Origin of the sequence: Corynebacterium sp. CCM 9203 (assembly GCF_041357675.1) — a bacterium.
GTDB lineage: Bacteria > Actinomycetota > Actinomycetes > Mycobacteriales > Mycobacteriaceae > Corynebacterium.
Window position 1 is genome coordinate 115,343 of the sequence record NZ_JAUERY010000004.1, and the last position, 115,343, is coordinate 230,685.

Annotated in this window: 91 protein-coding genes, 2 pseudogenes and 1 riboswitch (2 of these 94 running past the window's edge); of the genes and pseudogenes, 55 read left to right on the plus strand and 38 right to left on the minus strand. The window is 63.2% G+C overall.

Annotated features, from left to right (window positions below):
- The 4 genes from QWU44_RS09580 to QWU44_RS09595 all read right to left on the minus strand — a co-directional run.
- Positions 1-1,144 carry the 5' portion of a pyridoxal phosphate-dependent aminotransferase gene (locus tag QWU44_RS09580; RefSeq protein WP_370915464.1) on the minus strand. 122 nt of this gene lie to the left of the window's left edge, so 1,144 of the gene's 1,266 nt are visible here — the first part of the coding sequence; it begins with the start codon at positions 1,142-1,144; its stop codon lies off the left edge, out of view.
- 138 nt (positions 1,145-1,282) lie between these two features.
- Positions 1,283-2,314, minus strand: coding sequence for an ABC transporter substrate-binding protein (locus QWU44_RS09585; protein ID WP_370915465.1), 1,032 nt, complete (start codon positions 2,312-2,314; stop codon positions 1,283-1,285).
- Between the two features lie 164 nt (positions 2,315-2,478).
- Complete coding sequence (locus QWU44_RS09590; RefSeq protein ID WP_370915466.1) at positions 2,479-5,472, minus strand: heterodisulfide reductase-related iron-sulfur binding cluster; 2,994 nt, start codon at positions 5,470-5,472, stop codon at positions 2,479-2,481.
- A 284-nt stretch (positions 5,473-5,756) separates the two neighbouring features.
- Positions 5,757-6,176, minus strand: coding sequence for a hypothetical protein (locus tag QWU44_RS09595; RefSeq protein WP_370915467.1), 420 nt, complete (start codon positions 6,174-6,176; stop codon positions 5,757-5,759).
- Between the two features lie 394 nt (positions 6,177-6,570).
- Between QWU44_RS09595 and QWU44_RS09600 the strand changes: the two genes are divergently transcribed.
- From QWU44_RS09600 to QWU44_RS09630, 7 genes are read left to right on the plus strand one after another with little or no spacing between them, the layout of a single operon-like run.
- Entirely contained in the window at positions 6,571-8,247 is a 1,677-nt protein-coding gene (locus tag QWU44_RS09600; protein WP_370915468.1) for a nitrite/sulfite reductase, read from the plus strand.
- On the plus strand, positions 8,244-8,501 hold the full coding sequence (locus QWU44_RS09605) for a hypothetical protein (protein WP_248140933.1): 258 nt from the start codon (positions 8,244-8,246) through the stop codon (positions 8,499-8,501). Before QWU44_RS09600 ends, QWU44_RS09605 begins: the two co-directional genes overlap by 4 nt.
- Entirely contained in the window at positions 8,498-9,277 is a 780-nt protein-coding gene (locus QWU44_RS09610; RefSeq protein ID WP_248140934.1) for a phosphoadenylyl-sulfate reductase, read from the plus strand. Before QWU44_RS09605 ends, QWU44_RS09610 begins: the two co-directional genes overlap by 4 nt.
- Positions 9,274-10,227, plus strand: coding sequence for a sulfate adenylyltransferase subunit CysD (gene cysD, locus QWU44_RS09615; protein ID WP_370915469.1), 954 nt, complete (start codon positions 9,274-9,276; stop codon positions 10,225-10,227). The genes QWU44_RS09610 and cysD overlap by 4 nt, the downstream gene beginning before the upstream one ends.
- Complete coding sequence (locus QWU44_RS09620; RefSeq protein WP_370915470.1) at positions 10,227-11,534, plus strand: sulfate adenylyltransferase subunit 1; 1,308 nt, start codon at positions 10,227-10,229, stop codon at positions 11,532-11,534. The genes cysD and QWU44_RS09620 overlap by 1 nt, the downstream gene beginning before the upstream one ends.
- Positions 11,527-12,267, plus strand: a complete 741-nt coding sequence (locus tag QWU44_RS09625) for a CbiX/SirB N-terminal domain-containing protein (protein ID WP_248140936.1) — start codon at positions 11,527-11,529, stop codon at positions 12,265-12,267. Before QWU44_RS09620 ends, QWU44_RS09625 begins: the two co-directional genes overlap by 8 nt.
- Positions 12,255-13,199: a sulfite exporter TauE/SafE family protein gene (locus QWU44_RS09630; RefSeq protein WP_370915471.1), complete on the plus strand. Its 945-nt coding sequence runs from the start codon at positions 12,255-12,257 to the stop codon at positions 13,197-13,199. The genes QWU44_RS09625 and QWU44_RS09630 overlap by 13 nt, the downstream gene beginning before the upstream one ends.
- A gap of 123 nt (positions 13,200-13,322) precedes the next feature.
- Here QWU44_RS09630 and QWU44_RS09635 read toward each other — a convergent pair whose 3' ends face one another.
- The 4 genes and pseudogenes from QWU44_RS09635 to QWU44_RS09650 all read right to left on the minus strand — a co-directional run bounded on the left by QWU44_RS09635 (position 13,323) and on the right by QWU44_RS09650 (position 16,122).
- Positions 13,323-13,688, minus strand: a complete 366-nt coding sequence (locus tag QWU44_RS09635; RefSeq protein ID WP_370915585.1) for a DUF3887 domain-containing protein — start codon at positions 13,686-13,688, stop codon at positions 13,323-13,325.
- A 30-nt stretch (positions 13,689-13,718) separates the two neighbouring features.
- Positions 13,719-13,820: pseudogene (locus tag QWU44_RS09640) on the minus strand (DUF3887 domain-containing protein); the annotation flags it as partial.
- 949 nt (positions 13,821-14,769) lie between these two features.
- Positions 14,770-15,231, minus strand: a complete 462-nt coding sequence (locus QWU44_RS09645; RefSeq protein WP_370915472.1) for a hypothetical protein — start codon at positions 15,229-15,231, stop codon at positions 14,770-14,772.
- Positions 15,232-15,468: 237 nt separating this feature from the next.
- Positions 15,469-16,122: a hypothetical protein gene (locus QWU44_RS09650; RefSeq protein WP_370915473.1), complete on the minus strand. Its 654-nt coding sequence runs from the start codon at positions 16,120-16,122 to the stop codon at positions 15,469-15,471.
- A 97-nt stretch (positions 16,123-16,219) separates the two neighbouring features.
- Here QWU44_RS09650 and QWU44_RS09655 point away from each other — a divergent pair, with 97 nt between their 5' ends.
- Both QWU44_RS09655 and QWU44_RS09660 read left to right on the plus strand, forming a co-directional pair.
- Positions 16,220-16,861: a nucleosidase gene (locus QWU44_RS09655; protein ID WP_370915474.1), complete on the plus strand. Its 642-nt coding sequence runs from the start codon at positions 16,220-16,222 to the stop codon at positions 16,859-16,861.
- Between the two features lie 412 nt (positions 16,862-17,273).
- Positions 17,274-18,080 (plus strand): IS630 family transposase, encoded by an 807-nt coding sequence (locus tag QWU44_RS09660; RefSeq protein WP_370915475.1) that lies wholly within the window; start codon positions 17,274-17,276, stop codon positions 18,078-18,080.
- Between the two features lie 213 nt (positions 18,081-18,293).
- Here QWU44_RS09660 and QWU44_RS09665 read toward each other — a convergent pair whose 3' ends face one another.
- The 4 genes from QWU44_RS09665 to QWU44_RS09680 form a co-directional block, all read right to left on the minus strand.
- Positions 18,294-19,103, minus strand: coding sequence for a hypothetical protein (locus tag QWU44_RS09665; RefSeq protein WP_370915476.1), 810 nt, complete (start codon positions 19,101-19,103; stop codon positions 18,294-18,296).
- 128 nt (positions 19,104-19,231) lie between these two features.
- Positions 19,232-20,899: an LGFP repeat-containing protein gene (locus tag QWU44_RS09670; protein ID WP_370915477.1), complete on the minus strand. Its 1,668-nt coding sequence runs from the start codon at positions 20,897-20,899 to the stop codon at positions 19,232-19,234.
- 746 nt (positions 20,900-21,645) lie between these two features.
- Positions 21,646-23,058: an AI-2E family transporter gene (locus QWU44_RS09675; protein WP_370915478.1), complete on the minus strand. Its 1,413-nt coding sequence runs from the start codon at positions 23,056-23,058 to the stop codon at positions 21,646-21,648.
- Positions 23,059-23,173: 115 nt separating this feature from the next.
- On the minus strand, positions 23,174-26,650 hold the full coding sequence (locus tag QWU44_RS09680) for a proline dehydrogenase family protein (protein ID WP_370915479.1): 3,477 nt from the start codon (positions 26,648-26,650) through the stop codon (positions 23,174-23,176).
- Positions 26,651-27,861: 1,211 nt separating this feature from the next.
- Here QWU44_RS09680 and dnaK point away from each other — a divergent pair.
- The 7 genes from dnaK (at position 27,862) to adhP (ending at position 35,522) form a co-directional block, all read left to right on the plus strand.
- Positions 27,862-29,694, plus strand: a complete 1,833-nt coding sequence (gene dnaK / locus QWU44_RS09685; protein WP_370915480.1) for a molecular chaperone DnaK — start codon at positions 27,862-27,864, stop codon at positions 29,692-29,694.
- Positions 29,695-29,868: a hypothetical protein gene (locus QWU44_RS09690; RefSeq protein WP_370915481.1), complete on the plus strand. Its 174-nt coding sequence runs from the start codon at positions 29,695-29,697 to the stop codon at positions 29,866-29,868. It begins immediately after the preceding gene.
- The gene (grpE, locus tag QWU44_RS09695; RefSeq protein ID WP_370915482.1) at positions 29,865-30,515 is read left to right on the plus strand and encodes a nucleotide exchange factor GrpE; all 651 of its coding nucleotides are present in this window, start codon (positions 29,865-29,867) and stop codon (positions 30,513-30,515) included. Before QWU44_RS09690 ends, grpE begins: the two co-directional genes overlap by 4 nt.
- Before the next feature lie 121 nt (positions 30,516-30,636).
- Positions 30,637-31,818 (plus strand): molecular chaperone DnaJ, encoded by a 1,182-nt coding sequence (gene dnaJ / locus QWU44_RS09700; RefSeq protein WP_370915483.1) that lies wholly within the window; start codon positions 30,637-30,639, stop codon positions 31,816-31,818.
- 104 nt (positions 31,819-31,922) lie between these two features.
- Positions 31,923-32,381 carry a heat shock protein transcriptional repressor HspR gene (locus QWU44_RS09705; RefSeq protein WP_370915484.1) on the plus strand — a complete coding sequence of 153 codons (459 nt, stop codon included), beginning with the start codon at positions 31,923-31,925 and terminating at the stop codon, positions 32,379-32,381.
- A 402-nt stretch (positions 32,382-32,783) separates the two neighbouring features.
- A complete protein-coding gene (locus QWU44_RS09710; protein WP_370915485.1) occupies positions 32,784-34,301 on the plus strand; it encodes an aldehyde dehydrogenase family protein in 1,518 nt (505 codons plus the stop codon).
- Between the two features lie 186 nt (positions 34,302-34,487).
- Positions 34,488-35,522: an alcohol dehydrogenase AdhP gene (gene adhP, locus QWU44_RS09715; RefSeq protein WP_370915486.1), complete on the plus strand. Its 1,035-nt coding sequence runs from the start codon at positions 34,488-34,490 to the stop codon at positions 35,520-35,522.
- A 110-nt stretch (positions 35,523-35,632) separates the two neighbouring features.
- On the opposite strand, the gene QWU44_RS09720 is transcribed toward adhP, so the two are convergent.
- On the minus strand, positions 35,633-36,925 hold the full coding sequence (locus QWU44_RS09720) for an alpha/beta hydrolase (protein ID WP_370915487.1): 1,293 nt from the start codon (positions 36,923-36,925) through the stop codon (positions 35,633-35,635).
- Positions 36,918-37,166 carry a hypothetical protein gene (locus tag QWU44_RS09725; protein WP_370915488.1) on the minus strand — a complete coding sequence of 83 codons (249 nt, stop codon included), beginning with the start codon at positions 37,164-37,166 and terminating at the stop codon, positions 36,918-36,920. Before QWU44_RS09725 ends, QWU44_RS09720 begins: the two co-directional genes overlap by 8 nt.
- 203 nt (positions 37,167-37,369) lie before the next feature.
- Here QWU44_RS09725 and QWU44_RS09730 point away from each other — a divergent pair, with 203 nt between their 5' ends.
- The gene (locus QWU44_RS09730) at positions 37,370-38,194 is read left to right on the plus strand and encodes a carbon-nitrogen hydrolase family protein (RefSeq protein ID WP_370915489.1); all 825 of its coding nucleotides are present in this window, start codon (positions 37,370-37,372) and stop codon (positions 38,192-38,194) included.
- 15 nt (positions 38,195-38,209) lie between these two features.
- Here QWU44_RS09730 and QWU44_RS09735 read toward each other — a convergent pair whose 3' ends face one another.
- Together QWU44_RS09735 and QWU44_RS09740 are read right to left on the minus strand one after the other, a co-directional pair.
- Entirely contained in the window at positions 38,210-39,364 is a 1,155-nt protein-coding gene (locus QWU44_RS09735; protein ID WP_370915490.1) for a monooxygenase, read from the minus strand.
- Positions 39,365-39,451: 87 nt separating this feature from the next.
- Positions 39,452-40,234 carry an L-threonylcarbamoyladenylate synthase gene (locus QWU44_RS09740; protein ID WP_370915491.1) on the minus strand — a complete coding sequence of 261 codons (783 nt, stop codon included), beginning with the start codon at positions 40,232-40,234 and terminating at the stop codon, positions 39,452-39,454.
- 372 nt (positions 40,235-40,606) lie between these two features.
- On the opposite strand from QWU44_RS09740, the gene clpB reads away from it, so the two are divergent.
- From clpB to QWU44_RS09805, 13 genes are all read left to right on the plus strand, one after another.
- On the plus strand, positions 40,607-43,168 hold the full coding sequence (clpB, locus tag QWU44_RS09745) for an ATP-dependent chaperone ClpB (RefSeq protein WP_370915492.1): 2,562 nt from the start codon (positions 40,607-40,609) through the stop codon (positions 43,166-43,168).
- Positions 43,169-43,238: 70 nt separating this feature from the next.
- Positions 43,239-44,912, plus strand: coding sequence for a pentapeptide repeat-containing protein (locus QWU44_RS09750; protein WP_370915493.1), 1,674 nt, complete (start codon positions 43,239-43,241; stop codon positions 44,910-44,912).
- 170 nt (positions 44,913-45,082) lie between these two features.
- Complete coding sequence (locus QWU44_RS09755) at positions 45,083-45,916, plus strand: sulfurtransferase (RefSeq protein WP_370915494.1); 834 nt, start codon at positions 45,083-45,085, stop codon at positions 45,914-45,916.
- Between the two features lie 836 nt (positions 45,917-46,752).
- The gene (locus QWU44_RS09760) at positions 46,753-52,923 is read left to right on the plus strand and encodes an SdrD B-like domain-containing protein (RefSeq protein ID WP_370915495.1); all 6,171 of its coding nucleotides are present in this window, start codon (positions 46,753-46,755) and stop codon (positions 52,921-52,923) included.
- 218 nt (positions 52,924-53,141) lie between these two features.
- Positions 53,142-54,554: a pentapeptide repeat-containing protein gene (locus QWU44_RS09765; protein ID WP_370915496.1), complete on the plus strand. Its 1,413-nt coding sequence runs from the start codon at positions 53,142-53,144 to the stop codon at positions 54,552-54,554.
- A gap of 166 nt (positions 54,555-54,720) precedes the next feature.
- The gene (locus QWU44_RS09770; RefSeq protein ID WP_370915494.1) at positions 54,721-55,554 is read left to right on the plus strand and encodes a sulfurtransferase; all 834 of its coding nucleotides are present in this window, start codon (positions 54,721-54,723) and stop codon (positions 55,552-55,554) included.
- A gap of 143 nt (positions 55,555-55,697) precedes the next feature.
- Positions 55,698-57,065 carry a hypothetical protein gene (locus tag QWU44_RS09775; RefSeq protein ID WP_370915497.1) on the plus strand — a complete coding sequence of 456 codons (1,368 nt, stop codon included), beginning with the start codon at positions 55,698-55,700 and terminating at the stop codon, positions 57,063-57,065.
- 6 nt (positions 57,066-57,071) lie between these two features.
- Entirely contained in the window at positions 57,072-57,620 is a 549-nt protein-coding gene (gene pyrE / locus QWU44_RS09780) for an orotate phosphoribosyltransferase (protein WP_370915498.1), read from the plus strand.
- 4 nt (positions 57,621-57,624) lie between these two features.
- The gene (locus tag QWU44_RS09785) at positions 57,625-58,308 is read left to right on the plus strand and encodes a TrmH family RNA methyltransferase (protein WP_370915499.1); all 684 of its coding nucleotides are present in this window, start codon (positions 57,625-57,627) and stop codon (positions 58,306-58,308) included.
- Between the two features lie 73 nt (positions 58,309-58,381).
- Complete coding sequence (locus tag QWU44_RS09790) at positions 58,382-59,581, plus strand: glycoside hydrolase family 76 protein (protein WP_370915586.1); 1,200 nt, start codon at positions 58,382-58,384, stop codon at positions 59,579-59,581.
- A 324-nt stretch (positions 59,582-59,905) separates the two neighbouring features.
- Positions 59,906-60,940 carry a class II fructose-bisphosphate aldolase gene (gene fbaA / locus QWU44_RS09795; protein ID WP_370915500.1) on the plus strand — a complete coding sequence of 345 codons (1,035 nt, stop codon included), beginning with the start codon at positions 59,906-59,908 and terminating at the stop codon, positions 60,938-60,940.
- A 213-nt stretch (positions 60,941-61,153) separates the two neighbouring features.
- Positions 61,154-62,308: an aromatic acid exporter family protein gene (locus QWU44_RS09800; protein ID WP_370915501.1), complete on the plus strand. Its 1,155-nt coding sequence runs from the start codon at positions 61,154-61,156 to the stop codon at positions 62,306-62,308.
- 205 nt (positions 62,309-62,513) lie between these two features.
- Positions 62,514-62,708: a hypothetical protein gene (locus QWU44_RS09805; RefSeq protein WP_370915502.1), complete on the plus strand. Its 195-nt coding sequence runs from the start codon at positions 62,514-62,516 to the stop codon at positions 62,706-62,708.
- A gap of 89 nt (positions 62,709-62,797) precedes the next feature.
- Here QWU44_RS09805 and QWU44_RS09810 read toward each other — a convergent pair whose 3' ends face one another.
- Complete coding sequence (locus QWU44_RS09810; RefSeq protein ID WP_370915503.1) at positions 62,798-63,703, minus strand: hypothetical protein; 906 nt, start codon at positions 63,701-63,703, stop codon at positions 62,798-62,800.
- A 106-nt stretch (positions 63,704-63,809) separates the two neighbouring features.
- Here QWU44_RS09810 and QWU44_RS09815 point away from each other — a divergent pair, with 106 nt between their 5' ends.
- Positions 63,810-65,099, plus strand: coding sequence for an adenylosuccinate synthase (locus tag QWU44_RS09815; protein WP_370915504.1), 1,290 nt, complete (start codon positions 63,810-63,812; stop codon positions 65,097-65,099).
- A gap of 247 nt (positions 65,100-65,346) precedes the next feature.
- Positions 65,347-65,793 (plus strand): DoxX family protein, encoded by a 447-nt coding sequence (locus QWU44_RS09820; protein WP_370915505.1) that lies wholly within the window; start codon positions 65,347-65,349, stop codon positions 65,791-65,793.
- Between the two features lie 90 nt (positions 65,794-65,883).
- Here QWU44_RS09820 and QWU44_RS09825 read toward each other — a convergent pair whose 3' ends face one another.
- The gene (locus QWU44_RS09825) at positions 65,884-67,461 is read right to left on the minus strand and encodes a hypothetical protein (protein ID WP_370915506.1); all 1,578 of its coding nucleotides are present in this window, start codon (positions 67,459-67,461) and stop codon (positions 65,884-65,886) included.
- A complete protein-coding gene (locus QWU44_RS09830) occupies positions 67,458-68,318 on the minus strand; it encodes an ABC transporter ATP-binding protein (protein WP_370915507.1) in 861 nt (286 codons plus the stop codon). Before QWU44_RS09830 ends, QWU44_RS09825 begins: the two co-directional genes overlap by 4 nt.
- 264 nt (positions 68,319-68,582) lie before the next feature.
- On the opposite strand from QWU44_RS09830, the pseudogene QWU44_RS09835 reads away from it, so the two are divergent.
- Positions 68,583-68,895 (plus strand): annotated as a pseudogene (locus QWU44_RS09835) (integrase core domain-containing protein); the annotation flags it as partial.
- Here QWU44_RS09835 and QWU44_RS09840 read toward each other — a convergent pair.
- Positions 68,892-69,404 carry a phosphoribosyltransferase gene (locus QWU44_RS09840; RefSeq protein ID WP_370915508.1) on the minus strand — a complete coding sequence of 171 codons (513 nt, stop codon included), beginning with the start codon at positions 69,402-69,404 and terminating at the stop codon, positions 68,892-68,894. The pseudogene QWU44_RS09835 and the gene QWU44_RS09840 overlap by 4 nt on opposite strands.
- 190 nt (positions 69,405-69,594) lie before the next feature.
- Here QWU44_RS09840 and purT point away from each other — a divergent pair, with 190 nt between their 5' ends.
- Positions 69,595-70,818, plus strand: a complete 1,224-nt coding sequence (purT, locus tag QWU44_RS09845; RefSeq protein ID WP_370915509.1) for a formate-dependent phosphoribosylglycinamide formyltransferase — start codon at positions 69,595-69,597, stop codon at positions 70,816-70,818.
- Between the two features lie 222 nt (positions 70,819-71,040).
- On the opposite strand, the gene QWU44_RS09850 is transcribed toward purT, so the two are convergent.
- Positions 71,041-71,547 carry a GNAT family N-acetyltransferase gene (locus QWU44_RS09850; RefSeq protein WP_370915510.1) on the minus strand — a complete coding sequence of 169 codons (507 nt, stop codon included), beginning with the start codon at positions 71,545-71,547 and terminating at the stop codon, positions 71,041-71,043.
- A 109-nt stretch (positions 71,548-71,656) separates the two neighbouring features.
- A complete protein-coding gene (locus QWU44_RS09855) occupies positions 71,657-73,021 on the minus strand; it encodes an FAD-dependent oxidoreductase (RefSeq protein WP_370915511.1) in 1,365 nt (454 codons plus the stop codon).
- Between the two features lie 468 nt (positions 73,022-73,489).
- Here QWU44_RS09855 and pta point away from each other — a divergent pair, with 468 nt between their 5' ends.
- Together pta and QWU44_RS09865 are read left to right on the plus strand one after the other, a co-directional pair.
- Positions 73,490-74,869 carry a phosphate acetyltransferase gene (gene pta, locus QWU44_RS09860; protein WP_370915512.1) on the plus strand — a complete coding sequence of 460 codons (1,380 nt, stop codon included), beginning with the start codon at positions 73,490-73,492 and terminating at the stop codon, positions 74,867-74,869.
- On the plus strand, positions 74,869-76,077 hold the full coding sequence (locus tag QWU44_RS09865) for an acetate kinase (protein WP_198736781.1): 1,209 nt from the start codon (positions 74,869-74,871) through the stop codon (positions 76,075-76,077). Before pta ends, QWU44_RS09865 begins: the two co-directional genes overlap by 1 nt.
- A 74-nt stretch (positions 76,078-76,151) precedes the next feature.
- Here the strand turns inward: QWU44_RS09865 and QWU44_RS09870 are convergent, their stop codons facing one another.
- Genes QWU44_RS09870 through fepB form a run of 5 tightly spaced genes read right to left on the minus strand, consistent with a single transcriptional unit; the run spans position 76,152 to position 81,162 of the window.
- Positions 76,152-77,060: a siderophore-interacting protein gene (locus tag QWU44_RS09870; RefSeq protein WP_370915513.1), complete on the minus strand. Its 909-nt coding sequence runs from the start codon at positions 77,058-77,060 to the stop codon at positions 76,152-76,154.
- A gap of 35 nt (positions 77,061-77,095) precedes the next feature.
- Complete coding sequence (locus QWU44_RS09875) at positions 77,096-77,992, minus strand: ABC transporter ATP-binding protein (protein ID WP_370915514.1); 897 nt, start codon at positions 77,990-77,992, stop codon at positions 77,096-77,098.
- 4 nt (positions 77,993-77,996) lie between these two features.
- Positions 77,997-79,055: a FecCD family ABC transporter permease gene (locus QWU44_RS09880; RefSeq protein WP_370915515.1), complete on the minus strand. Its 1,059-nt coding sequence runs from the start codon at positions 79,053-79,055 to the stop codon at positions 77,997-77,999.
- Positions 79,052-80,107 (minus strand): FecCD family ABC transporter permease, encoded by a 1,056-nt coding sequence (locus tag QWU44_RS09885; RefSeq protein WP_370915516.1) that lies wholly within the window; start codon positions 80,105-80,107, stop codon positions 79,052-79,054. Before QWU44_RS09885 ends, QWU44_RS09880 begins: the two co-directional genes overlap by 4 nt.
- A 23-nt stretch (positions 80,108-80,130) precedes the next feature.
- Positions 80,131-81,162: a Fe2+-enterobactin ABC transporter substrate-binding protein gene (gene fepB, locus QWU44_RS09890; protein ID WP_370915517.1), complete on the minus strand. Its 1,032-nt coding sequence runs from the start codon at positions 81,160-81,162 to the stop codon at positions 80,131-80,133.
- A gap of 240 nt (positions 81,163-81,402) precedes the next feature.
- Between fepB and QWU44_RS09895 the strand changes: the two genes are divergently transcribed.
- The 6 genes from QWU44_RS09895 (at position 81,403) to QWU44_RS09920 (ending at position 91,601) form a co-directional block, all read left to right on the plus strand.
- Positions 81,403-82,887, plus strand: a complete 1,485-nt coding sequence (locus QWU44_RS09895) for a helix-turn-helix domain-containing protein (RefSeq protein ID WP_370915518.1) — start codon at positions 81,403-81,405, stop codon at positions 82,885-82,887.
- Positions 82,888-83,204: 317 nt separating this feature from the next.
- Positions 83,205-86,465, plus strand: a complete 3,261-nt coding sequence (gene phoA, locus QWU44_RS09900; RefSeq protein ID WP_370915519.1) for an alkaline phosphatase — start codon at positions 83,205-83,207, stop codon at positions 86,463-86,465.
- A gap of 12 nt (positions 86,466-86,477) precedes the next feature.
- Positions 86,478-87,326, plus strand: coding sequence for a TIGR03943 family protein (locus QWU44_RS09905; RefSeq protein ID WP_370915520.1), 849 nt, complete (start codon positions 86,478-86,480; stop codon positions 87,324-87,326).
- Positions 87,323-88,408, plus strand: a complete 1,086-nt coding sequence (locus tag QWU44_RS09910) for a permease (protein WP_370915521.1) — start codon at positions 87,323-87,325, stop codon at positions 88,406-88,408. Before QWU44_RS09905 ends, QWU44_RS09910 begins: the two co-directional genes overlap by 4 nt.
- 138 nt (positions 88,409-88,546) lie before the next feature.
- Positions 88,547-89,014, plus strand: coding sequence for a DUF2599 domain-containing protein (locus QWU44_RS09915; RefSeq protein WP_370915522.1), 468 nt, complete (start codon positions 88,547-88,549; stop codon positions 89,012-89,014).
- Between the two features lie 322 nt (positions 89,015-89,336).
- A complete protein-coding gene (locus QWU44_RS09920) occupies positions 89,337-91,601 on the plus strand; it encodes a hypothetical protein (protein WP_370915523.1) in 2,265 nt (754 codons plus the stop codon).
- A gap of 65 nt (positions 91,602-91,666) precedes the next feature.
- On the opposite strand, the gene QWU44_RS09925 is transcribed toward QWU44_RS09920, so the two are convergent.
- From QWU44_RS09925 to QWU44_RS09935, 3 genes are read right to left on the minus strand one after another with little or no spacing between them, the layout of a single operon-like run.
- On the minus strand, positions 91,667-94,045 hold the full coding sequence (locus QWU44_RS09925; RefSeq protein WP_370915524.1) for a tetratricopeptide repeat protein: 2,379 nt from the start codon (positions 94,043-94,045) through the stop codon (positions 91,667-91,669).
- A 2-nt stretch (positions 94,046-94,047) separates the two neighbouring features.
- Positions 94,048-95,070, minus strand: coding sequence for a glutamate ABC transporter substrate-binding protein (locus QWU44_RS09930; RefSeq protein WP_370915525.1), 1,023 nt, complete (start codon positions 95,068-95,070; stop codon positions 94,048-94,050).
- Entirely contained in the window at positions 95,070-96,506 is a 1,437-nt protein-coding gene (locus QWU44_RS09935) for a hypothetical protein (RefSeq protein WP_370915526.1), read from the minus strand. Before QWU44_RS09935 ends, QWU44_RS09930 begins: the two co-directional genes overlap by 1 nt.
- A gap of 101 nt (positions 96,507-96,607) precedes the next feature.
- Between QWU44_RS09935 and QWU44_RS09940 the strand changes: the two genes are divergently transcribed.
- From QWU44_RS09940 to QWU44_RS09975, 8 genes are all read left to right on the plus strand, one after another.
- On the plus strand, positions 96,608-97,144 hold the full coding sequence (locus QWU44_RS09940) for an NUDIX domain-containing protein (protein WP_370915527.1): 537 nt from the start codon (positions 96,608-96,610) through the stop codon (positions 97,142-97,144).
- Positions 97,141-97,788: a thiamine phosphate synthase gene (gene thiE / locus QWU44_RS09945; RefSeq protein ID WP_370915528.1), complete on the plus strand. Its 648-nt coding sequence runs from the start codon at positions 97,141-97,143 to the stop codon at positions 97,786-97,788. Before QWU44_RS09940 ends, thiE begins: the two co-directional genes overlap by 4 nt.
- Entirely contained in the window at positions 97,785-98,891 is a 1,107-nt protein-coding gene (gene thiO, locus QWU44_RS09950; protein WP_370915529.1) for a glycine oxidase ThiO, read from the plus strand. The genes thiE and thiO overlap by 4 nt, the downstream gene beginning before the upstream one ends.
- Positions 98,875-99,117 carry a sulfur carrier protein ThiS gene (thiS, locus tag QWU44_RS09955; protein ID WP_370915530.1) on the plus strand — a complete coding sequence of 81 codons (243 nt, stop codon included), beginning with the start codon at positions 98,875-98,877 and terminating at the stop codon, positions 99,115-99,117. Before thiO ends, thiS begins: the two co-directional genes overlap by 17 nt.
- A 2-nt stretch (positions 99,118-99,119) precedes the next feature.
- A complete protein-coding gene (locus QWU44_RS09960) occupies positions 99,120-99,884 on the plus strand; it encodes a thiazole synthase (protein WP_370915531.1) in 765 nt (254 codons plus the stop codon).
- A gap of 321 nt (positions 99,885-100,205) precedes the next feature.
- Complete coding sequence (locus QWU44_RS09965; RefSeq protein ID WP_370915532.1) at positions 100,206-101,192, plus strand: ABC transporter ATP-binding protein; 987 nt, start codon at positions 100,206-100,208, stop codon at positions 101,190-101,192.
- Between the two features lie 3 nt (positions 101,193-101,195).
- Complete coding sequence (locus QWU44_RS09970; protein WP_370915533.1) at positions 101,196-101,960, plus strand: multidrug ABC transporter permease; 765 nt, start codon at positions 101,196-101,198, stop codon at positions 101,958-101,960.
- Between the two features lie 127 nt (positions 101,961-102,087).
- Positions 102,088-102,288, plus strand: coding sequence for a hypothetical protein (locus QWU44_RS09975; protein WP_370915534.1), 201 nt, complete (start codon positions 102,088-102,090; stop codon positions 102,286-102,288).
- A 3-nt stretch (positions 102,289-102,291) separates the two neighbouring features.
- Here QWU44_RS09975 and QWU44_RS09980 read toward each other — a convergent pair whose 3' ends face one another.
- The 4 genes from QWU44_RS09980 to QWU44_RS09995 all read right to left on the minus strand — a co-directional run bounded on the left by QWU44_RS09980 (position 102,292) and on the right by QWU44_RS09995 (position 107,572).
- A complete protein-coding gene (locus QWU44_RS09980; protein WP_267173854.1) occupies positions 102,292-103,047 on the minus strand; it encodes a hypothetical protein in 756 nt (251 codons plus the stop codon).
- Positions 102,995-103,195 carry a hypothetical protein gene (locus tag QWU44_RS09985; protein WP_370915535.1) on the minus strand — a complete coding sequence of 67 codons (201 nt, stop codon included), beginning with the start codon at positions 103,193-103,195 and terminating at the stop codon, positions 102,995-102,997. Before QWU44_RS09985 ends, QWU44_RS09980 begins: the two co-directional genes overlap by 53 nt.
- Positions 103,196-103,328: 133 nt before the next feature.
- Positions 103,329-105,032 carry a phosphomethylpyrimidine synthase ThiC gene (gene thiC / locus QWU44_RS09990; protein WP_198736803.1) on the minus strand — a complete coding sequence of 568 codons (1,704 nt, stop codon included), beginning with the start codon at positions 105,030-105,032 and terminating at the stop codon, positions 103,329-103,331.
- Positions 105,030-105,150: riboswitch (TPP riboswitch) on the minus strand. (Overlaps the previous gene by 3 nt.)
- Positions 105,151-105,259: 109 nt before the next feature.
- A complete protein-coding gene (locus QWU44_RS09995; protein ID WP_370915536.1) occupies positions 105,260-107,572 on the minus strand; it encodes a beta-glucosidase in 2,313 nt (770 codons plus the stop codon).
- A 166-nt stretch (positions 107,573-107,738) separates the two neighbouring features.
- Here QWU44_RS09995 and QWU44_RS10000 point away from each other — a divergent pair, with 166 nt between their 5' ends.
- Positions 107,739-108,995: a multidrug effflux MFS transporter gene (locus tag QWU44_RS10000; protein ID WP_370915537.1), complete on the plus strand. Its 1,257-nt coding sequence runs from the start codon at positions 107,739-107,741 to the stop codon at positions 108,993-108,995.
- Here QWU44_RS10000 and QWU44_RS10005 read toward each other — a convergent pair.
- Together QWU44_RS10005 and QWU44_RS10010 are read right to left on the minus strand one after the other, a co-directional pair.
- Positions 108,976-110,457 (minus strand): phospholipase D-like domain-containing protein, encoded by a 1,482-nt coding sequence (locus QWU44_RS10005; RefSeq protein WP_370915538.1) that lies wholly within the window; start codon positions 110,455-110,457, stop codon positions 108,976-108,978. The two genes, QWU44_RS10000 and QWU44_RS10005, sit on opposite strands and share 20 nt — an antisense overlap.
- Positions 110,458-110,462: 5 nt before the next feature.
- Positions 110,463-111,269 (minus strand): exodeoxyribonuclease III, encoded by an 807-nt coding sequence (locus QWU44_RS10010; protein ID WP_370915539.1) that lies wholly within the window; start codon positions 111,267-111,269, stop codon positions 110,463-110,465.
- 86 nt (positions 111,270-111,355) lie between these two features.
- On the opposite strand from QWU44_RS10010, the gene QWU44_RS10015 reads away from it, so the two are divergent.
- Complete coding sequence (locus QWU44_RS10015; protein ID WP_370915540.1) at positions 111,356-111,979, plus strand: RDD family protein; 624 nt, start codon at positions 111,356-111,358, stop codon at positions 111,977-111,979.
- Here QWU44_RS10015 and QWU44_RS10020 read toward each other — a convergent pair.
- Both QWU44_RS10020 and QWU44_RS10025 read right to left on the minus strand, forming a co-directional pair.
- Entirely contained in the window at positions 111,966-112,964 is a 999-nt protein-coding gene (locus QWU44_RS10020; RefSeq protein WP_370915541.1) for a GNAT family N-acetyltransferase, read from the minus strand. The genes QWU44_RS10015 and QWU44_RS10020 overlap by 14 nt on opposite strands.
- A gap of 2 nt (positions 112,965-112,966) precedes the next feature.
- A complete protein-coding gene (locus QWU44_RS10025) occupies positions 112,967-113,656 on the minus strand; it encodes a peptide deformylase (RefSeq protein WP_370915542.1) in 690 nt (229 codons plus the stop codon).
- Between the two features lie 34 nt (positions 113,657-113,690).
- Here QWU44_RS10025 and QWU44_RS10030 point away from each other — a divergent pair, with 34 nt between their 5' ends.
- The 3 genes in view from QWU44_RS10030 to QWU44_RS10040 are tightly spaced (at most 43 nt apart) and all read left to right on the plus strand, a layout consistent with a single transcriptional unit that may run on beyond the window.
- Entirely contained in the window at positions 113,691-113,945 is a 255-nt protein-coding gene (locus QWU44_RS10030; RefSeq protein WP_370915543.1) for a DUF3263 domain-containing protein, read from the plus strand.
- Between the two features lie 11 nt (positions 113,946-113,956).
- Positions 113,957-114,670, plus strand: a complete 714-nt coding sequence (locus QWU44_RS10035) for a LytR C-terminal domain-containing protein (RefSeq protein WP_370915544.1) — start codon at positions 113,957-113,959, stop codon at positions 114,668-114,670.
- Positions 114,671-114,713: 43 nt separating this feature from the next.
- A protein-coding gene (locus QWU44_RS10040) for a glutamate--cysteine ligase (protein WP_370915545.1) crosses the window boundary here: on the plus strand, positions 114,714-115,343 show its 5' portion. 501 nt of this gene lie beyond the right edge of the window; the window shows 630 of its 1,131 coding nt (coding positions 1-630); the start codon lies at positions 114,714-114,716; its stop codon lies off the right edge, out of view.

Here is a 115,343-nt window from a genome sequence, read left to right on the forward strand (position 1 = left end):
GAACCATCAGGATGTGCTCCTGACGGAGGAGATCGAGCATCAGCTTCGCATCATCGTGGATGTCATGCACGTTGCGGTCGATGCGGGTGAAGTTGTACAGGGCACCCATCGGCTTCACGGTACTGAGACCGTCGATGGCGTTGATTCCCTCGTAGGCTACGTTCCGCTGTTCGAGTAGTCGACCGCCGTGCACGGTCAGATCGAAGATCTCCTGGTGCGTCTCCAGGGCAGCGGGGATCGCGTACTGTGCGGGAACGTTGGAGCACAGTCTGGTTCCCGCCAGCAGTTCCAGCCCCGAGATGAACTCTCTGGCATGGTCCTTCGGCCCAGTCAGAACCATCCATCCGGCGCGGTAACCGGCGGCGAGATAGGCCTTGGACAAGCCGTTGAAGGTGATGGTCAACAGATCCGGAGCCAGTGTGGCGACGCTGATGTGTTTGGCGTCCTCGTAGAGGATGCGATCATATATTTCGTCCGCGAACAGCATCAGATCATGTTCCCGGGCAACATCGACGATTCCGGTCAGTACATCGTGGGAGTACACCGCACCGGTGGGATTGTTGGGATTGATGATGACGATCGCGCGGGTCCGATCGGTGACCTTCGACCGCAGATCTTCCAGATCCGGGTTCCAGCCGTTGGACTCGTCACAGAGATAATGCACGGGAGTGCCGCCGTTCAGTGTGGTCGCCGCCGTCCACAGGGGATAATCCGGCTTGGGCACCAGGATTTCGTCACCGGGGTTCAGCAGGCCGGCCGTGACCATGAGAATCAGCTCGGAGACCCCGTTCCCGATGAAGACATCCTCGACGTCGAATTCCGGGAAATTAGGATCCTCAGCGTAGCGGCGCACCACGGATTCCCGCACCGGGATCAATCCCTTGGCGGTGCAGTACCCCTGTGCGTGGCCGATGTTGTCCATGATTGCCTGGACCGATGCCTTGGGGGCCTCGAAACCGAAGATTTCCGGATTACCGGTGTTGAGTTTCAGGATTTCGACGCCCTGTTGCTCCAAGCGTTCAGCTTCGGCACTGATCGGCCCCCTGATCTCGTAAACGACATTGTCCAGGCGGCTGGCCTGTCGTACCAGGCGTCGTTCACTGCCGGTGGTGGGGTCATGGGAAGGAAGTGTCGCTTCAGTCATGGTTCCTATCGTGCCATCTGAGAGGTGGCATGCGGGGAGCTTCGGGAAAACAGCCCCTTTGTTTTTAGGTAGGTACCCCATGCGAAACTAGTGATTAAGGGGGGAATGCGGGGGAGAATGCTCGCGTCCCCTCCGCCATTACCGGGGCTTCAGTTCATCGGGAACGACGGGGCCGGACACATCGAAAGCTCGGGCCAACTCCGCGAGGATCGCGTACGCACCGGGGAGAGACTCAGAGGTGATCCAGGCCGCGTCATCGGCAATGACCGTCCGCTGATCCAGTTCTGTCCACTGGGGTGTCGCACGGAAACTGTCCAGGGAACGTTCCCCACCGAGTGGACTCATCGTCATGAAGATCCGGTCGGCGGCAACCGCATCGACCTGATCAGCAGTGATCTTGATGAAATTCTGGGTGCCCCGCTGTGACTTCGGTCTGGACAGTCCGGCGTCGGTAAGTACCATGCCGGGGAAGGACGCGTTCGCGAAGATTCTCGTCGGCCCGTTCTGGAAACGTACCACCGAAATAGTTGGGTTCGATGACTTCACGTTGATCTCGTCACCGATACGTCGTGCCTGTTTCTCGTACTCGGCGAGTAGCGCCGCAGCTTCAGGCTCCGCGTCCATCGCTTTACCGAGTACGAGATACCCGCTTTTCCAGGTTGTGGGAGCACCCTCCGACATCACCGTCGGCGCAATCTCTGACAGACGGTCATAATACTCACCGCTTGATTCCCGGGTTCCCACGATCAGATCGGGTTTCAACGCCGCAATCATCTCAAAATCCGGCTCCCGAGGTGTTCCGATGACTTGGGCATCGGCACCGTACTCATCCAATAAACCCCCCAGGTAATTCCCTAGAGTGGCGCCCTGTGCATGTGTGTCTGCGTAACCGACGAGAGTCCCGTGCAGCATCAGAACGGCATCCGCCCACGGGTCGTCGAGCGCAACGATGGTCTGCGCCGGGGCATCCAACTTCGTCGTACCGAGTGCGTGCACGATGCTGATCTGCCTGGTACTCGTCTCTTGCACGGAACTGTTGGTCGCAGACATCTCCGTTCGGGTCTCCGTTGTTGGGTCCGGAGTATCAGGCTTCGCAGTGCATCCGGAGAGAGAAAAGGACATAGCGACGAACAGAACTGCGGCGCGACGGACGGCAGGCGGTGATATCACGGGCGATCCTTCAAGAGACCGCAGGAATTGCGGTGAATGGATAGTGAGATATTTCCGACGTTAACAGCGTGTGTACCGTTGCGCCGCCCACCACGGAAGCGGTGTCCCCGTTCCTTCCTGGTCCCCTGTCTTTCTAATTGAGCAAAGGAAAGCCCCAAAGTTGTTCAGGCGTTCGGTTTATCGTCGGACATGCCTGTCCCAGCGGGCCGGGCAATGGGGCTGGTCTTACCGGGTGGTGTGGGTGCTCCTGATTGGTGAGTGAGGGAGGTTCCTGGGTTGGGCGTGCCACTCGGGGCCTGCGGAACACCGGGAACCTTTGAGATCCCGGGGGCTGGGGGGATGCTGGCGCCCGGAGCCCGGGGTATACCCGGTTGCGAAATCCCGGGCGCTTTGGGCGCTCCTGGAACACGGGGGGTGCTGGGGCCTGTGGGTGCTGCAGGTGCACTGGGGGCGGTTGGTGTGGGTGTTGGGGGGACTGGTGGCACTGCTGGTGTGGGGGCTGACGGTGCTGTGGGGCCTACTGGTGTGGGGGCTGTTCCGGGTGCCTTGGGCGCCCTGGGTACGCCTGTCCGTGTGGCTGGGGGAACAGGTGGAGTCGCGATTGGTGGGGTTTTGGGGACAGCCGGTGGCGCAGGAGGCGCGGGTATACCGGGTGCTACGGGAACTCCCGGAGCTGGCGGTCGGGTGGATATCCTGGGTGCGGCCGGAGCGGAAGGAACTCCGGGTGCTTTCGGAGGCGCAGGTGCCGTCGGGATCGTGGCTCCGGGCACGCGCGGGGCCGACGGTGTACCGGGGACAGTCGGTGTTTTTTCCGGTGCCGGGACTGTGCTCTGTGGGTCTGGGAAACTATCGGGCACAGGGGTTTCGTGGCTGGCCTCTGCACTGCCACAAGTCCCCTCCTTCCTGGGCTTCACCGAGGTCAGGCCGAGGTCCGTTGTGCCTCGGCGGGGTGGTGCAAGGAAGGCGCGCTCGCGGGGTTCCGGCAGTTTGCCGTCGACGAGGACGGCATCGCGGAGCATCTGGGCGACATCGCGCACCTTGGGTTGATCGGCGGTCGGCTTGTCGGAGAGTGCCTTGACCCCGCCGGTGAGCATGACGGTGCAGAAGGGGCAGCCGACGGCGATCTCCTCGGCGCCGGTGGCGAGCGCCTCGCTGGTGCGGTTCTCGTTGATGCGGGTGCCGATGGTCTCGTCCATGAACATGCGGGCACCGCCCGCGCCACAGCAGAATCCCTCGTTCCGGTTGCGGTCCATCTCCCGTAGATCGTGCCCTGTCGCGCCGAGCAGCTCGCGCGGTGGGTCGAAGACCTTGTTGTGGCGGCCGAGGAAACAGGGGTCGTGGTAGGTGATGGGCCTGCGGTCCTCGGGGCGGCGGGGCACCGGGGTGAGGAGTTTCTCGCGGACCAGCTTGTTCAGGATCTGGGTGTGGTGGACGACGTCATAGTGGCCGTCGAAGTCCGGGTACTCGTTGCGCAGGGTGTTGAAGCAGTGGGCGCAGGTGGTGATGATGGTGCGCTGGCCCTTCGGTACACCCTCGAACACGGTGTTGAGGGTGCTGATGTTCTCCTGGGCGAGCATCTGGAAAAGGAATTCGTTGCCGGCGCGCCGGGCGGGATCACCGGTGCAGGTCTCGCCCTTGGAGAGCACCGCGAACTTCACGCCTGCGGTGTGGAGGAGTTCGACGACGGCGCGGGTCGTTTTTACGGCATCATCGTCGTAGGCGCCTGCGCAGCCGACCCAGAAGAGGTATTCGGTGTCGTTGAAGTCGGTGATGTCCTCACCGAACACGGGTACCTCGATGCCGTCGCGGCGTGCGGCGTCGATCCAGGTGGCACGGTCGGCGGAGTTCCGGCCCCAGGGGTTGCCCTTGGCCTCCAGGTTCTTGAACAGGCCCGCCAGTTCGGAGGGAAACTCCGATTCTGCGAGTACCGCGAAACGGCGCATGTTGGCGATGTGGTCAATGTGCTCGATGTCCACCGGGCACTGCTCGACGCAGGCCCCGCAGTTGGTGCAGCTCCACAGCACGTCCGGCTCGATGGTGCGGCCCTCTCCGACGAGCTTGAGGACATCCACACCGTCATGGGAGGTGTCGGCGTCCAGCAGGGACGGATCGAGAAGATAGGGGGAGTTGGTCACCATCGCGTCGCGGAGGTCGGTCATCAGCAACTTCGGGGACAGTGGCTTCGCGGTGTTCCAGGCGGGGCACTGCTCCTGGCAGCGACCGCAGTCGGTGCAGGTGGTGGCGTCGAGAAGCATCTTCCAAGAGGCGTCCCGGAGGGTGCCCGTGCCGATGGGGTCGGCGTCGGGGTCGAGCTCGTCGACGCTGTCGAGGGTGACTTGCTCTCCGCGCGAGACCATCGGTGCCAGCGCGCCGAGTGCCGGTGCACCGTCCGCGTTGCGTTGGAGGAAGATAGTGAAGAAGGCGGTGATCCGGTGCCAGGCCACACCCCAGGACAGTTGCCGCCCGACGACGAAGAGCCAGATCGTGCCCGACAGCAGTTTGATCAGGGCGAATACGCTGACCATCACGGGGCTTGCGGGGAGGAGCTGCGCGATGTGCATGGTCAGGAAATCGGACCACAGGTGCGGGTGGATGTCGTCGTAGGTGGCGATCTTCGCCGACTTCACGGCGATCATTCCGAGCCCTTCGATGAGGACGACGCCCTCGACGAAGTGCGCGGCGCGGGCGTTGGACCCGTAGAACCGGGACATGCGTTCGCGGGTTCCGGCGTGCAGGCGGGCACCGATCAGGAAACAGATGCCGGCGACGGTGCCGATACCGAGTAGTTCGTCGGCGAGGTGGTACATGCCCCATTCGCTGACGATGGGCCAGCCACCGCGTGGCCAGAAGGTCTGGATGTAGGCCTCGAACCAGAGGACGAATCCGATGAGGAAACCGACCATGACCAGCCAGTGAGCTGCCGCGATGGCGGGTTTCCGGGCCAGTTCGCTGTGGAAGACGACTTCCTTGAACAGCGTGCCGACGCGCCGTGCGGGCCGGTCGGTGCGGCCCGGCAGGGGTTGTCCCGCGCGGACGAGACGGAAGAGTCGGCTGGCGCCACGGAGGAAGTAGAACCATGCGGGAAGTGACAGCAGGAAACCGATGATTCCCAGCACGACAGTCGTGCTGGTCATCGTTGGGGCTGCGGCGAGCATCATCGCGGGAGAGGTCCTTGGCGTGGGCAAAAGAATGGGTGTTCAGTGCCTGTCACGAGCGGGCTGGCTGCGTGCGGGCATGGTGCTTCCCACTCTAAGCGGTGCCGTGGTCATCTCCCCAACGGAGTCTGCTTGCCGCGTCACCGGAGAACCCGGTACAGCGGGGAACATGTCTGTTCAGCCAACGTCCAGTGATGGTTCGACAAGTCTGAAAATAAACTTGCCCTGCTGCAAGCTCCGGGACGTGGAGTTGGTAGCAGGGCAGTCGGACGTGTGTGTGGGAGGGTTTACTCGGGGCTTGTCGCTCCGGTGAACAGTGAGCTGATGAAATCGAGGAAACCGAGCACGAGGCGAACTGGTGCGGTGATGAGGGAAAGAACTCCGGTGGTGATGCGTGCGTTGACGAGCTCTTCGGCCGTGATGGGTCCGGCGGGGCAGGGGCGTTCCATCCAGTTGATTGCTTCGGTGGTGACGGGGAGATCGGGGTCGCCGGCGTGTTCCGCCCGGCACTGGTCGACCTCCTCCTGGGTCATCACACCGAACTTCACCACGGCTTCGGCGGGCATGCCGGAGGGGTGTGCCGGGGCGATTGTCGACGACAGGTGCGCGATTGACGAGCCGGTGGCGGTGTCCTCGGCGTGGGCGGGGGTTGCCAGGCCGAGGAGCAGTGCGGGGATCATGATTCCGGCGAGCAGTTTCTTGGACATTGGGTACTCCTCTGGGGGGGGGGATGTTTTTTCTGAATATAAGCGGCATCGGATTATCGCTGCTAGCGGGTGTCCCCACTGGTTTTGGCGTCGCGGGCCTGGTGGTGGGGAGCGTTACGGCACCGGGGCTACTGCGGTGGGGAGCGTCGCCTGACATGAGGGGTTGGGAAGGTTCAGTAATGTACAGAACGGTCTATTTCATTCATGAATGATGGTCTGTGAAGTTTGCAGGTAAAAGGGCATAAATGGGAAAAAATAGACCGACCTGTTCATAAAAAATGCCGTTTTTATGGCCGTGAAAGTGTTTCCTGTGTCAGACTTGGCCGCACTAACAGCACCCCCATCGCGGCCCCGGCCCCGGCACTGCCGGAACCGGGCTTTCCAAGGAGCACCCATGGCACCGACCACCGTCAAGGAACGGCCCGCCCGGCAGCACAGGCCGGACGGCCAGTGGAAGATCGACGGCACCGAACCGCTCAACGCCGACGAGCGGATCAAGGCCGAGGACCCGGGGATGTCCTGCAGGCAGCGGATCATCGACATTTACTCGAGGCAGGGTTTCGACTCCATTGCGGAAGACGACCTCGCACCCAGGTTCAAGTGGGTCGGCCTGTACACGCAGCGCCGCCAGGATCTCGGCGGTGAGTACACCGGTACCGCCACCAACGCGGAACTGCAGGACAGGTTTTTCATGATGCGGGTGCGTTTCGATGGCGGCATTGTCAGCACCACGCAACTGCGCACCGTCGGTGAGATCTCCCGCGACTACGCCCGTGGCACCGGTGACTTCACCGACCGGCAGAACATCCAGCTTCACTGGATCCGCATCGAGGACGTTCCCGCGATCTGGGAGAAACTTGACGCCGTCGGACTGTCCACCCTCTGCGGCTGTGGTGACGTTCCCCGGGTGATCCTCGGATCACCCGTCGCGGGAATCGCCGCCGACGAGATCATCGACGCGACCCCCGCTATCGAGGCGATCACCTCGGACTGGCTACACCGCGAGGAACTCCACAACCTGCCTCGCAAATTCAAGTCCGCCATCTCGGGTTCCCCGCGCCAGGACGTCACCCACGAGATCCAGGATCTCTCCTTCATCGGCGTGAACCACCCCGAACACGGCCCCGGCTTCGACGTCTATGTCGGCGGCGGCCTGTCCACCAACCCGATGCTCGCCCAGCGCCTCGGCGTCTGGGTGCCGCTCGATGATGTACCGGAGGTCTGGGCGTCCGTGGTCAAGGTGTTCCGCGACTACGGCTACCGCCGCCTGCGCAACCGCGCACGCCTGAAGTTCCTGGTGGCGAAGTGGGGCGTGCAGAAGTTCCGCCAGGTTCTCGAAGAGGATTACCTCGGACGCCCGCTCCTCGACGGCCCGGCGGCGCCCGTCAATCCCGGCAACCGTGACCACCTGGGCGTCCACCCGCAGAAGGACGGCCGCTTCTATGTCGGCGTCAAGCCCACCGTCGGCCACGCTTCCGGCGACCAGCTCATTGCCATCGCCGATGCCGCCGAGGCCCACGGCGTCACCCGGATCCGGACCACCGTCGACAAGGAGCTGCTCTTCCTCGACGTGGAAAAGCGGCAGGTCGAGCCCCTCAAGGAGGCGCTCCACGCCACCGGACTGTACCCGGAGCCGAGCGAGTTCCGGCGTGGCGTGATCTCCTGCACCGGCCTCGAGTTCTGCAAACTTGCCCTGGTCACCACCAAGGCGCGGGCGATCCAGCTCGTCGACGAACTGGAGGACCGGCTCGGCGACATGGACGTCCCCCTGAAGATTAGCCTCAACGGTTGCCCCAACTCCTGCGCCCGCTCCCAGGTCGCGGACATCGGACTCAAGGGCCAGCTCGTCACCGACGATGAGGGCAACAAGGTCGAGGGCTTCCAGGTGCACCTCGGCGGCGCCCTCGGGTTCGACCCCGACTTCGGCCGCAAGCTGCGCGGACACAAGGTCACCTCCGCGGAACTCGGCGACTACGTCGTTCGCCTCGTCGAACGCTACCGCGAGCAGCGCACCGAGGGTGAGCAGTTCCGCGACTGGGTCCTGCGTGCCGACGAGGGGGACCTGCAGTGAGCTACCGCGTCGACAAGCCCAACCCCAACCGCGGCTTCCCCCAGTACTGTGCCTACTGCGGCGGAACCGACCTCTTCCCCGACGAGGAGACCGACTTCGCGTGGGCCTGCCAGGAATGCCGAAGAGTGTTCTCCGTGATGTTCCACGGGCGCAACGACCCGGCGAACCGGCCCGCGCCCGCGCCCTCCACCGCGGAGGCACTCGCCGCATCCCTCGACCACCACGGACACACACCGGGGGTGCGGGTACCGTGACCGACCTCAGCCGCTTCGCCCGCCCCCGCGCCCACCGCGACCCCGAGGTCTCACCCGCCGGGGCGGCGACCACCGCACCACTCGACCCCGGGACCCGCGCCGAGCTCGCCGCCTTCGTCGACACGCACGCCGACGCACTGTACGACGCCGACGCGGAGACGATCCTCGCGACCGTCGCCGAACACGTGCACGGTCCCGTTGCGGTGACCATGTCGATGGAGAATACCGTCCTCGCGGAACTCGCGTCCCGGTACCTTCCCGACGCCGACCTACTGTTTCTCGACACCGGCTACCACTTCGACGAAACCCTCGACGTCGCCGATGCGGTGCGCCACCGGTACCCACTCCCGCTGGTCACTGCGACCCCGATCCTCACCCGCGCCGAGCAGGACGCCACCTACGGGCCCGCGCTCTACCGCCGCAACCCCACGGCCTGCTGCCGAATGCGCAAGGTCGAGCCACTCGCCGCCGCGATGAGCGGCTACATCGGATGGGTCACCGGGCTGCGTCGCGCCGACTCCCCGCTACGCGCCGACACCCCGGCCGTCACCCTCGACAAAACCGGCCGACTCAAGATCTCGCCCCTGGTGACCTGGTCACTCGAGGAGACCGAACGGTACATCGTCGACCACGACCTCATCCGGCACCCCCTGACCACCCGTGGCTACCCGTCCATCGGATGCGCCACCTGCACCCTGCCCGTCGCCGAAGGCGAAAACCCCCGGGCCGGCCGCTGGGCCGGACAGAACAAGACAGAATGCGGACTCCACACATGACCACCACCCTCACCGACACCACGCCCGACGCCCGCACCGACCGGGGCACCGGCTCACCGCTGTCCCCGCACCTGAGGGACCTGGAGAACGAGGCCATCCAGATCCTCCGCGAGGTCGCCGGACAGTTCGACAAGGTCGCCCTGCTGTTCTCCGGGGGCAAGGACTCCGTCGTCGTCCACGAACTAGCCCGCCGGGCGTTTGCCCCCGCTGCTGTACCATTTGAATTGCTACACATCGATACCGGGCACAACTTCCCCGAGGTTCTCGACTTCCGCGACCGCCTCGTCGAACGCACCGGCGCGCGCCTGCGCGTCGCGAAGGTCCAGGACTGGATCGACCGAGGGGACCTCACGGAACGCCCTGACGGCACCCGCAACCCCCTCCAGACCATCCCACTCGTGGAGACCATCGCCGAACAGGGCTACGACGCCGTGCTCGGCGGTGCCCGCCGCGACGAGGAACGGGCCCGCGCCAAGGAACGCATCTTCTCCGTCCGCGACAGCTTCGGCGGCTGGGACCCCCGCCGCCAGCGGCCCGAACTGTGGAATCTCTACAACGGCGGACACCTGCCCGGTGAGAACATCCGCGTGTTCCCGATCTCCAACTTCACCGAGGCTGATATCTGGGAGTACATCGGGGCTAGGAACATCGAACTGCCGTCCATCTACTTCGCCCACGATCGCGAGGTGTTCCACCGCGACGGCATGTGGCTGACCGCCGGTGACTGGGGCGGCCCCCGTAGGGGTGAAACCTTGGAGACCCGCCGCGTGCGGTTCCGCACCGTCGGGGACATGTCGTGCACCGGCGCCGTCGACTCCGACGCCGACACCGTCGACGCCGTGATCGCCGAGATCGCCGCATCGCCCCTCACCGAACGTGGCGCCACCCGAGCCGATGACCGCCTGAGCGAATCCGCCATGGAGGACCGCAAGAAGGAAGGCTACTTCTGATGACCAGCACCCTCACTGCCCCCACCCCGACCGAGGCGCTGTACGACCGCCAGACCCTCCGGCTGTGCACCGCAGGCAGCGTCGACGACGGCAAATCCACCTTCGTCGGTCGCCTCCTGCACGACACCAAATCAGTGCTCGCCGACCAGCTCGCCGCCGTCGAGGCGACCTCCCGGGCCAAGGGCCTGGACCACGTCGACCTCTCCCTACTGGTCGACGGCCTGCGCGCCGAACGCGAGCAGGGCATCACCATCGACGTCGCCTACCGCTACTTCGCCACCGCGAAGCGCACCTTCATCCTCGCCGACACCCCGGGCCACGTGCAGTACACCCGCAACACCGTCACGGGTGTGTCAACCTCCCGCGTCGTCGTGTTGCTCGTCGACGCCCGCAACGGCATCGTCACCCAGACCCGCCGCCACCTCACCGCCGCAGCCCTGCTCGGCGTGGACACGGTGGTCCTCGCGGTGAACAAGATCGATCTCGTCGGCTTCGACGAGTCCGTGTACCGCGCCATCGAGGCCGAGTTCACCGCCCTCGCCCAGCGGCTCGGTGTGACCAGCACCTTCGTGGTTCCCACCTCCGCTCTGCTCGGGGACAACGTCGTCGAGCGTGGCGCCAACACCGACTGGTACACCGGCCCCACCGTCCTCGAGATCCTGGAGACCGTGCCCGCAGGCCCCGAGGCCACCGAGCTGGGTTTCCGGTTCCCCGTGCAGACCGTCATCCGCGATCACGCCACCGACTACCGCGGCTACGCGGGCCGGGTGAGTGCCGGTCAGGTCCGCCCCGGCGACACGGTGCATCTCGGGTCGGGGCGCAGCACGACGGTCACCGGCATCGACACCCCGGACGGGGAAGCGGCGCTCGCGCTGCCCGGCGACTCCGTCGTGCTGCGCCTCGCCGACGACATCGACCTCACCCGCGGTGACCTCATCGCCGGTGCGGACCGCCCCGACGACGTCCGCGAGTTCACCGCCACGCTCGTCGGACTGGCCGAGAAAGCCGTCCGCCCGGGTCAACTGCTCAAGCTGCGCTACGGCACGTCACTGGTCCGGGGCCGGGTCACCCGGATCACCGAAAGCCTCGACATCGACGCCCCGGTCGGTGACGTGGTGCGGGACGCCCCGGGCGAACTCGCCCTCAACGACATCGTGCGCGCCGAGATCCAGGTCGCCGAGGCCCTGCCCGTCGACGGTTTCACCGCCCGCGGTGCCGTCGGCTCCCTCCTGCTCATCGACCCCGCCTCCGGGGACACCCTCGCCGCAGGCCTGGTCGACGGCACTGGCGGTGGTGGCCGTGACTGACCCGCGTCCCGCACTGATCACCCTGTCCCACGGTTCCCGTCACCCCCACGCCGACGCCGGTATCGCCGAGCTGACCGCGGCCGCCGGTGACCTCCTGGACCTGCCCGCGCACCCGGCGCACCTGGACCTGTCGACGCCCACCCTCCCGGACGTCGCCCTCCGGCTCGCCGTCGCGGGCGTCCGGGAGGCCGTCGTCGTGCCCCTGCTGTTCACCCGTGCGTTCCACGCCACGACCGATGTCCCCGAGGAAGTGCACGCGGCCACGGAGGTCTCCGGGTTACGGATGACCCTCGCGGACGGGCTCGGTACCGGCCCGGATCTCGTCGACGTCCTCGCGGAGCGCCTGATCACGGATGCCGCGGATCGACGAGACACCGTCCTCCACCCGGTCGGAACGTCCAGCAAGCGGGCATCGGCTGACCTGGCGCGACTCGGGGCGGAGCTCGCCGAGCGGACCGGTCGCCGTGTCGACGTCATCGCCGCCACCGGGCCGGGCGGCGGCCCCGGGGCGGTCCTCGACCGCGCCCGCGCAGCCGGTTCGCTGCACGTTCTCCCGCTGTTCGTCACCCACGGGCTGTTGCTCGACCGGCTGACCGACCGCCTGCCCGCCACCCGCCCCGGGGGCCCGGACATCTCGGTCAGCGCACCGCTCGGCCGCGACCTCGCCGGAATCGTCGCCACCCGCTACTCCGACGCCCTGACCAGCGACCGGACACCGGCATGCGTACCCTGATCCTCATCGCCCTGGCGGGGGCGATCGCGCAGCTCGTCGACGGCGCACTCGGCATGGGCTTCGGCGCGACGTCGACGACCATGCTCATCCTCGCCGCCGGCCTCGGCCCCGCGCAGGCGTCCGCCGTGGTGCACACCGCGGAGCTGGGGACGACCCTGGCCTCCGGGATCAGCCACTGGCGCTTCGGCAACGTCGACTGGCGGCTCGCACTGCGCCTCGGCGTCCCGGGCGCGGTCGGCGCGTTTCTCGGGGCCTACGTCCTGTCGAACCTCTCCACCGCTGCCGCAGCCCCCGTCACGGCGGGGATCCTCACCGCCATCGGGCTGCACCTCCTGCTGCGCTTCTCCCGCGGCGCCCCGCACCACGCGATCGCCACGGAGACCCGCCGCCGGGGACGGGTCCTCGGACTCCTGGGACTGACCGGCGGATTCATCGACGCCTCCGGCGGGGGTGGCTGGGGACCTGTCACCGCCTCGACCCTGATGAGCCTCCGGCACGCCGAACCGCGCCGGGTCGTCGGCACCGTGAACACCTCCGAGTTCCTGGTGACCGCCGCCGCCACCACCGGGTTCGCGATCGGCATGCGGGAGGAGCTGCTCGCCCACCTGCCCGCCGTCGCCGCTCTGCTCATCGGTGGTGTGATCGCCGCGCCGTTCGCGGCGTGGCTGGTCAGCCGCATGCCACCCGGTCTGCTCGGCGGGGCGGTCGGTACCGCGCTCATGCTCGTCAACGCACCCCGGGTGGTCGGTGCGCTCGACACCGCGACGTGGGTGCTGCCCACCGTCGAGGGAGTGCTGCTGGCCCTCGGCGTGGGCCTGACCTGTTGTGGCGTGCGGCGGCTCCGGAACCGGGTGCGGGTCATCGATGAAGCTGCGCCGGAGATCCCTGGTTCCGTGGAACGGGGATGCGTGGTGGCCGGGACGGCCAGATGAGGCCATGCCGGTGACCTGGGGGCGCGGACGCGACGACGTGGAGGAGGTCACCCGTCACCCGGATTCAACGGGGCGCGGGTGATCTCCTCTACGCGCAGTCAGTGGTGGGGCACTGTCGCTGGGTCAGTGGGACCGGTCTCCGGTGAGCGCCTGGTCGGCGGGGAGAAACCAGAGGCCGACCATCTCACCTTCCCGGTTGTAGCTGATCCGTCCCACGAGGTCGGCCGCCTCGAAGTCGAGGAGCTGTTCGACGACGAAGACCTCGTCGGCGAGGCTCACCGTCTGCGCCGGATGCCGGGCCTCCAGCTCGCCGCCGAGGGCCACGACCTGGGCCCAGGCATCCGCCAGGGATTTTGCGTCGAGTTCGTTGCCGAGTACCGGGCCGAGCAGGCGCGCCGCGCCGTCCCAGTCGTGAGCTGTGAGGACGTCGAGGAAGGTCACGGCGCGGGTGATTGCCTCCTGCTGTTGGGTCGGGGTGGGTTTGTTCATGGGGTTTCCTGTCCGTGGGTCGATGGGGTTGCCGAACCTCTGGAACGCCGCCTGTCGGCTGATGCCGAGGGCGTTTCCGATGCTCTGCCACGTTGTGCCCCGTTCCCGGGCCGCGAGGACCAGTGCCCCCAGCGCCTCGGTGGACAGCAGTTGCATGGTGTGTGCCGTGGCCAGGGAGTGGGTGACGTCCCGGGGCGGGGTGCTCCTCGAGATGCTTTCGGTGCCGGGGGTGTCGATCTCCCGGAGTTCCGTGGCGAGCAGGGACGCGACCTGGGTGAGGAGCGTGGCGAGTGTGGTGGTGTTCAGCGGTTCCGACATGTGTAAAGGATATCTTTACGTCGAGAGAGTGTCAAGGAAATGTTTACACGACCCCGGTGGGGATGCGCGACAGGACTGTCGGGCCTGGGCGCACGAGCGGTGGGATGTCAGTCGGGGCCCGCACCCCGACACGTCGCACGTATCCTGCGCCGGGTGGTGGGGCGGTTGCCGGGAACTCGCAGGTGGCGGGCCGGTGACGAGGACCGTCACCTCGGGTATCCGGCTCTTCGCGTATGAGAGAAGGCTGGTGCACGATTGGGTGGCACGGGTAGTCACGTGGCTTGAGTGGTCGTGTGGGTCAGGATGGTCTCGTGTTCGATGGGGGTCACGCGGCTGAGGTGGTCTTGGTGCCGGCGGCGATCTGCTCGATCGTCACGCCGTCCTCGGGGGACCGAGTCACGCGAACCGGAACTCCTGGGGGTAGAGCTTGGGCACGGCAGTCACCCTTCCAGCCCCACCCCGAAGGGCATGCCAGATCAGATGTCACCTACTCGTACACCAGCCCCCACTAGATTCTGCGAACCACTGTGAAACATGAAGAACGCCGAACCGTGTCAAGCACATCACCAGGTGCTAGGTGGCACGGCTAACCATCTCATCGGTGATGGGTGGGCCTAACCATGCTCAAAGCCTACTGATCCCAGCATCGTCCACCCAACATATACAGGTCCGGGTCTGCATCCCTGTGCACACCAAGGCTCCTGGTTCTGGTCACGTACCCACCGCAAAATTGACCATGGCAAACAGATTCTATCCAAAAGCCCTAGTTGTTTGACAGAAGCGCTGCGAGACGTTTAGCCTGCGACATTCCTGTCGTGACGATGGTGAAGCGGTGTTTCCCATCGGCCAGGAACTTTATGTGGGCTGCCCCTCCCAAGTTAATGCGGACCCCTTTCTCCGAGTTGGCACTACCGGTAACCGGCCAGTTAATTAAACCAGAATTCATCCCCGACTCCTCACCAGTAGAGATGTCGCTAATCGATTTGTGGTTGAAGCTTCGGGAATAAAAGGGTGCTCTGATTTTAGCTAGACTTGATGAGGTGTCTCGCACGACTTCGACCTTCATGGAGTAAGCCGCCCATGCAGAAAAACCTATAACGGCAGCATTGGTAAGGGCTCCCACAATCCAGAAAGAGAAAGGGATTGGCTTCGGAATTGAAGCGACGGCAGCCAGAGAAGAGGCTAAACACATAATAGGCGGTACCGCTGCGCTGAGCTTGACCATCTTGCTAGTTTTAATCAGAATCTGATCTGATCTGATTCTTTTGAAAAGTCTTCACACACGGCATTCTCCCCCACGGTCAACAGCAAGGTCTGCATGAAACTTAGCACTGTGAAACGTGAAGAGCCGGGTATCCCGGGGTCAGCGCGGTTGTCTTCGTCCGCAGTGCAGGCCCGGAGAGCGATGGTCACGTCACGGCCCAGGGAACGTACGGGATTCCGCGGTCCCGCAGGGGACCGGTCACTCGCAGATCGGCACGCCGCGGGCGAGTCGGGCGATGCCGTCCCAGTCGATGGAGCCGGCCAGCGTCGCCGCGGACGCGAGTGCGGCGGCGGTGGGTGGGGCCGAGATCATCGTCTCCGGTAGCCACCAGCCCTCCCACGAGGTGTAGGCCACATCGCGTGTGTCGAGTAGCTCGCGGATTCGGCCCGCGTCCGCGAGGAGTGGTGTACCCAGTGTCCCGACCCAGGCGTCGGTGGCGATGCGGGTGGTGACGACCCGCGCCGCGGTTAGGGGGTTTTCCGTGCCGGTGGTGTAGACACCGGGGGTCAGGCGTCCCGCCTCAAGCGTGGCGGAGAAGCCCGCGCCGGAGGCGACGTCGGGGGAGATCACGACGGCCTCGTAGTGGCGGCGGAGCTCGGCGACGGTGATGTCCCCGCCGACGCACACGTTGCCGAACAGTTTCAGCCGCGGTGTCGCCGGTGCGTCGGGTTTCTCGGTGAGGGTGTCCCCCGGGGCGTGTTCGGCCAGCCCGTAGCGGATGAGGCCGAAGGGGGCCGGGGTGCGTTCGAAAAGGTCGACGTAAATGTTGCAGCCGCACCCGACGAGCAGTTCGGCGGTCTGGATGCCGACCGGCCCGGCACCGACAACGGCGATCCTCTTGACGGGGTACATGCGTGTCCTTTCCTGTGACGCAGGTTTACGGCACTCCGGTTGATTCTAGCTGTCGTGATTCCGGCGCACGGTGTTCTGTGTGGCTTAGAGTGTGGGCATGGAACTTCGCGGAACAATCACCAACGGTCGGCCCCTCCTCGTCTTCGCAACTACCAGTGAGACGCAGGCTATCGACACCGATCTGCCTGTGCTCGTCACGGGGGTTGGCGTGCTGCGTGCGGCGATCGGCTTGACCGAGGTGCTCACGGAGGCGCGTGTCGACGGTCGGGTGCCCAGTGCGATCATCAACCTGGGAACCTGCGGTGGGCTCGTCGACGGCCTGAACGGTGTCTATGAGGTGCGTGAGGTGTACAAGCACGACTTCTCCTCCGAGCTTTTGGAGGAGATCGACGGTAAGCCGGAGATCAACGCCCTCACGCTCGGCACGTCGGGACTGCTGCCCACCGCCCGCCTGGCGACGGGTGACAGTTTCATCGCGGACAGTGCCATCCGGACCCGGCTCGCGGAGCGTGCGGAGCTCGTGGAGATGGAGGGCTACTGCTTCGCCAGGATCGGATACCGCTACGGCATTCCCGTCACCCTGCTCAAGCAGATCAGTGACGGCGCGAACGAGGAGTCCGTGGGCACGTGGGCCGACGCCGTGGCGGAGGGCTCCCGCCAGTTGAACGACGCCCTGCGCACTCTTCTGGACGCCGATGCACTCGTGCAGAACGTCCCGGTCCCTGTGGCGCGTTCCTGACCCCGGGACCTGGACCGAGAAAGCCCCGCGCCCGGGAACCGGGCGCGGGGCTTTCTGACGTGTCGGAGACTAGGGAGTGTCTTCTAAAAGGCATACTCAGGTCAGGATTGCGCAGAGGTGGACCGCGGCGCGGTCGGTGATGGCGGGTTTGTCGTAGCAGGCGGCCGGGCCTTGCCGGTCGATGGTGCTGTGGATCGTGCTCGTCAGTCCACCACGCGAGCGGCCAATACGGTGACCTGCAGGTTCACACTCCGCGATTGGCTGGTTCTTGTGATTCGATTGAGCCCTCTGTGTCCTGCTCAGGGGCGCGTTGTGTTCGTGCCATGGTGATGGGCGCGACAGGTGGTGGTATTGATCGAGACGTTCTAGTGGCGCGCGTCGCTAGTTCCTGAACGGTTGAGGATCTGAAATCATGGGCATGGCCAATCGACCTGCTCCGGCTCTGGTGTTGCGTGAGGGTGATCTCGAGAAGCTTGAGAGTTGGGTCCGTTCAAGGACGGTCACTTCTGGTCTGGACAAGCGGGCCCGGATGGTCTTGTTGGCTGCCGAAGAGATCGGGAACTCCAAGATCGCCGATCGGGTCGGTGCTTCGCGGACCACGGTCATTGAGTGGCGCGATCGCTATGACGAGCGTGGGCTGGCCGGTTTGAAGGATCTGGAGCGCTCGGGCCGGCCCCGCGAGTTCGACCATCGCCAGATCGTGACTGAGACACTGAAGCTACCCCCGAAGAAACTCGGGGTCACGCACTGGTCAAGCCAGCTGCTCGCGGACCGGATCAAGGTCAGCGCCTCGACGATCCAGCGCGCGTGGCGTGGCTACGGGATCAAGCCTTGGAAGGCCGAGTCGTTCCGGTTCTCCACCGACCCCGAACTGGTCGGGAAGGTGACCGACATCTGCGGGCTGTACCTGGCGCCGCCGGAGAACGCCATCGTGCTGTGTGTGGACGAGAAGTCGCAGATCCAGGCGCTGGACCGCACTGTGCCGATCCTGCCGATGCAGGAGGGCCGGGTCGGGCGCCGCTCCCATGACTACTACCGCCACGGCACCAGCACCCTGTTCGCCGCTCTCGGTAAGGTCACCGCCGCGTTGAAGCCGCGGCACTGCCACCAGGAGTTCGTGGCGTTCCTGCGCCAGATCGAACGCGCCCACCGCCCTCGTCGACGACGTCGCGGCGGGTGCGTTCGATTTAATAACGTTCCCGAAGGTGACCACAGGTGATTGAAACGGATACGGGGCCCGAAAAGCGTTTTTAACAGCAGGGGTCCGTATACCTGACATTGGAAAGGATGGAATCGAATCGCACACCAGAGATACCCCTACCCCGGGAACGGGCTATCCGTACGGAGGGTTCTTCAATCCTAGTCGGACTAAAAATGCGCGCCCCTTCACGGGAGGCTATGTCACAGATTCCACCGTGTCGAAGTAGTTAAATCATTCACTTAACCCCCAACCGATGTCCTTATGCCACCACTGAGGCACCAGGTCGTGTCCGTCGCTTTCGGCGCTGACTGAGTGAACAATGCCGTCAGATATCCGGCAATCAACATATTGCGTCACAGATCCGGCCGGGAGCTGTAGGGATGAGGACTCTATCGAGCATCTTGTAAAAAATAGAAAAACGTTTGCCCGAAATGCCTCGATCCGATTTATCGAACAGTCTTTAAATATGAAAGAGGGCTGCCAGTCGCGCGGTGGATCAGGCTTCGGAGAGTGCATCATACGAATCAATAGCTGGCCTTTACTGGTAAAAGCACTACTAGAAAACTGTATCGGGGAACCACATGATACTGCGGTTAAATGCACTGCATTATCAAAAGTGCAATCGGTGAACCGAAGCCGCTTAAGCAACACGTTCGACAAGATGAGCGGCTTACTAAAGAACGCTCCCTTGATGTCAATATCTGGAGGTTCGAATTCCCCTTTTTCAGAGGTGCTGCGAATGGCGTAAAGCTGAAAATCCAAAGAAGCCAGAACGGTTTCTTCTATCTTGCCGTGCAATTCGATTCCTATCGCCTCTTCCCTTAGTAGGGCGCTAGAACTTTGAAGGAGATCCAGCGAGAGATTCAGGAGTTGCTGAGAGGGTTCAGGGCAGTCGACTTCATGTCGAGCATGGAGACCGTTTTTATCTTCTCCACTCGGAGATATAACTTCGCTTTCTAATATTCTTTCCGCGATTTCAAGCCGGGTTTTGGTGGGGTTGCGTACGAGATTTTTAAGTGTTAAGAGCTTTATTTTATCCATAATGTGATGATCCTAATTTGGGAATGTCGCAAGCCCTTTACTGAAAACGAATTGGACAAATGACCTACATCGGTCGAGGGCCTTGGCTTGGCGGGGTAGGTGCTACCGAATTGACTTGACCTTACTGGTTAAAAAAACCGGCCAAACCTCTTCGTCTCCCTCATTCGTTCTGGGCAAAAGTTGACGACGATTTTGTCATCCTGGCCACAGAAGGCATTTACTAGACCCAAGTCTGCCGTATCGTCGCTGCCATTCCTCCCGGGAACGCCTTTAAACCATTCCCTATTCTCTGCTAGGTAGATGTGCCGAAGTATTACTGGATCCGCATACTCCTCGCACTTTCCAAAGCTGCAAGCCTTGAAGAAGACTTTCGTCTCCCAACCTTCAGCACCGGACTCCGTCGGAGAGAAGTAGGTTGATGTTTCCGAGGTGTTGGCTGCCTCTACCATATCCCAGCGAGTAACGCCGTGTTTATACTTAGCTTTATCGGCTCCAAATCCAACGCCCGGAAGATCTTGGGGATCCCAATAACCACGCCGGATCAAGAAATGCGGATCAACACCTGGGTTTTTGGGGTAGATGATATCGCCAGTTCCGCTCCTACTGGCCGAACGAAGACCGGCGGATTCAGGGGCGTCCTTTTCGGTCGGAACCTCTTCGATTTGCTGTGACCGAATTGTACCGTCGACTACTCCACCCATGTGGGCGATACCGTCTTCGGTGGCCCAAGCAGCACCTTTTTCGAAGCGTTGCATTACACTGTCTTCGAACGAAGTGGAGGAAATATGGGGCAGCCCTAGCCCGTCTATGCCACCCAATTGGTTCCATAATGTCACAATGCCACCAGTCAACTCGCGGGCACCTACAGCGGCCCCCCACAAGATCGTTGCGTTCATCCCAAAATCCACGTGATGAGCAACTCCGGGGATATAGGCAAGTTCGTCTGTTGTGGGCCAGCCCAGCTTCCCGGTCTCCCTTCCTAGGGCATCCCATACTTTCTTTGTCGCCAGGTACATGAACCGGGTTTGTCTGTCGTTGCGCCAGCTAATCGTGCCATTGGAGAAGTTATTATACCGGTATCGGTCACCGTTGGACATTTCATTGGTGATCGGGATGCCGATGGCATGGTGGGATCCGCCCAACTCGTCGTAGCGTTGCTTAATGTCGCCCCAGACAGCACCGCCGGTCAGAGGGTTGTAGTAGTTGTCCCCGCCGGTGAACTTCTGCATTTGCGTGAGGGGGACGTTCGTGTCGATCGGGCTGGAGGTGGGGTATCCGAGTGGACCGGACTCCCATTTGAGGGTGCCCCACTGGCGCATTCCATCGAGAGTCACAGCGTGTGCACCAGTGTCAGGGTGCCAGTAGATTGAGCCGCCGTAGAACTCGCTGCGCTTTCCCACTCCGTCAGGGTTGGTCAGTTCATTTGACTTCGGCGGCCCAAGCCAGGATAGTGTCCCACCGATCTCACGGTAAGCATCCAAGATAGCGCCACATACTTGAAATCCCGTAGGCCACACCGTTTGGCAACCTGTGGCTGCCAACATCTGCGGTTGCACGTTACGGCGCCCTTCCTCGATCTCGATCTGGTCTGCCTGTCCCTTCGTCACTCCTTCAGGCAGCTCCACGGCATCAGAGCGCATTTCCCCCTCAACCAAGGTCTTCTTTGGCGCAGGCAGGGTAGTGAGGTTATCCGCAGTCTCTCCTACTTGCCGTTCATGTTCTGCCACCTCTTCCGGGTGGTCCAGCTCGTACTGTTCCAGTTGCTCTTCTATAGAAGGCTTGTTTCTGTCCGACACATAGTCGAACTGTTCGATCCCCGTATCCGGTTGGATCGGCCCTCATTCTTGTGGTTGGGCAGAAGCGGCGGGGGATACCGCTCCGAGAATGACCAACGCCGAGAGGACCGCGCCCCTGCTCTTTCGTCGAAACATTTATGCACTCCAAACGGGTGGGATAACGTGAACGCCCTGAGTATAACCATGTCTAATGGATTGGTGCAGGGAAGTGTTTGACGTAGTGACTGCGCTGTCGTCGCTGAGCGTAAGGGCAAGCGCAGCCCTGCTAGGGAGTGTCTTCTAAAAGGCGTACTCAGGTCAAGATTGCGCAGAGGTGGACCGCGGCGAGGTCGGTGATGGTGAGTTTGTCGTAGCGGGTGGCCGGGCCTTGCCGGTCGACGACGCTGTGGATCGTGCTCGTCAGTTCACCACGCGAGCGGCCAATTCGGTGACCTGCAGGTTCACACTCCGCGATTGGCTGGTTCTTGTGATTCGATTGAGCCCTCTGTGTCCTGCTCAGGGGCGCGTTGTGTTCGTGCCATGGTGGTGGGCGCGACAGGTGGTGGTATCGATCGAGACGTTCCAGTTGATCATCCCGGGTGCATCCGCGTCAGCGAGAATCGTGTGCAGGGCCCGGTCCCAGGTGCTCTCGGTGTGGCGACCATGGCGCGTGCATACCGTCTGCCATGGGCTGAACTCCTCCCTTGGCGGGTCACGCCATACGGCCGCCGTCTGGCGAATCACCGCTCAGCTATAGGAGACACGTCTTAGTCGTTGCTTGGAATGTCATGCCGTCTGAAGCGTCGCCGGACCGAACGCATCGCCTGGGCGATGTCTATGAGGGCCTTGGAACCGGCTGCGGTCTCGGTCTCGATTTCGTCGATCGTCCGTTCCCCGGATCGGAGGCTGACGATTTCCGCGTGGTAGCGGAGCCACACTGCGACGGTTGCTGCCGCAGGCACGGCGAGGAAGGCCCCGACGATGCCGAACAGTCCGCCACCGACGGTGATGGACAGCAGCACGATCACGGGGTGCAGGTTCATGGCTTTGCTCTGCAGCATCGGGGAGAGGATGTTCCCCTCGATCTGCTGTACCGCGAGGATGAGAAGCAAGACAAAAATGGCGGTGGTCAGACCGTTGGACACCAGGGCGACGAGAACCGCGATGGCGCCCGCAGAGATCGCGCCGACGATTGGGATAAAGCCGGCGAAGAAGGTGATCACCGCAAGCACCAGTGCCAGGGGAATGCCGAGGACGACGAGTCCAATGCCGATGAATATTGCGTCGATGAGTGACACGAGTGCCTGTGCCCGGATGAACCCCGAGAGTGTGTTCCATGTTCGGGTGAGTACCTCGGTGAGATGCCAACCTGCTTTGGTCCCGACATTGCGGCGGAGCCAGGGGAGGAAGGTATGCCCGTCTTTGAGGAAGAAGAAAGTGAGGACGAGCATGAGGACCATCGTCACCACCATCGAGGTGGCGGTGGAGACCCCCGCGAAGACGCCGGAGGCCAGTTTATTCGCGACCCCTCCCGAGAGAAGCCCGGATGCGCCGTCCTGCAGTTTCAGGGTGATCTCGTTGACGGCGTTTCCGATTTGGTCGGTGTTGATGTTGAACGGAGGTTCGGAGAGCTGGCTCTCCAGCTTCTCCAGCCCCGCGAGTCCCTGTTTGAACAGCAGCTTTGACTGATCCGCCACTCTCGGAGCCATTGCCGCGAATACTCCGCCGATGGCGCAGAGGGAACCGAGTAAGACGAACATGGAGGAGACTCCGCCGGGGACACCGTGTTCCTTCAGCCAGCGCACCGGTGGCCACAGCACCGTGCACACGAGGATGGCGAGCAGGATCGGAAGGACACCCGTCCAGATGATCCCGAGCCCGAGCCAGGCGATTCCGCTTGCCACCGCGACGATGATGAAACGCAGTGCCCAGCCTGCGAGCCAACGCCCGTCACGTCCGATGATCACGGCACGGTCGAGTTGACCGGCGCCCGGGTTGGCTGATGACGATGCTGAGTGTTTGCCCGTGGTGGGGGATTCATCACGGTCGTGGTTGGCCGCATTGAAGATGGCGTCCCTGGATTTGGCTGAATCATTCGACTTGGGGACGTTGCTGTCCTTCGCCTGGGGGGCGAGGTCGTCGGAATGCCCCGGAACCCGGGGGTGCTGATTATCACTCATAATGCTTGCCAACTATGCCAGAGTCTCGGCATTGCGGGTAGTTCATGTGCTCCGGATTTGGGAGGGGAAACTCTGCAGGTAAAAAGCGATAGTCTCCCCTCCGTAACTGGCTGGGTCAGTTGGCCAGGCCCTTGATGTATCCAAACCGGTGCTCGGTCTTGGAAATTGCCTGTTCCAGGAGGAACGGCAGAAGTTCCCGACGACCGTCCGCCAGAACCGGCTGATCCAGGATCACGGAACCTGATTCGACTGCCGCCAGGTACAACTCTTCGGGTACTTCGCCGAGAGCACGGACCCGAACGGACTGTGCACCTGCGAGTTCCGCGGCGAAATCCTCATCGGAGGCCACGCGGATACCGGCACCGAGGGCGCCGAACTCCGCTACGGTCGACGCAGTGGCCGATACGTCGATGACGGTCCCCGTAATCTCGGCCGCGAGTTTCATCCGGAGCAGGTCTCGTACGGCGGCGCCAGCCCCGACTCGTATCTGCAGTGGCTGCAGGAGTGGTCGGTAGCGGAAGACGTTCGATTCGGCGAGGAGTGCAGTGCGGTCGTGCTCCACGCCGAACTCCGTCTGCCACGCGTAGGCGTCGGCCTCCGCTGCACGACGCAGCCAGTGGTTGTCCGCCGAGGTGAGAGTCGGGCCGAGCTGTGCCTTGAACTCTCGCAGCATCTGGGCGATCTGTGTGCTTAAGGAACCCGAGTGCAGCTCGTTGAGGTCGCCCTCGGACCAGGTTCCCTGCTGCCCGATGTAGTTCGGGCCACCAGCTTTCGCGCCGGAGCCCAGGGATGAGTTCTTCCAGCCGCCGAACGATTGCCGCTCCACGATGGCGCCGGTGATGCCGCGGTTGATGTAGGCGTTGCCCACCTCGACGTGCTCGCGCCAGTAGGCGATCTCGTCGGTGTCCAGGGAATGCAGTCCCCCGGTCAGTGCGAAACCGGTGGAATTCTGCCATTCGACGGCCTCTTCGAGGGAATCCGCCCGCATGATCCCGAGCACGGGGCCGAAGCACTCGTGGGTGTGGAACCAGGACCCCGGTTCCACACCGTCGCGTAGGCCCGGCGACCACAGGCGGCCACTGTCATCGAGCTGTCGTGGCTTGACCAGCCACCGCTCGCCCTCGTCCAACTGGGTCAGCCCGTGGGCCAGCTTCTCACCGGGGGCCTCGATGAGGTTATTCATCGTCGTGGAGACGTCGGTGCCGTAGCCGACGTGCAGGGATTCGACGGCGTCGATGAGCTGGTTGAGGAAACGCTTCGACCTGCCCACTGATCCGACCAGGATCACCAGCGATGCCGCCGAACATTTCTGACCCGCGTGCCCGAATGCACTGCGGTAGACATCCGCCACCGCGAGATCCGGGTCGGCGGACGGGGTGACGATGATGGCGTTCTTGCCGCTGGTCTCCGCATTGATGACCATGCGCGGCTTCCAGCTCCGGAACAGCTTTGCGGTCTCCGATGCGCCGGTGAGGATCACGGAATCCACGTCCGGGTGGCTCACCAGGCGCTTACCGGCCTCGTCCTCGTCGGCGTTGACCAGTTGCAGCAGGTCCTCACCGATACCGGCCTCGCGTAGTGCGGCGACCGCGACTTCGGCGCAGCGCACCACCTGCGGTGCGGGTTTGATGATGACCGCGGCACCCGCGGCGAGTGCCGCGAACACGCCACCCATCGGGATGGCGACCGGGAAGTTCCACGGGGGAGTGACCACCACGACGCGGTAGGGCTCGAAGCGGACGCCGCGCACGCGGTCGAGGGCGCGCGCCGACTCTGCGTAGTAGCGGGCGAAGTCGATGGCCTCCGAGACCTCCGGGTCCGCTTCACCGACGGTCTTCCCGGCCTCATGGGTCATCACCGTGATGAGTTCACCGCGGGCGTTCGCCAGTGCCTCGGCGGCACGGTCGAGCAGTTCGGCGCGCTCGGCGCCACTCTTCGCGCCCCAACCCTCGCTTGCGGTCGCCGCACGGGTCACGGCGTCATCAATCTCGCTCACGGAGATGACGCGCGCGGACTCCACCGGGCCGGGATCGCGTAACAGGGCGTCGAGGGCCCATTGCCGGTTCGCGGCCAGGGACGGGTCGGTGTCCGGTTCCCCGATGAAGTGGCCAGGTACCGCACCGGAGGAAGTGCCGACCTTCCCCGTTTCCTCGGCTGTTCGGTCCTGGGTGCGGCGCGGACCGGCGGCCGTGGACCAGCGATCCGCCACGGATGAGCGGAACCGTTGCCGTTGACCCTGCATCGGCGTCAGTCCCTCATCGCCGGTGACATCCGGAGCGAACAGGGCATAGAGGAAGTTCTGCTTCGCGCCGTTCTCTTCGAGGCGGCGGACCAGGTAGCTCACCGCGACATCGAAGTCCTCGTCGTGGACGACCGGGGTGTAGAGGATCAGATCACCCACGACATCCCGCACGGCCCGGGCCTGCGAGGGCGCCATCCCCTGAAGCATCTCGACGTCGAGTTGGCGCTCCACACCGCGCTCCACGGCGAGCTCGTGGGCGAGCGCGACGGTGTACAAGTTGTGCGACGCCACCCCGATACGGACGTTGTCCGCGTGCTCGGGTTGCAGAATCCAGTCCAGCAGTCGGACGTAGTTCGCGTCGACCTCGGCTTTGGTCAGGTACGGTGCCTGCTTCCAGTCGTGGATCTCCGATTCGACGCGCTCCATCGAGAGGTTCGCTCCCTTGACCAGTCGAATTTTGATCTTCGCCCCACCCGCGGCTCGCCGTTGCGCGGCGAACTCCGCCAGTTCCTGCAGCGCGCCGAGTGTGTCCGGAAGATAAGCCTGCAACACGATGCCCGCCTCCAACGGCAGGAACTCATCCTCGGTCAGAAGTTCGGTGAACAGGCGGATCGTCAGACGCAGATCCTTGTACTCCTCCATGTCCAGGTTGATGAAGGGGTGCGGGTCACGCGATAGCGCCTTGCGGTACAGCGGACGCAGGGTCTCCTTCAGTCGTTCGGTGTTGCCGTCGATGTCCCACGGGTTGAGCTGCGCACACACCGAGGACGCCTTGATGGAGACGTAGTCGACGCGGGGATTGTCCAGCAGATCGAGTGTCCGGTCCAAGCGTGATTTCGCCTCCCGGTCTCCGAGGACGGCCTCACCCAGGAGGTTGAGGTTCAGACGGAACCCCTGCTCGCGGGACCGGTCGAGTAGCTTGTTCAGGGCTGAGCCCTCGGCGTCGAGAACCAGGTGCCCGACCATCTGACGCAGGCGTTTCCGGGCGATCGGCATGACGATGTTCGGCAGCCAGGGCGCGACGATCGACCCGGCGGTGACCAGCCCACGGTCAACCGTGCCGACGAAGTCCGGGACGGAACCGCGGCCCTTCAACGGGCTGGCGAGATTGGCCAGTTCCCGGGCGGAGACGTGATTGTCCTCGGGGCGGGCGACCCGGTCGACGAAGCCCATCGTGAAGTCGATGCCGTCGGCGTCGTGCACCAGGGCGGCGAGCTGCTCGGTGGACTTCGCCTCCTTGCGGGACTCGTCGGATCCGGTGGCATTGAGCCACGTCTCGGCGCGGGCGATCGCGGCTTCGCTGACCTTCTCTACGTCGCTGGTGTTGGTGGGGGCCTGGGGTAGGGACATGAGTGGGTGTGCTCGCTTTCATGAATGGTCACCGACATCCCGACGTCCGCCAATGCGGCGGGTCGGTGGGTGATTCAGAGAACCGGACCCTCTGTGCGGGGGCGCGGCGGGAACGCGGAGCGCCGGTGGCGGTCCGTTGGGAAACCCGAAGTGGGTGATCGGCTGGACCGGGTCAGACAGGTGGACGATCACCGACGGGGCGGCGACGGCCGCCGCACGCCTGGGCGGTGGCCGTAGTGGCCTCATGTGCGGGAGGCTGTACGGACGTGGTGGATGAGGTCACGTGTCACGCACCGCCTTTCCCGGGTGTCGGCATGTGTCCGGCAGAGAAACCACGGGAACCGTGAGGGGATGTCGGGGTGTTCCATCCCACTGTTGGCTCTGCGGAGAAGTCTGTTCGCATAGTAACCCCTCACCCGAATCAGGGAAAGATGTGAAGGCAGGATCGGTGTGGTGTGGTGGTTCCGGGCGTGGTGGGGTCCGGCGGACCTTTCACCGGTCGCGTGGTTTCCAGTACTTTCATCGGGCGACTCCGCATCGGTTCCCCGATGGTCAGGATATTTCCCGGCCCTTAGTATTGGGTCCGGCAGAATCTGCCCGGGCGCGGGATTTGCCGCTCCCGCACAGGCGGAGCAGCTCGATGCCGAACTGGTGCTGTGGGCCACCACCCAAATGAAGCTGACACCGTGTGACGCGATCACGCAGCAGGTGAAGGACATCGCCGGCACTTCCCCCATGTCCGCAGTGCAGCTCCGTGAGAAGATTCTCGCGAATGTGGGGTGGAACTGAATGACCTGGATCCGACCATCGAGAAGATCTGCAACGCCTACTCCGATGCGTTGGTCTCACGCGGTCGTGAATGCGGCGCAGTGACCGGGGCGCGTTCGGTTTGCTGTCGAGCGGATCGAGTGGCTTCAACTTCGGTTCCAGCTAGTCGCATATCCGGTGTGTCGTGACGCGGAGCCCCGGTGGGTGGAGGTCCTGTGCACTTCCCCGCCGGAGCTCCGGTGTGTCTCGAAGCGTTATGTGTGGCAGGGGTCACACCAAAAAGTTGAGCGTATCGGGAACAACTTTGTGTCGAGCACCGTTGTGATGGGTGAACAGGTTGAGTGGACTGCGCTCAAGGAGATTGTTAACATCATCTCCGTAAGTTGAGTCGGGGACAGTCAACCACCGATAGACGACACAGGCATACAAAGGAGAACCATCACATGGGACGCGCAGTAGGTATCGACCTCGGAACCACGAATTCGGTTGTTTCCGTTCTTGAGGGTGGCGATCCCACCGTCATTGCGAACGCCGAGGGGTCCCGCACCACCCCGTCCGTCGTTGCCTTCGCCAAGAACGGCGAGGTCCTCGTCGGGCAATCGGCCAAGAACCAGGCCGTGACCAACGTCGACCGGACCATCCGCTCCGTCAAGCGCCACATCGGTGAGGACTGGAGCGTCGACATCGACGACAAGAGCTACACCCCGCAGGAGATTTCCGCCCGCATCCTGATGAAGCTGAAGCGCGACGCGGAGGCCTACCTGGGTGAGGACGTCACCGACGCCGTCATCACCGTCCCCGCCTACTTCGAGGACGCGCAGCGCCAGGCCACCAAGGAAGCCGGCCAGATCGCCGGACTCAACGTTCTGCGCATCGTCAACGAGCCCACCGCGGCGGCCCTCGCCTACGGCCTGGAGAAGGGTGACAAGGAACAGACCATCCTGGTCTTCGACCTCGGTGGCGGTACCTTCGACGTCTCCCTGCTCGAGATCGGTGACGGTGTCGTCGAGGTTCAGGCGACCTCCGGTGACAACGACCTGGGCGGCGATGACTGGGATCAGCGCATCGTCGACTGGCTCGTCGAGAAGTTCAAGTCCGCTCACGGCATCGACCTGACCAAGGACAAGATGGCTCTGCAGCGTCTGCGTGAGGCCGCTGAGAAGGCCAAGATCGAGCTGTCCAGCTCGCAGCAGGCATCCATCAACCTGCCCTACATCACGGTCGACTCCGAGAAGAACCCGTTGTTCCTCGACGAGACCCTGTCCCGCACCGAGTTCCAGCGCATCACCTCCGACCTGCTCGACCGCACCAAGAAGCCCTTCAACCAGGTCATCAAGGACGCCGACATCTCCATCAACGATGTTGACCACGTCGTCCTCGTCGGTGGCTCCACCCGGATGCCCGCCGTCGTCGACCTGGTCAAGGAACTGACCGGTGGCCGCGAGCCCAACAAGGGCGTCAACCCGGACGAGGTCGTTGCCGTGGGCGCCGCCCTGCAGGCCGGTGTGTTGCGCGGTGAGGTCAAGGACGTGCTGCTTCTCGATGTCACCCCGCTGAGCCTGGGCATCGAGACCAAGGGCGGTGTGATGACCACGCTCATCGAGCGCAACACCACCATTCCCGCGAAGAAGTCCATGACGTTCACCACGGCGGAGGACAACCAGCCCGAGGTCGGCATCCAGATCTACCAGGGTGAGCGCCAGATCGCCGCGCACAACAAGCTGCTCGGATCCTTCCAGCTCGCAGGTATCGCCCCCGCTCCCCGTGGTGTCCCGCAGATCGAGGTCACCTTCGACATCGACGCCAACGGCATCGTCCACGTCACCGCCAAGGACAAGGGCACCGGCAAGGAGAACACGATCAAGATCCAGGACGGCTCCGGCCTGTCCCAGGAGGAGATCGACCGGATGATCAAGGATGCCGAGGCACACGCCGAGGAGGACAAGAAGCGCCGCGAGGAGCAGGAAGTCCGCAACTCCGCGGAGTCCATGGTCTACCAGACCCGCAAGTTCATGGAGGACTCCTCCGACAAGATCGGCGAGGACACCAAGGAGAAGGTCGAGGCAGCCGCCAAGGAGGTCGAGGAAGCTCTCAAGGGCGAGGACATCGAGGCCATCAAGACGGCCGTCGAGAAACTCTCCACCGAGTCCCAGGAGATGGGCAAGGCTATCTACGAGGCAGAGGCCGCGGCGGGAGCCACCCAGGCTGACGCCGGTGACGCCGACTCTGATGTCGTCGATGCTGAGGTCGTCGACGAAGACGAGGAGAAGAAGTAGATGACCGATCCGATCGGCACCGACAAGAACCCGGACGAGGTTCTCGAGGGCGACGCCGTCGCCGCCGATCTCCGGGAGGCATCGGACACTGAGCATGAACGTGCGGTGCATGAGCGGCAGGCCGTCATCGACAGAGAAGAACACCGCGACAACGACGAGGAGGCCACCCAGTGAGCCAGGATGACGCAATGCCGGGCAACCCCGGCGATCCGGCCGCAACCGACCCGGAGGCCACTTCCCCGGAAAGTGCCGAGGCGGCGGTGGCGGACGCTGAGGCAACCGCTGACGCAGAACTCGACGAGGCGCTCGCCACCGTTGCGGCGGACGAAGCCGCGGAGGACGCGGAAACAGATGCGGTTGACGGTAGCCCGGACCTCTCAGCGGAGCTTGCCGAACGCACCGAGGACCTGCAGCGGGTCACGGCGGAGTACGCCAACTACCGGCGCCGTACCGAGCGGGACCGGCAGGCGGTCATCGCCACGGCCAAGGCCTCCGTGGTCAACCAACTGCTCGATATCGTCGACGACCTCGAACTCGCGGGGCGGCACGGAGACCTCACCGGCCCGTTGAAGTCCGTGAATGACAAGCTCCGCGCCGTGCTCAACCGACTCGATGTCGTCGAGTTCGGTGCGGAGGGCGATGAGTTCGATGCGGAACGTCACGAAGCGGTCCAGGATCTCTCCGAGGGCGATGACAAGGTCATCGGAACGGTTCTGCGCCCCGGCTTCGCGATGGGTGAACGACTGCTGCGCACCGCGATGGTCATCATCACCGACCCTGCGGTGGGCGCTCCGGCAGAAAACGACGACGCCGACAACTGACGGGTGCGGTGGCGGCACCGAACCCACGGCTCGCGGGGATCGATTCCTACAGATCCCCGCGAGCACCACATACCCTGAGTTACACCGACCCCGTGCATGACGCGGAAGGAGGAGATGCCCAATGGCTGAGCGTGAATGGGCTGAAAAGAACTACTACGCGGACCTGGGTGTCTCCTCGTCCGCGTCATCTGACGAGATCAAGCGGGCGTACCGCAAACTTGCGCGCGAGAATCACCCGGATAACCATCCCGGTGACAAGAACGCGGAAGAACGCTTCAAGCGCATCGCCGAGGCCTACGACGTCGTCGGCGACGAGAAGAAGCGTAAGGAATACGACGAGATGAAAGCCATGCTCGCGTCCGGGGGGCTGCGCGGCTTCGGCGGAAATGCGGGGTCCGGCTTTCCGGGCGGGTTTCGCCAGGCGCAAGGCGACTTCGATGTCTCGGATCTCTTCGGCGGAGGCGGAGGTTTTACTTCGGAAGGGGGCCTGGGTGATATCTTCGGTGGCTTTTTCAACCGCGGCAACGGTCCTCGCCACGCAGCTCAACCGTCGCGGGGGGCCGACGTCGAAACTGACATCACGCTTGATTTCCGGGAAGCTGCGCAAGGGGCGACGATCCCCGTAGAACTCAAGGGGCCGGCCCCCTGTACCCGGTGTCACGGCTCTGGCTCCCGTTCCGGCAAGACCAACAGGTGCGATACGTGCAACGGCACCGGATACACCAGTGAGAACCGGGGAGCCTTCGGGTTCTCCGCCCCCTGCACCGACTGTGGCGGCAACGGCCAGAGCATCTCCGATCCCTGTGCCGATTGCTCCGGGACAGGCACGGTCAACCGGACCCGATCCATCACCGTGCGGGTGCCCGCAGGTGTCATCGACGGGCAGAAGGTACGCCTCGCCGGACAGGGTGAAGCAGGCCCCAACGGTCGCCCCTCCGGTGACCTCTTCGTCACCGTGCATGTCCGCAAGGACAAGGTGTTCACCAGAACCGGCACCACACTTGAGGTCGAGATTCCGGTCTCGTTCGCGGAACTGGCTCTGGGGGACACGATCACCGTGCCGACACTCGATTCGCCGGTTCGGGTGAAGGTTCCTGCGGGGACCCCCGATGGTCGGACGCTCCGTGTCCGGGGACGTGGGATTCCGAAACGGGATGGAACGAAGGGTGATCTGATGGTTACCGTGAGGGTCACGGTACCGAAGAACCTTGGCCCCGCGGCGACCAGTGCCCTGCGTGCCTATGCGCAGGCGGAGAAGGAATCCGGTTTCGATCCCAGGGCGGACTGGGCGGGATCGGTGTAGTACCGGGTGTGGTCGGTCCCCGGTCAGCGGGGCAGACCACACCCCATGACCGGGCATGGTGTCGGCCGTGCCCACGGACGAACCACGAGGAGGTGAACGGGCAGATGCCGCACAGTGATCAGCCGCCGATCCAGCGTCAGGACGGTACTTCCCCGGAGCGTGAGGAAGTGTTCGTCATTTCGGTGGCCGCGGAACTCGCGGGGATGCACGCCCAGACCCTCCGGACCTATGACCGGATGGGGCTGGTGACCCCGATGCGTACCCGTGGTGGAGGACGACGCTACTCCCGCTCCGATGTTGCTCTCCTCCGGGAGATTCAGCGGCTCAGTCAGCAGGAGGGAGTGAACCTCGCTGGTATCAAGGCGATCATCGACCTGACCCAGGCGAACGAGAGACTGCGCCGGGAGATCGAGGTTCTGCGCTCGGACAATCGACGCTTGGCTGATGCCCTGGAACGGGAACGTCGAACCTCCCGTCCGCGGGGTGAACTCGTGGAGGTTCCCGAGTCCACGGCTGTGGTCATCTGGGAACCGCGCCGCAAGCGCCGTAATCGGCGTGCATGAGAAAAGGTAATGCAGTGTGGCCCCGGACGATATGTCCGGGGCCACACTGCATTCCGAGGTCTGCACAGATTCCCGGAACGGGTGTTTGTGTGACATCAGATTCCTGAACAAGATCTGATGATCGAGAAAAACACCCCCTAATGGGGTTGGCTTAGGCATTATTTTTGAAACTTGCATGGAGTGTAGTGAAAGGCCTGCTGCGCATTGGTTTTTGGGGCCGTAGCACTTCTGTGTTCCAGCTCACTATGTCTGCTGATGCTATAAGTGATGTGGAACACAGAAAAAACCGTTTATTGTGGGTGACACTACGCGGTCGGGTTTCGCTGATCCGTCGATGCGGGGTACTGAACCCCGGTGCGGATCGCGGAGTTGGCCGTCATCGTCGAACAAGTGAGGATCCACATGACTGTCTACGCCAATCCCGGAACCGAGGGTTCAATCGTCTCCGTCAAGGAGCGCTACGACAATTACATCGGTGGTGAATGGGTCGCCCCGGCGGACGGTGAGTACTTGGACAACATCAGTCCGATCACCGGAGAGGTCTACACCCGCTTTGCGGCAGGCAAAGCTGCTGACGTGGAGAAGGCGCTCGACGCGGCCCATGCGGCGGCCCCGGGCTGGGCCTCGACCCCGCCTGCCGAGCGGGCGCTGATCCTGCACCGCATCGCGGACCGTATCGAGGAGCATCTTGAGGAACTCGCGGTCATCGAGACCTGGGACAACGGTAAGCCGGTGCGGGAATCCCTCGCAGCCGATCTGCCGCTGGCGGTCGATCATTTCCGCTACTTTGCCGGGGTGACCCGCACCGCTGAAGGTCGACTCTCGGAGATCGACGACAATACCGTTGCCTACCACTTCCAGGAGCCGCTCGGGGTTGTCGGCCAGATCATCCCGTGGAACTTCCCGATCCTGATGGCCACCTGGAAGCTCGCCCCCGCGCTGGCTGCAGGCAACTGCGTGGTACTCAAGCCCGCTGAGCAGACCCCGGTCTCGATCATGCATCTCATGGAGGTTATCGGGGATCTGATTCCCGCCGGTGTGGTGAATGTGGTCAATGGCCTCGGAACCGACGCCGGTGTGGCACTCTCCGGGTCCGACCGGATCGCCAAGATCGCTTTCACCGGCTCCACGGAGGTGGGTCGCCTCATCAACAAGGCTGCGGCGGACAAGATTATCCCGGTCACCCTTGAACTCGGTGGTAAGTCCCCGAACGTGTTCTTCGCTGATGTCCTCGACAAGAAGGACGAGTTCCTCGATAAGGCCGTCGAGGGTATGGCGATGTTCGCGCTCAACCAGGGTGAGGTCTGCACCTGTCCGTCGCGCGCGCTGGTCCAGGAATCCATCATCGATGAACTGATGGAGCTCGTCGTCGCCAAGGTGGAGCAGGTTCGGATGGGTAACCCGCTGGACACCGCCACCATGCTCGGTGCGCAGGCGTCCGAAGAGCAGATGGAGAAGATCACGGGTTATCTCTCATCGGGTCCCGGTGAGGGGGCCAAGGTGCTCACCGGTGGTTCTGTCGCCAAGATCGACGGTCTGAACGGCTACTACATCCAGCCGACGATCTTCCGTGGTGACAACACGATGGCGTGCTTCCGGGAGGAGATCTTCGGACCTGTTCTCGGTGTCACGACATTCACCGACTTCGATGACGCCATGCGCATCGCGAACGACACCAACTACGGCCTCGGTGCCGGTGTGTGGACCCGTGACAACAACACCGCGTACCGTGCGGGCCGGGCCATCCATGCTGGTCGGGTCTGGGTGAACAACTACCACTCCTACCCGGCTCACGCTGCGTTCGGCGGGTACAAGGAATCCGGGATCGGCCGTGAGAATCACGCCATGATGATGTCCCACTACACCCGCACCAAGAACATGCTGGTGTCCTACAGCACCAGCCCCACTGGACTCTTCTGAGTCTCGGTGACGCCGGGCGTTCGCTGAATCGCCCGGCGTCACACCGCAAACTCCGGTCAGGTACACGCGTCCCGTGTGACCTGGCCGGAGGCATGTTAACCCACTCTTGAAAATAGTTGCCAATTGGCTTTGATGCAAGGGGGTGGACCCACCCACCCCTGCCCATCCCTACACGAGGAGATTCCCATGAGTAACGCCCCCGAAAAGTTCACCGCCGCCGTCGTCGATGAATTCGGCCCCGATGTCACCGTACGCGAGGTTGAACTCCCGGAGCCCGGTCGCAACCAGGCCCTGGTCAAGCTGCAGGCCTCCGGTATCTGCCACACAGACCTGCACGCCGCCGAAGGTGACTGGCCCGTCAAGCCCCCGCTGCCGTTCGTTCCCGGGCACGAGGGCGTCGGTGAAGTGGTCAAACTCGGTCCTGGTGACCACGACATCGAGCTCGGTGACATCGTCGGCAACGTCTGGCTCTGGTCCGCCTGCGGAACCTGTGAGCAGTGCCGCACCGGCTGGGAGACACTGTGTAACGACGCCGAGTACGGCGGATACACGATCGATGGTTCCTTCGGGGAGTACATGCTCGTCGATACCCGCTACTGCGCCCGTATCCCGGAAGGCTCCGATCCCCTGGAGGTTGCCCCGATCCTCTGCGCCGGCGTCACCGTGTACAAGGGACTGAAGATGACTGAGACCCGCCCGGGCCAGTACGTCGTTATCTCCGGTGTCGGTGGTCTCGGGCACATCGCCGTCCAGTACGCCGTCGCCATGGGTATGCGCGTCATCGCGGTCGATATCGCCGACGAGAAGCTGCAATTGGCGAAGAAGCACGGTGCCGAGTTCACCATCAATGCGCGCGAGCAGGATCCGGCCGAAGCGGTCATGGAGTTCACCGGCACCGGTGCCCACGGTGTCCTCGTCACCGCCGTCCACGAAGCCGCCTTCGGGCAGGCCATCAACATGGCCCGCAAGGGCGGGACGATCGTGTTCAACGGTCTGCCCCCGGGAGAGTTCCCCGCTCGGATCTTCGACATCGTCTTCAAGGCGCTCACCATCCGTGGTTCCCTGGTGGGAACCCGCCAGGACCTGGAGGAGGCTCTCGACTTCTACGCACGCGGCCTGATCAAGCCGACCGTCGCAGAATGCAAGCTCGACGACGTCAACAGCGTCTTCGAGGATCTGCGCAAGGGCAAGATCGACGGACGTATGGCCATCCGGTACTGATCACCGGTCCGGTCAGCTCCGGCATTCGTCACTGATGGAAGCTGACGTGACACGCACGCAGATCCCCACCCACCCGCACACGCAGGAGAGTGGGGATTTGCGTGCGTCGCTCACCGGGTGTGGAGCCCGCGCAGAGCCGCCAGCACCGATGGATCATCTAGATAGTCACTGTGTCCGCCGTGCGCGGGAATCACCTCCGCGCCGAAATCGGGAGCCGCGGGGTCCGGCCCGTGCAGACCCCGATCCGCGGAACTCACCAGACTGATCGGGTCAGTCGGGCTTCTGGCGGCGATGACACGGGGGTTCGGTGAATTCAACTGAAGCTCATCCACATGGGAGACACCCGCGCCGGGGCTACCGAGCAACACGATGCCGTCCGCGTCGATCCCACCGTGGTCCTTCGCCGCAGCCAGGCCGACGACGACCGAACCGTAGCTGTGTCCGAGAACGGTGCGGGCTACTGACGGGCCGTACCGGAGCGTCAGGGAACGCTGGAAGTCACGCAGCGCGACCGCCCCGAGCTCAGCGGACACCTCCTGAGTTCCGTCAACCAGGTGCCCCGGTGCCCGGTAGCCGTTCCACACCACCACCGTCTCCCCCAGCTCCCGCTGGAGTGCTTGACCGCGTTCCAGGATTCCGGGAAGAGCCTCTGGTTCCGCCGAGCCGACGCCGGAGACCATCGTCAGTATCGATTTCGCGTTATCGATGTCACCGAACGCCGCTACCAGGTGGTGCTCACCGACTTCCAGGACGTGCATCTCGGGGAAGCGCTCCGCGAGGCCGGTGAGATCAGGCCCCGCATTCCTGATGTTCGTCTCGTGCAGTTCCGCGGCGGACACGTCGAGGCTCGCGGGCAGTGGCCGCTGTGCGGTGGACGGTGCGTACAGGTCGGTCAGGATCTCGCGGCACCGGCGCCGGTCCATGTGCCACGGTGTCCGTGGCGGAAGGAGAGTCATCAGCCGCATCCCGCAGTGTCGGTCGAGGAGATTCGAGTGCCGCCTGATCTCCGCCACAGCAGCATTGAATAACGCGGCTTCCTCGAGTTGTGCGTCGGTGGCCGCGATGAACCTTCCCGCGACCTCCCGGAGATTCCGGGACCGGGCTCGTTCGATGATCGCCTCGTACTCAGCTTCCAACTGCGCCTGTGCGGAGGCAACCCCGGAGAGAATCTTCGCGGCTTCAGCGATGAGTGTGGCCGTCAACCGTTGGCGGTCGGCCATCCGTTCCTCGCTCCGCCGTGCCGAGACGAAGGATTCCCCATACAGCCCGGTGCGGAGGGCACTGCGCCACTGCTTCGCATTGGTTTCGTGGCTACGGATGATCGCCTGCCCACCCCGGTCCAACTCCACCGTGACCGCCGCGAGCGTCCGTGACCAGGGGAGCGTCAGCGGCGAGTCAGGCATTCCCGATTCTCCGGGTCTCCTCGGCCCAGATCTGATCCGCTTCGTGGAGGTGGGCAACCAGATCCAGGATGTCACTCCGGAGGGCGAGAACCTCGGAAGTGGCCTGTTCAAGGACCTCGGACCAGGATTCCGTCAGCGCGGTGAATACTTCCGCGGTGAGAGAACCCGGTGGCAGAGCGGGAAACAGCGTCGGTGGTGCGTCGGGTGCACGCAGATGTCGGGCTGCGGCATCTGAGGACATGAGCTGATTCAACGGAAGATCCTTTCGTGGCGGGGTCTGGGTACGGGATACCTGCCCCATCGTTAAGGATCGGACCCCGCACAATCGGTGCGATACCGTGACGTCTGTGGAGGGCGTGGAATTCCGGTGGTTGATCCACAAGTGGATTGGTTCCAGTGCCGGAATTGTCGGCGGAGTTCCCGGAAAACCCATATCGTGGAGCCATGCGAGTAGCCCTGGTACAGATGCAGTCCACCGGTGATGTCTCCGCCAATCTCGACGCTGTGGTGCGGTACTCCCGTACCGCCGCCGGACAGGGTGCGGAACTCATCGTCTTCCCCGAGGCGACGATGCGGGCCTTCACCACGGGACGCCTGGACACCGTCGCGGAGCCCCTCGACGGCCCCTTCGCCTCCACGGTGCGGAAACTTGCGGAGGAACTCGGGGTCACGGTGATCGTCGGTATGTTCACGCCCGCCGATTCCGTCGAGGTGGACGGGAAAACCATCAACAGGGTCCATAACACGGCGCTGCTCACCGGAGGTGGGAAGCATATCGGTTACCGCAAGATTCACTGTTACGACGCCTTCGGTTTCCGCGAGTCCGACACCGTCTGCCCCGGGAACGAACTGGTCACGGTGAAGATCGGCGACCTCACCGTCGGCCTCGCCATCTGTTACGACGTCCGCTTCCCGGAACAGTTCGTCGCTCTCGCGGAGAATGAGGGAGCCGAGGTGATCGTCCTCCCGACCTCTTGGTCGGACGGACCGGGGAAACTGCAGCAGTGGCGGGTGCTCACCGGCGCCCGCGCACTCGACTCGACCTGCTACGTGCTGGCTGCGGGGCAGGCTCGTCCCGGAGGGGAGGAATCGGCGGGGGAGAATGATGGGCCGACCGGGATCGGGCACTCGGCGGCCATCGGCCCGGATGGCCTGCGCATCGTCGAGGCCGGATACGGAGAGGACATCATCTACGCCGATATCGATGTTGCCACGGTGGTCGAGACCCGGCGGTCCATCCCCGTGCTCGGTGTGGAGCGCTCATTCTGAGGGGTTGAGGGCCTGTCACACCGGGTCATGCCGAATGTTTTCCGGTGGGGTGCCCGCCGCCCGCATCGCGTCGGCGATCTCCGACACGATGGTCCCGGGTCCGGCGATGAGAACATCCCGGTCTTCCCAGGTGCCGTATCCGGAGACCACCTCGGAGAGGCGCCCGGTCTGCCGCAGGTGCAGCCCACGGGGGGCGGTGCAGTGTTCGGTGGGGCGTACCCACCAGGGATCCTCGTCCCTGGTTACCACCGGGGTCACCGAAAGCCAGGGGGCGCTGGCGGCGAGCTGCCAGAGGCCGCGAAGATCATAGAGCTCCCCGGGACTGTCAGCCCCGAAGAAGAGATGTACGCGGCAGCCCGTTCCACGCATGAGCAGATCGAGAAGAATCGCCCGGAGCGACGCGAGACCGGTGGAGTGCGCGACCATCAGCACATCCCGTTCCCCGTCGACAGACATCACGCCGAGCGGAGACCCGATCCGCCACCTGTCTCCAGGGTGCGGAGAGGCGAGGAAACGGCCCGTGATGTCGTTCCGTTCCGCGAAGACATGGAATTCGAGTTGCCCGAACTCGTTCGCCGGAATCGCGGGTGAGAGGTGCCACCACAATCCGCGGGTTGTCGTGTCACTGGTCACGGGAAGATACTGTCCCGCCGCGTACGGGAGAGGCGTATCGGTGAGCAGCCGGACGACGGAGATGCGGGCGCAACGTCGTTCCACCTCGATGACCTTCGCCGACCAGGAGTCGGGGACACCGGCTGCGTCGAGTTCCGCCGCGGCAGCAGCCATCACCCCGAAGCATTGGGCGGCGGCGGTGTCGGCCCCTGCTGCGAGATCCGGGGGAAGATTCGCTGTGAGAAGGGCCAGTTCCGCCCGGGTGGCGTCGGCGAGCGTCCCGTAGTGGGCCGTGGGCATCCTGATCCGCCGATTCTCCCGTCCGAGTTGAGCGAGGACGGCCCGTACCCGGTCGGTGAGTGCACCGTTGACGGGTGTGTTCACCAGAACCCAGTCGAGCACCGTGGGGAGATCGGTGTTGATGTCGTGGCTGTCTGCGGGAAACAGCCTCCGGTCGGTGGGGTGTGCACGGAAGAAACGCGCGTTGATCCCCGTGCGGAAGGTGTCTGCGTGGGGGCGCAGCCGGGCGGCGACCGGCTCCAGATTCTTATGGTGCACACACGACATTGTGCACCATAACGTCCGACCCCGCACTGCACCACCAGTTTCGGTGTGGCATGCGGTACGGGTCCGGAGCAGATGGAACTAGTAGTACTCGCCCTGGCGGTAGTCCCAGCTCAGGAAGAACTCGGACAGGTTGTTCATGATGCGGTCACCGTCCAGGCCGTTGCGGATCAGGACCGGGCACGGGGTGATGGAGCGCTCACCCTTCTGCTCGGGGACGAGGTTGCCGTCCTTGTCCACCAGGGACACCATGACGCCCTGCTCGTGGCGGGAGTCCTCGTCCTTGTCGGGTTGGATCGAGGCGACGTAGTCATCGGCGGCGACGATGTAATCGGCCATGGATTCGATGCGCTCACCGATGAACGCGACCTGGCCACGGTTGCCGATGCCGGAAGGGTTGGCGGAGGACGCGAAGGTGACCTTGCCCTGCTCCCAGTTCTTCGCCGCGATCTGCTCGGCCGGGCGACCGAAGCGGATGACGAAGCAGCTCGTACCCCGGCCGTCGCGGGCCAGTTCGCGCACGGTCTCGTCGGGCATCTTCTCGATGGCGTCCTCGCGCCAGGGCAGGATGCAGCCCAGCAGGATGTCCTGCTCCCAGTGGCGCTCGTAGAACGCGACGATCTCGTCGTTGACCTGCGCGAGGGCCTTCAATTCGTCGATGTTCGCGCACAGGACGACGGCGGGCTTGTTGCGCTTGCGCTGCTTGGCGTCGAACTTACGCTCCAGGCCCTTACCGTCGGTGGCCATGAGGATGTAGCCGACCTTCGTGGCGCAGACGATCAGGCCACCGTCGGCGGAAATCGCGTCGAAGGCCTCGGGGATGATCTCGCCGGTCCACTGGGTTTTAGGAGTTGCTTCTGCCATTTTCTTCGGAGTCCTTTCTTTTGGCCACTGTGGTGGGCGGGTCGGTGATCACTGATTGCCGCCGGGGCTCACCATGACACTGTTTCAATATGTGGAATGTAATTCCTACTATATGGGATTTATGAGTATTGGGCAATGTCGGGGGCGGGATGGGGGATCGATTCTGGGATTGGGGTCGGTGTGTCACCGATGCGTAAAGTTGAGTCGAGCACTATAAAGGTGGGTGGTGAAAAAAGTTTGAGTTGAGTGGAACAGACTCAACCCTTGTGGCGTTGTACGGAGTGAAAGGCCGACTACCGGGACGAAACCCCGTAGGCGGTGACAAAAACACACGATAAAACGACACCGAAAAAGAAGGGACAGACGAAGAACATGAGTTCTTTCACCCCCACCACAAAAACCCAGGAAGCGATGCAGGCCGCCCTGCAGTCCGCTTCCGCCAACGGCAACCCCGATATTCGCCCCGCCCACCTCCTCGTCGCCATCCTCGACCAGACCGACGGCATCGCCGCCCCAGTCCTCAAGGCCGCGGGCACCGACCCCAACATCGTCCTCGCCGAAGCGAAGAACCTCGTGGCCGGCTACCCCAAGGCACAGGGCGCCAACATGGCGAACCCGAACTTCAACCGGGACGCCCTCAACGCACTCACCGCCGCCCAGGAGCTCGCCGGTGAACTCGGCGACGAATACGTCTCCACCGAGGTGCTCCTCGCCGGAATCGCCCGCGGCGCCGGTGAGGCCGCCGACCTGCTGAAAAAGCACGGCGCAACCTACGACGCCATCAAGAGCGCCTTCACCACCGTGCGCGGCTCCACCAAGGTCACCACCGAAGACCCCGAAGGCCAGTTCCAGGCCCTGGAGAAGTACTCCACCGACCTGACGAAACTCGCCCGCGAAGGCAAGATCGACCCCGTCATCGGCCGCGACTCCGAGATTCGCCGCGTCGTCCAGGTTCTGTCCCGCCGCACCAAGAACAACCCAGTGCTCATCGGTGAACCCGGCGTCGGTAAGACCGCCATCGTGGAGGGCCTCGCCCGCCGCGTCGTCGCCGGTGACGTGCCCGAGTCCCTGCGCGGCAAAACCCTCATCAGCCTCGACCTGGGCTCCATGGTCGCGGGCGCGAAATACCGGGGCGAATTCGAGGAACGCCTCAAGGCGGTGCTCGACGAGATCAAGAACTCCGACGGCCAGATCATCACCTTCATCGACGAGCTGCACACCATCGTCGGCGCCGGAGCCACCGGCGACTCCGCCATGGATGCGGGCAACATGATCAAGCCGATGCTCGCCCGTGGTGAACTACGCATGGTCGGCGCCACCACGCTCGAGGAATACCGCAAGTACGTGGAGAAGGACGCCGCACTCGAACGCCGCTTCCAGCAGGTCTACGTCGGCGAACCCTCCGTCGAGGACGCCATAGGTATCCTCCGCGGCCTGAAGGAACGCTACGAGGTGCACCACGGCGTCCGCATCCAGGACTCCGCCCTCGTCGCTGCCGCAACCCTCTCCGACAGGTACATCACCTCCCGCTTCCTCCCCGACAAGGCCATCGACCTCGTCGACGAGGCCGCCTCCCGCCTCCGCATGGAGATCGACTCCTCCCCGCAGGAGATCGACGCCCTCGAACGCGTCGTCCGGCGCCTCGAAATCGAGGAAATGGCCCTGGCCAAGGAGAAGGACGCCGCCTCGAAGGACCGCCTGGACAAGCTCCGCCAGGAACTTGCCGACGAACGCGAGAAACTGAACGAGCTCAAGGCCCGCTGGACCAACGAGAAATCCGCCATCGACAAGGTTCGCGGCGCGAAGGAGGAACTGGAACGACTGCGCCAGGAATCCGAGATCGCCGAACGCGACGGCGACTACGGGCGCGTCGCCGAACTGCGCTACGGCCGCATCCCCGAACTGGAGAAGGAGGTCGCCGACGCGGAAAAGAACGTCGACAACCCCGGCGAGAACCAGCTCCTCACCGAGGAAGTCACCCCCGACGTCATCGCCGAGGTCGTGTCCGCATGGACCGGCATCCCCGCAGGCAAGATGATGCAGGGCGAGACCGAGAAACTCCTCGCCATGGAGAGCGTCCTGGAGAATCGCGTCGTCGGGCAGCCCGAAGCCGTCGAAGCCGTCAGTGATGCCGTGCGCCGCTCCCGCGCCGGGGTCGCCGACCCGAACCGGCCCACCGGCTCGTTCCTCTTCCTCGGCCCCACCGGCGTCGGCAAAACGGAGCTGGCGAAATCGCTGGCCGAGTTCCTCTTCGACGATGAACGCGCCATGGTCCGCATCGACATGTCCGAATACGGCGAGAAGCACTCCGTCGCCCGGCTCGTCGGCGCACCCCCCGGATACGTCGGTTACGATGCGGGAGGCCAACTCACCGAAGCTGTCCGCCGTCGCCCCTACACCGTCGTACTCTTCGACGAGGTGGAGAAAGCGCACCCGGACGTGTTCGACGTGCTGCTCCAGGTCCTCGACGAGGGCCGGTTGACCGACGGCCAGGGCCGCACCGTGGACTTCCGCAACACACTGCTCATCCTCACCTCCAACCTCGGTGCGGGTGGCACGAAGGAACAGATGATGGACGCCGTGAAGCACGCCTTCAAACCCGAGTTCATCAACCGCCTCGACGACGTGGTCACGTTCAACCGGCTCTCGGAAGAACAGCTCACCCACATCGTGGAGATCCAGGTCCGGCAGCTCGCCGCCCGACTCGCCGCCCGCCGCCTCGTCCTCGAGGTCGACGACCCGGCGAAGGCGTGGCTCGCCGAACGCGGCTACGACCCGGCCTACGGTGCCCGCCCACTGCGCCGCCTCATCCAGCAAGCCATCGGCGACCAGTTGGCGAAGGAACTCCTCGCCGGCACCATCGTCGACGGCGACACCGTACAAGTCAGTCTCGCCGAGGACGGCGAGAAGCTGGAGGTCAGCCCGCAGCGGTAAGTGCATTGGTGGTGCCCCGGCCGTTTCAGTGCGGCCGGGGCACCAGTATGAGATGCACTATTCTGTGGCTATGACCTCGGCTCCCGACAAAGAACCCGACGCCAGCGGAGATGATGTCCAGCCGGAGAAAAAGACGACCAACCGCTGGAAAATGTACGCGAAACCGCGGACAGTTCTCGTCGGTGCGCCCTTCGTTCTTCTCCCCGCAGGGCTCATCGGAACCGGGTGGGACCGAATAGTCGACGGCATTCGGGAGATCGGGGAATGGAACGGTGGACTCTACAGCTTCGGGTTCGTGATTGTTGTCTTGGGTTTGGGATTGTGGCTGTTTGAACCCATTGAACCGAACGACAAATACGGTGCTTCAGGAGTTTTCACGGAGACGGCTCATCCCTCCAGGTTTTCGTGGATCGAGCTCGTTTTTGTTCTCTTCTCCCTCCTGTCACTGGCCGGAGGAATGCGCGTACTCACGGTCATGCACGAGGAGGGCAAAGCACAACTCGCTGCGGGACTTTTTGCGGCAGGTGGCCTCGCTTTGTCTTTCTGGGCAACCCAACGCCGCTCCCTCGAACAGCAGGAGCGGGAAGACAAGAGGCAGAACGATCGACTGGAATCCGAATCACTGCGTGAGAGTCGACAGCTCTCCGTCCAACAGCGCATGGACATGTCGAAGAAACTACAGACATCCATTGATCACCTATCCAGCAAAAGTGAAGTTGTCTGCGCAGCGGCCATCTCCGAGCTGATGTTCCAGATCGACGACTGGAACGCCCTCATTCAAGGAGAGATCACGGAAATTGAAACCCGGAAACCCCACGACGCGAAACAGCGGGTGGAACAGCTCAAAGCTGAGGGGCTACGCCGGAGGCAGGAGCTCTTCGATCTGGCGATGAAAGATTACGTTTCCATGTGCCCCCAAACTTATGCAGAACCGGAGAACCGGAACGACCTTCGGTTTAGAGATACGCTCCTCGACGCGCGTAGAAGAGGTCTGAGATCAGCTCAAGAGTTATCTTTCGTAGGAGTAGATTTCGCGGGAATCGCCTTGCCTAGTCCCAGGGAAACTGGCTTAGAAAAAGGTTGGGTTGAGTCTGATGAGTGGAGGACGGTCCAGGGGACTGCGTATCTGCCATGTGCGGACCTGCGTTGGGCGCATCTGGAGCGTGTAAATATGTGGGGCGCTCGTTTGGATGGTGTGAATCTTTGGTGTGCAAGTATGGATGGCGTGAACCTGATGGGAGCGCGTTTGAGTGGTGCAAATATGGTGAAAGCATGCTTGAAGGGTGCCAACCTGATGGACGCAGACTTGATAAGGGCAGTCATGGTCAGATCGTGTTTGCAGGGTACGAACTTGAGAACAGCACGGTTGAATCGCGCTAACTTGACGTGGGCGAATCTGGAGGGTGCTGACTTGATGGGAGCGAATTTGGAGGAAACGTCTCTCAGAGGAGCGTGTTTGAGAAGCACAGACTTGGTCGAAGCGAATTTGGAGGGTGCGGATTTGGTATGGGGGAGTTTGGAAGGGGCAGATCTTGTAGGGGCGCGTCTGAATGGTGCGAAACTCGTGGCGGTTGCAAATGACGGATCGCTGGTTTCTTCCTGCTCCTTTGACTCCAAAACCCTATGGGCTGGTGCCACCTACAGCCCTTCCACGGTATTCCCCGAAGGCTTCGATCCGGAAGCTGAAGGCATGATCCTGGTTAATGATCTTGTACTTGAAGATCCACCGGGGGAGAGTGACTAGGGCTCGAGTGGCGGCTCCAGCGGCCTGGGTGAGCGCCCGATCCACGACAAGATGGGTTCCTCGACCCTCCACTTGTTGTACCTGTGCCTCACTATTCCGGCTCGTATGCTGGTTGGTTTGTTATCTCCACTCGGCTTCCCTTGTGCTGGAATTTGACTACTGTGTGGGGTATGAGTCTGTTGATTACGCCTACGGAACTTGCTGATGGGATGAAGACTGGGGTGAAGACGACGCTGTTGGCGTCGATGTGGTTGCCTGGTCGGGAGGATGCTGGGTTTCAGTATTATCGGGGGAAGCATATTCCGAATTCGTTGTTTTGTGATCCGGCGCGGGCGTTGACGTCGGCTCCGTCGAGTAAGTTGGGGCGGAATCCGTTGCCTGATCCGGTGATTCTTCAGAAGTGGTTTGAGCGGTGGGGGTTGAATCCGGATCATCGGGTTGTGGTTTATGACGGTGGTCGTGGTTTGATGGCGGCGCGTGCGTGGTGGGTGTTGACGTGGGCGGGTATTCGGGGTGTGCGGATTCTTGATGGTGGGTTGGCGGCGTGGGTTAGGGAGGGGCGTCGTCATGCTGGTGGTCCGGGGAATTTGCCGCAGACGTGTACGTTGAGGGTGAATCCGGGGCAGTTGCCGGTGGCGTCGATTGATGATGTGAAGAGTTTTGATGGTGTGCTTCTTGATGTGCGTCAGGAGAATCGTTTTGCGGGGCGTAAGGAGCGTCTTGATTTGAAGGCTGGGCATATTCCGGGGGCGGTGAATCTTCCGGCGGGGCGTTTGTCGAATGCGGATAAGACGTTTCGGAGTCCGGGGGAGATTCGTGCGGAGTTTGAGGCTGTGGGTGTGGTGGATCCGTCGAGGGTGATTGTGTATTCGGGGTCTGGTTTGCATTCGGCGCGTGCTGTGGCTGCGATGCATTATGCTGGTTTGCCGGGTGCTGCTGTGTATGTTGGGGGTTGGTCGCAGTGGTGTGCTGATCCGAAGAATCCGGTGGCCACAACCGTCTGATCCGCTAGTTTTTCGGTGGTGCCCCGTAGGTCCTTCTTGTAGGGACTGTGCGGGGCATTTTTATGTCTGGGTCTTCCTCTGGGGTCGACCTGGTGTGGAGATGTGGTTGTTTGGGCGGGGCGGTGGGTGTCGATGATGGGTGGCTCGGTGTCGGAGAATTTTTCCGTGGAGTGCCGCCAGCGGGGGGATCTGGGATGCTGTGGTGCCGCAATTGCTGATGCTCGTCCGGAGTGGTCCGGGTATCTCTTTCTCGATCTTCCGGGAAGTGGGCGCGTCACATGATACATAAATAATATCTTACAGTTAAGTTTTCTATTAAAATGTGCAGCCTTGATTACTCTTTATAGTGCTTAATAAAGTGTGAAGCATGTAACATTAGTAATATTTTACACATCATGTATTTGTCATGAATTGCGGGCTTCTGACCTGCAGGTATCTCCGTTTTATCCTTTTTGTTTGATGTATCACATAAGGGGCAATGTCTATTTGTTGTGAATGGGGTGACAGTAGCGTCCAGTTTCAATTTTTGAATGGGGGGATCTTTTTTGTGAGGGGAATCTCGTTAGATATATTACCTATGTAGGAAATCTGCTCCCGGGTGCTGTGGGTTTTTCCGGTGTCGTGTATCCGGGAATGGATTTGGCGACGAATAGGGACCAGAGGTCATATCCATGTCAATAGTTAATCCACCCCCACCATCTTCTGCGGTGCCCGGCGCTTCATGGCGACTGGTCCGGAGGAATATCGCGGCGATAGTCGCTGCCATATGTGTGATGTTTTCCGTCCTTTCGGTGCCGCCGCGATCCGTGGCGGAGCCGGTGGTGAACCCGGATGCAGTGAGTACTACTGAAGATTCAGCCGGTGATGACGCAGATGCCACCGATGTACGGCCCGGAGATGATGGTGAAAGTGATCGGGTGCCTGCGAGAGAGGTATCGCTGAATGAGGAGACGTCAGGTGCTTCAGATGAATCCCCATTGGTCTCCGGTGGTGATTTTCGGGTTCCGGCACCACTCATGACCGGCGAGCAGCCGGAGGGAACCACCGTCGTTCCGGGGGAGAACGGTGCGGCCCTTGGCGTGACCCTCACCCAGGTCTCCGCAGGTAAAGGGCAAGAACCGGGTGTTTCGTATCCCTGTGGTGTCAACGTGAAACACGGTTTCCCCGCAGAGGAATCCGATGAGACGAGGACTGACGGCAACGTATGTGCAGGTGACTCGGCGCAGTACGCTCTCGCGCTGAGCAAGACGGCATCGAATGGCCCCGCGACGTTCCGCATCAACCTGAACTGGGTCGATGTCAAAACAGGTGGACCTGCATCGATGCGGAACATACCGACCCGAATTGTGACGACTTCTGGACAGAACGGTGTTGTCATCAGGCCCATCTCACCAAGTCAGGTGGAGGTCACCTTTGAAAACAGTGAACCCTATTCGGTGACGGTACTGGTCAACGTCAGTGCGAGTCCTTTCGACCACACGGAAACATACAGGTTGAAGGGTAGATTTCACCTGGTCGGTACAGTGACGCCGGTCGTTTCAGGTGATGATGCCGCTGTTCCCCCGGCCTCCACTGAGCCCGTCCCGCTTGACTCCGACAAGGACCTGAACATCCTCAGGATTGAGCGCTTCGACCTCGGCGTCGCGGCCACCAGTGTCGCGCCCTCCGACGTGGTCATCAACGGAAAGTCCTACCGGGCGATCAGCGCGCAACCCGGTATCACCCATCTCTACTACCCCGGATACAGTGCAGCCGGTCTGAATGGCAAGAACGGTGCGAAGCTTCCGAAGCAATTGTTGAAGTACGTTCTCGACGCCGATTCGCTTCCGGAAGGGGTTGATCCCGGTCAGGTACTGACCTCCTTCGCTGGGAGTGATCCGGTTCCCGCCAACCTGGATGAGAAGGACCCCTACGTCATCGGTGAGATCAGCGGCTCCTACTTCCTGCCTAATGTTCCCTCCCGGTATCCTTCTTTCCGGTTTTTCATCCCCACCGAGAACTTCCCCAAGGAGGATGGAATAGAGGTCTCCTCGAAGTTCCTTGTGGTCGACGATGAACACAACCCCATGAAGGTCAGGGGCCCGTCCGGAGAAGATTCGGTGTTCCCCGAGTTTGAGGGCGACGAAGGCTTCGGAAATAACGAGGTTGATCCCGGATCGAACCAGGGGAAGGACTTCGCCACGGAGAATAAGGAAGCGGGGATCAGGAACGGTAGGTTCTACCCCAATAACAACTGGGTCAGGCACACGCTGAATCTCAGTGAATACGAGTGTGCTGAGGGGCAGGACTGCATCTCGACCAAAGTTGACCAGAACTATGGTCGAGGCCCGGTGGACGAGGCCACCGGTAAGCGGGCTGCACTCGGTAAGGCACCTGTTCAGCTTAAGATCAATCCTCTGCAGGCTCGGGACAACCCGCGGATCTGTGTGGCATGGAAACCCGGTTACCAGATTTTCGGGGGCGACAAGAGGATCCACGTCGGCTGGAGCACGAAGAGTACACCTCGGCTGAACGAGGTGTACCCGAATGCGCGGGTGTACTTCACGAACAGGGACCTGGTCGGGGATGGTGCCGGTGAACCGGACTGCTCGAAGGACAACTTCGTTCTCCCCAGTGACGAGGCCCTGAGTTCCTGGCTACTGGCCGATGTGTTCGGCCCGGGGACAGATTACCGTGACATCAGCGGATTCCTCATTGAGATCGACGGCGACGGGATCTTCACCAATCCGACAGCCCTCACCTATGATGCCGGGGGATTCAACCCGGACAAGATCGTGGGAAATGAAGAGAAGATCAACGGTGGCCGCTACTACGTGACCCGGAACTACCTGCGGGTGGCGTCCGGTGATGGGGAGTACTCGAAGGCGGTCAGCGACATCATCTATCAGTCGACGAAGTCGGCGGTATCTGTGGGGCAGATGAATATGCCCGGCTGGTACGGTCCGCACGACAACAAGAAGAAGAACGCTCCCGGGCGGGGCAGGCAGTCGGTCGAAGTCCGTTCCTACCCGAGAATCAACTTCACCGATGGTGTCACATCTGCACTCAACGGTACCGATGAGAACGGGGAACCCAACCGTTTCTACACCCGCGTTTTCCTGTCCAAGTGTCTCAGCGCGAACGCTGACGATCTCCCGCCGGGGGTTACCTACGTCCGCAACATCGATCTCTCCGAGGACTACAGTGACTGTGGGATCAGTAAAGACCACTACCTCGAACGGTCCTGGTTGCTTGGGGACAAGGAGAACACCACCGGTGACCCACTGAACGATCCTGCGCTTCCCGTCGGTTTCGGGGAACGCATGAAACGGGAGTCCGAGCGGCTCGTCTGGCGGAACAACGAGCCTCCCGTGATGACGGCCAATGTCGAGACCCCGGTCTGGGCTCTGCCCGGGCAGGAGTTTCCCATCCTGGTGGAATCCTTCGGTACCGGTATGAGACACCTGAAGGACCCTGCCGCCGAGTCATCAGACAGGTGGGTACCTCGGAATTACATTGATCCCGAGGCGTACTACCCCGGGGACGGGAACTCCATCAGGGGCACGATCCTCGTGCCGCGCATCGATGTCCTCAGCTCCGATAAATCCGTGGTGGAAGGTGAAGTTTCGCTCAACTCGGACGTAGCGTTCATCACTACGGTGTCGAACAACAGTGAATTGTCTTATCCGGCATTCGAGTACATCGATGTCCTTCCGTACAACGGAGACGAGCGGGGCACGAACTACCACGGAACCTACGCACTGAAGTCTGCGGAACGGCTCGCCGGTGACCAGTCGGATGTGGAGATTTACTACACGACCGATGATCCAGCAAAGGTTTCGGGGTGTCCGGAATCGGTCACGCACACCAATGAGCGTGACGCCTGCGTGGCTTTCTCACGCCAGGACGGTGGGCGTGCGATCGACGCCCAACCGAGTGCAGATACCACCTGGAACATTCTCACTCCTGATGCCATTGCGGCGCAGCATGCTCCCGGTGGTAAGCGGATCACGGCGCTGAAGTATCGGGGTGGGGCGCTTAATTCGGGCGATTCCTCCCAGATCAAGGTGATCCTCGAAACCGAGGGGAACCACAATCGAGACGTTTACGTTAACGCCATGGGTGTGACTATCCTCCCCGGCGAAGGTAAAGCCAATCCGCCGATCCCTGGCCCGGCTTCGGTGCGCGCGGAGGTCTATTCCGGACAGATTACTGGTGTCGTTTACAAGGACGTTGAGAACACCGGCGGCAGAGCGCCCGGGGATGATCCTTACACGGGTGTCACCGTCAGTATCCTCCGAGACGGGAAAACTGTCGCCACCACGACGACAGATGAAGAGGGTGCCTACGATTTCGATAATCTGGTTCCCGGCGACTACACAGTTCGGATCATGCGGCCTGAAGGCACCGTGGTCACTCAGTCTGGCCCGAGCCCAGCCAACGCCGGGCAGGATGAGGTCCGTGATCTCGTGGTGCCCGCCGATCATCGTTCCCTGATTGAAGGTATCGATTTCGGTCTGTTTGAACCCCATCCTGTGATCACCCTCAAAAAGACTGTCAATGACGCGGACACGGTGAAGATCCCTGTCGGGGGCACAGCATCGTTCACCGTCACGGGCGGCAACGTCGGCGACACCGTGTTGAACAACGTCAGATTGACCGATGATTGGAGCGCCGGTGATCTCGAAATATCTTGTGTCATCTCGAATGAGTCAGGAGAAGAGTACACGGGTGACGCTGCAGTATCGCGGAGGGATCTCCTCTCTCCGGCCGGGGCAACCCTCAGTCCGGGTGACACCTACACCTGTGCAGCAACCTATGTCGTGACGCAGGCGGATATCGACGCCCGGGAGAGCCTGATCAACCGCGCAACGATCACCGGTGACTACAACGGGATCTCCGCGTCAGCGGACGACGCAGTCACGGTAACCCTCCCCGACGATGCGGAGATCACCATCGTCAAGTCCGTCAGAGACCAGAACGAGCTGTACGTCGCTGGTGACGAAATCATCTACGAGTTCCGGCTCTCCAACACGGGTTCGTTAACACTGCACGACGTCACCGTCGCTGATCCACTCCTCGGTGACACCCCGAACGACTGCCCGGATACTCTCGACCCCGGCGCTGAAGTGACATGTTCAGCACAGCAGCCCTACATCGTCACCGAATCTGATGCCACCGCGAAGAAGGTGGAGAACACGGCGACGGTGACGGCGAAGAAACCCGTCGACAACGCTACCGTTCAGGATGAATCAACCGTAGAGGTTGCTACAGGTCAGCCCGGACTGTCCATCACCAAGGAAAGTAACATCGCGGAGGGCACGGAACTCCGGGCCGCGGATACCATCGTCTGGACTGTCACGGTCACGAACACGGGTGACACCCCGGTCGAGAACATCCATCTCAGTGATCCCGACCTCGGCGATACCACGCTCACCTGTGATGTCCCCGGACTCGTGGACACCAATGGAGGAAAGCTCGACGTCGGACAGAGCGCAACCTGCACGGCGGAAACCACAGTCAGGCAGGAACAGGTCGACGCGGAGACCGATATCGTCAACACGGCAACCGTCACGGGTGGATACAGAGCCGTCCGGATCGATGAACTCTCCGCGAGGACCACGGTGCCGGTTACCTCTCGTACGGGACTGACCGTCGACAAAACCGTGCCCGGATACGAGCCCGGAACGATCTACCGTGCGGGTGACGAGGCCACCTACGCGTTCACGGTGACCAATACCGGGGATGTGTCGCTGCGCGACATCACCGTCGTCGACACCAAGTTGGCGAACGCTGGTGTGAAGATAACCTGCGAGAACTCCACGTTGCTTGCACCCGGCGAGAACCGAGTGTGCTTCTCAGGCGTGTACGTCGTCACGGCGGAGGAAACGGCTGCCGGTTCCGTGGTTAACACCGCCACGGTACGTGGCACGACTCCGATCAGGGGGACTGAGGTCACTTCTGAGGAGTCGGTGGTCTCCGTACCCGCCGCTGATCCGCGCCTGGTGGTCACCAAAACTGCAGATTCCGAGGGGCCCGTCGCGGCTGGTGAATCTGTGACCTTCACGGTGCGTGTACAGAACAGCGGTAACGCCGACATTGAGAATCTGACGGTGACCGATCAATGGCTGCAGGAACGAGGCATTGCACTCGACTGTGGAGACGCCGCCGCACTCACAGGGAAAGGAATCACCCTCCCTGTCGGTGAGGAACGCTCGTGCACCGCGAAGGTTCCCGTCACCACCACTGACATTGTCGGCGACGGTGACCTGGTCAACACCGCCACCGCAGCCGGAACCGTTGGCGGACGCCCCGTCCAGGGTAACGATGCCACCGCTACGGTCACACTGAAGAGGGAAACCTCGATCACGGTGAACGTGGACGTCATCGACCCGCAGGACAGCTACAACGTCGGTGATTCGGTGTCGTTCACCTCCACCGTCACCAATACCGGTGACGTTCCCCTGACTGATATCACCGTCACCGGTGATCCCGGCAATACGATCACCTGCCCACAGACGACGCTCGCTCCGGGTGAGTCGATGGTGTGCACATCCGAGCACGTCATCACAGCGGAAGACGCGAAGAACGGTGTCCACCGTACTTCGGTCACAGCCACCGGGACGATCCCGCAGTCGATGGATCCTGGCCGGGACGACCGCACGGTGTCGGACTCTGATTCTGCTGAAGTCAAGGTGAAGAAGGAAGATACCGGTTCGACCGGCTCTTCTGAGGGGGGAATGATCATCCCGATTCCGGTGCCGGTGCCCGTGCCTGGTGGTCAGCCGGAAGCCGGTGCCACAGAGCCGGTTGATCCTGTCGACACTGTTGGAGGTGTTGATTCGGAGCAGTCGGTCAAGGAACACAGCGCCAAGGACGGGTCCGTGCCGGGTAAACGGCAGCACTCGGTGGGCGGATTACCGGTGACGGGTGCGAATGTTGTGGTCGCGCTCGGGATTGGTGCGTTGCTGTTGCTGGTTGGATTCGGTCTGGTTGTGGTGGCGCGCCGCCGTCGCCGCAATGAGTGATCGGTGAGTGTCTGTGACCCGCCCACCTGATGTTTGGGGTGCGGCGGGTCACGTCATGTTCGGGGGTTGTGGGGCGATTGTCCGGTGCAGTGGCGCGGGCGGCGGCATACCGGGAATGTTGACGGCTAGCCCGCAGCAGTAGCAGGTTTCCGATGGTGATGGCCCCGCCCATCAGGAACCCGGGTGAACAGGGCCACCATGCGGTTAAAGTGAAACCCATGACCACGGGTGAACAGTCCAGTGCGGCGGACTCCGCTGATGATCGTGACTCCACGCATCGAAGGATCACGCGCGGGGAGTACTACCTCAGTTGGCGGAACCTCTTGCTGGGGCTTCCTTTCCTGCTTCTTCCCGCAGCGCTGATCGGCAACGGATGGGAGAGCATCTTCGACGAAATGAAGCAGGGCTGGTGGTGGCTTTTGTACGCCGCTGCGGGACTATCTCTCATTGTCGGGCTCCGCACCTGGTTGTCTACGACGATTCCCGTGGAGGCGGACGCGCAGGAGGCATCAGAGGAACCTGGCAGGAGCATCAATGGTTCCGAGCTCGTCTTCGTGCTACTCGCACTTCTTTCCCTGGCCGGAGGGATCAGGGCGGTAGCCCTGAACTATAGTTCCGGCGAACTGGCGGCGGGTCTGTTCGCGGGTGGCGGAGTTGCACTATCCGTGTGGGCCACCCAACGCCGATCGTTGGAGCAACAGGAAAGGGAGGATAAACGACAGAATCGGAGATTGGAGTCCGAGTCAATTCGGGAGAATGAGCGGCTGGAGGCGGAATCGCTGCGGGAAAGTCGGCAGTTGTCGGTTCAGCAGCGTCTTGATTTGTCGCAGAAGCTCGCGGTGTCGATCGGTCATCTTGCGCATGATGATGTCACGGTTCGTGCGGCGGCTGTGTCGGAGTTGATTTTCCAGATTGATGACTGGTCTTCTCTCGAAAGGTCTGAAAGGGCGGTGATCGAGGCTTCTGCCGACCAACAAAAAGAGCACAAGGTCAAAGAGCTGGAAAGTGAGAGTCTTCGGCGGCGCCAGGAGTTGTTTGATCTTGCGTTCAAGTCGGATATCCGTGGGCAGTCGGTCTTAGAAGTCAGAACCAGGGGTGCGGGGCCGCGTCTGGTGGATGGTGATCGGGGTTGTTTTGCTGGTGTGGATCTTTCCGGGATGGTGGCTCCGGGGGTTCATGCGCCGGAGGCTCGCCTGAAAGGGATGAAGGCGCGGGGTGCTCGTTTGGAGGGGGCGAACCTGGTGGGTGCTCGTTTGGAGGGGGCGAACCTGGGGCGTGCTCGTTTGGAGGGGGCGTACCTGGGGTGTGCTCGTTTGGAGCGGGCGCACCTGCGGGAGGCTCGTTTGGAGCGGGCGAACCTGTGGCAGGCTCGTTTGGAGCGGGCGGACCTGTGGGGTGCTCGTTTGGAGGGGGCGTACCTGGTGGGTGCTCGTTTGGAGGGAGCGATGCTCGCCTACAAGAATAACGATGGGACAGTGACTGACCCTTGTACCTTCGATGAAAACACTCGATGGCAGGGTGCCTTTTATAGTTCTTCGACGGTTTTCCCGGAGGGGTTCGATCCGCAGGCCCATGGTATGAAACTGGTTGATGATCCGGAGCCGAAAGAGGCCTTGGAGGGGGGTGGCTAGTGCTTAAGCTGTGACGCGGCCTGGGTGAGCGCCCGATCCACGACAAGATGGGTTCCTCGACCCTCCACTTGTTGTACCTGTGCCTCACTATTCCGGCTCGTATGCTGGTTGGTTTGTTATCTCCACTCGGCTTCCCTTGTGCTGGAATTTGACTACTGTGTGGGGTATGAGTCTGTTGATTACGCCTACGGAACTTGCTGATGGGATGAAGACTGGGGTGAAGACGACGCTGTTGGCGTCGATGTGGTTGCCTGGTCGGGAGGATGCTGGGTTTCAGTATTATCGGGGGAAGCATATTCCGAATTCGTTGTTTTGTGATCCGGCGCGGGCGTTGACGTCGGCTCCGTCGAGTAAGTTGGGGCGGAATCCGTTGCCTGATCCGGTGATTCTTCAGAAGTGGTTTGAGCGGTGGGGGTTGAATCCGGATCATCGGGTTGTGGTTTATGACGGTGGTCGTGGTTTGATGGCGGCGCGTGCGTGGTGGGTGTTGACGTGGGCGGGTATTCGGGGTGTGCGGATTCTTGATGGTGGGTTGGCGGCGTGGGTTAGGGAGGGGCGTCGTCATGCTGGTGGTCCGGGGAATTTGCCGCAGACGTGTACGTTGAGGGTGAATCCGGGGCAGTTGCCGGTGGCGTCGATTGATGATGTGAAGAGTTTTGATGGTGTGCTTCTTGATGTGCGTCAGGAGAATCGTTTTGCGGGGCGTAAGGAGCGTCTTGATTTGAAGGCTGGGCATATTCCGGGGGCGGTGAATCTTCCGGCGGGGCGTTTGTCGAATGCGGATAAGACGTTTCGGAGTCCGGGGGAGATTCGTGCGGAGTTTGAGGCTGTGGGTGTGGTGGATCCGTCGAGGGTGATTGTGTATTCGGGGTCTGGTTTGCATTCGGCGCGTGCTGTGGCTGCGATGCATTATGCTGGTTTGCCGGGTGCTGCTGTGTATGTTGGGGGTTGGTCGCAGTGGTGTGCTGATCCGAAGAATCCGGTGGCCACAACCGTCTGATCCGTAACAATCATCCTTGGACAGGGCTGGGTGATTATTGGGGTGCTGCTCGCGGGTGCGGAAAAGAACCGCTGTGCTCTCTGTTGGACACCGCCGCGCATGTACCCGGGCGCGGGGCGAGAGGGCGCTAGACTTGGAGTCAAATGTTAAGTGAAACTCTCATCCTGCTCGCGGCCGCCTCCGCCGCCGGTGCCGTCGCCCTGACTCTTGCCGCGAACCGCCGGGACGCGGTGGCGAGGCGGGCGGCTGCTACCGAGTCTGGCTCTGTCGGTGCAGCGGATTCCGATGACACCGATGGACAGGCGGTCGGGTGCCCCGTGGACTCTGACTCGGCGCCGGGAGACGGGATCGGTGAGTCTGATTCCATTCCGGGGAGCCGACCCTCCGTGCCTGACCGTGCGGAGCCGCCGGACTCTTCCGTGGAAGCGGACGGCGAGGCCGCTGGTGTCATTGACGTTGAGTCGGAGGCACAGTTACGGGACATTCCCGTCATCAGTGCAGCGGAACGGGAGAACCTCGTACGGGACACGGAGACTCCGGAGGAGATTCCCACCGGTCGGGAGGACCGGAAGGGAGAAAAACTGGGTCCCGGGGTGGCAAACACGATTCATGGAGGCCTGCATTTCCCGGGGTCCGCGCGGCGGCAGCGTCGTCGCTGGGCATCCGTCAACGGGTACAACTACAGCAAAGGTGACGCCTTCCTCACTGATGAATGGACGGGCGGCCCCGCTGGTGCGGGAGCAGCGGCGAAAGACGTCGTCAGTGGTATGGCGTCCAGGTACGAGTTCCATCTGGCGGACCTGGGACAGGACACGGTCCTCGCGTTCAGGAGAGTGACAGGTAGTGCGGTCGTCGTCCAGATGATGCGCGGGGCGGAGAACGGGGCCTCCATTCTCCGGCTTGGGGATTTCGATGTGTTCTGTGGGGAACCCGATGTCGCTCGCCGGTTCGTGGATGAACGGGTCACCGCCGCGCTTGAGGCACTTCCAGTGTCGGTCACGACTGTGTGGACGGAATCCCGCTGGGTCATCGCACAGTTGGCCCGGAGGAGTACCCCGGAAGACTGGGATGCGGCTCTTGAACCGATGGCCCTGCTGGCTGATGCCGCATGTACTCTTCCACCGCGTGAGGGGGACGCCCTGTTCCGTGATGTGGAGGGCCTGGATCCCTCTCGCCCGATGCCCACGCGGCATGAACCATCGGATGACCCTGGGATGTCCGATTCAGAGCTGGAGCAACCTGGGGTTCAGCCGCAGGTCCGGCGGCCGGATGAACCGGTGGAGCTACCCAGTCGTGTCCGTACGGAGCAGCGCGGTACCGTGGAACTGCGCCCGGTGGGTGGAGACGAGGTCGATGCCATCGCCGACGGACGGGACGTGGAGCCGCAGCCCGGTGGGGTGCGGGTGCCGCGGACCTTCCGCAGTGGCCCGAGCATCTTCACCGATTCCGGGAGTGAGGCTGATCCCGATACCCCGGACACCGATAATCCGACTACACCTGAGGAGCCCTGAACCGTCGTGCCCACCCCATCTGTCGAAGCCCGTAAAGAACTCGCTGAACTGGTCAAGGAACTTGCCATCGTACATGGCCGGGTCACACTCTCGTCCGGTCGGGAGGCCGACTACTACGTGGATCTGCGGCGGGCGACGTTGCACCACAGGGCGTCGAAGCTGATCGGTGAATTGCTGCGTGAACTCACCTCCGACTGGGATTACGTCGCCGTCGGTGGGTTGACGCTCGGGGCTGATCCCGTTGCCACGTCGGTCATGCACGCGGAGGGGCGGCCGATCGACGCATTCGTCGTGCGCAAGGAAGCCAAAAAGCACGGAATGCAGCGTCGGGTCGAGGGGCCGGACATCGTGGGCCGGAAGGTTCTCGTCGTGGAGGACACCACGACCACCGGAAACTCCCCGCTCACCGCGGTGGAGGCGCTGCGGGATGCGGGTGCGGAGGTCGTGGGGGTGGCGACGGTCGTGGATCGTGCGACGGGTGCGGACAAGGTCATAGCCGACGCCGGACTCGAGTACCGCTACCTGCTGGGACTGTCGGACCTCGGCCTTGAGTGAGGACGTGACGGCATCGGGAGTGGGGGACGTTGACCGTCCCGGTCCCACTGAGTGGGGCGAGGGACGTGTCGGCGTCGGCCCCTGGGTCGAGGAGCATCCGGGGCTGCCACTCCCGACCGATGAGCGTTTCGATCAGCGACTGCTCGCGGAGGGGGACCGGCGTAACGTCGTCGACGCCTACCGGTACCTCACCCGCGAAGCCATCGTCGCGGACATCGACACCCGCAGGCACCCGCTGCACGTCGCGATCGAGAACTTCGAGAACGACGCCAACATCGGGACCGTCGTGCGCACCGCCAACGCCTTCGCGGTGGACACCGTCCACATCGTCGGTAGACGGAGGTGGAACCGGCGTGGTGCGATGGTGACCGACAGGTACCAGCACCTGCTGCACCATCCGGACGTCGATACGCTCCTCTCCTGGGCGGAGGAACGGAACGTCACCGTGGTTGCGGTGGACAACACCCCCGGGTCTGTACCGCTTGAAACAGCAGACCTGCCCGAGCGGTGCCTCCTGTTGTTCGGGCAGGAAGGCCCCGGTGTCACGGAGGCCGCCCGTAGAGGTGCCCTGATGACGTGTTCCATCGCGCAGTTCGGGTCGACCCGTTCGATCAACGCCGGTGTCGCTGCCGGGATCGCGATGCACAGGTGGATCACCCAGCACGCGGACCTGGGGCGGGCCTGGTAGCGAATCAGGTATGTGAACCTATCCTGAGATGGGATAAGTAACACCTTGTTGAACGCGGGAGATGAACCAGAACGTGGAAGAAAAATGGGCGCACCGTGCTGATCTGGCAGAGGCGGCGATCAATGAGCGGCACGCGAGCCGACTCTGGATGCTCCCGCGCACCAATCTCGCGGTGGTCGCCTGGCCCCCGACGACGCGGGACCGGGTCTTTCTGCGCTGGCACTACTGGTGGCAGGCGCATTACCTGGACTGCCTCGTCGATGCCGCCATTCGTCGGTCGACGCAGGCCCGGCAACAGCGGATACGGCAGACACTCAGGGGAATCCGGCTCCGAAACCTGCGTGGACTGACCGCTAACCGTTACTACGATGACAAGGCTTGGCTCGCTCTGGCCGGGGCCCGCGTCAACGAGGTTAAGAAGCTCCGCACCCCGAAATCGATTGCACCGCTCGAGTGGAACATCATCGCCGGTGCGGACAATCTCACCGGTGTACTGCCGTGGCGCAGCAACGAGACCTTCTACAATGTGCCCACCAATGGCCCGGCGGCGATCATGATGGCCCGGACAAACCGTCTGGAGGAGGCCATCGGCCTCATGAACTGGGTGTTCGACAATCTCATCAACGAGCAGGGCCTGGTCATGGACGGTGTCCGGTTGAGGATGCACGGGCCTGAGATCGTCCGTGACATCCACCCCTACTGTCAGGGAGTCACGTTGGGGGCCTGCCTCGAAATCTCTGAGAAGCTCCGTGAACGTGCGGGCCTCGATCCGGACCAGTCGATCACGGGTATCGACGACGCGGAGAAGGCCCAGCATCTGATGCTCTGGATCACGCGCCTCCGCGAACTGGTGCACGCGGTGGCCAAGGACATGGCGACACCGGCCGGGGTGATTGACACCCACACGGGTGGTGGCGACGGCGGACTGTTCAAGGGTATTCTCGCCCGCTACCTGGCGGAGATCGCGGTTCGGCTTTCGGAGGACACCCCGTTGAATAGAGCGACGCGGAAAATCGCGGCGCGTCTGGTGCTTGCCTCGGCGGAGTCGGTGTGGCGTCACCGTCTGGAAATCGACGGCCTTCCCGTGTTCGGCGCGGATTGGACGACGGACGCGAACCTGCCCCGGAATGCCGGGGTCGTGGGCACCTCCATAGCGGGTGCGGTGCGGAGTTCCGAGATTCCGGAGCGGGATCTGTCGGTCCAGTTGTCCGGCTGGATGCTCATCGAGGCTGCGGCGAAGGTGTCGGCGGCAGGGTATGAGCACCGGCGCTGATCCGGTGCCTGGAGTAGATTTCCCGACGCCGGTGGTGCACGGGAGGGGTACCGCCCGGACATCCGTTCGGTCAGTGGCGGATCTCACGTCCGGTCGTATCACCTGGGCCTGGTCTCATCACCTGCGGATTTGTCTGGAAACGGAATATAAAGACAGATAATCGGGCGCGAATGCACAGAATCGGGCGCGAAGGGCGGCGGGAAAGCACCGGTGAGGGCATAATTGAGGGTAGGACGACCGCACCGCGGTCCCGGGCCGCTTCTGCGGTCGTGGCCTGACGGTGTGGTCGGCGTACTGAACGTCGCACCACGAAAAGGAGAGCACATGCCCATCGCAACCCCAGAGGTCTACGCCGAGATGCTTGACAAGGCCAAGAAGGAAGGTTTCGCCTTCCCGGCCATCAACTGCACCTCTTCGGAGACCATTAACGCAGCACTGAAGGGTTTCGCTGAGGCGGAGTCCGACGGCATCATCCAGTTCTCCACCGGTGGTGCGGAGTTCGGTTCCGGCCTGGCCGTCAAGAACATGGTCAAGGGCGCCGTCGCTCTGGCCGCCTACGCGCATGAGGCCGCGAAGAACTACGGCATCAACGTCGCTCTGCACACCGACCACTGCCAGAAGGAGAAGCTGGACACCTACGTGCGTCCGCTGATCGCCATCTCGCAGGAGCGCGTCGACCGTGGCGAGGCCCCGCTGTTCCAGTCCCACATGTGGGACGGCTCCGCCATCCCGATCGACGAGAACCTCGAGATCGCCCAGGAACTGCTGAAGAAGGCGCACAACGCGCACATCATCCTGGAGCTGGAGATCGGTGTCGTCGGCGGTGAAGAGGACGGTGTCGAGGCCAAGGCCGGCGCCCAGCTCTACACCTCCCCCGAGGACTTCGCCAAGACCGTCGACGCAATCGGCACCGGCGAGAACGGCCGCTACCTGCTGGCCGCCACCTTCGGCAACGTGCACGGCGTGTACAAGCCCGGCAACGTGAAGCTGCGCCCGGAGGTGCTGCTGGAGGGCCAGCGCACCGCCGCGAAGAAGCTCGGCCTGGACGAGAACGCCATGCCCTTCGACTTTGTCTTCCACGGCGGCTCCGGCTCCGAGAAGGAGAAGATCGAGGAGGCGCTGCGCTACGGTGTCATCAAGATGAACGTCGACACCGACACGCAGTACGCGTTCACCCGCCCGATCGTCGGCCACATGTTCGCCAACTACGATGGCGTGCTGAAGATCGACGGCGAGGTCGGCAACAAGAAGGTCTACGATCCCCGCTCCTACCTGAAGAAGGCCGAGCAGGGCATGTCCGAGCGAGTCATCGAGACCTGCCAGGATCTGCACTCCGTCGGCACCACCGTCTCCAAGTAACACTCCGGCGGGTAAGTGCCCTGTCCGCCCTGACCCCGCCCGAACGGCCACGACCGTTCGGGCGGGGTTTTCGTCGTGCAGCCGCTGAGGAACCGTGCGGGACGCTACCGTGACCAGCCCGATGTCCACCTCGCGGACATGTCCTGAATCCGCTCGCTACTGTGGTGCGTGTATCGATGACCCCGACTATCCGAAAGTACCTATCCTGAGAAGATGGCCAGGCGAACACCTCCCGTGCCCAATCCGGTGGACGCAGTGAAGGATCTGCTGCTCCCCGGTCTTCATCGACTGCGGCTCAGTTGGATGTCGATCCTCCAGGGCGGCATCGCCGCAGGATTGTCCTGGTGGGTCGCAGTCAATCTCTTCGGCCACGAGTCGGTGTTCTTCGCGCCGATGGCCGCCATCATCGTCATCGGTCTCACCGGCGGTGAGAGGTTGCGGCGCGCAATGGAACTGAACATCGGCGTACCGCTCGGTGTCGGTATCGGTGACCTGCTGGTCAGTTGGCTCGGCACCGGCACCTGGCAGATGATGTTCTTTGTTTTCCTCGCGTTGACGGCCGCCGTGCTGGTGGACAAATCGCCACTGGTGTCGACGCAGGCGGGTATCGGTGTCGTGCTGATCGCCACGATCTTTCCGCCGGGTACATCGGGAGGCATTGACAGGATGCTCGATGCCTTCATCGGCGGTACCGTCGGAATCATCGTGATCGGTCTGCTTCCCGATTCCCCGCTGCGGGGTGGGCGCCACGAGATCGCCACAATCCTCACCATCGCGGGGGATGTGCTGGGAAAGGTTGCCGTCGACCTGACGGACGGAAACACGAAGGGCATCCAGGCGGCACTGCAGGAGGCGCGTGGTACCCAGGCGAACATCAACAATCTGATCGCGGCGGCGAAGACCGGTAAGGAATCCGTGACCGTCTCACCCCTGCACTGGCGGAACCGGCGCAGGGTGAAATCTTTGATGCGAACCCTGAATCCCGTGGACAACGCGATGCGCAACACCCGGGTACTCGCGCGCCGAGCGTTGGTACTCACCGAAGACGGTGACGATGTCACCCCCCGCCAGATCGCGGTGCTCGAGGAGATCGCCGAAATCATGGTCGCTCTTGGAGCACTGTTCGAGAGGGGGGAGCAGATCGGTTCCTCCGAGCGGATACCGCAGCTCGTCCGACGTCTCCGGGTACTGGGGGCGATGACGGGGCCGGAGGTCGCGGACCAGAAGGTACTCTCGGCACAGATGATTCTCGGTCAGTCCCGCTCGATCATCGTGGATCTTCTACAGATCTGCGGTATGTCCCGGAAGTCCGCACAGGCAGTGTTGGCTCCGACCAGTGCCCACCCGCACGTTGATCCCGAGGTGTAGCTCCGCACGGCCCTACGGGAAAGCCCGGCCTTGACTGCTCCGTTCGGACGGCGACCGCACAGGCTTGCGGAATACCGGGTGCTCGCCGTGGGCCGGGCGCGGCGAGAATGAAATTCTCGAAGGTCGTGGCGAGACCTGATTATTATCGCGGTCGGGAAGGAACATCGCATCGTGCCCCGCGCAGGGGAGAACGGTAAGTGGAACGATGATGGACCGAAACGTCCTCCACTCCCGTCCCGTGTGGGCGGCTTTCGCTGCACTGGTGCTCGTCCTCATCACCAACCTGCTGGTCAACGGCTGGTGGCTCACCGGAGGATTCGCCCTTCTGGCGGCAACTGCGGCGATCGTGCTCATGGCCGTCGTCGCCCGTGCGAAGAAGCAGGAGGATACCGCCTCCTGAGTGCCGGTGGGGCACCACCGCAGAATTCGGGCACGGCCGTCTGCGTCTCCGTCCGTGTCACTGCAGTTCCGGTTGTTTCACCGCTCTGGTCAGGCACGAGGCCGGATGATCTGAAGGTCCCGCAGGTGCCGGTAGAACGTCACTCGCTCCGCGGGCCGGGGGCGGGGGACACCGTCGACGGTGATCCGGAGATTGACACCTCCGGCCTGCAGTGCCCGCCCGGTGCAGATACTCTCCGCGATGACTGTGCCGTGTGGCCGGGTCCGGTGGAGTATCCGGTCGATGACACCACCGGGTACAGGTTCGAGAGGTGAGTCGGCGACTGCTGCAGCGATCCCCGGCGCTTCGAGCATCGGAACCAACCGTGCTCCGTACACGCCACGTCGAGGGCTTTTCCCCGAAGGCTGGTGGTTGAGCAGTGTGTGGTCATCGACGATGACTTCCCCGGTGATTTCCGCCGTGTGGTCGAGGCAGGAGACGGTTGCGCTGCCCGCCACCGCCACCGCCGAGTCATCCCGGATCAACGGTACTGGGTGGACCTGTCCACCGAGCGCGAGGGCGAGTGCGTCGAGTGGATCGGCGGGAAGCCCGAAGTTCGCAGCCGCCGGAGACGCCGGATCAACCGGGACGTATCCGACTTCGACCCACATTCGGTCTGAACGCATCAGCCGGGTGAGTACCGCGGAGAGCGCCGCGTCGGTTCCCCCGACGATCACGCGCAGGGCTTCCTCTGGTTCCTGTGGCGCGCGCTGTGGGGCGCCGAGGTGGTCGATGTCGGGGGATGCGGCCAATTCGTTCAGACCCGGGGTTGGATCGACGGGGAGCGCCGTCCTCGCGGCTTCATCCACGGGGATGAGATCCTTGCGTGAGGGAACCTCCGGAAGGTCCAGGTAGTCGAACCGGGAGACAGCCGGGATGCCCCGGTAATCGTCGAGTACGGTCCGGGATACCGGGGCTCTGTCCGGGCCACCACAGGCGAGGAAGAGTACGTGCATGGTCACAGATGATACGCCCCGGGGTGTGGAGGGTAGAATGGGAAGACGTCTGTGCCGCGCTCGCCGCGGCGAAGCTGTCGAGCTATCGGAAGAGGCGTGTTAAACCATGGCCGCAATTGTTGTAGTGGGCGCCCAGTGGGGCGACGAGGGTAAAGGTAAGGCCACTGACATCCTCGGATGCCAGGTCGATTACGTGGTCAAACCGAACGGCGGGAACAACGCCGGTCACACCGTCGTCGTCGGTGGTGAGAAGTACGAGCTGAAGCTCCTTCCCGCAGGTGTGCTGAGTGAGAATGCCGTCCCCGTGCTGGGGAACGGCGTGGTGATCAACCTGGAGGCCCTGTTCGACGAGATCGACGGCCTTGAGGCCCGTGGGGCGAATGCCTCCCGGCTGCGGATCTCCGCGAACGCCCACGTCGTTGCGCCGTACCACCAGGTGCTTGATCGGGTGCAGGAGCGTTTCCTGGGTAAGCGTGCGATCGGCACCACGGGTCGTGGGATCGGCCCGACCTACGCGGACAAGGTCTCCCGCGTCGGTATCCGTGTGCAGGACATCTTTGACGAGTCGATCCTGCGCCAGAAGGTCACTTCCGCGTTGGATGTGAAGAACCAGATCCTGGTCAAGATGTACAACCGCAAGGCCATCGATCCGGAGCAGATCGTCGACTACTTCCTGTCCTATGCTGATCGTCTCCGCCCGATGGTCATTGAGGCGGAGTTGGAGCTCAACCGCGCCCTCGACGAGGGCAAGCACGTGCTCATGGAGGGTGGGCAGGCGACGATGCTCGACGTCGACCACGGCACCTATCCCTTCGTGACGTCCTCGAATCCGAGCGCCGGTGGGGCGTGCGTCGGGTCGGGTATCGGCCCGACCCGGATCACCTCGTCCCTGGGCATCATCAAGGCCTACACCACCCGCGTCGGTGCGGGCCCGTTCCCGACGGAGCTGTTCGACAAGTGGGGCGAGTTCCTGCAGACCACCGGTGGTGAGGTCGGCGTGAACACCGGCCGCAAGCGCCGCTGCGGCTGGTACGACTCGGTCGTCGCGCGCTACGCCAGCCGGGTCAACGGCTTCACCGACCTGTTCGTGACCAAGCTCGACGTGCTGACCGGTATCGGTGAGATTCCGATCTGCGTGGCCTACGATGTGGATGGTCGACGTTTCGACGAGATGCCGACCAGCCAGTCCGACTTCCATCATGCTGTGCCGATCTACGAGACGATGCCCGCGTGGGATGAGGACATCACCGGTTGCCGGACTTTCGGGGAACTGCCGCAGCGCGCGCAGGACTACCTCAACCGCCTGGAGGAACTCTCGGGCTGCCGTATCTCCTATGTCGGGGTCGGCCCGGGCCGGGATCAGACCATCGTCATCAACGACGTGATGGAATCCTAGTCTCCGTATTTCCGAAGCCCTGTTCCCCTGTGGGGGAGCAGGGCTTCATTCATTCCGGATGAAAGGGCAAAAGGGCATTTGTCCTGTTCAGGTGGGGTGGATGATTCGGGCTGGTGATGGTCAGTGTGATGTGTGGGAATGCGGAAGACAATTTTGCGGTTGTGTCAACAAGATGTGAAAAGCGCAGCATCACCGTGCCCTCGGAATATCCCGGGGAACACAACCCAGAACCCATCAAGGAGCCTCCATGACCCGCACCTCGACCGACACCGGTCTCCTGATCATCCGAATCATCTTCGGCGTCATCCTCACCGCCCACGGATTCCAGAAACTCTTCCTCATCGGCCCGGGGCAGGTCGGTGAAACGTTCTCGCAGATCTCCAGCCTTCCCGCCCCTGGGATCATGGCGTGGATCGCCATCCTCGTTGAACTCCTCGGTGGACTGGCCCTCATCGTGGGCATCGCGACCCGGATCGCCGCTGCGGCCGCGGCCCTCGTCATGGCCGGGGCGATGGTCACGGTGCACCTGGGCAACGGATTCTTCAGCATGGACGGTGGAATCGAGTACACCCTCATGCTCACGGCGGTCGGCGTCGCACTCGTCCTGACTGGTGCCGGCCGGTTCAGCCTTGACGCGAAACTGGAGCGCGGTACCCGGGAGCAGGCCGCCACCGTTCACACGACTCAGGAATAGCGCCTGCGGGTGAATCAACCCGCAGGGAAAAGAAAAGGGGAGGCGCCCCGGTTGATCCGGGTGGCGCCTCCCCGCATTCGATGTGATTCCTCAGACGTACTTCCGAACTGTGGCGAAGATCTCCGGCCACGACCTGTCCAGCTTCCGGGTCGACACCACGATCCCCACCAGGAACACGCCGGTCGAGACCAGCACGACCCAGGCGGCACCGCCCAGGAACAGCCCTGATCCGAGGCCGTGGCCCCTACCGATCACCATCATGATGATCCCGGGCAACAGCGGCAGCCAGACACCGAGCAGACCACCGAATGCCGCGATGAACGCGGCCCCGGAGTATCCCGACCTGTCCTTCATCGGGTTCGTTCCCGGACGGGCGGCAGGGAAGGGGTTGAACACGCTGAGCAATGACCCGAAGCCGAGTGCTGCGGGGATCGCCCCGATCGTCGTCACCGCCGTGAGCACCCACAGCGTCGAGAACCCGCTGATCACCCCGAGTGCGGTGTTGTAGAGGAGGACGGTGGGCACCGAGATGGTGGCGGCCACCGCAGCCCGGGCACGCACCATCACCCGCGCCGGGACACCGGTGGTCATGTGCACCCAGTTCGCCGGGCCGTCGTAGCCGTAGACGTTGGCGATGTACTGCGTCGCCGCCGCGGCCATCATGTACGCGCCGAACCACTCCATGCTGTTGTCCTCGTTCGTCGCCCCGAGAACCAGGAAGAACACCGAGAACAAGGGCAGCGAGATCAGGCTGTAGAGCAACCGCGAGTCCCGCACCCAGTACAGAAGCCCGCGCGAGTAGACGGCTCCGCCGACCGTCTCCGGAACCCCGGGCAGCATCAACCGGCCCCGCAGCCGCGTCCGGGAACCGGAACCGGTTTCGGTGACCTGGGTGAACGATCTGGTCAGCGCCCGGTGCCACGCCCCCCAGAGCACCGGGAGAAGCACGATGCCGATGGTCGCCTGCAGTGCGGCGGTACCCCAGGCGCCATCCGCGAGACTGCCCGCAGCACCTCCCGCACCGCCGAAAGGCGTGTAGCCGAGGATCCGGGTGATCCTCGCGGTATCCACACCAATCGCCGAGTTCACCACCATGTTGAAGCCGATGATGACGAGGATGAACACCACGCCGCTGGCCATGGATAGCTTCTCCCGCCGGGACCGCCCACCGGACAGCACGCCGAGAAGGATCCACGCCTCGGCGCCGCAGATGCTCAACGCCAGTGCGGTGACGACGGCGAGGAACCAGAACGGGATGACCCACGCGTGACTGGTGAGCACCAGGCCGACGGTGCCGAAGCCGAATGTGATCACCGAGTTCAGCACCGCGAGGTAACCGCGGGACTGGAGGAACGCCGCCAGAATGAAACCCGGGAGTAGCTGCCGTGCGTCCACCGGCAGTGGGGCGAACCAGGCCGGGGTGAGCTGGTTCTCACTGGAAGGGTAGATGAACGCGAGAACCCAGTACGCGAGCACACCGACTCCCAGTGAGAGGGACAATACGGCCTGATTCCCGGACAACTGTTCACTGAGCGTCATCCCGCCGAGGGACAGTGCGCCGATTACGCCGTAGACCCAGATGAAGATGATCATGAACCACTGGGACGGCTGCGCCTTCAAAGAACGTTTCCGCAGGGTGCGGTGGAGCTGGATCAGGGTGCGGGTCACCGGGCATCACCCGCGCCGGGCTGGCCCGGGGCTGTCGCCGATCCGAGCCAACCGAGGGAACCCTCGTCGAGATCGCCGCCACCGACCAGGTTGATGAACGCGTCACTCAACGATCCGGAGCCCCGGACGTCATCGACGGTCCCGGAGGCGACGACCCGGCCACCGGCGATCAGCGCGACGTGGTCGCAGAGTCCCTCCACCAGCTCCATCACGTGGGAACTCATCACGACGGTGCCGCCGCCACGTACGAAGGCGTTGAGGATCGAGCGGATCACCCGGCCCGAGACCGGGTCGACCGCCTCGAAGGGCTCATCGAGGATCAGTATCCGCGGCCGGTGCAGCAGGGCGCCCGCGAGCAGAATTTTCTTGGTCATTCCCGCCGAATAGTCGACGATGAGCTTCTCCCCGGCGTCGGTCAACGCCAGGGCATCCAGCAGGCCGTGGGCGCGCTCTGCGATGGTCGCCGGGTCCATCCCCCGCAACCGCCCGAGATACTCGAGATACTCGGCTCCACTGAGCCGGTCAAATGTGGGCAGCCCGTCGGCAAGTAGACCATAGGCCCGCTTCGCGTCGAGGGTACCGCCACCCCAGACCTCGGCGCCGCACACCCAGGTCGCACCCGTGTCCGGGCGGAGCAGACCCGTGGCGATGGTGATCGCCGTCGTCTTCCCGGCACCGTTGGGGCCGACGATCCCGTAGAAACTCCCGTGAGGGATGTCCAGGGACAAATCCGCGACCGCAGGGTTATCCCCGAACCGTTTGGTGACACCCCGCCAAGCGAGTGCCACCGAGGTGGGATCTGGAACTAGGGGGTCGAGATGGGCGTGATCGGGAAGGTGCTCGATGGGATGAGACATGGAACCAGTGTGCGCGCCAGCGGAGACGGGCCGCAAGGCTTCCCGTCAGAATCATCCCGTGGATTGACGGGCGGCGGGAGCCACCCGAAGGTGGGTTGAGGGCGTGTGATCCGTTGATCTGATGACGCAAAGGGAGGGCCTTGCTGGTTGAGTGGTGCTTGCAACAGTCCCACGTAAACGCAGCATTAACTCCCCGCGCCCGGCTGAACAGGTTGAGTCAGATCGACCGAGCCACCGGCGAACCGGTCCGGCGTTATGAACATGACCATTGACCGGGTTCTGTCTGATAACGGCTCCGCCTACATATCCCGGCTTTGGCCAACCGTGTGTGACCAACTCGCCATCACCGTGAAGAAGACTCGGACTTACCGGCCCCAGACCAATGGAAAGATCGGATGTTTCCACCGGACGATGGTCGACGGGTGGGTCTACGCCCGCTGCTCTACCTCCGAACTAGAACGGCGTGATGCTCTGGCTGGGCTGGACCCACTTCTACAACCACCCTCGACCACGTTCAGCCTGCGGGAACCTGCTACCGATCACTCGGTTAACCAACGTCCCCGATCAGTACACCTAGTCCCGTTCGGTGGACGGAACCACGGGCTGTTCGGCAGACCACGGGAACACGATCCACTCGTCGGTGTGCTTCCACACGAAGTCGGGGCGGATCACCGACTGCGACTTGCCGTACAGCACGGCGGAACGACACTCCGCGCCGGCTTTCTTCAGAATTTCGAGGACGAGAGCCAGAGTTCGCCCGGAATCGGCGACGTCGTCGACGACGAGCAGTTTCTTACCGGCGATCGCGGAGGTGTCCAACAGCGGCTCAAGAAGCACCGGGTCGGGCAGGGTCTCATGAACATCGGTGTAAAACTCGACATTCATCGTGTCGGCGAGTTTCACCCCCATCGCGTAGCTCAGCGCACCCGCCGGAAGGAGGCCACCGCGGGCAACGGCGATGATGATCTCCGGATCGAAATCGCTGTCCACCACGATCTGGGCGAGTTCCCGGGAAGCGGCACCGAAGCCCTCCCAGGTCAGAATTTCCTTGTTTTCGAGGTCGGTCGAGTCTGCATGGTAGGCCATGGGTCGATGGTAGCGGTTCGGGTTCGACCATGCCGCACGATCCTCCCCCGGGATGACGGCTGGGAACATCCGTGACACCAAACCCGGCGTGGACAGGTGGGATGTGTGTCCCGGATCGCCCCCGCTCCGCACACCCCTGTGCGATACTTCACGACGAGAACAGTCCATGGAAAATGTGAGGACACAGCACATGCACACCCCCGAGATGATCGGAACTCCGCAGACCGGCTCCGCCACCCGCGTTCTTCTACTGGGTGCCGGTGAGCTGGGTAAGGAGGTGACGATCGCCTTCCAACGTCTCGGAGTCGAGGTGCACGCCGCTGACCGGTACGACGGTGCTCCCGCTGGTCAGGTAGCCCACTCCCGCTACACGCTGGATATGACCGACGCGGCGGCTGTGCACGCGCTCGTCGAGGAGATTCGCCCCCACTTCATCGTCCCCGAGGTCGAGGCACTGGCCACTGACGCGCTTGCCGAGATCGAGGACGCCGGGACAGTCACCGTCATCCCCACCGCTCGGGCTACCCGGCTCACCATGAACCGGGAGGGGATCCGCCGGTTGGCCGCCGAGGAACTCGGACTGCCGACCAGTGCCTACGCGTTCGCCTCGACCCACCCGGAATTCGTTGAGGCCGTCGAAGGGATGGGCTATCCGTGCGTGGTCAAACCCGTGATGAGTTCATCCGGAAAAGGCCAGAGCGTGGTTCGTGGACCCGAGGACATCGATCACGCCTGGGACCATGCCCGTTCCGCGGCCCGCGTTGCGGGGGATCGCGTCATCGTCGAGGCCTTCGTTGAGTTCGACTACGAGATCACTCTGCTCACCGTGCGCTCCATCGACCCGGCCACCGGGAACCCTGCCACCTGGTTCTGCGAACCGATCGGCCATCGTCAGCAGGACGGCGACTATGTCGAGTCCTGGCAGCCGATGGAGATGAGCCCCGCCGCTGCAGACAATGCGCGCTCCGTTGCCGCGCGTATCACGAATGCTCTCGGAGGGCGTGGGGTGTTCGGCGTGGAACTGTTCGTCCTCGGTGACGATGTTTACTTCTCCGAGGTCTCACCCCGGCCCCACGACACCGGCATGGTCACGATGGCCTCCCAACGCTTCTCGGAGTTCGACCTCCACGCCCGCGCCATCCTCGGCTTACCGATCGACGTCACACTGACGTCACCCGGCGCTTCCGCCGTCATCTACGGGGGAATTGAAGCCCCGGCGGTGAGCTACAGCGGTCTCTCCGCCGCGCTGGCTGTCGCGGAGTCGGACATCCGGCTCTTCGGTAAACCGGAGGCGTTCATCCGCCGCAGGATGGGGGTCGCGCTGGCCACAGCGGAGGACACCGATACCGCGCGCGAGCGGGCGACTGCAGCGGCGTCAGCGATTGAGGTTCACGCGACAACCGGCTCTCGTTGAGCGGGCACGCACCGACGGGGTGAACCGAGCTTGGTGCCGGGGGGAAAGAGGTGCTCTCATCCGGGGATTCCCGTGGTGGATGGGCACTTGAGTGCCTTCGTCGGCCGAACCCAGCGCTCACGCACCCGGGGCGAACCCGTATCTAGCAGCCACCCGGGAGTTCGGGGCGTCGGGTACCGCTGGTTGAACGTCGGATGAGAGCGAATCCGCCCGCTGAGCCGCTCAGGAGGCGGGCCGCACCATGGGCAGATGCATCATCCCGTCCCAGTCGAACTCGTCACCGCAGACGGTGAACCCGTAGCTCTCGTAGTAGCTCCGCAACGGGGTTTGCGCAGTGATCACGACCGCAGCGTCCGGGTTCTGCTCGTGAGCGAGCTTCAGGGTGTCCTCCATGATGCGCTTCCCGAGGCCTGTCCCGCGCGCTTCTGGTGCGATGCAGAACCGACCGAACTGCCAGAGCTGGCTATCATCGTCGATCTCTACGGAACCGCCGCACTTTGACCGGAAGCCGGCACCCGTGTCCGGGTAGATGCGTGCGTATCCTGCCAACACCCCGTTTCGGTCGTTGGCCTGGATGTGGAATGTAGTCGGCAGAGCATCGGTGTCATCGATCTCCGCGTAGGGGCACTGCTGCTCGTTGACGAAGACGTCCACCCGCAGTTTGTAGATACGGTGCACCTCAAGTGCGCTCATCTGGTTGAGGTTGGACACAGTGAAGTAGGTGTTCATCCTTATGAGCGTACGTGCATACGTCGGAATTCGTATCTCCCGCAGGGACGGCAACGCCGCCCCTGGCGGTCATCCAGTATGGAAGCGGCGTGTCGCAGTGCGGAAGTGGTCAGTTTTTCTCCGCTTTGGCGTGGGCGACCATGTCCTCCCACTCGACGATCTTCTTGCGCTCGCGGCCCTCAAGTTCACCGGCTTTTCGTTCGGCGGCATCCAGACGATGCCAGCCATCCCACGTGGTGTATTCGATGCCCTTGGACCCCAGGAAGTCGAGAACAGCATCCTCATCCGGGTTAGCGGCCGGGGTTAGGGTGCCGTTTGCCCAGTCGGCGAGCAACATCTCGGTGGTTTCCTTCGCGTCGCCTTTGGTGTTGCCGATGAGTCCCACGGGCCCGCGCTTGATCCAGCCGGTGGCGTAGTAACCGGCGATCGGTGCGCCGGATTCCGGATCGAGGACATGCCCGCCGTCGTTCGGGATGACATTGCGGACGGTGTCGAAGGGGATATCGGCCACCGGATCGGAACGGTATCCGACGGCACGGTAGACAGCCTGGACGTCCCAGGTGGTGAACTTTCCGGTGCCCCGAACGTTACCGGTCCCATCAAGCTCCGTGCGTTCCGTCTTGAATCCGACGACATGGCCGTCCTCGCCGATGATCTCGACAGGGGACTCGAAGAAGTGGATGAACAGCTTGTGCGGCGCCCCTTTGGGATCGCGGATCGCGTATTGCTCGATGACGGAGCAGACGAGGTCGGTGGTCTTTGAGTTCCGGCGGGCCTCGATGGAAGCCTCGTCATAGTCGATGTCTTCGGGGTCGACGACGACCTCGATGGTGTCGGAGTGATCGAGTTCCTTGAGCTCCAATGGCGTGAACTTCGCCTGGGCGGGGCCGCGGCGACCGAAGACGTGGACCTCGGTGGCCTGGTTGTTCTTCAAGCACTCGTAGACGTTGTCCGGGATCTCGGTGACGTGGAGTTCATCCCCTGTCTTGGCGAGGACCCGGGCGATATCAAGTGCGACGTTACCAACACCGACGACAGCGACGGATTTCGCGGACAGATCCCACTCGCGGGAGAAATCCGGGTTTCCGTCATAGAAGCCAACGAACTCACCGGCTCCATGGTGCTCGGGGAGATCAGCGCCCGGAATGTCCAGGTCACGATCACCGGTGGCACCCGTGGAGAAGACCACTGCGTCGTAGTACTGCTTCAGCTCTTCAACGGTGACGTCGGTGCCGACATCGACGTTGCCGAGAAGCCGTAGCTCTGGCTTGTCCAGCACCTTGTGTAGTGACATCACGATGCCCTTGATACGCGGATGGTCGGGTGCGACTCCGTAGCGGATCAGCCCGAACGGCGCAGGCATACGCTCGTAGAGGTCGATGGTGACATCGGTGTCGGACTTCATCAGCAGATCGGAGGCGTAGATGCCGGCTGGGCCGGCACCGATCACGGCTACCCGGAGGGGACGAGACATATTAGTGGACATCCTTGGTGAAATCGTCGAGGACAGGACAAAAATAGACAGCTCTGACTACTCTACGTGGTTGGTGGGGACCCATGCCAGGATATCCTTCACTGCTGATTTCGGCGGTGATCCCGGTCACCGGGTCGGTGGCGGCGTGCGTGGCGGACGTGGCGGCGACGCTCGTACGGACTGGGGCGGGGGAGGGAGGGGTTCGTTGCGAACATGTGTTGATCACGTCCCGCGGTGGTGTGTGGGGTTGTGTGTAGGGGTGTTTTGGGCCATTTTGGGGTCCGTCCCGTTTCCGATCCGGCCCGGGTGGGTGAGATCGAATGTCTCCCCGGGCTTCCGTGGCTAAACTATGTGGTGAATCACAGACAATGACAGAGGCCAACCTGTGCCACAGCACAGGGCTGTTGGCCGCATGAAGTGTCACGTCGCGGCCTCCTGCGCCCGTGTGGCACACAGAAAGGACTCCACGTGACTTCCTCCCCCCGCCCGGTGTTGCTGACTGCCACCGGCCGCAGCCTCAATGAGATCGACACCACGCCCCTCACCGGGCGTCTAGGGCTGGAAACACGCCCGCTGATCGGCGGGGAGGTGACGGTTTCCGCGGTGATCGCCTCGGACCCGACGGGGGCGGGGCCAGCACTCCTCATCGGCACCGGAAGCATCGACTTCGACGCCCGGTGCGCCGCGGCTCTCGGGGTACCTCTGCTCGTAGCCACCGGCCCGGAGTCGACGCTCGCGGATCTCGCGGTAGCAGAGGCGGAGCGGCACGGTGCAGTCGTCGTCACGCTCACCGATCCTGCGGACGAATCCGCGCTCGACAGTGCGGCGGAAGAACTCACCGCGGCCGTCGCGGAGCCGGTGATGAGTCCCGCACTGTTCGAGCACTGGCTGCTCGGCCAGGCCCGCCAGAAGCGCACCCACATCGTCCTGCCCGAGGGCGAGGATGACCGGATTCTCACCGCCGCGCACCAGCTCCTCGCCCAGGACGTCTGCGAACTCACGATCCTCGGTGACGTCGACGAAATCCAGAGCCGGGCCGCTGACCTCGGACTCGATCTCTCCGCCGCGCACCTGGTCAACCACCTGACCGATCCGGATGCCGAGGTCTTCGCCGCGGAGTTCGCGGAACTGCGCAAGGCCAAGGGCGTCACGCTCGAACAGGCGCGTGAGACCATGCGGGACATCTCCTACTACGGCACCATGATGATCCACACGGGCCGCGCCGACGGCATGGTATCCGGTGCGGCACACACCACCGCGCACACCATCAAGCCCTCCCTCCAGATCATCAAGACCGCGCCGGGTGTGAGCTTCGTTTCCTCCATCTTCCTCATGGTGCTGCAGGGCAAGCTGTGGGCCTTCGGTGACTGCGCCGTCATGCCGAACCCCACGGCCCGCGAACTCGGCGAAATCGCCGTGGTCTCCGCCCGCACCGCGGCACAGTTCGGTATCGACCCCCGGGTCGCCGTTCTGTCCTACTCGACGGGTTCCTCGGGCTCTGGTGTCGACGTCGACCGCGCGGTTGAGGCCGTCGCCGCTGCACGCGAACTCGATCCGTCCGTCGCCGTCGATGGGCCGCTGCAGTTCGATGCCGCCGTCGATGAGGGAGTGGCGAAGAAGAAGATGCCCGAGTCCGCCGTCGCTGGTCGGGCCAATGTCCTCGTGTTCCCCGATCTTGAAGCCGGCAACATCGCGTACAAGGCGGTCCAGCGCACCGCCGACGCCCTCGCCGTTGGCCCCGTGCTGCAGGGCCTGAAGAAGCCCGTCAACGATCTTTCCCGGGGTGCGACCGTGCGGGACATCGTCAACACCGTCGCCATCACCGCGATCCAGGCAGGAGCCAAGTAATGTCCGATCTCGCACTCGTCCTCAACTCGGGCTCGTCATCCATCAAGTTCCAGTTGGTGGACCCTGCGCGGCACGCCACGGATGAGCCTTTCGCATCCGGCCTCGTCGAGCAGATCGGTGAACCCGAGGGAAAGGTCACCCTGAAGCACGGCGGGGAGACCTACACCACCAGCGCACCGATCCCGGATCACAGCGTCGGCCTCGACATGGCCTTCGAGTTGATGAACGAACACGGCTGCGGCCCCGCAGAGGTGGAGATCACCGCTGTCGGGCACCGCGTCGTCCACGGCGGAATCCTGTTCTCCTCACCGGAGATCATCACCGACGAGATCCTCGGTATGATCCGCGACCTGATCCCGCTCGCGCCACTCCACAACCCCGCCAACATCGACGGCATCGAGGTCGCCCGCCGGATCCTCCCCGACGTCCCACACGTCGCCGTGTTCGACACCGGTTTCTACCACTCCATGCCGCCCGCCGCCGCGCTCTACGCCATCAACAAGGACGTCGCCGCGGAGCACGGCATCCGTCGCTACGGTTTCCACGGCACCAGCCACGAGTACGTCTCGAAGCACGTTCCCGAACTGCTGGGGAGGCCTGCCGCCGAGGTCAATCAGATCACCCTGCACCTGGGCAACGGTGCCTCGGCCACCGCGATCCGGGGTGGCCGCGCGATCGACACCTCCATGGGCATGACCCCGCTCGCGGGTCTGGTCATGGGTACCCGGTCCGGCGACATCGACCCCGGCATCGTCTTCCACCTGCACCGTTCGGCGGGCATGTCCATCGATGAGATCGACCGTCTGCTCAACCGCGATTCCGGTGTGAAGGGCATCTCCGGGGTCAACGACTTCCGTGCGCTCGGTGACCTCATCGAGGACAACAACGAGGACGCGTTCCTCGCGTACAACGTCTACATCCACCAGTTGCGGCGCTACATCGGCAGCTACATGATCGCCCTCGGGCGTGTCGACGCGATCACGTTCACCGCCGGTGTCGGCGAGAATGCCGCGAACGTTCGCGCGGACGCGATGGCGAACCTGGAGAACTTCGGCATCCGGATCGATCCGGAGCGCAACGCGGAGCGCAGCAGTTCCGCCCGTGAGATCTCTACCGACGATTCCCCGGTCAAGGTCTTCGTCATTCCGACGAACGAGGAATTGGCCATCGCCCGCTACGCGGTGGAGCTCGCCAACTGTAACCGCTGACGCGGGACGCCGAGTGTCTAGTTCCTGTCCCCGGTCGTCCACTCACCGGACGGCCGGGGTCTCCGGCCCCGGGGTCAGATACCGACGTCAAGGTCGTTGAAGTCCTCCAACCTCGCGCCCTCCGCAAGTTTCCTCTCGTAGAACCGCTTGCGTGCCCGGTCGATCTCATCGTTGCCGACGCCGATGCGCCAGTAACCGGCGATGCTGACCCGGGATTTATCCATACCGACCTCGTTGCGGAAGTAGCTGCGGATCGAGGTCATCTCCGCGCGTTCCCCGGCCGCCCACACGACGTACGAGGTCGGGTCCGGAAGGGCCTTCGCACACGTGTCCAACGGTCGGGGGTCGTCGGTGTCCGCTGGGTCGATGTGGGTCAGCCGGATACCACCGGGGAGAGCAATTTCGTCGACGGCGGCCCTGTCCCCGGCGACGAGATAAAGCTCGCCGGAGAGGTCACCATCGGTGCGGTCGAAGATACTCACGAGCGCGGGAATGGCGGTGGCATCGGCGAATAGGGCGACAGGTTCGCCGTGGGGGCGGGGCGGGATGGTGAAGTGCACCCGGGGGCCGGTGAGGGAGAACTGCATGCCCACGTGCGCGTCGCGGCTGAACAGCATCATCGGTGAGTCATGCTCGTGCTGCACGATGTCGACGACGATTTCTTCGGTCTCATCCAGATAGTCGCGCAAAGTGTAGACGCGGGTGTGGTTGCCGTACCGTTCCGACAGATACAGGCGGATCGCGACGTTGGCACTCGACCACGCCGGATTGGTTCTCGACCCTTGTAGTTTCGCGGTGATCCGGACGATCGATGGGCAAGGTGTGGACACCGAGGTGATCACCGCGGTGTAATCGTCGATGTCCCGGTCGTGTTCACTGTTGCGCAGATGGACCGGGGGCTGCCCGGTGGAGAACCTGTTCGCGGCGCCCGGGGTCTCCGGTGCTGTGGTGGGGGTCCTGCCGGTGTCGGGACTGTTCGTCATGGGGGCCTCTCTGGTTTTCTCGTTCGTCAGGGCGATCAGCGGATCTCCGGTGGTCCGCCTCCTGCGCCGCTGCGCCGGACGCGGGGCACGATGAGCGGTCTGCCGGTGTCCGGGTCCCGCAGGATGTGGGCGTCGAGGTCGAAGACCTCGCGGAGCATGTCGAGGGAGAACACGTCGTCCGGATGGCCCTGGGTGATGACACGGCCGCTCTTCATCGCGATGACATGGGTGGCGTAGCGCGCGGCCATGTTCAGGTCGTGCAGGACCGCGACGAGTGTCCGGCCCCGGTCGTGCAGGGACGCGCACAGGTCGAGGACATCCGTCTGGGTGGAGATGTCGAGGAACGTGGTCGGTTCGTCGAGGAGCATCACCCGGGTGTTCTGGGCCAGCACCATCGCGATCCAGGCGCGTTGCCGCTGCCCACCGGAAAGTTCATCGAGGCGTGCACCGGCGAGGTCCGCCAGGCCGGTGTGGATGAGGGCGTCGTCGACGGCACGCTCATCCTCGACGGAGAACTGGGACAGGATGTGCTGGTGCGGGTAGCGGCCCCTGCTGACGAGGTCGGCGACGGTGATGCCCTCCGGGCTGATCGGAGACTGGGGGAGGACACCGACGGCGCGGGCGATCCGTTTCGTCGGTATCCGGGACATGTTCGTGCCGTCGATGAGCACCCGGCCTCGGGTGGGTTTGAGCATCCGGGAGAAGGTCTTCAGCAGCGTTGATTTGCCGCATCCGTTGGGGCCGATGACGGCGGTGAACTCCCGGTGGGGGAGTTCCAGGCTGAGATCGCGGATGATGGCGTCCCCGTCGTAGCCGACCGTGACGTTCTCCAGCGCGAGGTGAACCGGCTCCCCGGAGTCCGTGTCCCGGCTACGGGGTGACTGCTGCTCAGGTCCGCCCGGGGCCTGGAGCTGGTGTGGTGTGTGGGGCATCGTGTCATGTCCTCGTTGAAGATCGGGTGAGTAGTATCAGGAGGTACCCGCCGCCGAGGACACCGGTGACGAGACCGACCGGGGAACGGAGTCCGATGTCGATGTTCTGGGTCACGTGATCGGCGAGCAGGAGCAGTACCGCGCCCGTGATGAAGGAATGCAGGATCGTGACCCCGGGAATGCGGGTGATGAAGCGGGCGATGTGCGGACCGGCCAGCGCGATGAACGCGATGGGCCCGGTTGCGGCCGTGGCGATGCAGGCGGCTAGTGTCGCGACGATAATCGCGGCTAAGCGGGTGCGCTCGACCGGGATGCCCAGATTGCAGGCGGTGGCGTCACCGAGTTCAATGGCGTCGACGCCACGGCGGAGCAGGACGAGACAGGGGAGCAGGACGGCGGTGGCGAGGAGCACCGATCGGGCGTGCTCCCAACCCCGCCCGGACAGGGACCCGGCCCGCCACCCCTGGACCTGCGTGGCGAGGCTGATGTCCGAGGTCAGCAGCATGAAGTCGAGAATCGCCGATACCGTTGCCGCGACACCGATTCCGATCAGGACCAGCCGGATACCGTTCGCTGAACCACGGGTCCGGGCGAGCGTGTAGACGATCGCGGCGGTGAGCAGGCCGCCGACGGCTGCGGCGATTGCGACGGGCCAGACATCGGGGGTCACGAACAGAATGGTTATCCCCGCGGCGGTGGCGGCCCCGGCGGTGAATCCGATGATGTCCGGAGAACCCAGGACGTTGCGGCTCAGGGACTGGAACACCGCGCCGGAGACGCCGAGCAAGCCTCCGACACACGCTGCGGTCAGTGCCCGGGGTAGTGCCCGTGACTGAATGGAACGAACCGTTCGCACGTCACCGTCCCCGACAACGGCCCGCAGTGTCTGCACGGGAGAAAACTCGGTGCGCACCGACAACAGTGCGAAGAAGATGGCGGCGCCGAGGACGAGGATGCCGAGGACACCCGCGACGGTGGACCGCGGGGAGTAGGTGAGGGACACCGGCCCAATGCGTACCGCACGGATCACCGCGCCACTGATCCTCGGTTTCCCGGTGCTCACAGGTTCACCGCCTTCCTGGAACGCACAAGCGCGATGAAGATGGGCCCGCCGAGCAGTGCCGTGGCGACACCTGTCTGCAGCTCTGCCGGGGCGATGATCACCTTCCCTGCGACATCCGTAGCCACGAGCAGCGCCGGACCGATAGCCATGATCGCAGGGATGAGCACCCGGTTGTCGGGGCCGGTGAGCCGCCTGGCGAGGTGCGGCGCAGCCAGACCCACGAAGGTGATCGGGCCCGCTGCGGCGGTTGCTGCACCGGCCAGCATCACCACCGCAAGAGCAGTGGTCAGACGCACAACGCCGATCCGCACGCCGAGCCCCACCGCAGACTGTTCCCCCAGCCCCAGCGCGTTGAGAGGGCGTGCCAACAAGAGCGCGAGCACGCAACCGACGGCGACGAACGGCAGCACCGCCGTCAGCACGTCGACATCCCTGCCCTGGAGCGAGCCGATCGCCCAGAAGCGGAAATGCTCGAAGACGCTGTAGTTGCTGAGCAGAATCATCGAGATGACGGAACTCAACGCCATGGTGAACGCTGCCCCCGCGAGGGCGAGCCGCGCCGGGGAGGCCGCGCCCCGGGACACCGAACCCAACAGGTACACCATCACGGACACGACGCCCGCCCCGGCGAAGGCCCACCACACGTACCCGGACACGGTGGTGACGCCGGCGTATCCGATGGCGACACACACGGCGAGCGAGGCACCCGCGTTGATTCCCAGGATGCCGGGGTCGGCGAGAGGGTTGCGGGTCAGTGCCTGGATGAGGCCCCCGGCGAGCCCGAGACACAGGCCGACGATGAGGCCCAGCGCGATCCGGGGCAGGCGCGACCGCATGATGATGAGATGGTCGGGGTTCGTCTGGTCGAAGGCGGTGATGGCCTCGATGACCGCCGACGGCGGCACCGGATGTGAGCCGGTGAACAACCCGGCAAGGGTCGCGGTGACCACGACGGCGAGGCTTCCGCAGATCACCGCCCACATGCGGCCCCGGCGGTGGTGCGGCCGGGGCCGGGTAGGGGCTGCTGCGGGGACGGCGACTGGGTGGCTCATCAGCATGGCAATTGTTCGCGGAACTACCTGGTCAACTGTTCGACGATGGAATCAATGGTGAGCAACGCCGAGTAGTAATCCAGACGCCACGCGTACTCCCCGAAGATGTAGACGTGTCCTTCCTGCACTGCTGGAACAGTGGACACCAGCGGGTCTTCGGAGAACGCGGCGACGGGTGACTCAGTTCCGGTCTGCAAGAGGAACACGCTGCCCACGTCGGCCAGCGCAGCCGCCATGTTCTCCCGGCTGACCATCCGGAGGTCGGGCCGCGTCTGCTGTGACACGGAGTCGTTGACGTCGCCGACGGTGATTCCGAGGTCGCGCAGAATGTCACCGTGCTGGGTACTGGGGGCCGGGACCATCAGGCCTTCCGCCGCGCGGTAGAAACCGATGAGCGCGGGCTCAGGTGGCGCCGTGATCGTCTCGGCTGCCTTCTGTGCCTTCTTCTGATACTCGGCGATGAGTTCCTCGGCCTTGTCCTCGGTCCCGGTGGCCTTCGCGAGGAATCGGGTCTGTTCCTGCCAGGACAGGTCGAGATAGTCGACCATCACGGTTGTGGAGATCTCCCGTAGTTGTGCGTATTCGTCGTTGACGGCATCACCGCCGACGACGGAACCGATGATCAGGTCCGGCGCGAACGAGTCGACCGCGTCCAGGTCGATGTCGAGACGTGGGTAGGCGACCTCCACTCCACGGTCGTGGGCGATCTCGGCCCACTGCATGAAGAAGCCGTCACCGTCGGTGAGGTCCGTCACGGGCGCACCGGCACTCGCCACGACCGGCACCCCGAGGGCCAGCAGGGTTCCCGTCATCGACGGCGACGTCGACACGACACGCTGTGGTTTCGCATCGATGGTGACCTCTCCTTTCGCGTCGGTCACGGTTCGTGGGAAGGATTCCTCCGCTCCCGAGGCGGAGGTCTTCGCTGTGTCCCCGGCGGTCGCCGTTGTGTCGGTTGTCGCGGAGTCGTCACTGCCGGAGCAACCGGTCATGGTGGCGATGCCCAGTGCGGCGACGGTGAGCACGACGGTGGCGTGTCTGCGGATCTTCACCATTGGTTGATTCACACCCCTGTCAGATGTCGAGTTGGTGTCACCCACTGTGGTTCGTCCGGATGACACCGCGCAGGACGGGGCGTCCGGCGAACGCCAGTAGGATGAGTGGAAGGCTCGCCTAACTTTAGGGTGGGATACTCGCACTGTGGTTGGCAGAGCGCGCCAGATTTTTACCATCCGTCATCCGACTGTCCCCGGGGCCGGAGGAGTTGACGAAACGGATGGGGAAAGGCAGAAACGATGGGAGTTCCACACGGTATCCGTCGCGGCCCGATCGAGGGCGTGTCCCGGTGCGCCAGGCGGGCTCTCATCGTGTGGGTCTATGCCGGGACAGCGAGCGTGGAAACAGCGGCGACGATGACGACACTATCGGCAGGGCAGGTGGCACTCGTTGCTGCGGGCCTGCGCTACCGGATCCGTGGTGATGAGGATGCGGTGGTCATTCCCGTTGAACTTCCCGTTGACATGGCGTGTCCCGCAGTTGTCCGAACTGCCGTCGCGGTCCTGCCCGATAGCCTCCGGCTACGTCTCCTGTTCGAGTTCGCCCAGAACCTCGGCTATCTGAAACACGACGCCACACGTACTGACTTCGTTCGTGCTCTCGCGGCGGAGATCATCGCTGCTCAGGAAGACGCGGTGCCGGTGCTCGTGGTACCCCAACCGCATTCGGAAGAAGCCACCGCTGTTGCGGCGACGGTCATGGCTGATCTCTCCGTCAACCGAAGCGTCGCCGAGCTCGCGGGCATCGCAGGCGCCTCCGTGCGGACAGTGCAGCGGAGGTTTCGGGCGGAAACCACCTTGAGTGTCAGCCGGTGGATCACCCGGGTCCGGCTCAACGAGGCGATCGCCCTCATAGCCCGTGGCCGTAGCCTGCAGTTCGCCGCTCATTCCACCGGTTATCCCGGTGCGAGCGAACTCATCCGTGCCTTTCGTGCAGAGACGGGAATGACCCCGGCTGCTGCGCTGGCGCGGGAGTCGTGCTCCGAGGTCGCCAAAATCAGTCTCGCGGACCCCGGTGTGCCTGAGAATGAAACGTGGCGGAACATCAACCGTGGCGACATCTTCCTGTGGGTTGTCACCGGGCGGGCAACGGTCACCGCAGGTGGGGTTACCACCGCTGTCGGTGCGGGGCAGGGGGTGGTGCTTCCGGCGAATGTCGCGGTCCATGTGGCGATGGCTCCGCAGACGCTGGTTCTTCCCCTCGGTTTTCGATATCCCGACGACGCGGAGTTGTTCGATTCGGTGCGAGCACTCACCGTCGTCGATCTTTCTGACTTTGGTGCCGCTGATCTACTACGCACGGCTGTCTCGACCTATACCCAGGTTGCCGTCCCGGGTTCCCGGCATGACGACATATTTCGGGTCCTCGCCGAGGAACGGATCATTGCGGGGGTGCCTGTCTGGTCGGGGGCCGGAGAGGGACGGTCCGGGTCCTCACCGGAGTCTCTTCCCGAGGTGTTGAGCAGGCAACGACACAACTATGTTCGCCGGATGACCCTCGCCCGTATCCTCCTGGCGCAGGGAAAGAGTCCCACCGAGACGGCACGCACCCTGCGGTATGCACATGCCGCTGCGTTTACCAGGGCGTTTGCTACCGCGCACAGTATGACGCCCAAGCAGTACTCGGAGATCGCCCATTCCCAACCGGGGCCTGTGATGGTGGGGAAACGCATCAACGTTCCTCCTCGCTACAGTTTGCTGGTCGATCCGGGCGCCACGGGGTGAGTGAACGTGTCGCTGTTGGCGTGCCCGTTGTCCGCGCCGGGGGCGCGGGGCGGCGCACTCTGTTTCGGGTCAGGCGTCCATGATTGGTTTCGGTGGGGGTGGTGCCGCCGAGATTTATCGAGTACTGTTTTCAATAGTGTCCTGAAGGTGTTTCGATGGGACGTATATTCGGCTGGTGTTCACGAAGTGTTGGGTACCGGTTACTTCGTAGTGCCATGTTCGGTTAACCCCGGAGTGGTGGACTGGTTGAGCCCTGGGACGACAACACGTCGTCACGTCTCTCAGCTCCGTCACCTCCGACATGGAAAGCCTGACACATGACCGTCAATGAACGTCGAACACACAGCCGCGTGATCCGCGCCGTGGTGGGGGGATTCCTCGCCACAACGCTTGCCGTCACTCTCCCCCTCAGTGCCGCAGCAGACCCCGAACGCCTCCCAGCCACAGAAAAAGCCCCGGTCACCGGGCCCGGAGGTCAGTACAACGGGCCGGAGAAGTGCAACCCCATCGCCGAGGACGGAACGGTCCGTGCCCTCAAGCCCGGTGAGTGCGCCCAGTTTGGCACCGTCGGCCAGAAGCGGACCGAGGACCACGCCAAGAACGTCATCATCGTCATCGGTGACGGCATGGGTCAGCAGGAGATCACCGCCGCCCGCAACTACCTCAAGGGCGCAGCCGGACGTTTCGAGGGCCTCGATGCCTTCACCTCCACCGGGGCCTACACCCATCACTCGGTGGACCGGGACGGCTCCTTCAACTACGTCACCGACTCCGCCGCGTCCGCAACATCCTGGACCACCGGCATCAAAACCTACAACGGTGCCGTCGGCGTGGACCTGGAACAGAAGCCGGTCGAGAACCTCCTGGAGAAGGCCAAGAAAGCCGGACTTCGCACCGGCAACGTCACTACCTCGGAGATCGAGGACGCCACCCCGGCGGCCTTCGTCGCGCACGCCTTCAACCGGAAGTGCTACGGCCCGCAGGAGGAGGAGAACTCCAAGGCCTGTCAGGGCGAGGCCTTCGCCGCCCAGTACCGGCAGAACGGTGGACTCGGCTCCATCGCGGAGCAGATCGTCGACGCCCGCGCGGATGTCACGCTCGGCGGTGGGCTCGAGGCGTTCCAGCAGAAGGTGATCCACGAGGGGCAGGGAGTGTCGCCGTTCCTGCCCACCAACACAACCTGGACCGCAGGCAAATCGGTGCTGGACAACGCGAAAGACAACGGGTTCACCGTCGTCCAGGATGCTGCGGCCCTCGATTCCGTCACCAGCGCGAATCAGGACGCCCCGCTGCTCGGATTGTTCGACGACGGCAACATGATCACCCGCTATGCGCCCTCCAAGGCCACCGTCGACGGCGCCTCGGGACGCCCACTCGCCTGTGAAAAGCAGGACACGAAAGGCCAACCCGAACTGGTCGACATGACCCGGAAGGCCATCGAACTTCTCGACGACCCATCCGCTGACAAGGGATTCCTTCTGCAAGTCGAATCAGCATCCATCGACAAGCGTGCCCACGCGGCGGACGCCTGCGGGATGATCGGTGAGGTCGAACGCCTCGATGAGACCGTGAAAGCCGCACTCGACTTCGCGAAAAAGGACGGCAACACGCTCGTCGTCGTCACCGCTGACCACGCGCATTCCACCCAGCTCATCTACGACGGCCAGAACTCCGTCGCCGCCACCACTCGCCTGCGCACCGAGGAGGGATCCTCGCAGACCATCGCCTACGGCAGCCTCCCGCTGCAGGAGCTCACCGACAACCCGAAGGCATCCCAGCAGCACAACGGTTCCCAGCTCCGCGTCGCCGCCTACGGCCCCGGAGAGGAGAACGTCATCGGGCAGACCGACCAAACCGATCTTTTCTTCACCGTCGCCAACGCCCTGCAGATCAATGACGTGCCGACCATCGAGCCCTCGGTGACCACGGAGGACTCCGCGAAGACCTATGACGCGGCGACCGCTCACCGCACTGACCCCGCAGACCCCCTCGCCACCTGCTACAAGGTCGGCGACAACGGGTTCGTCTCCGGGCCAGGCGACTGCGCCCAGTTCGCCAAGGAAGGCCAGGGCCTCGATGACGAGAAGGCCAAGAACGTGATCCTGTTCATCGGCGACGGGATGGGCGACAGCGAGATCACCTCCGCGCGCGACTACCTCTACGGCGCGAACGGCCGGCTCCCCGGGATCGACGCCCTGCCCTATACCGGCTACTACACGACGTTCGCCCTCGACCCAGAACTCGGCGGCCCCACCTACGTCACCGACTCCGCGGCATCGGCCACCGGCTGGGCCACCGGAGCCAAGACCTACAACGGTGGCCTCGGCATCACGGTCGACGGAACCCCCGTCCCCAACATCATCGAACTGGCCAAGGCCAAGGGGATGAAGACCGGCAACGTCACCACCGCAGAGGTTCAGGACGCCACTCCCGCAGCCGTCGGTAGTCATGCACTCAACCGCAAGTGCTACGGCCCGGAATACGATAAGAACAGCAAGACCTGCCAGGGCGAGGGCTTCGAGAAGCAATTCCGCGAGTACGGTGGCCTCGGATCCATCTCCGAGCAGCTCATCGACACCCGCGCCGACCTCACCCTCGGCGGCGGTGCGAAGTACTTCGAGCAGAAAGTCCAGGCGGGCGGCGACTGGGACGGACACACCTGGACCAAGGGCGACTCGGTCCTCGACAACGCCCGGAACCAGGGTTTCACCATCGTCACCTCGGCCGATGAGCTCGACGCCGTCAAGGAAGCCGACCAGGACGTCCCCGTCCTCGGACTCTTCGCCGAGGGAAACCTGCCGCGGATCTGGGAACAGAGCATCCCCACCGTCGAACCAGCCGTCGGACAGGGTATGCGCTGCACCGAGAACCAGGAACGCGGTGCCGAGGTGCCCAGCCTCGCACAGATGACCACGAAGGCACTCGACCTGCTGCGCAATGACGACGGATTCCTCGTCCAGATCGAATCCGCCTCCATCGACAAAGCCGACCACGACGCCGACATCTGCGGCCAGATCGGCGAGGCCCAGGAACTCGATGACGCGATCCAGGCGGCCCGCGAATGGGTGAAGAAAACAGGGGAACCCACCCTCATCATCACCACCGCCGACCACGCCCACACCTCGCAGATCACCGCGAACGACCGGGCGACCGCCGGGCGCACCACCAAACTGGTCACCGCAGACGGCGACGAGATTACCGTCAACTACGCCACCGCCAAGTCCAACGACGATGAAGAGGCGCTCGGTTCCCAGACCCACACCGGCGCACAGTTGCGGGTCGCAGCCGAAGGACCCGGCGCGGCGAACGTCGTCGGGCACATCGACCAGACCGACATCCACTACGTCATCGCCAACGCCCTCGACCTGGACACCGATGGCGCGGGCATCAACCTGGCGGCCCGCTGGGAAGCGACCGAGAAAACCGCCCCCGACGCGTCCGCGGCGAAGGAGGCCAACGGCACCCCCACCAGCTCGTCCGCGAAGATGTGGATCGGCCTCGGATTCCTCGTCCTGGTTATCCTGATTGCCGTCACCGCATTCATCTCAGGTCGTCGACGCTCCAGCGCCCGAGGCTAGAAAAGGGACACCATGATCAACCACCCGGACCGGAACGACCACCACGACCATGCCCACGACACACCTGTCGACCATGGCCCGGTGGCCGGTCCGGGTTTCTCGGCCCAGATCATCGCGGTCCTGTGGCTCCTCACCGGAGTGCTCGTCCTCGCGCTGCTCGCCACGGGTCGGCTCGCCACCTACATCAGAACCTTCTGGCACCCCATGACCCTCACCGTCGCGCTTCTCGTCACCGGCCTCGCACTTTCCGTGCTCTGGTTCGGCGCACGTCACGAGAACCGGGCCGGTGGCGAGAAAGCGAAGGTATCACCGATCGCCTGGCTGGTGTTCGTCCCGTTCCTGCTCGTCGTCATCGGCTCCCCTTCCCCACTCGGCGCGGCGATGCTGGACAATACCGCCAGCGGTACGGAACGCGACGCGGCCCTCGCGGGTGGCGCAGGCCGTGCCGCCACGGCGCCCCGCAGCGGAGTGAACTTCGACCCACTGTCCGACACCGGCATCAACGAACTCAACCTCGACGATTTGCACAACCGCTATTCCTACGGTGATCTGGAGGATCTGGCGGGAAAGAAGATCAAGGTCATCGGATTCATCTCCCACGGCGGTGCCGCCAGCTTCGACGACAGCGGGGAGCACTCTGCTGGCGACGGCGGAAAAGTAACGGTCAATCGCTACAAGATCTTCTGCTGCGCCGCCGACGCCGTCGCCTACTCCGCCACGCTCGCCGGTGGCTCGGATCTCCCGGATGACACCTGGGTCGAGGTGGTCGGCACCGTTGATGTTGACGCCTCCGACTCACACCTCGTGCTCACCCCAGAATCAATCACCGCCACCAACGAACCGAGGATTCCATACCTGTGAGTACCACACCGACAGACGCGGGCGTCGACAAGAAGTTCCGCGTCACTCCCCGCCAGCTCGCACTCTGGGAGTTCACGGCACTCGGCATCGTCGTCGTCCTGTGGACTCAGTTCGGCATCGGCCCTACCTCCGCGACCGACCCGCTCTGGAACATGAACGGAACCGTCGAATCCTGGGCCGCCATCACCGTCGCCGTCGCGATCCAGGCCCTGCCCTTCCTGGTCCTCGGTGTAACCGTGTCTGCCCTCATCGCGGCGTTCGCTCCCCCCGGATTCCTCCAACGGATCACACCCCGCAACAGTTTCCTCGCCGTCCCCGTCGCCGGAACCGTCGCCATCGCTCTGCCCGGCTGCGAATGCGCCTCCGTTCCCGTCGCCCAGTCCTTCATGCGCAACGGGGTGTCCAAGGCAGCCGCGCTCGTGTTCATGCTCGCCTCCCCGGCACTGAACCCGGTGGTCATCGTCTCCACCGCCGTCGCGTTCAACGCCCTGCCCGAGATGGCCTGGGCCCGGTTCATCGCATCCTTCCTCGCGGTCCTCATCGCCGGGTGGCTGTGGATCATCATTGGCCGTGACGACGACATCCGGGTCACCGCCCCCGATGGTGCAGGCTTCGGCGGTTGTGCCGATGACCACTGCGCTTCCGCCACCGACCAGGCCGGGAGACGGAGCTGGCAGTGGCGCAGATTCCAAATGACGGCACTCCACGACCTGACCCAGGCCGGAGGATTCCTCGTCCTTGGCGCTATGGTCGCCGCACTCATCAAGGTCAGCGTCCCCTCATCCTGGTTCGCGCAGATCTCACAGACACCACTGCTCGCCGTCCTCGTGATGGTGGGTCTGGCGATTCTGCTTTCCCTCTGCTCCGAAGCCGACGCTTTCGTCGCCGCATCCTTCAGCGCCGTGTCCCCAACCGCGCAGCTCGCATTCCTCGTTGTCGGCCCCATGGTGGACATCAAGCTCATTTCCATGCAAGCCGGTGCGTTCGGTCCGCGCTTCGTCGTCCGCTTCGTACCCATGGTCCTGATCTGCGGGGTACTGTCCGCCGTTGCCGTGGGGACAATCATCTTCGGGGTTCTCTGAGAGATCGTTGTGATCCGGGGGTCTCCGGTAGCCTGTGCTGACCAGGGGAACTTTCCCCTGGTCAGCACAGGCTACCGGAGAGACGGGCATAGTATGAACAGCGTCGGGCGAATGATCCGCCGAAGTACAATTACTATCGTGCTACTTGCGGGGATGGTAGTCACCGCGCCGGTTGCTGCCACCACTGCTTCGAGAGGTGAACTGCTTGAAGATCTGTTGGATCTGTTCCCCGTAGCGCGAAGGCACGACAGCCTTGATCTGCTTTTCGCGCCCCCTGATGTCCAGGCCCCTGCGCCAGGGACTCGACTGTTCGTGGAACCGGACACGAGCACGTTCGTTAGGAGGGTGGATGTCTCCGTATTTCAGGGGGCGCCACGCTACGAAATCACCGTCAGTCCGGGTATCGCGCGGTTCCCGGACTCCGCAGCGGACATTGCTTGGCGGGATGCGACTCATAGGGGTGTACCGAACACCGCGACGCTCCGGAACCAGTTCACCTGCCACTTCCACTACCGTGCGCTTCTCCGTACGAAGCGAACCTGGAACCTCGAGGCGGCACGCCCGGATAAGGGCTATGAGGGTTTTATCCGGGAGCTGTGTAATTAGTTGTACGGTTCCTGTGATTCTCACGCCGTTCATGAGATAATATTATTATTCAGAAAAATTTTTGATAGCCAGTTTACTGCAACTGGTTATGCCACTGTGAAGATATGGTGATCGTTCTCTTATGTCCAATAAACGTCCGGTGATAATCCAGGCACTCATCCTTCCTCTCTTAGCGGGATCTGTCACTGCGTGTGGTAGCGCGACCGTCGACCCTATCCTGGTCCGGAACACGGCCCCAGGTACCGTACATTCATCCTCCCTGAATCCAGGCACGGGTCAGTTTTCCGATGCAGCCGCAGTCGCGACTCCTGGGGAAGGCGGCGTGGTCACAGCTCAGGCCGGGTCCACCCCCGGACACGATTTCTCCCCGGCTACGGCGGATACCGTTACCCTCGCTGGTTCGGCATTCCGTCCGGAACTGCAGACGATGACGTTCCCGATCTCCCATATTGGCCTGGCACATTTCGTGCGCATTAGTGGTTTCCTGGCTGTTTCCGCGCTTTTGCTGGGACTCGGTTCTCTGGTGAGGTCCATGTATACCGGCAGCTCCGACCCCACACCCGGCGCTACTGCCGGGGACCCGGTCACTGGATCGAATGAGGCGACACCGAGCACAGCCGCAACGACCGTGCAACCCACACCACAGACAACGGTGAGCACCACCTCTGCATCCCCAGTGTCCTCAGCGGAGGTTCCCCCAACGACAACCGAAACCCGGACCACCACGACCACATCCACTGAAGCAACCACGGCTGTGGGGCCCGCCACGAGCACCACTGCAGGCACGACCCCGGCGACTGAGGTGCCGGAGGATGATGGTGAATCTGAAACGACGGTAGCGACATCGGCTGAGCCGACTCCGGCGTCAACGACGAGTGTTAGTTCGACGACGGTAGCGACATCGGCTGAGCCGACTCCGGCGTCAACGACGAGTGTTAGTTCGACGACGGTAGCGACATCGGCTGAGCCGACTCCGGCGTCAACGACGAGTGTTAGTTCGACGACGGTAGCGACATCGGCTGAGCCGACTCCGGCGTCAACGACGAGTGTTAGTTCGACGACGGTAATGACATCGGCTGAGCCGACTCCGGCGTCAACGACGAGTGTTAGTTCGACGACGGTAATGACATCGGCTGAGCCGACTCCGGCGGAACCAACGGTTCAGCCGGAGCCGAAGTCCGAGAGAGAACTCGCACTGGAGGAACTTCAGAAACAGGTCAACCGTGCTGAACAGTTGATCCCGCGAATGGGTGTCTACGGTGAGTCCTTGAAGGGGCTTCTTCGGGCGCCCAAGGCGATCCTCGCGAATCCTCAGCACACCAAGGCTGACGGCATCCGTGCCGCATCTGCACAATTGGAAAGATTTACCACCCAGTTTGTCGGATACGCTGGGATCGATGAAACCAGTGATGAGACGGCAGAGGAAGCCCGCCGAGCGAAGATCCGGGAGATTGTCGAGCAGATTAGGACTCAGTATGAGCCGCAGGCCCGGGGGATCGGCCTCCGTGTGAATATTGATAACGCATTATCTCGTGCACAGGCAGTGCTTGATGACCCCGAGGCAACGCTTGAGGCACTCGCCACGGAAGAACGCACAATCGCTATTGACCGTGACCGTATCGGTGAACAGTTCGATGCGGAACAGCAGAAGATTCAGCAACACGATGAGCAGCAGGCTGCTGCGAAAGCAGAGCTCGCCGCCCGTCCGATCACCCCGTGGACTCTAGACGGAGAAACACAGCATATTACCGTGAAAGAGATCTACGATGTTGCGCAACTGGTGAAGAAAACGTTGCCTGACGGCCGCACTGCGGACAGTGACCCGGAATACGATGACTTTGACAGTATTGATGCGGTAGTCGGTGGTTTTGACGGGCCGGGGTACCGTCAGGCGAAAGCACTGATGGATGACATTCACGCAACGATCCGTGCCGAGATCGATGACGGGAAAGGCTATTTCTACACGAAGGACAAAGACCAGTGGGTTCAATATGTCCTACCCGCAGAGGACGTTGCGACGCTGCAGCCAATCATGGCTCTCAACGACCGGTATAGCCAGCGCATGCTGGTGAACATCAACACTCTCCGCCGCAATCTAGGATTGAACGAGTACACGCTCGCGCCCTTGTCCGACTACCAGAAGGCGCAGATGATCGTGCACGGAATCGCTGAATACGAACAGGGGCTGCACGGTGGAGCTGACGGTGGACCGGCGACTGGGCACACCCGGACTAAAGCGATTCAACTCGTTCCCCACGAACAGGCGAACGGATGGAATGAGAATTACTACGGTTCTTACAACAACCCCGAGACCGCCAGTCACATGACTCCCGAGTTCTTGGCAGATGAGTTCTTCAATCTCGTGCTCAACGAATCCGAGAATTTCAGGGACAATCCCGATGACTTAGCTGCCGCAGGGCATTTTCTAAATGCCGTGAGCTACGGCTTTGAGTATTTCTACGGTGCGATCACACCCGGCGAGATCACCGATCAACCGCACGGACAGAGGAAATACCGTGTTTCCATGACGGATTTTTTCTATAAATTGGCGACGGAGAAGGACAAGGAATTTCTGGAGAACCTGTAACTCACGCGGTTTATGCGCAAGCTCGGAAGTCGTCGACTCCATCGGCTTCCGGACCTGCTGTCAATTCAGAACCACGTCGGTGGTCGCACAGCATTAGCCATGTCGACGAGTGCATACCGGTGCCTGGCGGACGGCGCCATGCGGGCCTGACTGCGTAGGGTGTCCGCGAGCGCGGCCCGCAACCCTCGCTGGGAGAACGGGAACCCGAATAGTGTGTTCGGGCTGGCGGAGCAGTCGAGGGCTGTGGCCCGCAACCAGTTCAATCCCGCACTGAGTACCCCGATCTTGATTTGCAGGAGACGGGGCTCGTTTGTGGGAATCTCCTCCAGACGACGTGCCGCGCGCCGGATCCTGGACTCGGTGAGCATGCGTGGTTCGCCGGAGACAAGGAGCAGAATCGTGGTCAATTTAGCCATCCGTTGATGCCGGGACGCTTGCGGTACGCGGTCGAGGGCGCTCACTGCGAGCTCCACCTGTTTTTCGGCCATGAGCTGTCGGGCCATGCCGAACGCGGAGGACACGGTCGTAGGGTTCGTAGCCCACACGAGGGCATAGAGCCGCATGGAGTGGAACCGGAGCGCAACGGGGTCGGAGGTCAGATGCGACCAGCTTTCCCCCAGGGTGGACAGAACGTCCATGTGCAGGGCCGCGTCGGTGCCGGCGGAATGTGCGGCGGTGTGGATGGCATCCTGGTCAAGAAGCGGACGGTGGGTGTGTCCGAGTTGTTGCAGGAGCATCTCATCTACCGCAGCGAGTGCGAGCTTGGGGGCGGGTTCACCGGGGACGATGTTGAGAACGTTGTTGAAGTGATCTTGTGCGGCTGCGTAATCGTCGAGGAGGAGATCGGTGACTCCTGAGTACCACTGGTGTCTCCAGTCAAGGCCGAGTCGTTCGGATAAGGAATCGAGCCATTGCTTGGCTTCCAGCGTGAATCCGAGGTCGAGGAGGGCGCGGACGACGCCGAGGGGGATCTCGGTGGATGCTGAATATTCTTCGGTCTGCATTGCCTGCCGCATTGTTTCCAGGGCTTCGAGCGGTTCAGCGTAGGACGACCCAGACAGGAGACCTGCGCCGACGTCACTTCGGTCGATGAGGGGAACGGGCAACGCGGCGACCACTTCGGGAGCAGTGATCCGGACCTCCCGTTCGATGCCGTCGATGAGCTGGTCGGTACGGAAAACCTGGTGCTTGGTGCCGAAGGTTGTACGCTGCGGAGAGAACAGGGAATGCTGCGCGGGGAATTGTTTACCGTCGCGGATCGCAAGGATTTCCCGGAGTACACCGTAGAGTTGGGTGGACAATTCGTTGACGTCGCGGAATCGACGGGTGGGGTCGTCGTGGGTGGCACGCAGGAGTAGTCGGTAGAAGGACAGATGCCTGCGGAGTACCGGTTCACCCGCGGGGGAGGGGATGCCGGGTGCGTAGGCACCGTCGACGACTGGAAGGTTGCAGGTCATGGCTGCGAGGGTACGGCCGATGGTGTAGATGTCACTGGCTACACTGGGGCCCTCGGTGGGAACCTCGGGGGCCTGGAAACCCCGGGTACCATAGATGAATCCGAACGCGCCGACACCGCTGACCGCTCCGAGATCGATGAGTTTCACCTGATCCTCGGTGACGATGATGTTGTCCGGCTTGAGATCGTTGTAGACGACGCCCCGGGAGTGCAGGTAGTCGAGGGCGGGCAGAATCTCGAGGATGTATCCGATGGCGAGTGCGACATCGAAGATGCCGTCCGGTTGTTTACGGCGCCGATCCCGGAGTGAGGGACCACCGACGTATTCCATGACGATAAAACTGGAGTTGGTTCCGGGGTCGTCGATGAAGTTGAAGATCTTGACGATACCGGGGTGTGTGATGTCAGCGAGGAATTCCCGTTCGGCTTCGGCAACTGAACGGTGCTGGTTGTTTGGATCGGAGATCATACCCTTGAGGACGACCCACCTGCCTGACACGTTGCGGTCCTGGGCGAGGTAGACCCAGCCCATGCCCCCGTGGGCGAGGACCCCTGCAACCTCGTACTGTTCGGCGATCATGTCACCGGGGGACAATGCGGGAGGTTCGACGCCCCTGGCGATGTCTTCGGTGGGGTCCATGATCGCCTCCATGGGGTCACGGAGCCTGATAAACGGAAGCTGGACCATCCCGTCGGCGACGAATCGACCTCTGCGTGCCGACGACCGCCGCTTCCGAAACGTTGAGAGTGCCTGTTGACGAGATCGAGTTCCGGCGTCTTCGACGGGCATCGAGGATGCAGCGGTCTGGGTGGGGGTGGGGGCGGTGGCAGGCGCAGTGCCGGGGGCTGGTGCCGTAGCTGTGGCGGCGTCGTCGCGCATACTCTCGAGATCATCGAGGAGCGCGTGAATCGTGTCGTCGTCCTCGTAGTCGTCGTCCTCGAAAGGGTTGTAGGGGACGGCTTCGGTGCCCATCTCGTACTCGGCCATGCTTAACCCTTGTCTTCCTGCAGCTTGTTTCGGTCTGGCTCCGGGCGGTAATCGAGGGCCGGTGGCCCGTCGGTCGACTGGTAGGGGCCGAGCCACTGGTTGTACAGCCGCCACCAGGTGCCGTCACTACGTATCCGCTCGATCGTGGCGTTCACCTGGCGGATCAGGCCGTCCGTGTCGTGCCGGTACCCGGGAGAGGCGATGCCGACCCCGTACTGTTCCCTGCCGAGGGAAGGCCCGACGAGGCGGGTGTAGGGATCCTGCCCGGCTATCCCGGAGAGGATCGCGTCATCCGAGATGATGGCGTCGGCCTGGTACTGCTGCACCGCTACGAGGCAGTCGGCCCAGTTGCGTACCAGGAGTAGATCAGCTTCCGGGGCGAGAATCCGGGTCCGCTCCGCAGCGGTCGACCCCTCGGTGACACACACCGTGCGGCCCGCCAGATCATCGGGGGAGGAGAGATTCGAGGACTCCATCACGAGCATCCGTGTCCGGGCCGTGAAATACGGAGTGGAGAACGCCACCTGGTCCTGTCGACTCCGTGTGATGGCCATGGAGCGGATCACGATATCCACCGTCCCTGATTCGAGTGCCAGGACACGGTCAGCGGAATCCACGAACCGAAAGTCAACCTTCGAGGGATCCCCGAAAATATCCCGGGCTATCTCGCGGGCGATGTCCACCTCGAAGCCCTCTAACTCGCCCGTCGTGGAGTCCCGGAAGCTCAGGAGATTCTGAGATTGACCGACACCGACGATCAGGCGGCCACGTTCGAGAATCTCCGGAACCCGTTCGGCGACGGTCTCTGCGCCGGGCCGTCGGGATCCTAGGAGACCGTCGACCATGAACGGTCGCCCCGGTTTGCTGCCGGCCTTTTCCACCACAGCGCCGGGAGGCAGTGGCAGTGGCGAATCGTTCGTTGAGGTCCACACCGGCTGTGCCTCGTGATGCTCGGGCATCGAGCAGGCTGCCAGGACGGACGCGACTGCGAGTACAGCCACTGTCAGGGGCTTGGGAAGACGCATCACAGATACTCCTGAAGCCGAGGGCGGATACCCACCATGGTTGACACCATCGCCAGTAGACTGAGCAGTAGAACCATGGAGGACACCCGGGTCGTTGCCTTCAGACCGTCGGCGATATAACTCCGCAGTGACGCCCGTGCGTCGTCGATCATGGATGCCAGTGCGGAGTCGAGCGAATCGAAGGCACTCGCGGCAGTTCCGTCGCTGGGTGAACGTTCCACACCTCGGGTACCCAGCGCCGTTTCCAGGGCACCCGCATAGTCTCCGGCCGCCTGGTCATCCGTGAGTATCGAATGCGCGAGCCGCCAGTAGGCCAGGGACTGGCGGGCGATATCGGCGTTCGCGGAATTGACGTCGGTCTGGCTTAGCACCGAGGCCTCGTAGGAGTCGAGAGCGTGGTCGATGGAACGGGTGGATGTCAGGAAGCTGGCGCCACTGCTGGCACTCTGGCGACGGACCAGCGCCAGCGTCTCCTCCGTACGGGCCTTCTGCGCCGCGATCCGTGCGGTCGTGAGGGACTGGAGCGGTTGTGACGCCTCCTCGAATCCCTTCGTGCCTGCATTCCAGGTGACGAAGTTCGCGCCCCCGACCCACAGCAGGGCAACGGTCATGAGTACCGTGGCGATGACGAATCCCTTGTTGAACCAGCGTCGCGTCCGTACCGCGAGCCAACGCTGGGCGAGCAGAAGCAGCAGGATCGCGGCCGCGAGTCCGGAAAGCGGTATCCACTGCGGCTGCGTCAGCCGCGACTGCTGTTCCCGGACCTCCTCCGACGTCAGCTCGAACAGTTCCGCGGCAGCGGGGAGAATCGAGGTGCGCATGAGTGCGGAGGCCTCCGCGAGATACGCTGCACCGACCGGGTTCCCCACCCGATTGTTCGTGCGTGCGGTCTCGATCAGCCCGGTGTAGACGGGCAACTGGCGCTGGATCTGCGAAATGAGCTGACCTGAGCGACTATCCAGATCGGCCACTCCGGCGGCGGCCCTGCCTGCAGCCGTACTCGCCCGTCGGATCGAATCATTGTATGCCTGCCGGGTCTGGGGGGGTTCCACACCAGCCTGTGCGAAACCGGTGGTTGCGGTCGTATCCGCAACGGACAATGAGGTGTAGAGGTTGTGTGCGGCGTACGACGTCGGCTCGGTGTTGGTGATCAGCGTCCCGAGAGCCTCCTTCCGGGCGGCCGAGGACTGCGACATGGAGAAACCGGCCGCAAAGATCGCCACGGTGATCACCATGGTCATCGCCGTCATCTTGCCGGGAGAAGTACGGAGGAAACCGAAGGTTCTGCGCACCCAGTGGAATGGCTGACCGAAGGTCTCCTGGGCCAACGCGAAGAAGGGATGCCGGTTGCGCTGCCGCTCTGCACCGCTGACCCGGTCCAACCAGTGGTCCTGGGTGTCCTCGGTCAACGCGGTGGGCTCGGGTGCGCCGGTCATTTCACAAGAATAACCGACCTGTGTGCGGTTTCACTGGCACTGCGGTGGCGTAGCAGATTCCGTCACCCCCGGCACCGACGGCGGTACTACTGTTGGGGGGCATGAAAGGTGACGGCAATGGTTGGTCCGCGGGGCCACAGGGCACACGCTGTTGGGGAGTCCACGGTGCGGCCGGGTTGCTGCTCGTGGCGGATGGTTCCGATGAGTCTGGTGGAGGGGATGCACATCCGTTACGTGTCCTCATGCAGCACCGTGCCGAATGGACGGCGAACGGTGGTACCTGGGCTCTTCCGGGCGGAGCGCGTGACTCCCACGAGTCCTCTTCCGAGGCTGCTCTCCGGGAAGCGGAGGAAGAGTGCGCCATCGACACAGATCGCGTCGAAGTACTCGGAGAACTGGTCACCACAGGGCCACACGGTGCCGACCCCGAGCGCCCGGAGCTTCCCGGTGGCTGGACCTACACCACCGTCGTCGGCAGAGTCGGCCAACCCTTGCCGACTCAGGTCAACCGGGAATCGGTGGAACTCCGGTGGGTCCCCGTCGACGAGGTCACCGATCTGAATCTCATGCCAGCCTTCGCCGCGTCCTGGCCAGGACTACGCGAAGAACTTGCCCGACTCCTGGGAGACAACCGGTGACCACCATCGATAACGCACATCTCTATCTAGTGACCGATGCCCGATTCCGCGCCGACGGAACCTCCGGTCTGACCGGCCTTGCCGAAGCCGCGTGCACGGCCGGGGTTGACATCATCCAGCTCCGGCAGAAGAACCCCCGGATCGAAGCGGCGGAGGAACTCGACCTCCTCGCCGCGCTCCGTGAGATCTGCGACCGGCACGGCACCCTGCTCGCGGTCAATGACCGGGCGGATATCGCCCGCGCCGCCGGTGCGGATGTTCTCCACCTCGGCCAGCAGGATCTCCCCGTCGCCGTAGCCAGAGATATCGTCGGCCCGCAGGTGATCATCGGACGATCCTGCCACGACCCGGGCCAGGTCGATGCTGCCATCGACGACCCGGAGATCGACTACTTCTGCACCGGACCTGTGTGGGCGACCCCCACCAAACCCGGACGCGCCGCCACCGGTCTCGACCTCGTCCGGTACGCGGCATCCACAGGTACAGACAAACCCTGTTTCGCGATCGGCGGCATCAACCCCGACAATGCCGCAGACGTGATAGCAGCCGGTGCGCGCCGCCTCGTGGTGGTCCGCGCCATCGCGGACGCCACTGACCCGGCGGCGGCGACCCGTGCGCTCAGAGCGGTGGTGGCTGGGAGATGATCTCCATCGACGGCGCTCCCGTGAGCATCATCGGCGGATCCGTCATCGGCCTGGCCTGTGCCTTCCGCCTGGCCCACGCCGGAGCCGACGTCACGCTGTACGCGCCATCGGCGAGCCCCCGCGACGGGGCCGGATGGGTCGCCGGCGGCATGCTCGGCGGACTCACCGAAGCCTGGCCGGGGGAGGAGACGATGCTCCACCTCGGGGTCGCGTCCCTCGATTCCTGGGAACAACTGCTCGCCGACCTCGCGGTCGGCGGTGCGGACGACATCGTCACCGGAACAGGCACGATCCTGACGGGTGCGGATGACGCGGACGCCACCGACATTGAGCGGACCTTCGGATTCGTGGAATCGCACTACCCGGGGCGCCTCAGCCGCATCAGTCGACGGGAGATGCGCCAGCTCGAACCCGCGCTGCGGCGGGGCCTGCGCGCCGGGATACTGTGCCCGGAGGAACACGCCGTCGACAACCGCGTTCTGCTCCACCGGCTGACCGAGGCCTGCGACCGTCTCGGTGTCCGGAGGGTGGAGCAGATGGTGACCGACCTGACGGACATCCCCGGTGAGCGTGTCGTCGTCGCGGCAGGTGCGGGCGCCCGGGAACTTCTCGGCCTCGACATCCGCGAGGTCAAGGGCGAGGTCGTGCGCCTGCGTAGACAACCCGGATCACAGCCCGCCCCGGCCCGTACGATCCGTGCCCGCGTCCACGGCCGACCCCTCTACCTCGTGCCTCGTGCCTGGGGAGTGGCCGTCGGTGCCACCGAATACGAGCACGGCCACGACACCGCACCCACGGCGGGAGGCATCCGGCAGCTCCTCGACGACGCGGCACTCGTGTTCCCCGGAATCGACGACTACGTGTTTGACGAAGTGATCGCGGGGCTGCGCCCCTACAGCCCAGACAATGTCCCGGTCATCGGTTCTCTCGGTGACGGCCGCCTCATCGCCGCCTGCGGGCACGGACGCAACGGGGTCCTGCTCTCCGCCATCACCGCCGACGCCGTCCTCGCCGAGGTGCGCGGAACGCCACTCGACATCACCCGGCTCACCAGGCCGGACCGACCCACCCTGCCAGGAGTAGTACATGAGCCAGTTCACTGAACCTATCCCCAACGACGGACCACGCGCAGTCACCGTCAACGGTGCCCCCCGCGACCTCACTCCCGATACCACCATCCGCCACCTCGTCCGTGAGCGCTCCGAGACCGACCGTGGTTTCGCCGTCGCCGTCAATGGCCTTGTCGTGCCCGCCGCACGCTGGGACGAGACGATCAGACAGCTTGATGCTGCGCAGATCGACATCCTCACCGCCGTCCAGGGAGGGTAGCCGTGTCGGAGCCACTCGTCATCGCTGGAAAGACACTCACGTCGCGCCTGATCATGGGCACCGGCGGGGCGGCCAATCAGCAGGTCCTCCGCGAGGCGCTCGTGGCCTCCGGCACGGCGATGACCACTGTCGCCATGCGCCGTGTCGACGCTGGGGGGCACACCGGGCTCCTCGCGATGCTTGATGACATCGGCGTGGAAGTCCTCCCTAACACCGCCGGCTGCCGAACCGCCGCCGAAGCCGTCCTCACGGCTCGTCTCGCCCGGGAAGCGCTGGGCACCAACTGGATCAAGCTGGAGGTCATCGCCGACGACCGGACGCTCCTGCCCGACGGTGTGGAGCTTCTCGACGCCGCCGAGCAACTCGTCGACGACGGCTTCGTCGTCCTGCCCTACACCAACGACGATCCCATCCTCTGCCGTCAACTGGAGGAAGCCGGGTGCGCCGCGGTGATGCCCCTGGCCGCACCGATCGGCACCGGGCTGGGAATCCGCAACGAACACAACCTGGAGATGATCACCTCCGTCGCCGGTGTTCCGGTGATCTGTGACGCGGGCATCGGCACCGCCTCCGACGCGGCGCGTGCCATGGAGCTCGGCTGCTCCGCGGTCCTCCTCGCCACCGCCGTCACCCGCGCCGATGATCCGGTGATGATGGCCCGCGCTATGAAACTCGCCGTCGAATCCGGCCACCTGGCACGGTGCGCCGGGCGTATCCCGAAGCGGTTCTGGTCGCAGGCGTCTTCTCCGACCGCACCGCCGGTGTGATGTTTCTGTCGTGGTTTCCAGCAGGTGGGTGATCTCTGACGGGAATCCTGGGTCCGATCCGAACTGTACATCCGCGACACAGAGCGTCCGGCTGTTATTCAGGCAGCCGTCTCGCCGCATCCAGAACATGGTTGACGCCGGATTGTCATAATGACAGACACGTGATTGAAGGAGCGTTTGCCGTCAAGCTTTTCACTACCCTTTACCCGAACCCCTGAATGAGAAATATGGCGCACCATGGAATGCGCTACCGGGTGTGATCTTTCGGTTATCTCGGGGTGGTCCGCGCCGGTTTCCGTTTCCTGTGTCAGACTGGTGGACATGATTGAAGTTTCCGGCCTGACCAAGAAGTACCGCCAGGTCCGCGCCGTCGATGATCTGACCTTTTCTGTCAATCCCGGGGTGGTCACGGGCTTCCTCGGGCCGAACGGGGCGGGCAAGTCGACGACGATGCGGATGATTCTGGGGCTCGACAAGCCTACTGCGGGCACCGCGACCATCAACGGTGTGCCCTACCGCAAACTGAAGAATCCGCTCCGGGAGGTCGGGGCGCTTCTCGACGCGAAGGCGACCCACCCGAACCGGAGTGCCGCGAACCACCTGAAGTGGATCGCAAAATCGAACGGGATCCCGAAGCGTCGGGTCGATGAGGTTCTCGGCCTCGTGGGTCTTGCAGATGTTGCAGGCAAGAAGACCGGCGGTTTCTCCCTGGGCATGGGGCAGCGGCTCGGTCTCGCGACAGCGCTGCTCGGTGATCCGGGCGTCCTGCTTCTCGATGAACCCGTCAACGGCCTGGACCCCGAGGGCATCCGCTGGGTACGTGATTTCCTCAAGGCGTTGGCAGGGGAAGGCCGTACCATCCTGGTGAGTTCCCACATGCTGTCCGAGATGGCGATGACAGCAGATCATCTCATCGTGATCGGGCGTGGAAAGCTCGTCTCCGATTCTTCCACCTACGACTTCATCAAACAGTCATCGCGTTCCTCCGTCTTGATGCGTACGGAGCAGTACAAGGAGTTCACGACGGTCCTTGAGGAGGAGAATATCGCTTACCGGGAAGACCTTGATGAGGAGAAGCGACCGCTCATCATCATCGACGATCAGACCACCGACTTCGTCGGCGCCCTCGCGTACTCCACCGGAATCATGGTCAACGAACTCACCGAGCGGAAGGCGTCCCTCGAGGAGGCGTTCCTCCAAATGACCGGCCACGCCCAGCAGTATCACACCGGTGACACCCCGGGGCAGCCGGAGATCCCGGGGACCGTACCGACGCCGGACGCCCAGAAGCTGAACGAGGAGAACTGACACATGTTTCCCAACATCCTTGCCGCGGAGTGGATCAAACTCCGCACCACCAAGGCATTCTGGTGGACGACCGCGATCTTCTTCCTCGTCGGCGTCGGTACGTCCGTGCTCTACGTCTACAGTGCGGCCCAGTTCGATGGGCAGGAGAACGCGATCCTCCTGCCGCAGATCCTGGTGTCCGGGATCGGCGCATTCGGGTTCCTCGTCCTGATGATCCAGGCCGTGATGGTCGTGACCGGGGAGTACCGCCACTTGGTCACCCACTCGACGTTCCAGGCGTGCCCGAACCGGACACTGGTCGTCATCGCGAAGCTCCTGCTGTACACGGTCATCGCCGCGGTTCTCACCTTCATCGGTGTACTCGGAGCCCTCTACGGCGCGAAACTCGTCGCATCCGACGCCTCCGCCGCGACCCTCGACATTTGGGGCGGGGACATCAGCCGCCGGATCATGTGGTCCTACCCGCTCGCAGCGGTGCTGCTCGTCGTGTTTGCCCAGGCCGTGGCCTGGGTCGTCAGACAGACCGCGGGGGCCATCTCGATCCTCTTCCTGTGGTATTTCGCGGTGGAGAATCTGATCAACCTGCTGGTTCCCAAGATCGGCAAGACGATTTACAAGTACGCCCCGTTCAACAACTTCAACGCCTTCGTCAACAATCAGGCGACCGAGGCCCCCTGGGGGGTCACCGGTAGTATCTGGTACTTCGCTGCCTGGGCGTTCGGACTCCTGATCGTGGCTATCCTCCTGGTGAATACCCGCGACGCCTGACCGGCCCGAGCACACCCACCACACAACCCGGCACCTCACAGGGGTGCCGGGTTGTGTCATATCCACAAGGATGAGTCCTCTAACGTGGAGGGTGCCCTTACAGACCGAGAAAGGACCGGTGCCCGTAGTGAACAAGCTCCAGTCGATGTCCGACCGCGCACTCAACGCGCAGATCCTCGTGCTCGTGCTGTGCGTCATCGGACTGGGTGCCATCCTGTTCGCAGTGCCCGACGGCAGGTGGGCCGCGCTACCCTTCATCATCTGTGTTGCCGGACTCCTCGGCTTCTGCGGGGAGGGCTACCGGCGCTGGAGCATCAGGCGCCGGTGACGTTCACCAGCCGTCATGTCGTTGGGGGAGATCCTGCGGTGTCTCTGGCGGTGTGATCGTGTAGCCGAGTTGTTTCAGAGCCTCGACAGCCACTTCGGGGGAGTCGCGGACAGCGGCTCTGCACTGGGTGTCGAGCCACTCTCGGCGCGCGGAAAGCAACGTGGCCTCCCAATTTTCTTTTGCGCGGAAGCCGCATTCGTTGATCGTGAAATAGAGGAAATCCTCCATCGACGGTCGGAATCGGTGGCCGCCCACGGGGAGATGAAGGGACTGCCAGTCGCCGTTGCGGACCCCTTTCTTCCCGTTCCGCATGAGCCCCGGGCTCAACAGACCACCGACCCCGTGGACATGGATATGAGCGGCAGGAACTGAGGTCTTGTGTCGCTCATACTCGAATCTGACCGCCGGAGATTTGGCTGCACGGATCTGGAATGAGGAGTTCTCGATGACCGGAAAGGTAGCAGAACGGTCTAGACCGGCCTGGTAGGTGATCTTGGCACTGTACAGATCGCTGCCGGGGCAGGTCGATTCCGAGTTCACGGGGAGGGCCGGGCCGCTGTAGGCCAGTTCCACCTCTAAAACAGCGCTGGCCGTCAACTCATCCTCGTTGACCTCGACCACGCTTTTCGGTGTGAAGGGTAGAACCCGCACGAGGAGCTCTTCGCGCTCTTGGAAGAACCTCTCGGCCCAGGTATAGAACCCGGTACTATCCACGACGCGGCATGCCGAGGAGGAACTCCGTTCTCTGGAGCTCCTCATAGACCTGCATGTCCTCGGGGGACAACAGACCCAATCGCGCCAGATCACGGTAATCCCGGTACGTCATGCGAGCTTCGAGCTTGTCGGTCAACTCTCGTCGACGCTTCTGGAGTTCTGCATTGTTGGTCTTCCTGATGGTGATGGCCACGGTGGCAGCTCCCTTCTCGATTGCTCTGGTCGTTTACCTGAATTATTCCACCACAGTACCCGGACGGGTTACCCCCATCTGTTCGAGAATCTTGGGTTGGGAAGCTGAAGAGGTGGTCTATGCCCCGTGCTTTCTACGTCGCGCTGATTGGAAGATAGACGCGCCCGCCGGATTCCGCGAACTCCTTCGACTTCTCCTGCATACCGGCTTCGATCGCCTCTACACTGTCCAGTCCGTGCTGCTTCGCGTATTCGCGCACATCCTGGGAGATGCGCATCGAGCAGAACTTCGGTCCGCACATCGAACAGAAGTGCGCCGTCTTCGCGGGTTCCGCAGGCAGTGTCTCGTCGTGGAAATCGAGGGCGGTGTCCGGATCGAGGGCCAGTGCGAACTGGTCGTGCCACCGGAACTCGAATCGCGCGGTGGACAGGGCGTCGTCACGCTCCTGGGCGCGCGGATGCCCCTTGCCCAGGTCCGCTGCGTGGGCGGCGATCTTGTAGGTGATCACACCGATCTTCACGTCATCCCGGTTGGGTAGCCCGAGGTGTTCCTTCGGGGTGACGTAGCAGAGCATGGCGGTCCCTGCCTGCCCGATGATCGCGGCGCCGATCGCGGAGGTGATGTGATCGTAACCGGGTGCGATGTCCGTGGCGAGGGGGCCGAGCGTGTAGAACGGCGCTTCTTCACACCACTCTTCCTCCCACTCCACATTGATCGCGACCTTGTGCATGGGGACGTGTCCCGGACCCTCGATCATCACCTGGCACCCACGTTCCTTAGCGACCCTCGTCAGCTCACCCAGCGTGCGCAGCTCGGCGAGCTGTGCCTCATCGTTCGCGTCAGCGATGGAACCGGGGCGTAGTCCGTCGCCGAGGGAGAAGGTGACGTCGTATTTCGCGAGGATGTCGCACAACTCCACGAAGTGCGTGTACAGGAAGGATTCTTCGTGCCGGTTGAGGCACCAGGCCGCCATGATCGAACCACCACGGCTGACGATGCCGGTGACCCGGTTCGCGGCCAGCGGGACGTAGCGGAGCAGCACACCGGCGTGAACGGTCATGTAGTCCACGCCTTGCTCACACTGCTCGATCACGGTGTCCCGGTAGATCTCCCACGTCAGCTTCGTGGGATCACCCTTGACCTTCTCCAGGGCCTCGTAGATCGGGACGGTACCGACCGGCACGGGGGAGTTGCGCAAGATCCACTCGCGGGTCTCGTGGATGTCCCGCCCGGTGGACAGATCCATGATGGTGTCCGCGCCCCAGCGGGTCGCCCACACCATCTTTTCCACCTCTTCCGCGATGGACGAGGTCACGGCGGAGTTTCCCATGTTGGCGTTGACTTTCACCGCGAACTTCTTGCCGATGATCATCGGTTCGATCTCCGGGTGGTTGTGGTTCGCGCAGATCACCGCGCGACCTGCCGCGACCTCCTCGCGAACGGTCTCGGGGTCGAAGCCCTCGCGGTGGGCGATGAACGCCATCTCCGGGGTGACGATCCCGGCACGGGCCCACGCCAACTGGGTCCGCACCTTCAGCTCCGGGTGCTCATCAGAAGCAGGGACCGCATCGGGGTGCGGCCACGAGTCACGGATCTTTGCCAGCCCTTCCTTCAGATTCAGCTCCGGATCGGTGTGGGTGTAAATACCGGAGGTGTCGTACACGTCGAAATGGTCACCGTTGGTCAGGTTGATGCGTCGGGCGGGAACCCGCAGGGTGGTGCCCTGGAAGTCGACCTCGTTGTAGATCTTCTCGCTCCGGTAAATCGGCCCTGTGGTGACCTGCCCCTCGGTTGGAGGTGCGGTTTTCGGGTTTACTCTGGGCGTGCGTGAGCGCATGACTGTATTTCCTCTCCCTACGCCGGCATTATCCGGACAGGTTCGAAACGGTCGGCACCCCCGGTGATTCAGGTGCCCTCTCAGCGTGGTTGGGGCCACGCTCCCGTGGTTGACAGGTTGTGCGCACGAGTCTAACAAGCGTCAGGTGACATGGATCGGGTGTCGGGGACTGTGTCCCCCTGAGCGGGGTGGCCTTGTGTCCACCCTGCAGTCCGTTTTCGGGAAAGTCAGGGGTTGTCCGTCACGGGAGTCCACGCCTGCTCCTTCTGTGGCATGCCGAAGTAGCTGGCCATGCCGATGAACCCCGCCATGGAGGCACTGTTCATGCATGCCATTCTGTCCGCGTTCTCTTGCGCGGGGTCACCGTTTCCGATGGTCGCCCACGTCGGGGCGTCGGGAACTGGAGCACCGAACACGGATCCTGTCGTTATCAGCGTGGTGGAGGGACCGTCGCCGCCCGCAGATTCACTGACGATAATTTCCACCGGCCCGCCGGGAACAACGAGCTGACGCGTGTCCGGGTCCCAGAGTGCGAGGGCACTGTCTGGGATGGTGATGTCGACATCGACGGTTTCACCCGGTGCTATCTCGACCCTGCTGTAGCCGACGAGTTCGCGGATTCCGTCGCGTACCGCATATGCCTGGACGACGGTGGTGCCGTGGCGGTTCCCGGTGTTGGTGACTGTCGCGGTGACGGAATTTGGTCCGGTCGCGTGGACATCGTCCGTGGTAAAGGTGGTGTAACTCAGACCGTGGCCAAACCACCAGCGTGGTGTGATGGACTGCTGCTGATAGCCCCGGTACCCGACGCCGGTTCCCTCAGTGAACACACCTGAACCGAATGAGCTGGTGGTGGGCATCTGATCCTGGGACAGTGGCCAGGTCACCGGGAGGTGACCGGAGGGGTTGACGTCACCGAAGATGATGTCTGCGAGTGCATCGCCGTACTCCTGTCCGGGGTAGAACGCTGCGAGTACCGCCGGGATATTATCCCCGTATCCGTTGATGTCGACGGGTCCTCCCGTGTTGGTCACGAGGACGACTCGTTTGTTGGCCTCTAACGCGGTGCGGATGATGTTGCGCTGGTGCAATCCGAACCGGAAATCGGTGTTGTCGACGGATTCGGTGATGTGCCGGTGCATGACGACGATCACGAGGTCGGAGTTTGCGGCGAGTTTCCGTACGGTGGGCAGGTAGTTGCCGTCGGTGTAGTGCACCTCGGTGCTGGTGCCCAGGGCACGGGAGTAGAGCCCCTCGAAGGGAGTGACGATGTCGTCGGCGATGACGTGGCCGGAGCCACCTCCTGACCCGAGTGCGTCCCGACCCGCACCGGAGCCGATGAGCCCGATGGTGTGGACGGAGTCGTCGACGGGGAGCACGGGGTGTTCGCCTGAGTTCGTGAGAACGGTGTCATTGCGTAGCAGGACCAGTGATTTCGCCGCGATGTCCCGGGCGAGTGCCCGGTGTTCCGGTCCTGTCACCACGGTGTCCTGCGTGCCGGTGGGCGGGGAGTCCACGATGCCGGAACGGAACATCTCGGATATGACGTTGTGCACCATCGTGTTGACGCGAGTATCGGACACCGCGCCCGAGTCCACGGTGGACCACAGGTGATCGGAATAGAAGCACGAGTCAGGCATCTGCATGTCGAGCCCGGCGTTCGCGGAGGCGACGGTGTTGTGCTGGCCGTACCAGTCACTCACCGTGAAGCCGTTGAAGCCATACTGACCGCGCAGCACTTGATTCATCAGGTAGGAGTTGTTGCAGTTCTTCGTTCCGTTGAGTTGGGAGTAGCTGCACATGACCGAGGAGACGCCGGCATCCGCAACCCTGCCGAAGGGTTTTAGGTAGATCTCCTGGAGGGTTCTCTCATCGACGGTGACGTCACTGGCGTTGGTGTTGCGGCCGTTCTCGCGGGTGTAGGCGCCGAGGTGTTTGGCGACCCCCATAATCCCGGCAGAGCGGGTACCGGTTACCTCCGCCGCCCCGAGATCGCCGACGAGGAGGGGATCCTCGCCGGGGGACTCGAAGAAACGGCCCCACCTGGGGTCACGGGCGATGTCGATGGCGGGACCGGCGACCGCGTTGGCACCCTTGCCGCGTGCCTCGGTTGCGATGGCTGCCGCATATTTCTGTGCGAGCTCGGGTGAGAAGGTCGCACCGAGATTGAGATGGGAGGGAAACTGGGTGACCCCCGATGCGCCATTGCCGATTCCGGCGGGACCGTCGGTGAACTTCACCGGTGGCAGGCAGAGACGTTCGACCCCGTAGGTACGACCGGCGAACTCCGGACCCCACCCCTGAAGGTAGGCGGCCATGCCGGTGAGGACGGCGGATTTCTCCTCCCGCGTCATCTCCGCAATCACCCTGTCCGCACGTTCCTCGGGCTCGACGGATGGGTCTAGCCACGGGGAACAGTCCACGGGCGCTGTTCCCGTGGAGTTCTGGGCTACTGCGGGGGTGGTCCCGAGAAGGACAGCCGTGGTGGCCAGCAATGCGGCCGTCGTACGGGTGGGAAGGCGGTGTGGGATGATGCGCATGTGGTCTCCTCAAAAGGGGAGCGGAACAGGTAGCACATAGTGTGCATGAAAACCGTTGCGGCTGGTGGGGAATCGGGGATGAGCAGTACATTTCCGTTGATTTGGGGAAAAATGGAAGCGCTCCTGTGCTCCGACTGTCTGCGCCGTACAGCGTTAGACTGTCGCGGTGTTGAATCGTGTGACAGACGGGAAGAAGTGTGATGGCATGAGGCGTGGTGCACCGGGAGGTCCGGAACTTGGTGCAGGGCTACTTGCAGCCCTTGCACTGATGATCTCGGCGGGGCCCTTCGCCATCGACATGTACTTACCTGCCCTGCCGACGTTGCGGGATGATCTCGGTGCGACAACGGTCTGGGCGCAGTTCACACTGATGACCTTCATGGTCGGCATGGCGGTGGGACAACTGGTCATCGGCCCCTTGTCTGATGTGACGGGTCGGCGTCCTCCACTCATCGTGGCGACGGTGCTTTCCGTTGTGTGCGCCGTCGCTTCTGCACTCGCCCCGTCGGTCTTTGTTCTCGTGGCAGTACGTGCGGTGATGGGGCTGGCGAATGGGGCGTGTGTCGTACTGGCCCGGGCCATTGTCGCGGATTTGGCTGAGGGGCGGCGGGCGGCGCAGGCGTACTCGCTACTCATGGCGATGATGGGGATTGCGCCCGTCATCGCCCCGTTGATGGGGGGCCTCCTGGTGGAACCGATCGGGTGGCGTGGCCTGTTCTGGATTCTCGCGGTCGTCGCCGGTGTCCAGGTCATCGTCGCGTTACTGGTCGTCGGGGAGTCGAAGCCCCGGAGACCTGGGGGTGGCGGTTGGGCAACGTTTACTGTTGGTGTCCGAGTGGTCTCATCGAACCGGCTGTTCACCGCCTACACCGTGAGTTTCGCGGCGGCTGCCGGTGTGCTCTTCGGCTATATCGCCGCTGGCCCGCTCGTGTTCATCGACCACTTCGGGATGAGTCCGCGACTGTATTCGATCGTGTTTGCGGTGAACTCCGTTGCGCTCGTCACCGGTTCCCTGGTGAACTCCCGTTTGGTTCGCAGATTCGAACCCGCGTCAGTGCTCCGGGTGGCAGGGGGTGTGGTTCTTGCCTGCGGACTGGTGTTGCTTGGTGACGCGCTGTTGTTTGGTGGGCATCTTCCGGTGGTGTTGGGCACCCTGTTCATTGCGTTGGGGCACATGCCCGGGATCTTCGGTAACGCGACGGCCTTGGGTGTGTCTGCTGTCCGTTCCCACGCGGGACTCGGGTCAGCGGTGATGGGTTTTTGCCAGTTCCTCGTTGCCGGTGCGGTGAGTCCGCTCGTCGGACTCGGCGGCAGACCCGTGGTGGCGCTGGGAATCGTGGTGGCGGTGAGCGTCGGGCTGTCGTTGTGCGGGGCGCTTGTTGCGGGTCGCCTGACGCGGATAGTCACTGCAGAGCCGCGGTGAGCCGCATCGCGTTGTCCAGGTAGCGTTTCCCGAGTCCGCGCCGGGACCATTGTTCATAAGTCAGTTCCGTGCACCGTCCGAGGTACACGTCCGCGAGATCGCTGAGTTTCTGGGCGATCTCCCCGGCCGTGACCATCAGGGTGACCTCATAGTTGAGGCCGAAACTGCGCATGTCCATGTTGGATGATCCGAGAACTCCGATGGTGTCGCCCTGTGGGTCGGCGAGGGCGAATTTGCTGTGCAGGATCATCGGGGCCGGGTACCGGTGGATGTGGACCCCCGCCTCGATGAGCATCTTGTAGTAGCTGGCCTGGGCGTGCCCCACCATGAATTGATCGGAGACCTCGTTGACCAGCAGATCGACCCGGACGCCCCGGTAGCAGGCGGTGAGGATCGCCTCCATGAGGGAGTCATCCGGGATGAAGTACGGGCTGCACAGGATCAGATGTTCTTTGGCGTGGTGCACCATCGAGTTGAACAGCCGGAGGTTGGGTTCGGTGACGTACCCGGGGCCTGAAGGCACGAGTTGGACGATCTCAGTGCCCGCCGCTGGTCCGGTGTCCGAGGTCTGCGGGAGTTCGAGGACCGTCCCGGTTTCCTGGTACCAGTCGACGGCGAAGATCATCTCCATCGCCTCAACGACGGGGCCGGACAGTTGAATCATGAGATCCACCCATTCTCGGCCGGAGCGGTGGTTCCTGCGGGAGAGGTATCCGGGTTCGATCATGTTCTGCGAGCCGATGAACCCCGTTCGTCCGTCGATGATGAGGAGTTTGCGGTGGTTGCGGAGGTCCGGGCGGCGGAACCTCCAGTGGAAGGGTTTCAGGGGCATGGTCAGATGCCAGTCGATGCCTGCTTCGGTGAGTTTTCCGCCGAGTTTCCGGTACCCGGGGTACTTCCAGCTCCCGACCTGGTCGAAAAGGAGACGGACATCGACGCCACGATCGACGGCGCGTTGACATGCGCGGAAAAAAACATCCGTGGTGTCATCCCAGGCGATGATGTAGATCTGGGCGTGGACCGTGCACTCGGCGGCGTCGACAGCCGCGGCCATCGCAGTGATGGACTCCCGGTAATCGGAGTAGAGACCGTGGAACCGGGAGTGCACCGCGGGTAGATCCGTGAGCCTGTCGTTGAGACGCATCACCGAGGCCACTTCGTCAGAGAGCTCCGCGCCTTCGGGAAGAGTGGGGGCCTCCGTGAGCGTTGAACCCACCATCGCCTGTGCCTCCATCTGGATGCGGTGCCTGCGACGGTTGATGTAGGGGCTTCCCATCATCAGGAACAGTGGAAGCCCGATGACCGGTACGAAGAGGATTGCCAGCAGCCAGGCGGAGGAGGAACTGGGTTTCCGGTCCTGTGCGACGGTTCCCACCGCAATGATCTTGACGGCATAGTCGAGCAGGAGTCCTGCGGACTGCCACCACTCCAGCGAAGTCAGGTAGCCGAGTACATTGGGCATCCTGTCTAATCCCCGTTGACCGTGTAGTCGACGATCACGGGGGCATGGTCCGAGGCCCCGTCACCGGCGCGCTCGTCCCGGTCGATGAATGCCGCTCGGGCACTGTGCGCCAGGGGGTGACTGGCCAGGTGGAAGTCGATGCGCATACCTTCGTTGCGCCCGAACCGCATCGCCTTGTAGTCCCAGTAGGTGTATTCGCCGGGGGTGAACTGTCGCGTGGTCTCCGTCAGACCGGCTTCGGTGAGCTGCTGGAAGAAAGCCCGCTCTGGCTCGGTGACGTGGGTTTTGCCGTCGAAGAAGCGGCGGTCCCATACGTCGCCGTCGGTGGGTGCGATGTTGAAGTCCCCCGTGCACAACAGCTTCATCTCGGGGTCATCGGTCAGGGCCTCCCGAACGTGAACTGCCAGGGCATCGAGCCACCGCAGTTTGTACTCGTAGTGGCGGTCAGCGATTTCCCGGCCGTTGGGGACGTACAAACTCCACACCCGAACTCCACCGCATGTCGCGCCGACGGCACGTGCCTCGATCACCTGGTCGGCGGTAGCGTCCTTCGCGAACCCGGGTTGACCGGGAAAATGATCGGTGACATCCGTCAAGCCGACTCTGGAAAGCAGAGCAACTCCGTTCCACTGGCTGTACCCCACATGCGCCACCTCGTAACCGACCTGTTCGAACGGTAGGTAGGGGAACTGGTCGTCCCGGCACTTCGTCTCCTGGACCGCCAGGACGTCCACATCGTGGCGGATCAGAAAATCGACCATGCGGTCGGCCCGGGTACGAACCGAATTGACGTTGAACGTGGCAATGCGCATACCTAGAGAGATTAGCCGTCAACGACTTTTCCGGGAACCTGGTGAAGTGCCGACACGTTCATCAGGTGAGAGAGGTGAACGGCACGATGACTTTTCCTGACGGTACGTATCCGGGTCGGCCCGATGACGGCCCCCGGAATCGGATGAAGAACCTGGTCCCGGGTGCGCTGTACCGTGCGCAGTGCATGCGAACCGTGATCGCTACCCCCTTCACCGCACCCGTCGAACATGATCAGGTGGAGTGCTTCAGCGCCTTCGCCCCGGGGCTGAAAACCGGTCGCCGGGACCTGCTCAATGCTCCGGTCCGATTACGGGTCGCGGCGCTCGCGTTGGATGCCGCGATTTTTTCGACGCTCTACCTGGTTCTCACCGTCAGCGTCGCCATTGCCACCGGCAACTGGATCTGGTACCTCGCACTTCTGGCCGGGCCACTGCCGTTCTGGCTCTGGCAAGTCATCGGGGACGTGAATGGCGGCGGTCCGGGGAAACGACTGCTTGGTCTTCGGGTTGCGGGGCCCGCAGACTGTCCGGTCACGATGAGTCAGGCGGCGCGCCGCAACCTGTGGCTGTTTATCCCGGCGATTCCCGTCGTAGGGCCGGTCGCGGCGCTCGCGGTTGGCATGTGGCTGGCCGGGTCAGCGAAACTCGACGCCTACGGAATGGGGCCGCACGACCGTTCCTCCCGGACCCGCGTCATCATCCGGAGGTGAGCTCCGGATCGAGTTCAGCGTAGCGATGCCGGTGATGTTCGACGAAGCCCAATTTGTCATAGAGCCTGATCCCGGCGGTGTTGGCTGCCAACACTTGCAGGTACGCCATGTCGCCTCCGTTCTCCGCGCCCCAGTGCAGCATCGCTATGCCGAGCTGTGTTCCAAGGCCCCGGCGGCGGTGGTCGGCGGCAACCTCGACGGCGGAGTAGCCAAGCCAGGTACGACCATCCCCGGATGAGGTGATCGTGCCCCTGGTGATTGCAACGGTCCGACCGGTGACATCCAAAAGCCGACCGAATCCCATCCGGCCGTCGATGCGCGTGCGCAGGAGATTAAGTGCGTGTTCGGGGAGTGGGCGCCCCCGGAAGTGGTAGAGCGTCAGCCACTCGTCGTCGGGTTGTTCGTCCACACGGTGTGCGACTCCGTCCGGCAAGTCCAGGGAAGGAAGATCGTTCAGTGGTCGGGTCATCACGACGATCTCCGGGCCCGTCCGCCACGCTGGACCAGCACATGCGATGCGCGCGGGGTTCCCGATCCGGTCAGGTATCAGGACCCTCACCGGAAGGTCGTGCTCCGCATAGAAGGCCTCAATTTCCGCGAGTGGAACTTCACTCAATCCGGCAGACCTGCCCAAAGGTGCCGCAGAGTTGGAACGCTCGGTGATGCCGTCGCCCGCACGCAGTAACCACTGGCCAGACCAGCGGTGCTCAATCCCCGGGAAAGCGGCGGCGGTCGCGGTCTCCACCGCGCGGATGTCACTGTTGCGTACCCGCCGGGGTGGGAGCACTTTGCAGACCTGGACCAACTCGTCCGGGATGGTCACCGTCGGAGCATCGGAGGGAAGACCACCGACCGACTGGGGGCGCACAACCAGCGGATCGAGGGACACCACGTGCCCGATGACATCGGTGAGATGGCCCGGGGTATCCGGGAGATGGCGGCGGACGATCACACGATCGCCCGGCCGCGGGGCACGTTGTGGCACGGCTAGTCCGTGGTCCTGCGCAGTGCCGGGGGGACGTCCGCGTCGACGGTGTCGTCCCGGTCGTGGCTATCGTGTCCGAACGGATCGGCATCTGCTCCGGGCATCCAGGTCAGCCCGGCTTCGGTCCACCCGTTGCGCTTGATGGTCTTCTTCGCGGCGCGACGGTGCCGGCCGATGAGGGTGTCGGTGTAGAGGAAACCGTCGAGATGGCCGACCTCGTGCTGGAGGCAGCGAGCGAAGAGTCCGTAACCCTCGATGCTGATTTCGTTGCCCTCGGCGTCGGTTCCGGTGACTCGTGCCCAGTCGGCTCGTCCGGTGGGGAAGGTTTCTCCGGGGACGGAGAGGCACCCCTCGTCATCGTCGCCGTTGTCACGGGGCATGGACTGGGGTATCTCGGAGGTTTCGAGTACCGGGTTGATCACGCAACCACGCCGGATGGGGCCACCGTTGGCATCGATGTCAGCCTGGGGCTTCTCGGAGCCCTCGGGGCCTTCGATATCGGGGCAGTTGTAGACGAAGAGCCTTTTACCGACGCCGATCTGGTTGGCTGCGAGACCGACGCCGTGGGCGACGTCCATGGTCTCGTACATGTCGCGGATGAGTTCCTGGAGTTCGGCGGGCGACTCGGTGACGGGTGCAGTCGGGTTATGCAGCACCGGGTCACCGTGGATAACGATGGGTCGGACAGTCATACCCGGGAGTTTAGTTCACCTCTAGACTGGAGCCATGCCCGCCTCCACACAGTTGTCCGAGTTCGATGCCCGGTTGCTGGCGTTCGCGGAGAATGCACCCCGTTCCCCCGGGGCCAGGGAAGAAGCCATCGCCCGAACATTGGGGATAAGCGCTGTGCGTTATTACCAGCGTCTCAACCTGCTTCTCGACGAACCGGCGGCCGCTGCGGCCCATCCGACACTCGTTGCGAGGCTGCGGCGGATACGCGACCAGCGAGCCGAATCACGTAAGAGGATCAAAAGCAGCTAAGATAACTCCTTGTGTCCCCCAACAAACACAGTGACGCCCCCGAAGGTTCCGACGTCCCCGAAGGCCGCCCCGATGAAGCTGTCAGGCATGTGCCTGTTGGGGAGCCCAGATCCCTGCCGCTGAGGGGATTCGCGATGATTCTCGCGGCGGTTGCCGTACTGCTCGCGGCGTGGGCATTATTCGTCGGGCTTCGCGGTGATGACTCCGATACCACCCCTGCCGTGGCAGGAAACACGAGTTCCACCGCACCGACCAGTAACGCAGCGCGCGCAGAGGCCCCCGCTGCCTCCACCGCAGAGGAGGAGACACAGAAGGAGCGGGAAGAAGTGACCTCTGGGTCGCCGAGTCCCGAGCCTGAAGTCACACCGACAGCGGAGATCCCGGTTCAACCACAGCCGAATTCTCAACCCGCTCCTGCCCCCGCCGGTGATCCCCGGACGGTGGCTGTGCACGCCCTGAACAATTCCACGGTCCAGGGGCTGGCTAACCGTGCCGCCGACAGACTCACCGGACAGGGCTGGACAGTCGGGGAGGTGGGTAACCTCGCGGAGGCGTACCTGCCCGCGTCGGCCGTCTACTACAACCCAGGAAACCCCACAGAAGAAGCGGCGGCCCGTGAGGTCGGTACCGCCCTCGGTATTCCCGCGAAGGTACGTACTCCGGAGCTCGCGACCGCTCCCACCGGTGGAGTTGTCGTGGTTCTCACGGGTGACGTCACCTTCTGACACGGCACTCCTCTTCTTCCGTTCCGTCCCACTAGGAGCCGATATGGCTGATCACATGAACTTCAACCGTTCCCCGGAACCGACTCTCGGTGTGGAATGGGAGATCGGGCTCATCGACCCCGACACCCGCGACCTCACGCCGCGTTCATCCGACATGATCGAGCTCATGTCGAAGAAGCGCCCCGATCTGCAGGTGGAACCTGAGTTCCTGAAGAATACCGTCGAGATGGTCACCGGTGTCTGTCACACCGTGCCCGAGGCCGTCGCCGAGCTCGGTTCCGGTCTTGATTCCCTCCACGAGTCGGCTGGTGAGCTGGGGGTCCGACTGTGGTCCGCCGGGTCGCACCCGTTCTCGGACTGGCGGGACCAGGAGGTCTCGGACAAGAGCCCGTACACTGAGATCATCCGTAGGACGAAGTTCTGGGGTCGGCAGATGCTGATCTGGGGCCTGCACGTCCACGTGGGAGTCAGCCATGAGGCCAAGGTCTGGCCCATCATCAACGCCCTGATGACGAACTATCCGCACCTGCTCGCCCTGAGCGCCGCTTCTCCCGGATGGAACGGATTGGACACCGGTTACGCATCGAACCGTACGATGCTCTACCAGCAACTTCCCACCGCAGGTGCGCCCTATGGGTTCAACACCTGGAGCCAGTGGACCGAGTATCTGCGG

What these genes read in the sequence shown, in the direction of transcription:
- QWU44_RS09590 (WP_370915466.1), bottom strand. Translation starts at nt 5,472, where the DNA reads ATGATGCTCGCCGCAGCCCCAACGATGACCAGCACGACTGTCGTGCTG.
- QWU44_RS09595 (WP_370915467.1), bottom strand. Translation starts at nt 6,176, where the DNA reads ATGTCCAAGAAACTGCTCGCCGGAATCATGATCCCCGCACTGCTCCTC.
- QWU44_RS09600 (WP_370915468.1), top strand. Translation starts at nt 6,571, where the DNA reads ATGGCACCGACCACCGTCAAGGAACGGCCCGCCCGGCAGCACAGGCCG.
- cysD (WP_370915469.1), top strand. Translation starts at nt 9,274, where the DNA reads ATGACCACCACCCTCACCGACACCACGCCCGACGCCCGCACCGACCGG.
- QWU44_RS09620 (WP_370915470.1), top strand. Translation starts at nt 10,227, where the DNA reads ATGACCAGCACCCTCACTGCCCCCACCCCGACCGAGGCGCTGTACGAC.
- QWU44_RS09630 (WP_370915471.1), top strand. Translation starts at nt 12,255, where the DNA reads ATGCGTACCCTGATCCTCATCGCCCTGGCGGGGGCGATCGCGCAGCTC.
- QWU44_RS09635 (WP_370915585.1), bottom strand. Translation starts at nt 13,688, where the DNA reads ATGAACAAACCCACCCCGACCCAACAGCAGGAGGCAATCACCCGCGCC.
- QWU44_RS09645 (WP_370915472.1), bottom strand. Translation starts at nt 15,231, where the DNA reads ATGGTCAAGCTCAGCGCAGCGGTACCGCCTATTATGTGTTTAGCCTCT.
- QWU44_RS09650 (WP_370915473.1), bottom strand. Translation starts at nt 16,122, where the DNA reads ATGTACCCCGTCAAGAGGATCGCCGTTGTCGGTGCCGGGCCGGTCGGC.
- QWU44_RS09655 (WP_370915474.1), top strand. Translation starts at nt 16,220, where the DNA reads ATGGAACTTCGCGGAACAATCACCAACGGTCGGCCCCTCCTCGTCTTC.
- QWU44_RS09660 (WP_370915475.1), top strand. Translation starts at nt 17,274, where the DNA reads ATGGGCATGGCCAATCGACCTGCTCCGGCTCTGGTGTTGCGTGAGGGT.
- QWU44_RS09665 (WP_370915476.1), bottom strand. Translation starts at nt 19,103, where the DNA reads ATGGATAAAATAAAGCTCTTAACACTTAAAAATCTCGTACGCAACCCC.
- QWU44_RS09675 (WP_370915478.1), bottom strand. Translation starts at nt 23,058, where the DNA reads ATGAGTGATAATCAGCACCCCCGGGTTCCGGGGCATTCCGACGACCTC.
- QWU44_RS09680 (WP_370915479.1), bottom strand. Translation starts at nt 26,650, where the DNA reads ATGTCCCTACCCCAGGCCCCCACCAACACCAGCGACGTAGAGAAGGTC.
- dnaK (WP_370915480.1), top strand. Translation starts at nt 27,862, where the DNA reads ATGGGACGCGCAGTAGGTATCGACCTCGGAACCACGAATTCGGTTGTT.
- QWU44_RS09690 (WP_370915481.1), top strand. Translation starts at nt 29,695, where the DNA reads ATGACCGATCCGATCGGCACCGACAAGAACCCGGACGAGGTTCTCGAG.
- dnaJ (WP_370915483.1), top strand. Translation starts at nt 30,637, where the DNA reads ATGGCTGAGCGTGAATGGGCTGAAAAGAACTACTACGCGGACCTGGGT.
- QWU44_RS09705 (WP_370915484.1), top strand. Translation starts at nt 31,923, where the DNA reads ATGCCGCACAGTGATCAGCCGCCGATCCAGCGTCAGGACGGTACTTCC.
- QWU44_RS09710 (WP_370915485.1), top strand. Translation starts at nt 32,784, where the DNA reads ATGACTGTCTACGCCAATCCCGGAACCGAGGGTTCAATCGTCTCCGTC.
- adhP (WP_370915486.1), top strand. Translation starts at nt 34,488, where the DNA reads ATGAGTAACGCCCCCGAAAAGTTCACCGCCGCCGTCGTCGATGAATTC.
- QWU44_RS09720 (WP_370915487.1), bottom strand. Translation starts at nt 36,925, where the DNA reads ATGCCTGACTCGCCGCTGACGCTCCCCTGGTCACGGACGCTCGCGGCG.
- QWU44_RS09725 (WP_370915488.1), bottom strand. Translation starts at nt 37,166, where the DNA reads ATGTCCTCAGATGCCGCAGCCCGACATCTGCGTGCACCCGACGCACCA.
- QWU44_RS09730 (WP_370915489.1), top strand. Translation starts at nt 37,370, where the DNA reads ATGCGAGTAGCCCTGGTACAGATGCAGTCCACCGGTGATGTCTCCGCC.
- QWU44_RS09740 (WP_370915491.1), bottom strand. Translation starts at nt 40,234, where the DNA reads ATGGCAGAAGCAACTCCTAAAACCCAGTGGACCGGCGAGATCATCCCC.
- clpB (WP_370915492.1), top strand. Translation starts at nt 40,607, where the DNA reads ATGAGTTCTTTCACCCCCACCACAAAAACCCAGGAAGCGATGCAGGCC.
- QWU44_RS09750 (WP_370915493.1), top strand. Translation starts at nt 43,239, where the DNA reads ATGACCTCGGCTCCCGACAAAGAACCCGACGCCAGCGGAGATGATGTC.
- QWU44_RS09755 (WP_370915494.1), top strand. Translation starts at nt 45,083, where the DNA reads ATGAGTCTGTTGATTACGCCTACGGAACTTGCTGATGGGATGAAGACT.
- QWU44_RS09765 (WP_370915496.1), top strand. Translation starts at nt 53,142, where the DNA reads ATGACCACGGGTGAACAGTCCAGTGCGGCGGACTCCGCTGATGATCGT.
- QWU44_RS09770 (WP_370915494.1), top strand. Translation starts at nt 54,721, where the DNA reads ATGAGTCTGTTGATTACGCCTACGGAACTTGCTGATGGGATGAAGACT.
- QWU44_RS09775 (WP_370915497.1), top strand. Translation starts at nt 55,698, where the DNA reads ATGTTAAGTGAAACTCTCATCCTGCTCGCGGCCGCCTCCGCCGCCGGT.
- fbaA (WP_370915500.1), top strand. Translation starts at nt 59,906, where the DNA reads ATGCCCATCGCAACCCCAGAGGTCTACGCCGAGATGCTTGACAAGGCC.
- QWU44_RS09800 (WP_370915501.1), top strand. Translation starts at nt 61,154, where the DNA reads ATGGCCAGGCGAACACCTCCCGTGCCCAATCCGGTGGACGCAGTGAAG.
- QWU44_RS09805 (WP_370915502.1), top strand. Translation starts at nt 62,514, where the DNA reads ATGATGGACCGAAACGTCCTCCACTCCCGTCCCGTGTGGGCGGCTTTC.
- QWU44_RS09810 (WP_370915503.1), bottom strand. Translation starts at nt 63,703, where the DNA reads ATGCACGTACTCTTCCTCGCCTGTGGTGGCCCGGACAGAGCCCCGGTA.
- QWU44_RS09815 (WP_370915504.1), top strand. Translation starts at nt 63,810, where the DNA reads ATGGCCGCAATTGTTGTAGTGGGCGCCCAGTGGGGCGACGAGGGTAAA.
- QWU44_RS09820 (WP_370915505.1), top strand. Translation starts at nt 65,347, where the DNA reads ATGACCCGCACCTCGACCGACACCGGTCTCCTGATCATCCGAATCATC.
- QWU44_RS09830 (WP_370915507.1), bottom strand. Translation starts at nt 68,318, where the DNA reads ATGTCTCATCCCATCGAGCACCTTCCCGATCACGCCCATCTCGACCCC.
- QWU44_RS09840 (WP_370915508.1), bottom strand. Translation starts at nt 69,404, where the DNA reads ATGGCCTACCATGCAGACTCGACCGACCTCGAAAACAAGGAAATTCTG.
- purT (WP_370915509.1), top strand. Translation starts at nt 69,595, where the DNA reads ATGCACACCCCCGAGATGATCGGAACTCCGCAGACCGGCTCCGCCACC.
- QWU44_RS09850 (WP_370915510.1), bottom strand. Translation starts at nt 71,547, where the DNA reads ATGAACACCTACTTCACTGTGTCCAACCTCAACCAGATGAGCGCACTT.
- QWU44_RS09855 (WP_370915511.1), bottom strand. Translation starts at nt 73,021, where the DNA reads ATGTCTCGTCCCCTCCGGGTAGCCGTGATCGGTGCCGGCCCAGCCGGC.
- QWU44_RS09865 (WP_198736781.1), top strand. Translation starts at nt 74,869, where the DNA reads ATGTCCGATCTCGCACTCGTCCTCAACTCGGGCTCGTCATCCATCAAG.
- QWU44_RS09870 (WP_370915513.1), bottom strand. Translation starts at nt 77,060, where the DNA reads ATGACGAACAGTCCCGACACCGGCAGGACCCCCACCACAGCACCGGAG.
- QWU44_RS09875 (WP_370915514.1), bottom strand. Translation starts at nt 77,992, where the DNA reads ATGCCCCACACACCACACCAGCTCCAGGCCCCGGGCGGACCTGAGCAG.
- QWU44_RS09885 (WP_370915516.1), bottom strand. Translation starts at nt 80,107, where the DNA reads ATGAGCCACCCAGTCGCCGTCCCCGCAGCAGCCCCTACCCGGCCCCGG.
- fepB (WP_370915517.1), bottom strand. Translation starts at nt 81,162, where the DNA reads ATGGTGAAGATCCGCAGACACGCCACCGTCGTGCTCACCGTCGCCGCA.
- QWU44_RS09895 (WP_370915518.1), top strand. Translation starts at nt 81,403, where the DNA reads ATGGGAGTTCCACACGGTATCCGTCGCGGCCCGATCGAGGGCGTGTCC.
- phoA (WP_370915519.1), top strand. Translation starts at nt 83,205, where the DNA reads ATGACCGTCAATGAACGTCGAACACACAGCCGCGTGATCCGCGCCGTG.
- QWU44_RS09905 (WP_370915520.1), top strand. Translation starts at nt 86,478, where the DNA reads ATGATCAACCACCCGGACCGGAACGACCACCACGACCATGCCCACGAC.
- QWU44_RS09925 (WP_370915524.1), bottom strand. Translation starts at nt 94,045, where the DNA reads ATGGCCGAGTACGAGATGGGCACCGAAGCCGTCCCCTACAACCCTTTC.
- QWU44_RS09930 (WP_370915525.1), bottom strand. Translation starts at nt 95,070, where the DNA reads ATGCGTCTTCCCAAGCCCCTGACAGTGGCTGTACTCGCAGTCGCGTCC.
- QWU44_RS09935 (WP_370915526.1), bottom strand. Translation starts at nt 96,506, where the DNA reads ATGACCGGCGCACCCGAGCCCACCGCGTTGACCGAGGACACCCAGGAC.
- QWU44_RS09940 (WP_370915527.1), top strand. Translation starts at nt 96,608, where the DNA reads ATGAAAGGTGACGGCAATGGTTGGTCCGCGGGGCCACAGGGCACACGC.
- thiO (WP_370915529.1), top strand. Translation starts at nt 97,785, where the DNA reads ATGATCTCCATCGACGGCGCTCCCGTGAGCATCATCGGCGGATCCGTC.
- thiS (WP_370915530.1), top strand. Translation starts at nt 98,875, where the DNA reads ATGAGCCAGTTCACTGAACCTATCCCCAACGACGGACCACGCGCAGTC.
- QWU44_RS09965 (WP_370915532.1), top strand. Translation starts at nt 100,206, where the DNA reads ATGATTGAAGTTTCCGGCCTGACCAAGAAGTACCGCCAGGTCCGCGCC.
- QWU44_RS09970 (WP_370915533.1), top strand. Translation starts at nt 101,196, where the DNA reads ATGTTTCCCAACATCCTTGCCGCGGAGTGGATCAAACTCCGCACCACC.
- QWU44_RS09980 (WP_267173854.1), bottom strand. Translation starts at nt 103,047, where the DNA reads ATGAGGAGCTCCAGAGAACGGAGTTCCTCCTCGGCATGCCGCGTCGTG.
- thiC (WP_198736803.1), bottom strand. Translation starts at nt 105,032, where the DNA reads ATGCGCTCACGCACGCCCAGAGTAAACCCGAAAACCGCACCTCCAACC.
- QWU44_RS09995 (WP_370915536.1), bottom strand. Translation starts at nt 107,572, where the DNA reads ATGCGCATCATCCCACACCGCCTTCCCACCCGTACGACGGCCGCATTG.
- QWU44_RS10005 (WP_370915538.1), bottom strand. Translation starts at nt 110,457, where the DNA reads ATGCCCAATGTACTCGGCTACCTGACTTCGCTGGAGTGGTGGCAGTCC.
- QWU44_RS10010 (WP_370915539.1), bottom strand. Translation starts at nt 111,269, where the DNA reads ATGCGCATTGCCACGTTCAACGTCAATTCGGTTCGTACCCGGGCCGAC.
- QWU44_RS10015 (WP_370915540.1), top strand. Translation starts at nt 111,356, where the DNA reads ATGACTTTTCCTGACGGTACGTATCCGGGTCGGCCCGATGACGGCCCC.
- QWU44_RS10025 (WP_370915542.1), bottom strand. Translation starts at nt 113,656, where the DNA reads ATGACTGTCCGACCCATCGTTATCCACGGTGACCCGGTGCTGCATAAC.
- QWU44_RS10030 (WP_370915543.1), top strand. Translation starts at nt 113,691, where the DNA reads ATGCCCGCCTCCACACAGTTGTCCGAGTTCGATGCCCGGTTGCTGGCG.